Annotated in this window: 115 protein-coding genes, 2 pseudogenes and 1 riboswitch (1 of these 118 only partly in view); of the genes and pseudogenes, 44 read left to right on the plus strand and 73 right to left on the minus strand. The window is 61.6% G+C overall.

Translation table 11 applies throughout. From position 1 onward, the window contains the following. Positions 1-188 precede the first annotated feature (188 nt). The 3 genes from EFD56_RS11010 to mobB are packed head-to-tail and all read left to right on the plus strand — an operon-like array spanning position 189 to position 2,263. Complete coding sequence (locus EFD56_RS11010; RefSeq protein ID WP_010003610.1) at positions 189-1,097, plus strand: DMT family transporter; 909 nt, start codon at positions 189-191, stop codon at positions 1,095-1,097. Between the two features lie 21 nt (positions 1,098-1,118). Then, a complete protein-coding gene (mobA, locus tag EFD56_RS11015) occupies positions 1,119-1,748 on the plus strand; it encodes a molybdenum cofactor guanylyltransferase MobA (RefSeq protein ID WP_126905234.1) in 630 nt (209 codons plus the stop codon). Further along, positions 1,745-2,263: a molybdopterin-guanine dinucleotide biosynthesis protein B gene (gene mobB, locus EFD56_RS11020; protein ID WP_126905235.1), complete on the plus strand. Its 519-nt coding sequence runs from the start codon at positions 1,745-1,747 to the stop codon at positions 2,261-2,263. The genes mobA and mobB overlap by 4 nt, the downstream gene beginning before the upstream one ends. On the opposite strand, the gene EFD56_RS11025 is transcribed toward mobB, so the two are convergent. The 3 genes from EFD56_RS11025 to EFD56_RS11035 all read right to left on the minus strand — a co-directional run bounded on the left by EFD56_RS11025 (position 2,260) and on the right by EFD56_RS11035 (position 6,859). Next, on the minus strand, positions 2,260-4,329 hold the full coding sequence (locus EFD56_RS11025) for a PAS domain-containing hybrid sensor histidine kinase/response regulator (protein ID WP_126905236.1): 2,070 nt from the start codon (positions 4,327-4,329) through the stop codon (positions 2,260-2,262). The genes mobB and EFD56_RS11025 overlap by 4 nt on opposite strands. Further along, entirely contained in the window at positions 4,313-5,824 is a 1,512-nt protein-coding gene (locus EFD56_RS11030) for an ATPase domain-containing protein (RefSeq protein ID WP_085742641.1), read from the minus strand. The genes EFD56_RS11025 and EFD56_RS11030 overlap by 17 nt, the downstream gene beginning before the upstream one ends. A 141-nt stretch (positions 5,825-5,965) precedes the next feature. Further along, positions 5,966-6,859: a LysR family transcriptional regulator gene (locus EFD56_RS11035; RefSeq protein WP_064818360.1), complete on the minus strand. Its 894-nt coding sequence runs from the start codon at positions 6,857-6,859 to the stop codon at positions 5,966-5,968. 170 nt (positions 6,860-7,029) lie between these two features. Between EFD56_RS11035 and EFD56_RS11040 the strand changes: the two genes are divergently transcribed. Further along, the gene (locus tag EFD56_RS11040) at positions 7,030-7,425 is read left to right on the plus strand and encodes a (R)-mandelonitrile lyase (RefSeq protein WP_037117587.1); all 396 of its coding nucleotides are present in this window, start codon (positions 7,030-7,032) and stop codon (positions 7,423-7,425) included. Between the two features lie 13 nt (positions 7,426-7,438). Further along, a complete protein-coding gene (locus tag EFD56_RS11045; protein ID WP_097603355.1) occupies positions 7,439-8,428 on the plus strand; it encodes an aldo/keto reductase in 990 nt (329 codons plus the stop codon). A 159-nt stretch (positions 8,429-8,587) separates the two neighbouring features. On the opposite strand, the gene maiA is transcribed toward EFD56_RS11045, so the two are convergent. The 6 genes from maiA to EFD56_RS11070 all read right to left on the minus strand — a co-directional run bounded on the left by maiA (position 8,588) and on the right by EFD56_RS11070 (position 13,232). Further along, entirely contained in the window at positions 8,588-9,223 is a 636-nt protein-coding gene (gene maiA, locus EFD56_RS11050; RefSeq protein ID WP_037139768.1) for a maleylacetoacetate isomerase, read from the minus strand. An 11-nt stretch (positions 9,224-9,234) separates the two neighbouring features. Then, on the minus strand, positions 9,235-9,363 hold the full coding sequence (locus tag EFD56_RS33455; protein WP_257784784.1) for a hypothetical protein: 129 nt from the start codon (positions 9,361-9,363) through the stop codon (positions 9,235-9,237). Between the two features lie 31 nt (positions 9,364-9,394). Next, complete coding sequence (locus tag EFD56_RS11055; protein ID WP_009997476.1) at positions 9,395-9,811, minus strand: organic hydroperoxide resistance protein; 417 nt, start codon at positions 9,809-9,811, stop codon at positions 9,395-9,397. A 189-nt stretch (positions 9,812-10,000) separates the two neighbouring features. Next, positions 10,001-11,323, minus strand: coding sequence for a sensor histidine kinase (locus tag EFD56_RS11060; RefSeq protein ID WP_126905237.1), 1,323 nt, complete (start codon positions 11,321-11,323; stop codon positions 10,001-10,003). Continuing rightward, positions 11,320-12,060: a response regulator gene (locus tag EFD56_RS11065; protein WP_016733275.1), complete on the minus strand. Its 741-nt coding sequence runs from the start codon at positions 12,058-12,060 to the stop codon at positions 11,320-11,322. The genes EFD56_RS11060 and EFD56_RS11065 overlap by 4 nt, the downstream gene beginning before the upstream one ends. Positions 12,061-12,179: 119 nt before the next feature. Then, complete coding sequence (locus tag EFD56_RS11070) at positions 12,180-13,232, minus strand: alpha/beta fold hydrolase (RefSeq protein ID WP_126905238.1); 1,053 nt, start codon at positions 13,230-13,232, stop codon at positions 12,180-12,182. Positions 13,233-13,579: 347 nt separating this feature from the next. Here EFD56_RS11070 and EFD56_RS11075 point away from each other — a divergent pair, with 347 nt between their 5' ends. Both EFD56_RS11075 and EFD56_RS11080 read left to right on the plus strand, forming a co-directional pair. Beyond that, positions 13,580-15,355, plus strand: a complete 1,776-nt coding sequence (locus tag EFD56_RS11075) for a cytochrome c biogenesis protein DipZ (protein ID WP_126905239.1) — start codon at positions 13,580-13,582, stop codon at positions 15,353-15,355. Positions 15,356-15,409: 54 nt separating this feature from the next. Beyond that, a complete protein-coding gene (locus tag EFD56_RS11080; protein ID WP_126905240.1) occupies positions 15,410-16,168 on the plus strand; it encodes an alpha/beta hydrolase in 759 nt (252 codons plus the stop codon). An 82-nt stretch (positions 16,169-16,250) separates the two neighbouring features. On the opposite strand, the gene EFD56_RS11085 is transcribed toward EFD56_RS11080, so the two are convergent. Beyond that, the gene (locus EFD56_RS11085; RefSeq protein WP_126905241.1) at positions 16,251-18,419 is read right to left on the minus strand and encodes an OmpA family protein; all 2,169 of its coding nucleotides are present in this window, start codon (positions 18,417-18,419) and stop codon (positions 16,251-16,253) included. 331 nt (positions 18,420-18,750) lie between these two features. Here EFD56_RS11085 and EFD56_RS11090 point away from each other — a divergent pair, with 331 nt between their 5' ends. The 4 genes from EFD56_RS11090 (at position 18,751) to EFD56_RS11105 (ending at position 21,701) form a co-directional block, all read left to right on the plus strand. Beyond that, positions 18,751-19,524: a transporter substrate-binding domain-containing protein gene (locus tag EFD56_RS11090; protein ID WP_004678345.1), complete on the plus strand. Its 774-nt coding sequence runs from the start codon at positions 18,751-18,753 to the stop codon at positions 19,522-19,524. A gap of 113 nt (positions 19,525-19,637) precedes the next feature. Beyond that, positions 19,638-20,444: an ABC transporter permease gene (locus EFD56_RS11095; RefSeq protein WP_064825341.1), complete on the plus strand. Its 807-nt coding sequence runs from the start codon at positions 19,638-19,640 to the stop codon at positions 20,442-20,444. Further along, a complete protein-coding gene (locus tag EFD56_RS11100; protein WP_016733280.1) occupies positions 20,441-21,271 on the plus strand; it encodes an ABC transporter permease in 831 nt (276 codons plus the stop codon). The genes EFD56_RS11095 and EFD56_RS11100 overlap by 4 nt, the downstream gene beginning before the upstream one ends. A gap of 163 nt (positions 21,272-21,434) precedes the next feature. Beyond that, complete coding sequence (locus tag EFD56_RS11105; RefSeq protein ID WP_004678350.1) at positions 21,435-21,701, plus strand: usg protein; 267 nt, start codon at positions 21,435-21,437, stop codon at positions 21,699-21,701. On the opposite strand, the gene EFD56_RS11110 is transcribed toward EFD56_RS11105, so the two are convergent. Next, positions 21,702-22,424: a DUF2270 domain-containing protein gene (locus tag EFD56_RS11110; protein WP_126905242.1), complete on the minus strand. Its 723-nt coding sequence runs from the start codon at positions 22,422-22,424 to the stop codon at positions 21,702-21,704. A 130-nt stretch (positions 22,425-22,554) separates the two neighbouring features. Here EFD56_RS11110 and EFD56_RS11115 point away from each other — a divergent pair, with 130 nt between their 5' ends. The 4 genes from EFD56_RS11115 to EFD56_RS11130 all read left to right on the plus strand — a co-directional run bounded on the left by EFD56_RS11115 (position 22,555) and on the right by EFD56_RS11130 (position 24,975). Beyond that, positions 22,555-23,373 carry a class I SAM-dependent methyltransferase gene (locus EFD56_RS11115; protein ID WP_012484094.1) on the plus strand — a complete coding sequence of 273 codons (819 nt, stop codon included), beginning with the start codon at positions 22,555-22,557 and terminating at the stop codon, positions 23,371-23,373. Positions 23,374-23,477: 104 nt separating this feature from the next. Beyond that, positions 23,478-24,164: a glutathione S-transferase family protein gene (locus tag EFD56_RS11120; protein ID WP_004678358.1), complete on the plus strand. Its 687-nt coding sequence runs from the start codon at positions 23,478-23,480 to the stop codon at positions 24,162-24,164. Continuing rightward, positions 24,161-24,502: an ArsR/SmtB family transcription factor gene (locus tag EFD56_RS11125; RefSeq protein WP_126905243.1), complete on the plus strand. Its 342-nt coding sequence runs from the start codon at positions 24,161-24,163 to the stop codon at positions 24,500-24,502. The genes EFD56_RS11120 and EFD56_RS11125 overlap by 4 nt, the downstream gene beginning before the upstream one ends. Next, positions 24,499-24,975 carry an SRPBCC family protein gene (locus EFD56_RS11130; protein WP_126905244.1) on the plus strand — a complete coding sequence of 159 codons (477 nt, stop codon included), beginning with the start codon at positions 24,499-24,501 and terminating at the stop codon, positions 24,973-24,975. Before EFD56_RS11125 ends, EFD56_RS11130 begins: the two co-directional genes overlap by 4 nt. Before the next feature lie 116 nt (positions 24,976-25,091). On the opposite strand, the gene EFD56_RS11135 is transcribed toward EFD56_RS11130, so the two are convergent. The 6 genes from EFD56_RS11135 to EFD56_RS11160 form a co-directional block, all read right to left on the minus strand. After that, entirely contained in the window at positions 25,092-25,544 is a 453-nt protein-coding gene (locus tag EFD56_RS11135; RefSeq protein WP_126905245.1) for a DUF1801 domain-containing protein, read from the minus strand. Between the two features lie 45 nt (positions 25,545-25,589). Beyond that, the gene (locus EFD56_RS11140; protein ID WP_126905246.1) at positions 25,590-26,057 is read right to left on the minus strand and encodes a DUF1801 domain-containing protein; all 468 of its coding nucleotides are present in this window, start codon (positions 26,055-26,057) and stop codon (positions 25,590-25,592) included. Between the two features lie 5 nt (positions 26,058-26,062). After that, positions 26,063-26,275: a hypothetical protein gene (locus tag EFD56_RS11145; RefSeq protein WP_126905247.1), complete on the minus strand. Its 213-nt coding sequence runs from the start codon at positions 26,273-26,275 to the stop codon at positions 26,063-26,065. 56 nt (positions 26,276-26,331) lie between these two features. Continuing rightward, positions 26,332-26,742: an SRPBCC family protein gene (locus EFD56_RS11150; RefSeq protein ID WP_126905248.1), complete on the minus strand. Its 411-nt coding sequence runs from the start codon at positions 26,740-26,742 to the stop codon at positions 26,332-26,334. After that, complete coding sequence (locus tag EFD56_RS11155) at positions 26,739-27,062, minus strand: ArsR/SmtB family transcription factor (RefSeq protein ID WP_004678370.1); 324 nt, start codon at positions 27,060-27,062, stop codon at positions 26,739-26,741. The genes EFD56_RS11150 and EFD56_RS11155 overlap by 4 nt, the downstream gene beginning before the upstream one ends. A gap of 216 nt (positions 27,063-27,278) precedes the next feature. Then, complete coding sequence (locus tag EFD56_RS11160; RefSeq protein ID WP_126905249.1) at positions 27,279-27,653, minus strand: hypothetical protein; 375 nt, start codon at positions 27,651-27,653, stop codon at positions 27,279-27,281. A gap of 160 nt (positions 27,654-27,813) precedes the next feature. Between EFD56_RS11160 and EFD56_RS11165 the strand changes: the two genes are divergently transcribed. From EFD56_RS11165 to EFD56_RS11175, 3 genes are all read left to right on the plus strand, one after another. Then, the gene (locus EFD56_RS11165; protein ID WP_126905250.1) at positions 27,814-28,683 is read left to right on the plus strand and encodes an NAD(P)-dependent oxidoreductase; all 870 of its coding nucleotides are present in this window, start codon (positions 27,814-27,816) and stop codon (positions 28,681-28,683) included. Further along, complete coding sequence (locus EFD56_RS11170; RefSeq protein WP_126905251.1) at positions 28,680-29,363, plus strand: DNA alkylation repair protein; 684 nt, start codon at positions 28,680-28,682, stop codon at positions 29,361-29,363. The genes EFD56_RS11165 and EFD56_RS11170 overlap by 4 nt, the downstream gene beginning before the upstream one ends. Before the next feature lie 601 nt (positions 29,364-29,964). Continuing rightward, positions 29,965-30,402 carry a CBS domain-containing protein gene (locus tag EFD56_RS11175; protein ID WP_064836353.1) on the plus strand — a complete coding sequence of 146 codons (438 nt, stop codon included), beginning with the start codon at positions 29,965-29,967 and terminating at the stop codon, positions 30,400-30,402. Positions 30,403-30,625: 223 nt separating this feature from the next. On the opposite strand, the gene EFD56_RS32590 is transcribed toward EFD56_RS11175, so the two are convergent. From EFD56_RS32590 to EFD56_RS11205, 6 genes are all read right to left on the minus strand, one after another. Beyond that, positions 30,626-30,766, minus strand: coding sequence for a hypothetical protein (locus EFD56_RS32590; RefSeq protein ID WP_164736821.1), 141 nt, complete (start codon positions 30,764-30,766; stop codon positions 30,626-30,628). A 206-nt stretch (positions 30,767-30,972) separates the two neighbouring features. Beyond that, positions 30,973-31,869: a LysR substrate-binding domain-containing protein gene (locus EFD56_RS11180; protein WP_126905252.1), complete on the minus strand. Its 897-nt coding sequence runs from the start codon at positions 31,867-31,869 to the stop codon at positions 30,973-30,975. A gap of 405 nt (positions 31,870-32,274) precedes the next feature. Continuing rightward, on the minus strand, positions 32,275-33,339 hold the full coding sequence (locus EFD56_RS11185; RefSeq protein ID WP_064822187.1) for a porin: 1,065 nt from the start codon (positions 33,337-33,339) through the stop codon (positions 32,275-32,277). Positions 33,340-34,054: 715 nt separating this feature from the next. Further along, on the minus strand, positions 34,055-34,543 hold the full coding sequence (locus EFD56_RS11195; protein ID WP_004678404.1) for an Lrp/AsnC family transcriptional regulator: 489 nt from the start codon (positions 34,541-34,543) through the stop codon (positions 34,055-34,057). Between the two features lie 69 nt (positions 34,544-34,612). Next, positions 34,613-35,245 carry a uracil-DNA glycosylase family protein gene (locus EFD56_RS11200; protein ID WP_126905253.1) on the minus strand — a complete coding sequence of 211 codons (633 nt, stop codon included), beginning with the start codon at positions 35,243-35,245 and terminating at the stop codon, positions 34,613-34,615. A gap of 4 nt (positions 35,246-35,249) precedes the next feature. Beyond that, positions 35,250-35,807 carry a thermonuclease family protein gene (locus EFD56_RS11205; protein WP_126905254.1) on the minus strand — a complete coding sequence of 186 codons (558 nt, stop codon included), beginning with the start codon at positions 35,805-35,807 and terminating at the stop codon, positions 35,250-35,252. Positions 35,808-35,913: 106 nt separating this feature from the next. On the opposite strand from EFD56_RS11205, the gene EFD56_RS11210 reads away from it, so the two are divergent. After that, the gene (locus EFD56_RS11210) at positions 35,914-37,449 is read left to right on the plus strand and encodes a sensor histidine kinase (RefSeq protein WP_126905255.1); all 1,536 of its coding nucleotides are present in this window, start codon (positions 35,914-35,916) and stop codon (positions 37,447-37,449) included. Positions 37,450-37,497: 48 nt separating this feature from the next. Here the strand turns inward: EFD56_RS11210 and EFD56_RS11215 are convergent, their stop codons facing one another. Both EFD56_RS11215 and cobT read right to left on the minus strand, forming a co-directional pair. Then, the gene (locus EFD56_RS11215; RefSeq protein ID WP_037117640.1) at positions 37,498-37,887 is read right to left on the minus strand and encodes a diacylglycerol kinase; all 390 of its coding nucleotides are present in this window, start codon (positions 37,885-37,887) and stop codon (positions 37,498-37,500) included. Positions 37,888-38,029: 142 nt separating this feature from the next. After that, positions 38,030-39,046 (minus strand): nicotinate-nucleotide--dimethylbenzimidazole phosphoribosyltransferase, encoded by a 1,017-nt coding sequence (gene cobT / locus EFD56_RS11220; RefSeq protein ID WP_004678415.1) that lies wholly within the window; start codon positions 39,044-39,046, stop codon positions 38,030-38,032. 172 nt (positions 39,047-39,218) lie between these two features. Between cobT and EFD56_RS11225 the strand changes: the two genes are divergently transcribed. Genes EFD56_RS11225 through EFD56_RS11235 form a run of 3 tightly spaced genes read left to right on the plus strand, consistent with a single transcriptional unit; the run spans position 39,219 to position 40,933 of the window. Beyond that, a complete protein-coding gene (locus tag EFD56_RS11225; protein ID WP_126905256.1) occupies positions 39,219-40,001 on the plus strand; it encodes an adenosylcobinamide-GDP ribazoletransferase in 783 nt (260 codons plus the stop codon). Between the two features lie 18 nt (positions 40,002-40,019). After that, positions 40,020-40,232 (plus strand): DUF1289 domain-containing protein, encoded by a 213-nt coding sequence (locus EFD56_RS11230; protein WP_004678418.1) that lies wholly within the window; start codon positions 40,020-40,022, stop codon positions 40,230-40,232. Then, positions 40,232-40,933, plus strand: a complete 702-nt coding sequence (locus EFD56_RS11235) for a TIGR02281 family clan AA aspartic protease (RefSeq protein WP_126905257.1) — start codon at positions 40,232-40,234, stop codon at positions 40,931-40,933. The genes EFD56_RS11230 and EFD56_RS11235 overlap by 1 nt, the downstream gene beginning before the upstream one ends. Positions 40,934-40,982: 49 nt before the next feature. Here EFD56_RS11235 and EFD56_RS11240 read toward each other — a convergent pair. Next, positions 40,983-42,265 (minus strand): annotated as a pseudogene (locus EFD56_RS11240) (MFS transporter). Positions 42,266-42,702: 437 nt separating this feature from the next. On the opposite strand from EFD56_RS11240, the gene EFD56_RS11245 reads away from it, so the two are divergent. Continuing rightward, positions 42,703-43,140 (plus strand): EamA family transporter, encoded by a 438-nt coding sequence (locus EFD56_RS11245; protein WP_016733303.1) that lies wholly within the window; start codon positions 42,703-42,705, stop codon positions 43,138-43,140. 23 nt (positions 43,141-43,163) lie between these two features. Here the strand turns inward: EFD56_RS11245 and EFD56_RS11250 are convergent, their stop codons facing one another. Next, complete coding sequence (locus EFD56_RS11250; RefSeq protein ID WP_126905258.1) at positions 43,164-43,586, minus strand: hypothetical protein; 423 nt, start codon at positions 43,584-43,586, stop codon at positions 43,164-43,166. A 129-nt stretch (positions 43,587-43,715) separates the two neighbouring features. Between EFD56_RS11250 and EFD56_RS11255 the strand changes: the two genes are divergently transcribed. Continuing rightward, positions 43,716-44,651 (plus strand): LysR family transcriptional regulator, encoded by a 936-nt coding sequence (locus EFD56_RS11255; RefSeq protein WP_126905259.1) that lies wholly within the window; start codon positions 43,716-43,718, stop codon positions 44,649-44,651. Here EFD56_RS11255 and EFD56_RS11260 read toward each other — a convergent pair. The 13 genes from EFD56_RS11260 to EFD56_RS11320 form a co-directional block, all read right to left on the minus strand. Continuing rightward, positions 44,602-45,339 carry an SDR family oxidoreductase gene (locus EFD56_RS11260; RefSeq protein ID WP_037139820.1) on the minus strand — a complete coding sequence of 246 codons (738 nt, stop codon included), beginning with the start codon at positions 45,337-45,339 and terminating at the stop codon, positions 44,602-44,604. The two genes, EFD56_RS11255 and EFD56_RS11260, sit on opposite strands and share 50 nt — an antisense overlap. A gap of 106 nt (positions 45,340-45,445) precedes the next feature. Then, positions 45,446-46,207 (minus strand): ABC transporter permease, encoded by a 762-nt coding sequence (locus EFD56_RS11265; RefSeq protein WP_004678436.1) that lies wholly within the window; start codon positions 46,205-46,207, stop codon positions 45,446-45,448. Next, complete coding sequence (locus tag EFD56_RS11270) at positions 46,204-47,130, minus strand: ABC transporter ATP-binding protein (protein ID WP_037139823.1); 927 nt, start codon at positions 47,128-47,130, stop codon at positions 46,204-46,206. The genes EFD56_RS11265 and EFD56_RS11270 overlap by 4 nt, the downstream gene beginning before the upstream one ends. 283 nt (positions 47,131-47,413) lie before the next feature. Further along, positions 47,414-47,893: a GNAT family N-acetyltransferase gene (locus EFD56_RS11275; RefSeq protein WP_064825345.1), complete on the minus strand. Its 480-nt coding sequence runs from the start codon at positions 47,891-47,893 to the stop codon at positions 47,414-47,416. 468 nt (positions 47,894-48,361) lie between these two features. Beyond that, the gene (locus tag EFD56_RS11280; protein ID WP_126905260.1) at positions 48,362-49,975 is read right to left on the minus strand and encodes a glycoside hydrolase family 43 protein; all 1,614 of its coding nucleotides are present in this window, start codon (positions 49,973-49,975) and stop codon (positions 48,362-48,364) included. A 154-nt stretch (positions 49,976-50,129) separates the two neighbouring features. Then, on the minus strand, positions 50,130-51,161 hold the full coding sequence (gene mgrA, locus EFD56_RS11285; RefSeq protein ID WP_126905261.1) for an L-glyceraldehyde 3-phosphate reductase: 1,032 nt from the start codon (positions 51,159-51,161) through the stop codon (positions 50,130-50,132). Positions 51,162-51,392: 231 nt separating this feature from the next. Continuing rightward, entirely contained in the window at positions 51,393-52,526 is a 1,134-nt protein-coding gene (locus EFD56_RS11290) for a Gfo/Idh/MocA family protein (protein WP_064822198.1), read from the minus strand. 8 nt (positions 52,527-52,534) lie between these two features. Further along, positions 52,535-53,296: a sugar phosphate isomerase/epimerase family protein gene (locus tag EFD56_RS11295; RefSeq protein ID WP_126905262.1), complete on the minus strand. Its 762-nt coding sequence runs from the start codon at positions 53,294-53,296 to the stop codon at positions 52,535-52,537. A 38-nt stretch (positions 53,297-53,334) separates the two neighbouring features. Next, a complete protein-coding gene (locus tag EFD56_RS11300; protein WP_126905263.1) occupies positions 53,335-55,794 on the minus strand; it encodes a beta-mannosidase in 2,460 nt (819 codons plus the stop codon). A 272-nt stretch (positions 55,795-56,066) separates the two neighbouring features. Continuing rightward, on the minus strand, positions 56,067-57,173 hold the full coding sequence (locus EFD56_RS11305; protein ID WP_126905264.1) for an ABC transporter ATP-binding protein: 1,107 nt from the start codon (positions 57,171-57,173) through the stop codon (positions 56,067-56,069). 4 nt (positions 57,174-57,177) lie between these two features. Further along, on the minus strand, positions 57,178-58,122 hold the full coding sequence (locus tag EFD56_RS11310; RefSeq protein WP_064818393.1) for a carbohydrate ABC transporter permease: 945 nt from the start codon (positions 58,120-58,122) through the stop codon (positions 57,178-57,180). After that, on the minus strand, positions 58,115-59,020 hold the full coding sequence (locus EFD56_RS11315) for a carbohydrate ABC transporter permease (RefSeq protein ID WP_016733315.1): 906 nt from the start codon (positions 59,018-59,020) through the stop codon (positions 58,115-58,117). The genes EFD56_RS11310 and EFD56_RS11315 overlap by 8 nt, the downstream gene beginning before the upstream one ends. Positions 59,021-59,189: 169 nt before the next feature. Continuing rightward, a complete protein-coding gene (locus EFD56_RS11320; protein ID WP_012484129.1) occupies positions 59,190-60,422 on the minus strand; it encodes an ABC transporter substrate-binding protein in 1,233 nt (410 codons plus the stop codon). Between the two features lie 453 nt (positions 60,423-60,875). On the opposite strand from EFD56_RS11320, the gene EFD56_RS11325 reads away from it, so the two are divergent. From EFD56_RS11325 to EFD56_RS11335, 3 genes are all read left to right on the plus strand, one after another. Then, complete coding sequence (locus EFD56_RS11325) at positions 60,876-61,919, plus strand: LacI family transcriptional regulator (protein WP_126905265.1); 1,044 nt, start codon at positions 60,876-60,878, stop codon at positions 61,917-61,919. 353 nt (positions 61,920-62,272) lie between these two features. Then, positions 62,273-62,887, plus strand: coding sequence for a C39 family peptidase (locus EFD56_RS11330; RefSeq protein WP_126905266.1), 615 nt, complete (start codon positions 62,273-62,275; stop codon positions 62,885-62,887). Between the two features lie 34 nt (positions 62,888-62,921). Beyond that, positions 62,922-63,998, plus strand: coding sequence for a D-alanine--D-alanine ligase family protein (locus tag EFD56_RS11335; RefSeq protein WP_126905267.1), 1,077 nt, complete (start codon positions 62,922-62,924; stop codon positions 63,996-63,998). A gap of 36 nt (positions 63,999-64,034) precedes the next feature. Here the strand turns inward: EFD56_RS11335 and EFD56_RS11340 are convergent, their stop codons facing one another. Continuing rightward, positions 64,035-64,652, minus strand: a complete 618-nt coding sequence (locus EFD56_RS11340) for a class I SAM-dependent methyltransferase (RefSeq protein ID WP_126905268.1) — start codon at positions 64,650-64,652, stop codon at positions 64,035-64,037. 282 nt (positions 64,653-64,934) lie between these two features. Further along, complete coding sequence (gene gndA, locus EFD56_RS11345) at positions 64,935-66,386, minus strand: NADP-dependent phosphogluconate dehydrogenase (RefSeq protein WP_184332624.1); 1,452 nt, start codon at positions 66,384-66,386, stop codon at positions 64,935-64,937. A 209-nt stretch (positions 66,387-66,595) separates the two neighbouring features. On the opposite strand from gndA, the gene EFD56_RS11350 reads away from it, so the two are divergent. From EFD56_RS11350 to EFD56_RS11360, 3 genes are all read left to right on the plus strand, one after another. Beyond that, complete coding sequence (locus tag EFD56_RS11350; RefSeq protein ID WP_064827758.1) at positions 66,596-67,387, plus strand: helix-turn-helix domain-containing protein; 792 nt, start codon at positions 66,596-66,598, stop codon at positions 67,385-67,387. A 69-nt stretch (positions 67,388-67,456) separates the two neighbouring features. After that, positions 67,457-67,855 (plus strand): polyketide cyclase, encoded by a 399-nt coding sequence (locus EFD56_RS11355; RefSeq protein ID WP_004669768.1) that lies wholly within the window; start codon positions 67,457-67,459, stop codon positions 67,853-67,855. After that, positions 67,856-68,215, plus strand: coding sequence for a VOC family protein (locus tag EFD56_RS11360; protein WP_126905270.1), 360 nt, complete (start codon positions 67,856-67,858; stop codon positions 68,213-68,215). 6 nt (positions 68,216-68,221) lie between these two features. Here EFD56_RS11360 and EFD56_RS11365 read toward each other — a convergent pair whose 3' ends face one another. The 7 genes from EFD56_RS11365 to EFD56_RS11395 form a co-directional block, all read right to left on the minus strand. Continuing rightward, positions 68,222-68,914, minus strand: coding sequence for a PAS domain-containing protein (locus tag EFD56_RS11365; protein WP_183820319.1), 693 nt, complete (start codon positions 68,912-68,914; stop codon positions 68,222-68,224). Between the two features lie 184 nt (positions 68,915-69,098). Next, positions 69,099-70,031 carry a lipid A biosynthesis lauroyl acyltransferase gene (locus EFD56_RS11370; protein ID WP_085859724.1) on the minus strand — a complete coding sequence of 311 codons (933 nt, stop codon included), beginning with the start codon at positions 70,029-70,031 and terminating at the stop codon, positions 69,099-69,101. 6 nt (positions 70,032-70,037) lie between these two features. Then, positions 70,038-71,066 (minus strand): zinc-binding dehydrogenase, encoded by a 1,029-nt coding sequence (locus EFD56_RS11375; RefSeq protein ID WP_004669770.1) that lies wholly within the window; start codon positions 71,064-71,066, stop codon positions 70,038-70,040. A gap of 150 nt (positions 71,067-71,216) precedes the next feature. Further along, a complete protein-coding gene (locus EFD56_RS11380) occupies positions 71,217-72,503 on the minus strand; it encodes a beta-ketoacyl-ACP synthase (RefSeq protein WP_126905272.1) in 1,287 nt (428 codons plus the stop codon). A gap of 10 nt (positions 72,504-72,513) precedes the next feature. Further along, positions 72,514-73,719: a beta-ketoacyl-ACP synthase gene (locus EFD56_RS11385; RefSeq protein ID WP_126905273.1), complete on the minus strand. Its 1,206-nt coding sequence runs from the start codon at positions 73,717-73,719 to the stop codon at positions 72,514-72,516. Further along, positions 73,716-74,198 carry a 3-hydroxyacyl-ACP dehydratase FabZ family protein gene (locus EFD56_RS11390; protein WP_064803194.1) on the minus strand — a complete coding sequence of 161 codons (483 nt, stop codon included), beginning with the start codon at positions 74,196-74,198 and terminating at the stop codon, positions 73,716-73,718. Before EFD56_RS11390 ends, EFD56_RS11385 begins: the two co-directional genes overlap by 4 nt. A gap of 116 nt (positions 74,199-74,314) precedes the next feature. After that, a complete protein-coding gene (locus tag EFD56_RS11395; protein WP_003540486.1) occupies positions 74,315-74,593 on the minus strand; it encodes an acyl carrier protein in 279 nt (92 codons plus the stop codon). 369 nt (positions 74,594-74,962) lie between these two features. Between EFD56_RS11395 and EFD56_RS11400 the strand changes: the two genes are divergently transcribed. Next, positions 74,963-75,682 carry a Crp/Fnr family transcriptional regulator gene (locus EFD56_RS11400; RefSeq protein WP_126905274.1) on the plus strand — a complete coding sequence of 240 codons (720 nt, stop codon included), beginning with the start codon at positions 74,963-74,965 and terminating at the stop codon, positions 75,680-75,682. 30 nt (positions 75,683-75,712) lie between these two features. On the opposite strand, the gene EFD56_RS11405 is transcribed toward EFD56_RS11400, so the two are convergent. The 8 genes from EFD56_RS11405 to EFD56_RS11440 form a co-directional block, all read right to left on the minus strand. Then, positions 75,713-76,141: a L,D-transpeptidase gene (locus tag EFD56_RS11405; protein WP_126905275.1), complete on the minus strand. Its 429-nt coding sequence runs from the start codon at positions 76,139-76,141 to the stop codon at positions 75,713-75,715. Between the two features lie 150 nt (positions 76,142-76,291). Beyond that, entirely contained in the window at positions 76,292-76,492 is a 201-nt protein-coding gene (locus tag EFD56_RS11410) for an ECs_2282 family putative zinc-binding protein (protein WP_126905276.1), read from the minus strand. A gap of 91 nt (positions 76,493-76,583) precedes the next feature. Beyond that, positions 76,584-77,564 (minus strand): adenosylcobinamide-phosphate synthase CbiB, encoded by a 981-nt coding sequence (gene cbiB, locus EFD56_RS11415; RefSeq protein WP_126905277.1) that lies wholly within the window; start codon positions 77,562-77,564, stop codon positions 76,584-76,586. Then, complete coding sequence (gene cobD / locus EFD56_RS11420; RefSeq protein ID WP_126905278.1) at positions 77,561-78,604, minus strand: threonine-phosphate decarboxylase CobD; 1,044 nt, start codon at positions 78,602-78,604, stop codon at positions 77,561-77,563. The genes cbiB and cobD overlap by 4 nt, the downstream gene beginning before the upstream one ends. Then, entirely contained in the window at positions 78,601-79,908 is a 1,308-nt protein-coding gene (locus tag EFD56_RS11425) for a cobyrinic acid a,c-diamide synthase CobB (protein ID WP_126905279.1), read from the minus strand. The genes cobD and EFD56_RS11425 overlap by 4 nt, the downstream gene beginning before the upstream one ends. Continuing rightward, the gene (gene cobA / locus EFD56_RS11430; protein ID WP_126905280.1) at positions 79,905-80,744 is read right to left on the minus strand and encodes a uroporphyrinogen-III C-methyltransferase; all 840 of its coding nucleotides are present in this window, start codon (positions 80,742-80,744) and stop codon (positions 79,905-79,907) included. The genes EFD56_RS11425 and cobA overlap by 4 nt, the downstream gene beginning before the upstream one ends. A 315-nt stretch (positions 80,745-81,059) precedes the next feature. After that, the gene (locus EFD56_RS11435) at positions 81,060-82,010 is read right to left on the minus strand and encodes a nucleoside hydrolase (protein WP_126905281.1); all 951 of its coding nucleotides are present in this window, start codon (positions 82,008-82,010) and stop codon (positions 81,060-81,062) included. A 69-nt stretch (positions 82,011-82,079) separates the two neighbouring features. Then, the gene (locus tag EFD56_RS11440) at positions 82,080-82,499 is read right to left on the minus strand and encodes a cobalamin biosynthesis protein (RefSeq protein ID WP_126905282.1); all 420 of its coding nucleotides are present in this window, start codon (positions 82,497-82,499) and stop codon (positions 82,080-82,082) included. 99 nt (positions 82,500-82,598) lie between these two features. Here EFD56_RS11440 and EFD56_RS11445 point away from each other — a divergent pair, with 99 nt between their 5' ends. Next, entirely contained in the window at positions 82,599-83,384 is a 786-nt protein-coding gene (locus EFD56_RS11445; protein ID WP_126905283.1) for a TSUP family transporter, read from the plus strand. Positions 83,385-83,405: 21 nt separating this feature from the next. On the opposite strand, the gene cobO is transcribed toward EFD56_RS11445, so the two are convergent. Genes cobO through cobU form a run of 4 tightly spaced genes read right to left on the minus strand, consistent with a single transcriptional unit; the run spans position 83,406 to position 89,679 of the window. Further along, positions 83,406-84,041, minus strand: coding sequence for a cob(I)yrinic acid a,c-diamide adenosyltransferase (cobO, locus tag EFD56_RS11450; protein ID WP_126905284.1), 636 nt, complete (start codon positions 84,039-84,041; stop codon positions 83,406-83,408). A 15-nt stretch (positions 84,042-84,056) separates the two neighbouring features. Continuing rightward, positions 84,057-88,100: a cobaltochelatase subunit CobN gene (gene cobN, locus EFD56_RS11455; protein ID WP_126905285.1), complete on the minus strand. Its 4,044-nt coding sequence runs from the start codon at positions 88,098-88,100 to the stop codon at positions 84,057-84,059. A gap of 4 nt (positions 88,101-88,104) precedes the next feature. After that, a complete protein-coding gene (cobW, locus tag EFD56_RS11460) occupies positions 88,105-89,151 on the minus strand; it encodes a cobalamin biosynthesis protein CobW (protein ID WP_064818413.1) in 1,047 nt (348 codons plus the stop codon). Between the two features lie 6 nt (positions 89,152-89,157). After that, positions 89,158-89,679 carry a bifunctional adenosylcobinamide kinase/adenosylcobinamide-phosphate guanylyltransferase gene (gene cobU / locus EFD56_RS11465; RefSeq protein ID WP_126905286.1) on the minus strand — a complete coding sequence of 174 codons (522 nt, stop codon included), beginning with the start codon at positions 89,677-89,679 and terminating at the stop codon, positions 89,158-89,160. A gap of 302 nt (positions 89,680-89,981) precedes the next feature. Beyond that, a riboswitch (cobalamin riboswitch) is annotated at positions 89,982-90,376 on the minus strand. Positions 90,377-90,657: 281 nt separating this feature from the next. Here cobU and EFD56_RS11470 point away from each other — a divergent pair. Further along, positions 90,658-92,448, plus strand: a complete 1,791-nt coding sequence (locus EFD56_RS11470; protein ID WP_126905287.1) for a chloride channel protein — start codon at positions 90,658-90,660, stop codon at positions 92,446-92,448. A 4-nt stretch (positions 92,449-92,452) separates the two neighbouring features. On the opposite strand, the gene EFD56_RS11475 is transcribed toward EFD56_RS11470, so the two are convergent. The 3 genes and pseudogenes from EFD56_RS11475 to EFD56_RS11485 form a co-directional block, all read right to left on the minus strand. Further along, complete coding sequence (locus EFD56_RS11475; RefSeq protein WP_126905288.1) at positions 92,453-93,541, minus strand: adenylate/guanylate cyclase domain-containing protein; 1,089 nt, start codon at positions 93,539-93,541, stop codon at positions 92,453-92,455. Positions 93,542-93,798: 257 nt separating this feature from the next. Then, a pseudogene (locus EFD56_RS11480) lies at positions 93,799-94,569 on the minus strand (SDR family oxidoreductase). Between the two features lie 82 nt (positions 94,570-94,651). Further along, the gene (locus tag EFD56_RS11485) at positions 94,652-96,106 is read right to left on the minus strand and encodes a cobyric acid synthase (protein WP_064822217.1); all 1,455 of its coding nucleotides are present in this window, start codon (positions 96,104-96,106) and stop codon (positions 94,652-94,654) included. 640 nt (positions 96,107-96,746) lie between these two features. On the opposite strand from EFD56_RS11485, the gene EFD56_RS11490 reads away from it, so the two are divergent. Both EFD56_RS11490 and EFD56_RS11495 read left to right on the plus strand, forming a co-directional pair. Further along, a complete protein-coding gene (locus EFD56_RS11490) occupies positions 96,747-97,751 on the plus strand; it encodes a glycine betaine ABC transporter substrate-binding protein (RefSeq protein WP_170967870.1) in 1,005 nt (334 codons plus the stop codon). 32 nt (positions 97,752-97,783) lie between these two features. Beyond that, positions 97,784-98,131, plus strand: coding sequence for a hypothetical protein (locus tag EFD56_RS11495; protein WP_126905289.1), 348 nt, complete (start codon positions 97,784-97,786; stop codon positions 98,129-98,131). Between the two features lie 111 nt (positions 98,132-98,242). On the opposite strand, the gene EFD56_RS11500 is transcribed toward EFD56_RS11495, so the two are convergent. Together EFD56_RS11500 and EFD56_RS11505 are read right to left on the minus strand one after the other, a co-directional pair. Next, the gene (locus tag EFD56_RS11500; RefSeq protein ID WP_004680588.1) at positions 98,243-98,398 is read right to left on the minus strand and encodes an entericidin domain-containing protein; all 156 of its coding nucleotides are present in this window, start codon (positions 98,396-98,398) and stop codon (positions 98,243-98,245) included. Between the two features lie 100 nt (positions 98,399-98,498). After that, on the minus strand, positions 98,499-99,440 hold the full coding sequence (locus EFD56_RS11505) for a LysR family transcriptional regulator (protein ID WP_004680590.1): 942 nt from the start codon (positions 99,438-99,440) through the stop codon (positions 98,499-98,501). A gap of 71 nt (positions 99,441-99,511) precedes the next feature. Here EFD56_RS11505 and EFD56_RS11510 point away from each other — a divergent pair, with 71 nt between their 5' ends. Then, a complete protein-coding gene (locus EFD56_RS11510; RefSeq protein WP_164736824.1) occupies positions 99,512-99,730 on the plus strand; it encodes a hypothetical protein in 219 nt (72 codons plus the stop codon). Positions 99,731-99,785: 55 nt separating this feature from the next. Continuing rightward, the gene (locus EFD56_RS11515; RefSeq protein ID WP_342635133.1) at positions 99,786-100,115 is read left to right on the plus strand and encodes a type 2 periplasmic-binding domain-containing protein; all 330 of its coding nucleotides are present in this window, start codon (positions 99,786-99,788) and stop codon (positions 100,113-100,115) included. A gap of 28 nt (positions 100,116-100,143) precedes the next feature. Here the strand turns inward: EFD56_RS11515 and EFD56_RS11520 are convergent, their stop codons facing one another. Next, entirely contained in the window at positions 100,144-100,752 is a 609-nt protein-coding gene (locus tag EFD56_RS11520) for a LysE/ArgO family amino acid transporter (RefSeq protein WP_037118887.1), read from the minus strand. Positions 100,753-100,852: 100 nt separating this feature from the next. Between EFD56_RS11520 and EFD56_RS11525 the strand changes: the two genes are divergently transcribed. Further along, positions 100,853-101,782 (plus strand): LysR family transcriptional regulator ArgP, encoded by a 930-nt coding sequence (locus EFD56_RS11525; RefSeq protein ID WP_126905291.1) that lies wholly within the window; start codon positions 100,853-100,855, stop codon positions 101,780-101,782. A gap of 114 nt (positions 101,783-101,896) precedes the next feature. Here the strand turns inward: EFD56_RS11525 and greA are convergent, their stop codons facing one another. Next, positions 101,897-102,379, minus strand: coding sequence for a transcription elongation factor GreA (gene greA, locus EFD56_RS11530; RefSeq protein WP_004680600.1), 483 nt, complete (start codon positions 102,377-102,379; stop codon positions 101,897-101,899). Between the two features lie 241 nt (positions 102,380-102,620). Between greA and EFD56_RS11535 the strand changes: the two genes are divergently transcribed. Then, positions 102,621-103,337, plus strand: coding sequence for an MgtC/SapB family protein (locus EFD56_RS11535; RefSeq protein WP_126905292.1), 717 nt, complete (start codon positions 102,621-102,623; stop codon positions 103,335-103,337). Between the two features lie 16 nt (positions 103,338-103,353). Here EFD56_RS11535 and EFD56_RS11540 read toward each other — a convergent pair whose 3' ends face one another. Genes EFD56_RS11540 through EFD56_RS11550 form a run of 3 tightly spaced genes read right to left on the minus strand, consistent with a single transcriptional unit; the run spans position 103,354 to position 104,067 of the window. Further along, positions 103,354-103,539: a DUF3008 family protein gene (locus EFD56_RS11540; protein ID WP_004680605.1), complete on the minus strand. Its 186-nt coding sequence runs from the start codon at positions 103,537-103,539 to the stop codon at positions 103,354-103,356. Between the two features lie 31 nt (positions 103,540-103,570). Then, positions 103,571-103,780, minus strand: a complete 210-nt coding sequence (locus EFD56_RS11545) for a hypervirulence associated TUDOR domain-containing protein (RefSeq protein ID WP_010007546.1) — start codon at positions 103,778-103,780, stop codon at positions 103,571-103,573. A 53-nt stretch (positions 103,781-103,833) separates the two neighbouring features. After that, positions 103,834-104,067, minus strand: a complete 234-nt coding sequence (locus EFD56_RS11550) for a DUF2171 domain-containing protein (RefSeq protein ID WP_003564293.1) — start codon at positions 104,065-104,067, stop codon at positions 103,834-103,836. 336 nt (positions 104,068-104,403) lie between these two features. Between EFD56_RS11550 and EFD56_RS11555 the strand changes: the two genes are divergently transcribed. Beyond that, the gene (locus EFD56_RS11555; protein WP_126905293.1) at positions 104,404-105,081 is read left to right on the plus strand and encodes an HAD family hydrolase; all 678 of its coding nucleotides are present in this window, start codon (positions 104,404-104,406) and stop codon (positions 105,079-105,081) included. Between the two features lie 71 nt (positions 105,082-105,152). Beyond that, a complete protein-coding gene (locus tag EFD56_RS11560; protein WP_225881597.1) occupies positions 105,153-105,773 on the plus strand; it encodes a hypothetical protein in 621 nt (206 codons plus the stop codon). 147 nt (positions 105,774-105,920) lie between these two features. Here the strand turns inward: EFD56_RS11560 and EFD56_RS11565 are convergent, their stop codons facing one another. Next, positions 105,921-106,601: a redoxin domain-containing protein gene (locus EFD56_RS11565; RefSeq protein ID WP_064818426.1), complete on the minus strand. Its 681-nt coding sequence runs from the start codon at positions 106,599-106,601 to the stop codon at positions 105,921-105,923. A 234-nt stretch (positions 106,602-106,835) separates the two neighbouring features. On the opposite strand from EFD56_RS11565, the gene EFD56_RS11570 reads away from it, so the two are divergent. The 3 genes from EFD56_RS11570 to EFD56_RS11580 all read left to right on the plus strand — a co-directional run bounded on the left by EFD56_RS11570 (position 106,836) and on the right by EFD56_RS11580 (position 109,479). Next, entirely contained in the window at positions 106,836-107,672 is an 837-nt protein-coding gene (locus EFD56_RS11570) for a carbon-nitrogen hydrolase family protein (protein WP_225881600.1), read from the plus strand. A 291-nt stretch (positions 107,673-107,963) separates the two neighbouring features. Beyond that, positions 107,964-108,164, plus strand: a complete 201-nt coding sequence (locus EFD56_RS11575; protein WP_004680618.1) for a hypothetical protein — start codon at positions 107,964-107,966, stop codon at positions 108,162-108,164. Between the two features lie 295 nt (positions 108,165-108,459). Continuing rightward, positions 108,460-109,479: a GlxA family transcriptional regulator gene (locus EFD56_RS11580; RefSeq protein ID WP_003579912.1), complete on the plus strand. Its 1,020-nt coding sequence runs from the start codon at positions 108,460-108,462 to the stop codon at positions 109,477-109,479. Positions 109,480-109,613: 134 nt separating this feature from the next. Here EFD56_RS11580 and EFD56_RS11585 read toward each other — a convergent pair whose 3' ends face one another. Further along, positions 109,614-109,703, minus strand: partial view of a diguanylate cyclase gene (locus EFD56_RS11585; protein WP_085742699.1) — the end only. Its footprint extends 1,242 nt past the window's final position; the window shows 90 of its 1,332 coding nt (coding positions 1,243-1,332); its start codon lies beyond the right edge, outside the window; it ends in the stop codon at positions 109,614-109,616.

Here is a 109,703-nt window from a genome sequence, read left to right on the forward strand (position 1 = left end):
ACCGCCGAGAGAATATCGAAATTCCCATTTTAAAAGAGCGGGTTGCAATAATATCCCTTCGCGTGCTTACGCCAAGGTGAGCACTATTGTGCGTTGCATCGTCGATTTATGTCGGGTGTGGCATTCATCTCACTCCTTTCCTCCACCTTCCCGACTAAGAAGGGACGCACAGGTAAAGGAATCTCGTCATGCCGCGGTCACGCAACACTCAGGGCGCCATCTATATGAGCATGGCGATGGCCGGCTTTTCCGCGAGCGACGCTCTCTCCAAATCGGTGGTCGCCTATATGAACGCCGGCGAGATCATGTTTCTGCGCGGCCTCTTCACCAGCCTGCTCGTCTATCTGATCGCCAGGAAAGTGGGCGCTCTGCGCTCCTGGCGCGTTGTGTTGCAGCCGATCATCATCCTCCGCATCATTTGCGAGATGTTCTCGGCCGTCACCTACATCACTGCCCTCGGCATGATGCCGATCGCCAATGCCTCGGCCATCCTGCAATCGCTGCCGTTGGTCGTCACCTTCGGCGCCGCGCTCTTCTTCCGGGAACCCGTCGGCTGGCGGCGCTGGTCGGCGATTGTCGTCGGCCTCGTCGGCGTCATGATCATCATCCGCCCCGGCCCCGAAGGCTTCACCGCCGCCGCCCTCCTCTGCGTCGGCGCGGTGCTGACGACGGCAGGCCGCGATCTCGCCACACGTTCTATCGATCCGGAAATTCCCTCGCTGATGATCACCGTCATCACCGCAATCTCGATCTCCTTCTTCGGCGCGCTTCTCATCCCCGTGCTCGGCGGCTGGCATCCTGTCAGCGCCACCTCGCTCGGCCATCTCCTGCTCGCCTCGGTGCTGGTGCTCGTCGGCTACCAGTCGGTGATCCTCGCCATGCGCACCGGCGAAATCTCCTTCGTCGCGCCCTTCCGCTATACCAGCCTGATCTTCTCCTCGCTGCTTGGTTTCTTCTTCTTTGCCGAAGTGCCTGACGGTTGGACGCTGCTCGGCGCTGCGATCGTTATCGCTTCCGGCCTCTATACGTTCTATCGTGAGGCCAAGCGCCACCTATCGCCGATCGCGCAGGAATCCGAGCCGCGCGTGCCGGTGTGACGAAAGCGCCGAGGCAGGATGATGGCAGAATTTTCGCTCACAAAGTCCGAGATCGCAGGCGTGGTGCTCGCCGGCGGCCGCTCGCAGCGTATGGGCCGTGACAAGGCAAGCGTATTGCTCGGCGCCGAGAGCCTGCTCCGCCATGTGCTTTCCCGCCTGTCGCCGCAGGTCTCGTCCATCGCCGTCAACGCCGATGCCGCCGAGGAAGACGTGCCCGTCGTTCCGGACCGCATTTCCGGCAAGGCCGGGCCGATGGCCGGAATTCATGCCGCAATGACCCATGCAGCCGCGATCCCCTCAGTCACCCACGTCGCCACCGTTTCGGTCGATTGCCCCTTCTTCCCGGCCGATCTCGTCGCCCGACTGGCAGCAACGCTCGAACGCCCGTCGCAGATCGCCATCGCCGCCTCCGAAGGCCGCAGCCATCCCGTCTTCGGTCTGTGGCCGGTGACGCTGGCTGCCGACCTCGAATCCTGGATTGCCACCGACGAAAAGCGCCGTGTGCGCGATTTCCTCTTACGGCATGACGTTACGGAAGTAGCCTTCCCGCTGCATCCTACCCGCGCCAGCCTGCTCGATCCCTTCTTCAACATCAACACGCCTGATGATCTCGTCGAGGCGCAACGCTGGCTGGAGGCCCTTCGCACATGACCGCACCGAAAGTCTTCGGCATCGCCGGCTGGAAGAACTCCGGCAAAACGGGGCTCGCCGTCCGGCTGGTGACGGAATTCACCCGCCGCGGCTACAAGATCTCGACGATCAAGCATGCCCATCATGATTTCGATATCGACAAGGTCGGCGCCGACAGTTACCGCCATCGCCAGGCCGGCGCACATGAGGTCACGATCGTCTCCGGCACCCGTTACGCCATCATGCACGAGCTGCGCGGCGCGCCGGAGCCCGCGTTCGAGGAGATCCTCGCCCGTCTCGCCCCCTGCGATCTCGTGCTGATCGAGGGCTACAAGCGCGAGCCGATCCCGAAAATCGAAGCCCGCCGCCTGGAAGCCGCAAATCGTACACCGCTCGGGCCGGACGATCCTCACATCGCGGCGATCGCCGCCGATCATCCCGTCACCGATACGGCCCTGCCCGTCTTCGATCTCGACGACACCGCCGCCATCGCCGATTTCATCACTAAGATTGTCGGTCTTGAGGCTCGGCGCTAGCTGGCCGATCTCAGCGGCAGGTCACTTGCGATTGCCTTGTGAATTTCTCTGACAAGCTGGTCCTGGTTATACGGTTTTCCCAATCTGGGAAGATTGACCTCTGCGCCGGCGGGAAGATCGGCATAGCCCGTTGCCAGCACGATCGGCAGCGCCGGTCGAATGGCCCGTACCGCCTGGGCCAGCTGCGCACCGGTCATGCCAGGCATCGAATAGTCGGTAATCATCACGTCGAAATGCCGGCCGCTTCTGATCGCCTCCAGCGCCTGTGAGCCGGAATTTGCTTCGACGACATCATGGCCGAGATCTTCAAGCATCTCGACCGAGCTCATGGCGATCAAGGTATCATCGTCGACCAGAAGGATCCTCAGCCTCGATGTTGATTGCGCGAGAGGTAGATCGGTTTCGGCCGGTTGTTCAGGGCGCCGTTCGGTCGCGGGAAGCCACAATTCGGCAGTCGTTCCCACGCCGAGCCTGCTCTTCAGGCGCAGCGCGCCGTTGAGCTGCACGGCAAGGCCGTGGATCATCGATAGCCCGAGGCCCGTGCCCTTTCCGAGTTCCTTTGTCGAAAAGAAAGGATCGATGGCCTTCTTCAGCGTCTCTGCATCCATTCCGGTGCCCTTGTCGGTCACGCTGAGAACAAGGTAGGTCCCCTCGTCGAGGTCGCCGCCACCCGCGACTTGTTCTTCACGCAGCGAAATCGACAGAGCTCCTCCATCCGGCATCGCATCACGCGCATTGACGGCAAGGTTGAGCAGCGCCAGTTCGACCTGGTTGGCATCGGCCAATGCCGGCTGCAGCGCCGGCGCGAGCGCGGTTTCAATGCTGACGGACGATCCCACCGAGCGACGCAACAGATCGTTCATGCCGGATACCAGCTCGGCCAGATCGACCGGCTTCACTTGAAGATCCTGCCGTCTGGCGAAAGCCAGCAGACGCTGGGTCAGCGCTGCCCCGCGGCGCGCGCCCTGAAGCGCGCCATCGACCAGGCGGGTCGCCTTCGGGTCTCCTGTCACATGCTTGCCGAGCAGCTCGAGATTGCCGAGAACGACCATCAGCAGATTGTTGAAATCATGCGCGACGCCGCCGGTCAGCTGGCCGATCGCTTCCATTTTTTGTGAGTGGCGAAGCTGCTCCTCGGCCCTTTCACGTTGGGCGACCTGTTCAAGCAGACTCTGGTGGGCAGCATGCACCTCGCCGGTCCGTTCTCTCACCCGCTCTTCAAGGCCCTCATTGAGCCGTCGGAGGTTCTCCTCGCTGGTCTTGCGGGCTGTGGCATCGGAGGAAACGCCAACCAGCTTCTTCGCCGAACCATATCTGTCGGCATAAAGCTGCGCATGCATCTCCGCCCAATGAAGCGATCCGTCGGGCCAGATCGTCCTATGTTCGACCGAATAATCACGGCCGATCTCGATCGTCAGATCCAGGCTTGCCTGAACGAGGCTACGATCGTCGGGATGGATGCTGGCGATCAGGTCGTCATACGCAAATCTCTCGTCCGCACCTCGGCCGAAGATGGCCTTGCAGGTATCGGACGCGGACAACCGCATCGACGACAATTCCAGTTCCCAGGCTCCGAGACGGCCCGCGGCAAGTGCCGTTTGCAGCCGCCGTTCACCTTCGCTGAGCGCCTCCAACTGGGCACGCGCCTGATATTGGCGCAGACGCCCCCTTAACGCGGTCCTGGCGATACTGATGAAGGATGTCGCGTGGAAGGGCCGTTCCAGAAAGGTAACATTGGCGAGAACCTCGGAAAGCCTGGCAGCGGCCGGATTTCGTTCCGGCCCGCCGCCCCGCGTGGTGAGCACGATAAAGGGCAGGTCCGACCAGCTCGGCTGCGCCGATATCCAGGCCGCGACAGGTTTCAAATCGCTTGAACGAACCGCCTCTTCCGTCAGCACGCCGAACGCCACGTCGTCATCGAGCAGAGCCGCGAACATCGGGAGGTCGGGGGCGCTAACCGCTGTCGCCCCGGCTTCGTTCACCAGGGATATCGCCACCAGAGCATCGCGACCGGCGGGTGCGTAGATCAGCGCCTTTGGTTTGCCGGAATTAGGAATTGCCGCCATCCCCGCTATCGCGCGACATGAGGGATGTCGTGTCTGAAACAAACTCAGGAACGCCGCGCAGCACCCCCTGGAATCCGATAAGTGGCCCTCCGAATGTCAGCCCTGACCTGTCGATCCGATATTCCCGGATTGTATCCTCATGGAAGCCGGTCCTCTTCTTGATCACCGAAACTGCCCGCCGCACCCGTCCGGCCGCCTCGAAATAACGCAGCAGAATAACGGTATCAGCGAGATAGGTGACGTCGACGGGAGCTTTCATGTCACCGACCAGCCCGTGCTGAGCCACCGTCAGGAAGGTGTTTGCGCCTTGCCTGTTCAAATATTGCAGCAGTTCGTGCATATGGAGGATCAGCGAATTCTCATCGGGCATCGCAGCCTGATATCCGTTGATGCTGTCGATGATGACCGTCTTGGCGCCTGACTTGTCGACACAGTCCCGCACCCGGTGCGCAAATTCCCCGGGCGACAATTCGGCGGCGTCCACCTGCTCGATGTGGACGAGACCTGCGTCCACCATCGCCTCGAGATCCATTCCGAGCGCCTTGAGCCGCCCGAAAAGCAGCCCAAGCTCCTCATCGAAAACGAAGGCCGCCGCCTTCTCTCCACGCCCGATCGCTGCTGCCAGGAACTGAAAAGAGAAGGTGCTTTTGCCGGTGCCGGCGGGGCCGAGGATCAGCGTACTGGAGCCTCTCTCCAGTCCGCCACCCAAGAGAAGGTCGAGCTCCGCAATGTCGCTCGAAACGTTGTCGCGGGAGTAGCTCGTCCTGTGCTCGGAGGCAACGAGACGCGGGAATACGACGACGCCGCCGGTCTGGATGGTGAAATCGTGGTAGCCGCCGCGGAAGGCCTGCCCGCGGTATTTTATGATCCTCAGACGTCGCCGTTCCGAGCCGTAGCCGGGCGCCAGTTCCTCGAGATGAATGACGCCGTGCACGACGCTGTGCACCGTCTTGTCGAGCACGTCCGAGGTCAGGTCGTCGAGCAGCAGCACCGTTGCGCCCTGGCGGGCGAAGTAATGTTTGAGAGCAAGGATCTGCCGACGGTAGCGCAGCGAGCTTTGCGCCAGCAGCCTTATCTCCGACAGGCTGTCGAGAACCACCCGGCTGGGCTTCACCCTTTCGAAAGCGGCGAAGATTTCTCTGGTGGTCTCCCCAAGTTCCAGATCTGACGAGTAAAGCAGGCTCTGCTGCTGATCGGCATCCAGCAGGCTCTCGGGAGGCACGACCTCGAAGACTTCGATATTACCATCGATGACCATGCCGTGCGACGCGGCTCCGGCCCGCAATTCACTCTCTGTTTCAGAGAGCGTGATGTAGAGTCCCCGCTCGCCAAGGCGCGCGCCCTCGATCAGAAACTGCAATGCAATGGTGGTTTTTCCGGCTCCTGGATTCCCCTCGAGGAGAAACACATGGCCTGCGGAAAGGCCCCCTGCCAGAATTGTGTCCAAACCGGACACTCCGGTCCGAGCTTTCGCGGCAGGAATAGCAGTATTCATTCATTGTTTCCTTCAGTTTCACTTTGAATTAGTGGCGAAGGATGGAATGTCAAACGGCTGGCGCGGTATGTCTTCGCATTGCTTCAACGCGTTACCGATCGTGCGAAATAAACGCGTTACCGATGTGCGAAATATAAGTCTCTACCGACGATACCGAAGCGCATCGACGACGACCGCAAAGGCCGCCGATGCATGCCGGCGGCTGGGATAATAGAGATGATAACCGGGAAACGGCGGACACCAGTCCTCGAGCACGCGCACCAGCAGCCCATTCTCAAGATGCGCCTGCACGGCGTCCTCAGGCAGATAGGCGAGCCCGGCGCCAGCAAGCGCCGCCTTCAGTCTGAGCGCGATATTGTTGAAGACCAATTGCCCTTCGACCCGAACATTCAGCTCGCGCCCGTCCTTCTCGAACTCCCAGACGTAAACACCGCCATAGGTCGGGAGACGCAGATTGATGCAATTGTGATCCGTGAGGTCATGGGGTGTCAGAGGCTTCGGCCTGGCGTCGAAATAGGTGGGAGCGCCGACCACCGCCATGCGCATGTCAGGGCCGATGCGCACCGCGACCATGTCTTTCGCCACCTGTTCACCCAGCCGCACCCCCGCATCGTAACGCTCGGCGACGATGTCGGTCAGACCATAATCGACGATGATCTCAACCCTGACATCGGGATATTCAGGCAGGAACCTCTCCAGAGCGGGCCAGAGAACAGAATTGGCCGCATGCTCGCCGGCATTGATGCGGATCGTGCCCGCCGGCTTATCCCGGAATGCGCTCAAGGCAACCAGCGAGCTCTCGATCTCGTCGAAGCGCGGGCCGATCGAGACAAGCAAGCGTTCGCCGGCTTCTGTCGGTGAGACGCTACGCGTCGTGCGGGTAAGCAATCGCAGTCCAAGCCTCGCCTCCAGCCCCCGGATGGTGTGGCTGAGCGCCGATTGCGATACGCCCAGCTTCGCCGCCGCCTTGGTGAAGCTCTGCTCCCGCGCAACCGCAAGAAAGGCGATGAGGTCGTCGACGGACGAACGTGGCATTCATGAATCTCTCTCATAGGTTCTTGCCGTTTATACCATCTAATCGAAATTTCGCGCACGCGCTAAATATCCCGGTATCCCAGGTGAACATGTTCGCCGGGAACGAATACGTTCACCGGCGCTGACTGTGTCCGCCGAAACGGTCTCATCCGACATTCGAGAGAACGACTATGGATATCAAACGAAACGGCTCGCAACCTTCGGCGCAGGGGCCGGCAGACTGGTTCACCGGCACAGTGCGTATCGATCCCCTGTTTACGGCCACCGACCCTGCCCGCGCTGCCGGCGCCAGCGTTACCTTCGAGCCCGGCGCCCGCACCGCCTGGCACAGCCATCCCCTCGGCCAGACCTTGATCGTCACTGCCGGCTGCGGCCGCGTCCAGCGCCAGGACGGTCCGATCGAGGAAATCCGTCCCGGAGATGTCGTTCGCTTCGCACCGGGCGAACGTCACTGGCACGGCGCATCGCCAACGACCGCAATGACCCATATCGCCATCCAGGAACAACTCGACGGCAAGGCCGTCGACTGGATGGAGCATGTGACGGACACCGAATATCAAGGCTGAAAAGGAAATTCCGATGCAGACGCGTGAACTCGGAAAAAGCGGCCTCCAAGTCTCGGCCATGGGCCTCGGCTGCATGGGGCTGAGCTATGGTTATGGACCGGCGACGGACGTCCAGGAAGCGGTCAAGCTGATCCGCCGGGCCTACGAACGCGGTGTCACTTTCTTCGACACAGCGGAGGCCTATGGCCCCTACAAGAACGAGGAGCTTCTGGGAGAGGCGCTCGCGCCTTTCCGAAGCGAGGTGGTGATCGCCACGAAATTCGGCTTCAGTTTCGACGCCAATGGCGGCCAGAGCGGCATGAACAGCCGGCCCGAGCATATCCGCACGGTCGCCGATCAGGCGCTGAAGCGCCTGAAGACCGACGTCATCGACCTCTTCTACCAGCATCGCGTGGACCCCGATGTTCCGATCGAGGATGTCGCCGGCACGGTCAAGGCGCTGATATCAGAGGGCAAGGTGAAGCATTTCGGCCTTTCGGAAGCGGGCGCCCAGACGATCCGCCGCGCTCATGCGGTCCAGCCGGTGACGGCGCTGCAGAGCGAATATTCACTGTGGTGGCGCGAGCCGGAGCAGGAAATCCTGCCAACGCTCGAAGAGCTTGGCATCGGTTTCGTTCCGTTCAGCCCGCTCGGCAAGGGCTTCCTTACCGGTGCGATCAACGAGACAACCACCTTCGACAGCAAGGATTTCCGCAACATCGTGCCGCGCTTTTCTCAGGAGGCGCGAAAAGCCAACCAGGCGCTCGTCGATCTGCTGGCGAAGATCGCCGCACGAAAGAAGGCGACGTCTGCTCAGGTGGCATTGGCCTGGCTTCTGACGCAGAAGCCGTGGATCGTGCCGATTCCCGGCACCACCAAGCTGCACCGCCTCGAAGAGAATATCGGAGCTGCCGAAGTCGAACTGACCGCCGATGATCTTGCCAGCATCGAAAGCGCGCTGGTCACCATTAAGGTCGAAGGCGATCGTTACCCCCCGCATCTGCAGGCGAGGGTTAACCGGTAACAGAATTTTGCGGCATGCTCGGGCTTACCCCGAGCATCTGCTTTCGGAGCAGATCCTCGGCACAAGGCTGACAAGGCCGAGGATGACGTGGAGTGGAGAACGAAACAACGAAAAGCTGAAGCAGCGCAGCCCTTTGTGGCTGCGTCTTCGCCGACCGGATCATTTCCTCGGCGCCGGCGCATTCTCCTGGAAAGCCGGTATGGCTTCCAGCCTGCCGACAATCTCGGCAATATTCGGCCACCGGGAGAGATCGAAGCCCATGCGGCGGGCGCTGATCGCCTGCGGGAAGAGGAAGATATCGGCAATACCAGGCCGGTCGCCGACGGCAAAAGCGCCTTGCCTGCGGCCGCCGATCATAGCCTCGACCGCGGCCATTCCCTCGCCAACCCAGTGACGGCTCCAAGCAGCGACAGCATCGGCATCCGCCTGAAAGGCTGCCTTGAGATGCAGGCCGATCCGCGGCGGCAGCAGCGCGTGGATCTCGGCAGCGATTGCAAGCGCAATCGAGCGGGCCTGCGCCCTGCCTTCTGCCGTATCGGGCAGCAGCGGCGGCTCGGGCTGAACCTCATCGAGATATTCGACGATCGCCAGCGACTGGGTGATGAGGACGCGGTTATCCGTCAGCAAGGCCGGCACCAGCCCCTGCGGATTGACGGTGCGATAGCCGGCCTGCCGGCTTTCCGCGTCCTCTCCGAGAATGCTCACTGGCAGCGCCTCGGCCGTCAGTCCCTTGAGCGCCAGCGCGATCCGGACTCTCGAAGTCGCAGAGGAAATTTCGTTCTGGTAGAGTTTCACTGACTTTCTCCTTAATGGCCTGAAGGGGAAACTGCCGTCACGAGGCCGGCCAGCGGCGATGGCTCCCGCGAGCTTATGTCGTAGATACAGGGCGCGGCGAAGACCGCCGCTCCCAGAATGCAGATGATCATCAGTCTCATCAAATCCTCCATCACAAGGATGATCGTCCGGTCAGGCAACGATCAGCTCGACGTGGATGTTGCCGCGCGTGGCTTTCGAATACGGGCAGGTCCGGTGCGCCTCGTCGACAAGCGCCTTGGCGACATCCGGCTCGATGTCGGGCAGGCTGACCTTGAGTCGGGCCTGCAGAAAATAATCGCCGTCCGTCGTCCCGAGATCGACTTCGGCATTCACCGCAGTTTCCGCGGGAAGCCTGATCTTCAGCTTGCCGGCGGCGATGCCCATCGCGCCGATGAAGCAGGCCGACCAGCCGGCGGCGAAAAGCTGTTCGGGATTGGTGCCGGGCCGCGCGCTGCCGGGAGACGAGAGTTTGATGTCGAGCTGTCCGTCATCGCTTTGCGAAGACCCGTCGCGCCCCCCGGTGGTGCGGGTCTTGCCGGTATAGAGAACCTTGTCGATCTTGGTCATGGGTACACTCCTTGTAATGGTCGCCGTTCGCGACCGGATCACCTCAGGCGATCGGGTTGAACGGAGTGTGGTTTGACCGATGGATATATCCGGCATGTTTCCGAAACGGGCCCGAAATGTCACAAAACGTAGCAACGGATATCCAGGACATTTTGACATACAAAACCGCGGGAAAAATTCCGGCGTCCGTCACCGAATGGTGACTTCCGCCGCCAGCCCGCCGCCGACACGATTGTAGAGCTTGAGCGATCCGCCGATCTTGGCCGTCAGCTGCTGGGCGATCGCAAGACCGAGTCCGGTGCCGCCGGTCTCCCGGTTGCGGGACTGCTCCAGTCGGAAGAAAGGCTGCATCGCGGCTTCGAGCATTTCATCGGGGATGCCCGGCCCGCGATCCATGACCGATATGACAATGTCGTTTTCCGCGTTGCGTTCGACACTGATTTCGGCGGCGCCTGCAAATTTCAACGCATTGTCGATGAAGTTCGACAGGATGCGGCGAAGCGCGTGTGGCTTGGTGAAGGCCGCGCCCTGAACCAGCCCCACGACCGTGACGGCCTTTCCGGTGTCCTGATAGTCATAGGCTATGCTGTCGATGAACGAGGCGAGATCGATGCGAGCGTTCTTCTCGCCATTGCCGTGGGCGCTCCGCGCATAGGCTATGCCGTCCTGCACCAGGCGCTGGATCTCGCCGAGATCATACATCAGCTTGTCCTTCTCCGGCGAATCCTCCGCCATATCGGCGCGCAGCCGCATGCGGGTGATCGGCGTCTGCAGATCGTGCGAGATCGCCGCCAGTATCTGCACCCGCTCTTCGAGGTAATGGGCAATCCTCTCCCGCATCGCGTTGAACGCCCTTGCCGCATGCGCGACCTCGCTTGGCCCGGCCTCGCCCAAGGCGGGACCGTCCTTGTCGGGATCGAGCGCATCGGCGGCAGCCGCCAGCCTTCCGAGCGGCCGGATCGCCAGGCGCACCGCAAACCAGGTACACAGGATGAGGAGGAGCATTTGCACGGAGAAGACATAGGGCAGCCAGGCCGCGATCGGCATGACGCCCCTCGGCGTCACATCGATGGTGAGCGGGCTGCCGTCGCTCAGCGTGAGATGCGCCTGCAGCCGGTTCACCTCGCCCGGAATCCGTTCTATGCGGATCGGAAAGCGGTGCCCGGCAGCCGCCTCTATCTTTCCCCCGATCTCCCTGCCCTTGGCTGAGGCGTCGGGCACGCCGGCTAAGCCGGGACCAAGTTCGAAGCGGTAGTTGCCGCGGCTAAGCCAGTCCACAAGATCGCCGCGCTCGGCCGACGGAAGCCGGTCGAGAACGGCTATCGATGTCGCGACGTCGTTCTCCAGCGTGCCGAGCATCACCGCCTTGGCCGACATGTAGCGCTCCATGTAGAGAACACTGAAGGAAAGCCCGTAGGCGAAAGCCAGGCCGATCAGCAGGATAAGAAATATCCTCGATCGCAGGGTTTTCGGCCACATCAAGCCCGGCAGCATAGCGATCGCAGCCCTCATTGGCGCGGCTCCGAGATTTCGACCGGAACCGAGAAGACGTAACCTTCGCTGCGCACGGTTTTGATATAGGTCGGTTCGCGCGCATCGTCGCCCAGCCGCTGACGCAGCCGGCTGACCAGAAGATCGATCGAGCGGTCGAAGAGTTCCGCGTCGCGACCCTGCGTCAGGCTCAGAAGCTGATCGCGGTTGAGGACACGCTGGGGATGGTCGATGAAGACGCGAAGCAGGCGGTATTCGGCGCCGCTCAGCGCAATCGCGGTCCCGTCCTTGTCGAGCAGATGCCGGGCGACCGTGTCGAGCCGCCACTCGCCGAACGTGAGCAGCTGTCCCGCTTCGCTGATCTGCAGGTTGGGCGGCAGCATGCGCGTGCGCCGCAGCACCGCCTTGATACGGGCGAGCAGTTCACGCGCGGCGAAGGGCTTGGCAAGATAGTCGTCCGCGCCCATCTCCAGCCCGAGGATCCTGTCCATCTCGTCCGTGCGCGCCGTCAGCATCAGGATCGGGATCGCCTTGTGCCGGCCGGAGCGGAGTTCGCGGCACAGCACCAGCCCGTCATCGCCGGGCATCATCACGTCGAGCACGATCAGGTCGACGGCATTGGCATCCAGAAAACTGCGCATCTGGCGCCCGTCCGCGGCAACGCTGGTCCTCAGGCCATTCTTCTGCAGATAGCCCGAGACCAGCTCGCGGATTTCACGATCGTCGTCGACGATCAGGATGTGATCGACATGATCCATATTTGCTCTTCCTCAACGCTATGGCCGCGCCCACCGCCTCGTTCAGGTACCGAAGCGCCAGACGCGACCTACGCATATTCCGGCGGCCGGAGCAACGAACTCCCAGGCCTGTGACCCGATCAGAAGCGATCGACGTCGATGACCGCCTGTGCAAAGGCCTGCGGCGCTTCCTGCGGCAGATTGTGGCCGATGCCGCCGCCGATCGTACGGTGTTCATATTTGCCGGAGAACTTTGCGGCATAGGCGGAAGGCTCCGGATGCGGCGCGCCATTCGCATCGCCTTCCATGGTGATCGTCGGCACCGAAATCATCGGCAGGGCGGCTAGCTTTTTCTCATAGGCATCATACTTGGCCTCGCCTTCGACCAGCCCCAGGCGCCAGCGGTAGTTGTGAATGACGATATCGACATGGTCGGGATTGTCGAAAGCGGCGGCGGATCTGTCGAATGTCGCATCGTCGAAATTCCACTTCGGCGAGGCCGTTTGCCAGATGAGCTTTGCGAAATCGTGGGTATTGCTCGCATATCCCAAGCGGCCGCGTTCGGTGGCAAAATAGAACTGATACCACCAGGCAAGCTCCGCCTTCGGCGGCAGCGGCTTCTTGTTGGCCTCCTGGCTGCCGATCAGGTAGCCGCTCACCGAGACCATCGCCTTGCAGCGCTCCGGCCAGAGAGCAGCCATGATGTTGGCGGTCCGCCCGCCCCAGTCATAGCCGGCGATGACGGCCTTTTCGATCTTCAATGCATCGAGCAAGGCGATCATATCGGCGGCAAGAGCCGAAGGCTGGCCGTTGCGGGGCGTCTTGTCGTCGAGGAAACGGGTCGTGCCATAGCCGCGCAGATAAGGCACGATCACCCGATAGCCGGCGGAGGCCAGCAGCGGCGCGACATCGACGAAACTATAGATGTCATAGGGCCAGCCATGCAGCAGCAGCACGACCGGTCCATCCGCCCTGCCCGCCTCGGCATAACCGATGTCCAGCACATCGGTTTTGATCTGCTTCAGCGCTTCGAAGGAGGTATTGGTTCCCCTCTTCACGTCAGGCAAGGTTGCCGGCGAAGCCGGCGCCGTCTGGGCAGCGGCCGCGTCGGCCACACCGAATTCTACCGCAGCAAGCGCGATGGCCGTCATACCGAAGAAGCGGCGGCGGTTGTGGTTGATTTGCTCTGACATCAGTCTCTCCTGTCGCATGGATCACAGTCGGCAGAAAACGTTCCGCTTGTATCACCGGTATGTCATGACCCGTCGTTTTTGAATGGGAATGTAGCGTACGCCCACCTGGATACACTCTGATACAATCGCACCTCCCGACCAAGCAATCGCACCGCCGCCGCCGTTTTCGCGGCCGCGCCGGCAGTTTGTATCGCTCTGTATCACCCGCGCCCCATTGCAATAGTACGGTACATTTTCCCGAAAACCGGACACATCGGAGATACGTCAGCCCGGCCTTATCGCCGCCGTTGCTGGTTCGGGCCCATCGCCGTCCAGAGCCCGATCAATCGGTTTCAAAGGAAACGATGATGACACTTCTGATCATTGCTTATCTCGGAGGCGTGCTGACCATCCTCAGCCCATGCATCCTGCCCATCCTCCCCTTCGTTTTCGCCCGCGCCGGACAGCCGTTCATAAGGAGCACGCTGCCGATGCTGGCCGGTATGGCCGCGACCTTCGCGCTGGTCGCTACCCTTGCCGCCGTCGGCGGCAGCTGGGCCATTCGCGCCAACGAATACGGCCGCCTCGCCGCCATCGTCATGCTCGCGCTCTTCGGTGCGAGCCTGCTTTCGCCGCGCTTTGCAAGCACGCTTGCCCGGCCGATCGTCGACCTCGGCAACAACCTCGTGAATGCGAACAGCGCTGGCCGCGCCGCGCCGACGGTTAGGAGCGCCCTCATTCTCGGCGTCGCCACAGGCCTCCTCTGGGCGCCCTGCGCCGGGCCGATCCTCGGCCTCGTCCTGACGGGCGCGGCATTGCAGGGCGCCAATCTGCAGACCACCTTCCTCCTGATCGCCTATGCCGCCGGTGCTGCGACCTCTCTAGCCGTCGCCCTGCTCCTCGGCGGCAAAATCTTCGCCTCCATGAAACGCTCGCTCGGCTTCGGCGATCGCATTCGCCAGCTTCTCGGCGCCGCTGTTCTCGCCGGCGTTGCCGTCATTGCGCTCGGTCTCGACACCAGCCTGCTGGCGCGCCTTTCCTATGCCAGCACCGCATCGTTGGAAAAGGCCGTGCTGGACAGGCTGCATGCCAAACCCCTCGGCGGCGCGCCCTCCGAGTTGGCAAGCAGCGACGCGACGATCGTCGCCGCCGATGCGAAGAAGCCCTTCCGCAGTGATCTGCCCGTGGAAGGTTATGCGCCTTCGCTCGACGGCGCGGTCGAATGGCTGAATTCGAAGCCTCTGACCAAGGAGCAATTGCAGGGCAAGGTGGTGCTCGTCGACTTCTGGACCTATTCCTGCATCAACTGCATCCGCACGATTCCCTATGTCAGGGCCTGGGCTGAAAAATACGCCGATCAGGGCCTCGTCGTTATCGGCGTCCACGCTCCGGAATTTGCCTTCGAGAAGAAGATCGACAATGTCCGGAAGGCGCTCAGTGACTTCCAGATCGGCTACCCCGTTGCGATCGACAATGATTACAAAATCTGGTGCGCCTTCGAAAACAGCTACTGGCCGGCCGCCTATCTGATCGATGCCAAGGGCCAGATCCGCTATCACCATTTCGGCGAAGGCAATTACGGCAGGACCGAAGAAGCCATCCAGGATCTGCTGCATGAGGCCGGCAGCCAAATGACGGCCGCAGCTCCCGTCGCACCGGTCGCCAGGGGCGTGGAAGCCGCTCCCGACCTCGGCAATATCCGCTCCGGCGAGACCTATCTCGGCTATGGGCAGGCGGAGAATTTCGAGTCGCCCGAAGGGCTGCAGGCCGATACGTCCGAGACCTATTCGATCGCGGCGCCCGGCCTCAATGCATGGGGTCTCTCGGGCACCTGGACCGTCGGCAAGGACCAGGCGACACTCGATCAGCCGGGGGGCGCGATCGCCTATCGCTTCAGCGCCCGCGACCTGCATCTCGTTCTCGGACCCGCCGCGAGCGCCAGACCGATCCGCTTCCAGGTAACGATCGACGGCAAGCCGCCAGGACCCGATCACGGCTCCGACGTCGATGCCGACGGCAACGGCACGGTGACTGCGACGAGGCTTTATCAGCTTGTCCGCCAGTCCGGCACCGTCGCAGCCCGCACCTTCGAAGTCCGCTTCCTCGATCCCGGCGTCCAGGCCTACGCCTTCACCTTCGGCTGAACCCGAGACGGTTCCGGATCCCGATCTTCAACATCGACCACAAGGAGTAACCTCATGAACAAGCATCTGACTTTCATTGCTGCCCTTGCCTTCGCCACTGCCGGAATCGCATTCGCGGCCGAGGCTGCCGCCGTCAAGAACATCGTGATCGTCCACGGCGCACTGGCCGATGGCTCGGGCTGGCGCAAGGCGACCGAGATCCTCGAAAAGCGCGGCTTCAACGTCACCATCGTCCAGGAGCCCCTCACCTCGCTCGACGACGATGTGGCGGCGACGAAGCGGGTTCTTGACCTGCAGGAAGGACCGACGCTCCTCGTCGGCCACAGCTACGGCGGCATGGTCATCACCGAAGCCGGCAACGATCCGGGTGTCGCCGGCCTCGTCTATGTCGCGGCTTTTCAGCCCGACAAGGGCGAAAGCCTGCTGAGCCTCGCCAGTTCGAAGCCGGCCGGCAGCATGGACATCAAGGAAACAAGGGACGGAAAATATCTCTATCTCGACCCTGGCGCCTTCGCGGCTGACTTTGCGGCCGACCTTCCAAAAGCCGAGGCCGACTTCCTGGCAAAGTCACAAGTCTTCGCCGCGAAACAGGCCTTCGCGGCCAAGATCGCAGAGCCGGCATGGCGGACGAAGCCGAGCTGGTCGATCGTTGCCACCGGGGATCGCGCCATCAATCCCGACCTCGAGCGCGAGATGGCGAAACGAGCCGGTAGCAACGTGACCGAGATCAAGGCCAGTCACGCCGTCTTCGCATCCCAACCGAAAAAAGTCGCCGGCGTCATCGAAAAGGCAGCGAAGAAGGTCGGCGAGTAAAGCCTCGACTCTCGTCTCCCCTGCGGGAGAAGAGGGAGAAAGCCAGTTGCCCCTCTCCACGAATGGAGAGGGGCAACTGTATTTACTGGTTGGCGGCGACCGGGCGCACCAGCGGCGTGACGCGGCGGATGGTGACGCGGCGGTTTTCCTGTTCGGGACCTGCCGTATTCACCTTCAGGTACCGCTCGCCATAACCCTGCGTCGCCATGTTTTCCGGCGGGATGCCGTAGACGTCGGAGAGCACGTTAGCGACCGATTCCGCGCGCTGGTCGGAAAGAACCAGGTTGCTCTGATCGCTGCCGACCGCATCCGTGTGACCCTCGATCAGGAAGGTCTCGCTCGGATCCTTCTTCAGCACCTGGTTGATCGCGTCGGCAACCTTGCGCAGGGTGCGCGCCTGGGCCATCGGGATCTCGGCGCTGCCGGTCGCGAAGGTGATCGTGTCGAGGTCGATGCGGCGCACCTTGTCGCGGATACGGGCCGAATACTTCACCTCGTCAAGCGAATAGACACGCTCCACCGGCTCGACGGGCGGCTCGCTCAGGAATTCGTAGTAGTCCCGGTCCGGGTCGCTGCGTGTGTCGACGATGTAATCGCTAAGCGGCACGCGCAACCGCATTGGCGGCAGATCGGCGCCCGGATCCTCGAAATAGCCGCGGTCCGGATCTTCGTAGAGATCGGGCGAATAGTAGAGGACGGATTCGCGCCCGCGGGCGTCGACGCGCGACCGCTGGATAATATCGCCGTAGCGGTTGCGGATCGTCACGATGCGGTAGCCCTCCGGCCGTGTGATCGTCTCGCGATAACGACTGTCGGGCAACTCTTCATAGATCGGCCGTTCGCCGTCGCGCAGGAACCGTCTGTCGTCGTCGCTGCGCACGATCACCTGATTGTTGTACTGGATGATCACGCGATTGTCGTCGGTTTGGTCGTCAACGCGGGCGCCCTCGGGACGGACGAATCGCGGCCGTTCCTCCAGTCTGGTGCCCTTCTCGCTGGTCACCGCCTCGAGCTTGATCGGCGCCGGCGCCTTGCCGGCGGTCGCCGCCTGGGCATCGGCATCCGAGATCGGCACCTTCACCTCCTGGCTCTCGGCGCGCACTTTGTCGCGGTCGCGGCGGCCTTCGCGGCCCTTGCTGCGGTCTGCATCCTTGTCGCTGTCGAGCACGGCAGCACCATTCTCGACCGGCAGCACGACGGTCTCGTTGCTCTTGGCCGGATCCGCGGCGATCTTCTTGCGGCGCTCCAGTTCCTCGGGAGAAACCTTTTCCGGTGCCGGAAGCGCCTGCTCTACCTGCTGACTACCGCCGGCATCCGGCGCAGGCTGGGCGGTGTCGGTGCTGGGCGCGGTCGTCGGTGCTGCGGCAGGCTTTTCGGCCGTGCCCTCCTTAGGCTTTTCGACGGGCGCGGCCTCAGGTGCGGCTGCCTTGTCTTCGGCCGGCTTGTCCGCCGGCGCTGTCGCCTCGCCCTTTGCCGGCTTCTTCTCGGCCGGCGCCTCGGCTGCGGGTTTTGTCTCGGGTTTTGCTTCGGGCTTGGCCTGATTCTCGGCCGGCGTCACGGCCTCGGGCGCAGCCGGCTGGGCTTCCTTTTCGGCCTTGCCCTTGCCTTTGTCCTTACCTTGGGCCTTCTCCTGTCGCTGCTTGCCCTCCGGCTTGGTCTCAGGCTCAGCCTGCTCCACCTGCGGCTGAGCTTCCTTGGCGGCCGGCTGCTGTTCGGGCTCCGGCTGAGCCTCCGGCTCGGCCTGCTGCGCCTGAGGCTTCTTGGGCTTTTTCGGCTTTTCCTGCGTTACGGGCTGCTGCGGCTCTTCCTGCTGCGGCTGGGCCTCAGGCTTTACCTCGGGCTCAGCCTCCTTCTTGGCCTTGCGCTCGGGTTTGCTTTCGGCCTTTGGTGCGGGCTCCTCCCGGGGCGCTTCGGCCTTCGGCGCTTCAGGTTCTGCCTTCGGCTCGGGTGCCGGCGCCTCCTTCGGCTCGGCTTTCTTCGGCTTTTCGGCAGGTTCTTGCTTGGGCTGCTCGGCTGCCGGCGCCTGTTCGGCCGGAGCCTCCTTCTTTTCCTTACGCTTCTTCTTCAGCAGTTCCTCGTCCGACGGCGCGTCCTGCGCCACTTCGAAACTGCCCTGCTCCGCCTGCTGCACGGCCGCGGCCGGCGCCGCGACGTCGCGGACGGCAGCCATCGTCGTGGCGGGCTGGAGAGCCAGCGATAGGGAAAGCAGCGGAAAAGCGGCACTCGCAAACAAAGTTGATTTCTTGCCCATCGGGTTTCCTCGATCCTGTTTGAGCTTCCTGAAGGCCGACAGGCCTTGCTCCGCCCCTAGCTTCGCAATGAGGCGAAACGGCGAACTGGCAAAGCGCCAAGCCGCCGATTTGTTCCCGTTCTAGGAAGCCCTGGATTAACCTCCCGTGAATGTTGCAGTCTGCTTTCGTTCATCTCGCCTGTTATTTGCACCGCACAATTGCGCGGGAATTTCTGTTGCAATTCCATGAAAAAAAGTCTGATTATCGCCGCAAGGCGGTGTCGACACCGTTGAATTGCGCCCGCGAGTCCAAGAGAAAAACCGACAGCGGCCACCAACAGAGAGGATCCTCATGTTTAATTCCACCCGTATCTTCGCGGCAGCCTCGATCGCGGCAATGTCGCTCTTTGCCGGCTCGGCCATGGCCGATGGCGAAAAATACGTGATCGGCACCGATTCGACCTATCCGCCCTTCGAATTCGTCGATGCCAGCGGGACCATCCAGGGCTTCGACATCGATATCACCAAGGCGCTCTGTGCCGAGATGAAAGCTGAATGCAGCTTCGTCAGCACCGATTGGGACGGCATCATTCCGGCGCTCAACGCCAAGAAATTCGACATGATCGTTTCTTCCATGTCGATTACGCCGGAACGCCTGAAGCTCGTCGACTTCTCCAACAAGTACTACAACACGCCGCCGGCCATCGCCGTACCCAAGGACTCCAAGATCACTGACGTTGCTGGCCTCAAGGGCAAGGTGATCGGCGCCCAGACCTCGACGACGCACGCCAACTACGCCGAGAAGCACCTGGCCGACACCGAACTGAAGCTCTATCCGACCGCTGACGAATACAAGCTCGACGTTTCCAGCGGCCGTGTCGATGCCGTCATCGACGACGTCGTCGTTCTCTCCGAATGGGTCAAGTCCGACGCCGGCGCCTGCTGCAAGATCCTGACGACCCTGCCGGTCGACAAGGAAATCAACGGCAACGGCGCGGGGATTGCCATCCGCAAGGGCGATCCGCTCAAGGAAAAGCTGAACACTGCCATCGCAGCGATCCGCGCCAGCGGCGAGTATAAGAAGATCCAGGACAAGTACTTCGACTTCGACGTTTACGGCGAATGAGAAATTCGGTATCTGGCCGATGAAGCGAATGGCGGGAGGCTTGCTCTTCCGCCATTTTTGTTTGACAACGGTGACAAGATCAAAACGGCAAAAGCCGTGAGGGGAATTCACGCATGGGCGGATTATTTTCCGCGCTAGGCTCCTTCTGGAGCTCACTTGTGCACATTTTCGATCCGCTGTGCGGACCCGTCGGCATCTTCACCTGGTTTGGTCAGTCGACGATTCTTGCCTGCGGCGATACCGGCTGGGGCGACGAAATCGCCCTTGGCTTGCAGGTGACCGTTTCGGTGGCGATCGTCACCCTGCCGATCGGCCTAGCCATCGGTTTCCTCGTGGCACTGGGTCAGCAGTCCGAGGAAAAGCCGCTGCGGCTGGCCGCTGGCATCTACACCACGATCTTCCGCGGCCTGCCCGAGCTTTTGACGCTCTTCATCATCTATTACGGCATGCAGATGCTGATCCAGTCCCTTCTGGAGCTTGCCGGTTATGTCGGCCCCCCGATCGAGATCAACGCTTTTCTCGCCGGCGTGATCGCGCTCTCGGTCGTCTTCTCCGCCTACTGTTCGGAAGTGTTGCTCTCGGCTTTTCGCGCCATACCAAAGGGCCAGTATGAGGCGGGAGACTCACTCGGCTTGCATCGCGGCCGCACGCTGCGGCTCATCATCCTGCCGCAGCTTGTGCGAATTGCACTGCCCGGCCTGACGAACCTGTGGATGGTGCTGCTGAAGGACACGTCCTATGTCTCGATTATCAGCCTTGCCGACATCCTGCGCCAGACGAGCGTCGCCGTGCGGGTGACCAAGGAACCCTTCTTCTTCTACGGCATCGCTTGCTGTCTCTATCTGGTGCTCGCCATCCTCTCTTCGTTCCTGCTTGTCCATATCGACCGTTGGGCCAAGCGGTCGGAGGTGCGCCGATGAGCTATGCCGAAACATTGATCCCGCCGCAGCCCGCACCCCGCGAGGTGAGAAAGCCGATGACTGCGGCCCGTCTCAGCGGCTACATCCTCGTCACGTTCTGGGCGCTGCTCGCCGCGCTGCTGCTCTTCACCGTCGTCAATGGCTGGGATCCCGACAAGTTCACCCGCTATGGGCCACGTTATCTACACGGTCTGTGGATCACTCTCAGCCTCGTCGCCATCTCTGTCGTCTGCGGCGCCGTACTCTCGCTGCCGCTCGCCATGGCGCGCCTGTCGAAGAATCGCGTGCTCAACTGGCTCGCCTACGGCTATATCTATTTCTTCCGCGGCACGCCGCTGCTTGCCCAGCTATTCCTTGTCTATTATGGCCTCGGCGTATTCCGGCCACAGCTCGAAGCCGTCGGCATCTGGTGGTTCTTCCGCGATGCCTGGTATTGCGGTCTCTTCGCCATGACCATCAATACCGCCGCTTATCAAGCGGAAATCCTGCGCGGCGCAATCGAGAGCGTGCCGCACGGCCAGCACGAGGCGGCAGCCGCCCTCGGCATCCATAAGGTCATCGCTTTCCGCAAGATTGTCCTGCCGCAGGCCTTTATCGTCGCGCTGCGCCCCTATGGCAATGAAATCATCCTGCTGATCAAGGGTTCGGCGGTCGTCGCCATCATCACCGTGCTCGATTTGATGGGCGAAACCCGCTACGCCTTCTCGCGCACGTTTGACTACCAGACTTACCTGTGGGCGGCGATCTTCTATCTCACCATCGTCGAGGCGTTGCGCCATCTCTGGGCGTGGATCGAGCGTCGGCTGACCCGTCATCTCAAGCGCTGATGGCGCTGGCAGCACTCTCGGAGCCGTGCTGCCAAGCCATTGATATTAAAAATAAATTGTCCTTTTCTGAAGTATCTGTAAAGTTTCCGTTAACCACTCGCATGTTTCCATATCACGTAGCGCTAATAAGCGTGCGAGTGGGAACGAGAAGAAGCGGAATAAAATGCACACGGACATGGAAAGACAATTGCAAGGTTACGGCCTGACGACCGCCCAGATCCTCTACCGCCTGCCGGACCACCCGACGATCCTGCAGACCTACGTCTGGCAGGATTACGATCTCGCCCCGGATTTTCCCGAGATGCGCGGCTTTCTGAAATTCTGGCAGGAGAAGCTCGACGGACCGCTGCATTCTGTGCGCTACGTCCACCGCAAGCTAATCTCGGCAACCGAATGGCGCGCGCTGAAGGGTGAGTTCATCCTGCACTGATCAGACATGCGCTTCGCCATGGCCGAATTCGCCCTCGTCACGATCGGGACGCAGTGCGAAATAGAGCATGCCGAGATAGAAGGCGACGACCCCAGCAATGACTGCAAGGCCGGGAATGGGCCCAAGCACGGCATTGTCGATAACATAAGCCCATGAATGCGCCTGCAGCGCCGGCGTGCCCTCTGTCTGCAATTTCGGCGTCGAGATCTTCAGGCACCAGGCAAGCAGCAGGATGAAATACATCCAGCCGTAATTGCGCTTGAGACGGCGATGCATCGCCTCGCCATAACTGAGAAGAAAGCGCGGATGGCGAAGGCTGCCGGCGATCACCGCGGCCCATTCGCTGCCGCTATTGGGGTCGGGCGCCAGAATCTGCGCGAAATAACAGCGCTCGATCTGGCGGATGCGGGCGCGGTATATGTCGAAAAAGCGGTAGCGCCGCGCCTCGATCATCAGAAGCAGCGTGATCAGCATCATTCCGAACAGCAGCACGCCGTGATGCGAGGTCGGAGTCGACAGCGATACCGAGAGCAGCGCCGCCACCACGGTGATCGCCCAGTTGGATGTCCGGTCGATGCGGTCGCGCCAGCTTGTCATTCTCCCCAGTTCGCCACGGTAATAGTGTGTGAGCGAGGTGGTGATCTCGCTCAACGTGCCAGGCAGCAGCACCCGCGCGCCCTCTCCTTCACTTGCCGGCGGCATCCTGTCTTGCTCCATATCCATGGCTTTCCTCCTTTCGTCTTTTTGGCGCAGATCTTGGCGCGTTTAACTATTCTGCGCCTGCACGCCCGCCATTGCAAAACATCGAAAGCGGCCTTAGACGCTTGCCTGAAACAAGAGGATATGGACCGCGATGGCGAAGAAGATCGACGAAGAAGCCCTTGCCGAGGCCTATAACCGCGCGCTGGCGCTGGAAAAGGCCGGTGATATCGACGCGGCCGTGGCGGCCTATGAGGAAGTTTTGGCGATCGATCCAGATGACCACGGCGGAGCCGCCGTGCGCATCGCCGCGATGGGCCGCGGTGAAACGCCGGCCAAGGCGCCCGACGCCTATGTCGAGACCCTGTTCGATCAGCATGCCGAGGTGTTCGAGGATGTTCTCGTCGAGCAGCTTGGCTATCACGTGCCGATGCTGGTGCGCCAGCGCCTGCAGCAGCTGAAGCTCGGACCGTTCAAGCGGCTGCTCGATCTCGGCTGCGGCACGGGTCTGACCGGCGGCGCCCTGCGCGACCTCTGTGAAGATATGACCGGCATCGACATATCGGAGAAGATGGTCGAGATTGCCCATGAGAAGGATCTTTATGAGACGCTTTTCGTCGCCGAGGTCGAGGATTTCCTCGAGGACAATGACGAGGAAGCCTTCGACATCATCGCCGCCACCGATGTGCTGCCCTATCTCGGCGCGCTCGAGCCGCTGTTCTTCGGGGCCGCCGAGAACCTGACGCCGGGCGGCCTGTTCGTCTTCTCCTCCGAAACCCTGCCGGCAGAAATTCTCGCCGGCCGCGCCTTCATGGTCGGACCGCACCAGCGCTTCGCCCACGCCGACGGCTATGTGAGGGAGCGGCTGACCGCCACCGGTTTCGAGCTTGTCGAGATATCCGATATCAACGTGCGCATGGAAGAGGGACAGCCGACGCCCGGCCATCTGGTGATCGCCAAATATATCGGCTGACGAGAATAGTTGCGCGATCGGCGAACTATCGGTTGCCGAAGTCTTGCGAACCTGATACTTAGTCAGCTGGTAAAGTTTTCCACCACACAGGAAAGGGTCGCCGCATGTCGCTCGTGTTTTATGGGCATCCGCTTGCCTCCTTCTGCCATAAGGTGCTGATCGCGCTTTACGAAAACGGCACGCCCTTCGAAAACCGGATCGTCGATCTATCCGACGAGACTTCACGTTCTGATCTCTTCCGGTTCTGGCCAATCGGCAAGATGCCGCTGCTGCGTGATGAGGCCCGCGACAGCACCATTCCCGAAACCTCGATCATCATTGAATATCTCGACCATTATTATCCCGGTCCCGCCGCCCTGCTGCCGCTGGAGATCGACCGGGCGTTGCAGGTCCGTCTCTGGGACCGCTTCTTCGATCACTATGTTCAGGCGCCGATGCAGACGCTGGTCAGCAATCGCCGACGTCCCGAAGGCAAGGCGGACGAAATCGAGATGGCCGCGTCGCGGGCGACGCTGGCCACGGCCTACACAATGATCGAAAAGCAGCTGGGCGACAGCCCATGGATCACGGGCGGGGCCTTCACTATGGCCGATTGCGCCGCCGCCCCCTCTCTCTTCTATGCGGAGACGCTGGTCCCCTTTTCACCCGAGCAGCCGCGACTGCGCGCCTATTATGAGCGGCTGCTGACGCGTCCGTCCTTCGCCAGGGCATTGGAAGAGGCCCGCCCCTATTTCAAATTCTACCCCTACCATGACAGGCTGCCTGCCCGCTTCCGGGATGCAGCGGAATGATCGACGGCCAGGTGGATCTCGACCGCATGTTTCATGCGCTTTCCGACCGCAGCCGCCGCGGCATGATCGACCGCCTCGGCCGCGGCCCGGCCTCCGTCACCGAGCTGGCGGCGCCGCTCTCGGTCGCGCTGCCGACGGTGCTGAAACATCTGCAGGTGTTGGAAAGCAGCGGCCTCGTACTCTCCGAAAAATCCGGCCGGGTGCGCACCTACCGCCTGCAGCAGGATGCGCTTGCCGCCGTCGAGCGCTGGGTGGAACAGCGGAAAACCCGCTGGACCACCGCCTTCGACAGGCTGGATCAACTTCTCGCCGACGAGCCGGAGACCCTTCCCGAATGACGACACGCTCCGCAGAACACACCACCTTCGTCATCGAACGCCACCTCAAGGCGCCCGTCGCCCGGGTCTTCCGCGCCTGGTCGGCGCCGGAAGCCAAGCGTCAATGGTTCGCCTGCCACGGCGATTGGGTGCCGCTGGAATACGCCCTGGATTTCCGTCCCGGCGGGTTGGAGAGGAATTATGTTGCCGACACGGACGGGCTCCTGCATGCCTTTGACGCCCATTACATCGACATCGTGCCCGATGCGCGGATCATCTACGCTTATGAGATGAAGCTCGGCGAAGCCCGCATCTCGGTCTCTCTCGCCACCGTCGCCTTCGAGGCCGAACCCGGCGGCACAAAGATGGTCTTTACCGAACAAGCGGTGTTCCTCGACGGCTATGCCGACAACGGCGCCCGTCTTCAGGGCACCGAAATCGGCCTCGACAATCTCGAACTCTTTCTCGAGCGCGAGACAAGCCCGATCCACTAATACATGTCGCCCAGAAGTGTGCAGCGCTTCCGGGATAACGACATGCATCAAAACAAAGGGCTAATGCGCGTGGCGTGAATCATATTTGACGCGACGCGCATCAATCGGGCGAAGCCTCAGCCGCTTGATTTCTTCCGCGAGGCAGCAGCCTTCGCCGACGCGTTCAACGCGGCGGCGGCGCGAACGAGCGCCTTCAATGCCTCCTCGTCGATCTTGTCGCTCTCATGGATATCGATGGCGCGCCGGGTGTTGCCTTCGAGGCTGGAGTTAAAGAGTCCCGAAGGATCCTCCAGCGCGGCACCTCTGGCAAAGGTCAATTTCACCACGCTCTTATAGGTCTCACCGGTGCAGATGATGCCGCTGCGCTCCCAGACCGGCACCCCCCGCCACTTCCATTCCTCGACAACGTCAGGCTCGGCCTGCCTGATCAGCGCCCGGACCCGCGCAAGCGTCTCGCCGCGCCAATCCCTTAGCTGCTCGATCCTCGCATCGATCAGTTGGGAGGGCGAGGCTTCTCCGGCCCCCTGCTCGGAACTGCTCTTCTTCATGCTTGCCGTCACTTCTTTCATGATTGTCTCTCTTCATTGGCCCAGATGTCGATGACATCGCTGCGGTCACATCCGCTCTCCGGGCAATCGGCTGGCCTGCTCCACCCAGTCGGTGAGCTGGGCTTCATCGATCTCGTCATTCTCGCGGATGTCGAGGTAACGCACGTCTTTCTGCTTGGAAGCGCCCGGCGGCGGAGGATCGAGCAGGGCGCCGCGGAAGAAGGCCACCTTGACGTATTTCGTGAAGCAATGGACGCCGAGGAACCAGCCCTGCCCTTCGATGCCATAGAAGGGAGAGTTCCATTTGACTGCCTTGGAGACCCCAGGCACCGCGCCGGTGATTATCATATCGAGGCGACGCCCGATCTCGCCTTTCCAGCCCGGCATCGCCGCGATATAGGCTTGCACGGGCGCGTCGCCATGACCTTTGGCGATTTGCGGGTTGCCACCCGACAGCAGCCTCGGCATCGCGGCCGGTTCGGCGACCGTCTTGCTTGTCACCTCGGCCGCCGTCTTGGATCTTCTTTCGGCCATCGCGTTCACTCCCATCTTCCGCGCCGCCTCGCGGCATCGGGCAGCAAGAACAGGTAAAGATCGGTCAGCATCAACAGGCAGAGCGGCAGCCGCGCCAAGAGGCCTACCCAGACAGTCGATTTCCCCTGCAGCGCGGCGATGATATCGACGGTAACAGCAGCCGTAAAGGCGATGGACGGCCAGCGATGAATTTGCCGAAACCAGTGGTTCCAGTTCAATAGGATCTCCCCGGGGAAATGAGCTTCAGCGACGCAAGGTCCGTCTATCGACGATCTCACTCCGACCGCGCCAGAACCTGCTCCAGATTTGCAAAGAACTGCGTCCACCCGCTCCTGGCGCCCCCGTACGCCTGCCGCTGATCCGCCCGGAAGCCGGATTGCTCCATCCGCAAATGCGTGCCGGTGGCGGTTGGGGTGAGAGTCCAGGTGACTATGCTTTCCAACCCATAGGCTTCCCAGCTGTAAGACAGGGTCTTGTTCGGCTCGACTTCCAGGACCTTGCAGTCGACAGAGCCCCAATCCGCGCTGAAACTGAAACGATGATTGATGGCGGGCTTGAAGTCGCTCTTCATCAGCCACTCCTGGAGCAGGTGCGGCTGCGTGAGCGCTCGCCAGATCTTTTCCGAGGGAAAGGGTATTTCCCGCTCGATGACGACGGAGCGCGTCTCTGCCGATGTGTCGGTCATTGATCCATCCTTTTCAGCAAATCTTCGAGATCGTTAAAGCGGCTTTGCCAGAAGCCGGCCATCTCGCTCGTCCAGTCGACCAGCGGAGCCAGCGCGCCAAGCTGCGCACTGTAGTGGGTCTGCCGCCCTTCGTGGCGGTCGCGCACCAATCCGGCCTGCTTCAGGATCCCGAGATGTTTCGAAACAACCGGCTGAGATACGCCGGCCCGGGCCGTCAGAGCCCCGACAGTCTTCTCTCCTTCCCGGCACAGCCGCTCGAACAGCGCTCGCCGCGTCGGATCCGCGAGCGTCCGAAATAGTACATCGTGAGCATCTGGCATTGATGATTCATACCTCTGGAGCTATGAATTTACGTATAGCTGCCGAGGCATACGTGAGTCAAGCCGAAAGCATGGTACGCGGTGCTGAAAAAGCGAAGTAGAAGAACACCAAAGGTTTTCGGCGCATAGCGACTGAGAGATTACATAGCTTCAAAGCTATACATAGAAACATCTTGCATCGATCGCGCACCGCCGTTGCGACAAGCGTATTCGCGGTCACGACCTCTCAGGACGCTCGGCGGCCAGCCGCTCCCGAATGAAGGTGGGGCCACCGGCAAGACGCGCCGCAAGCAGGCTCGCGGGATCAACCAGACGCCAATAGGGCGTCACCGCCGAAACCGGCTCGCCCTTTGCCAACGCGCCGAAGGACAGTTCGGCGATGGCTCTCAAATGCCGCTGCACCGTAACCGGGCAGCAGGCGTCCGCCGCGTATTGAGTGGCGAGGCAGCGGCGAAGAGCACCGAGATCGGTGCGAACCCCTTGTGGTGCTGATCGGATCTGCTCCGCGACCATCTGCTGCGACGGAATGAGCATCGCTTGCATGCCGCTGCGGCCCTTGCGCCGCTGCTTGATCATCGGAGTTTCGCTCATATCATTCCTCGGAGCATTTCGCCTTCCTGCAATCTAGAGCCGAAACGAACGACGGCCAGCCTCGTCATGTCAATCGACGGGAAGTCGCTTCTGACGGCTTTTCTGCTCCCGCCGTTTCGGTTAATCCTCGGGGCCTCTCACTTGGGAAAGGATAGGACATATGGCTAAAGTCGCGTTCATCGGTCTCGGCGTCATGGGTTTTCCCATGGCCGGCCACCTGAAGATCAAGGGCGGCCACGATGTTACCGTCTACAATCGCACCGCCGAGAAAGCCGCCGCCTGGGCTGAGAAATTCTCCGGCAAATCCGCTTCTACCCCGGCTGCGGCGGCAGAGGGGGCCGATTTTGTCTTCGTCTGCGTCGGCAACGACGAAGATCTCCGGTCGGTGACATTGGGCGAGAGCGGCGCTCTGCACGGCATGAAGCCTGGGTCGGTGCTGATCGACAACACCACCGCCAGCGCCGAGGTCGCGCGCGAACTTTATGCAGCGGCAAAGCAAAAAGGTGTCGACTTTATCGACGCTCCGGTTTCTGGCGGCCAGGCCGGCGCCGAGAACGGTGTCCTGACTGTCATGTGCGGCGGCGACGAAGCAGTCTTTGAACGCGCCAGGCCGGTCATCGAAGCCTATGCCAGAATGGTCGGCCTGATGGGGCCGGCAGGCTCCGGCCAATTGACCAAGATGATCAACCAGATCTGCATCGCCGGTCTCGTCCAGGGCCTCGCCGAAGGGCTGCATTTCGGCAAGCGCGCCGGCCTCGATATCGAAAAGGTCGTCGAGGTGATCTCCAAGGGTGCGGCAGGCTCCTGGCAGATGGAAAACCGCCACAAAACCATGAACGCCGGCAAATATGATTTCGGCTTCGCAGTCGACTGGATGCGCAAAGATCTCAGCATTGTGCTCGCCGAAGCCCGCCGCAACGGCGCCAAGCTGCCGGTCACGGCCGTTGTTGATCAGTTCTACGGCGACGTGCAGGCGATGGGCGGCAATCGCTGGGACACGTCCTCGCTGCTTGCCCGCCTCGAGAAATGATCGGCCCCTCCTCCGATCCCGCTGAACTGATCGCGCATCTCGAGACGCTGCGCTCGGAGGAGAATGTCGCCGGGATGGCGCGCTTCGGTATCGTCACCGGTCGCGCTCTCGGCATTTCCAATCCCGATATCAGGGGGGTCGCCAGACTGGCCAAGAAGGATCACCTCAGGGCAATGCAGCTCTGGCACAGCGATATCCGCGAAGCCCGCCTGCTTGCACTCTATACGGCTGAGCCGAAGCAGCTGACGGCGGAAGAGGCCAGAAGCTGGGCCAATGATTTCAACTCCTGGGAGATCGTCGATTGCGCCGCCGATCTCTTCGTCGGAGCCCGACTGGACGAACTCATACCGGAATTCGCCGCCGACGAGCGCGAGTTCGTTCGCCGCGCCGCCTTCGCCATGATATCAGCCACCGCCGTCCACCGGAAGAACGAGGGAGATTTGGCTATCCTTGCCTGGCTGCCACTGATCCAGGCGCATTCCGGCGACTCCCGCAACTTTGTTCGGAAGGCGGTCAATTGGGCACTGCGCAGCATCGGCAAACGCAATCACGGCTGCCACGGCCCGGCGCTGCGGCTGGCGAAGCTCCTGGCTGAAAGCTCGGATAAAACCGCCCGCTGGATCGGCAGGGATGCGGTCAGGGAACTGAGCGGCGAAAAGCTGATGGCGCGGCTGAAATAGCGATGCGACATCGAATGCATGCCTCGCTAAAGTGTGCAGCGGTTGTCTAATCGCATCCTGCTTGTCAATGAGGTTTGGCCACGGGCATTTTCGCTGCGTTGCGCGACAGGCAACGCTGCATAATTTTAGCAGGGAGCGTCCGCTATTACCGATCGCGCGCCTTGAGACCGTCTTCGGTTTCTGACTTATTCAGCTGGCCTGTTCGTGAGCCTTTGTCGTTTGGGTTCGGTGTCGGCGTCTCTCTTGTATCTCGTGGCGGATCTTGGCGATCGTCAGACTCCGCGGGCGCCACCTGGTCGTCGGAACGGCGGACAGGCTGCTTTTTAGGGTCGATCCGTTTGGCGGGGGCAGCAATTTTTCCAGACATAGCCGGTTCCTCCAGCTTCACCGACAAGAACCGACCGCCAAACTGAAGGTTCCGAGTCAGGCCCAGCGATCTGTCAACGACCGATGATGAGGATCCCGCCATCGGCGAGGAGAAGGAAGAGAGACGCTCCGGCACATTTTTTACCACTGGGCCTTTGACAGGAACGTTTCCGACCGATGTGCGTTGATTGTTTTTGTCCAGCGGCTTGGCGCGCACAACATGAGGGAGGCTATCATGAAAGTCAGCAATTGCATGACCACCGACGTTCAGATCACCGATCCGGACCAGACATTGCGGGAAGTTGCCGCAATGATGGGACGTCTCGATGCCGGCGCTCTCCCGGTGGCAGAGAATGATCGGCTGGTCGGGATGATCACTGATCGCGACATTGCCATTCGTGGCGTGGCAGAGGGCAAAGGTCCCGACGCAAAGGTCCGGGATGTAATGAGTACCGATGTCAAGTACTGCTTCGATGACGAAGATTTGGAAGACGTTCTTCACAACATGGGGGATCTTCAAGTGCGGCGCTTGCCGGTGCTGAACCGAAGCAAGCGGCTGGTCGGCATCATCTCGCTTGGCGATCTCGCCATGAAGGGCGAGACCATGGAAACAGGCAGAGCACTGAGCGGCATTTCGCAACGTGGGGGCGCACATTCGCAGACGGCCCACTGACGGTCCGCGTGGCGCCACAGAAAAGCTGTCCACGGGCCGGCAGTCATCTGATCATTCATCTCTCTCGCGGCCATTGCCTTTGGCGCGAAAGTTGGGCAATTGCGCACATCCAGACGCCTCACGTAGCTCCGCTGCTATGGCCCAAGGGCTTATGGGAACGACGCCACGAGATTGATTTGTTTTTGTTTATCAATGCCTTGGCACGTCAGCCAAAGCTGCACTACTATTTCGGCTCCGGTTGTTGAATCACCGCTGGTGGCGCGTCGCTCTTATTGCTGCCGTGATCAAATGGCTTGATAGCCAGGATACCGACTATTGAAGCAATCATCGCTCCAATGATGACGATCATCAGCATTCGCATCATCAGGGGACTCCACCCGCCCAAGATTCAACAACGGTCGAGGCAGATCGTTCCATCCATTGCCCTACTGCGTAATCGTCCGTGCCATGGTAAGCACTTCGGTGCGGGCTGTCCGACTTGAACGACGACAGGCCGCCGCTCGAGCTTCCTCCCGTCAACCTTGGGCCTGGTTCGAGACACGCTTTGGGGTCGGGGCTTTCGTCTCACCGTCAATGATGCCTGGATTTTTCGACCAGAAAGTCGATCAGCACTCTTACCGCCGGCGGCATGCCTCTGGCCGTCGTGAATACGATATAGAATTGGCTTTCTTCCGACTGCCATTCGGGCAACACCCGCACCAGCCTGCCAGCCTGCAGATCCGCCTCGCAGGCGCTGTCGAGCAGCAGTCCGAAGCCGAGGCCGGCGCGGGCTGCATCGAGGATAGCGGTCATGCTGCGGCAGGTCAGCCGCGGCTGATGCCGGATTACCCGCTTGTCGTCATTCGGGCCGATGAGCTCCCAGGTATGGAATGTCACCCACGATGTCATCGCCAGCGTCGGCTGGTCGGCGAGTTCGTCCACGCAATTCAAACCACCGCTGCGTTCCACGAGCGACGGACTGGCGACGAGGATACGCCGCGCCCGGTCGAGTTTGCGCATCGTCAGGCTTGTCTGCGTCTCCGGCTCGTTGGTCGCCCTCACCTCGAGGTCGATTCGTTCGTTGATGAGGTCGGCGCGCCGATCAGAACCGATAATCTGCAGCTTGATCTTTGGGTAACGTTCCAGGAATTCAGGCAGAATGCCGCCAACGGAGATGTCGACAAGCCCGAGCGGGCAAGCCATCCGCACCACGCCCTGCGGATCGGACTGAGCTTCGGTGACGATCGATTTGGCACGATCGGCCTCCTGCAGAATTGTCTGGCACCTTTCGTAAAAAGCCTGGCCGATCGCCGTCACCCGAAAGTGACGGGTCGAACGCTCTATCAGCCGCGCGCCGAGCCCGTCCTCAAGCCGACTGACCCGCCTGCTGAGTTTCGAACGCGGTATCTTCAGATCGCGACTGGCCGACGCAAATCCGCCGCTGGAGACCACGGCGGCGAAATAATAATAGTCGTTAAGATCGTCCATAAGAACAAGCTATCCGAGAGTAGGAATGAATGCTGCCCCGCTGAACGCGGTTGTATCCTCTCTCCCAAAAAGCTGTAATCACATTGTCGGCATTGGATTTTCTTTTCCGCGACCCGCCGCGGCAAAGCAAACCGATGCACATCGACCGATTCAAATCTTATGAAATTGATAAATATGAAGCCTCAATGAGGCTGGCGGGATGCCGACGTGCGATACGCAACATGCCGGTTCGGCCTACCCGCATGGCGACCAAAAACACTGCCACGAAAATGGGTGCAAAAACGCTGCAAGGACGGTCCGGCAGGGAAGACCGGACCCGTCCCCGTAGCTGATCGGAGGTCACTCGGATCAGAAACTGATTTGGAACGCCCCCGATCCGAAGACCGGGAGCATCCACTAAGTGGATTAGAACGAACGCTGCAGGCGGAAGTAGCCCGAAGTAGAGTCGTCGCCATCATCCGGATCGAGGTACTGAACCGAAGCCTTGGCGTAGAAGTTGTCGACGATCTGGTAATCAACCGTCAGACCAACCTTCCAAGCATCGCCGGCACCGTCGTAGTCGTTAGGAACGGTGTCACCCGCGCTGGCACCGCCAATGTAGTTGCCATAGTACTGGACGCCAGGAGTGATCTTGAGCTTGTCCGTTGCCTTGATGGCGTATTCGGCAGCGATAGCCCATTCAGCCGTCGAGTAGTAGGAGTTCGGGCCGCTGGAGTAGACAGCAGCGAGGCCGAGCGTGCCGGGGCCGATCTCAACCGTACCCATAGCGCGGATTGCGCCGTCTTCGTTGTCGACGTCCCAGCCGCCAGTGAGCTGGTAGCTGAAGGCACCAGCAGTGCCGCCGAGACCGAAGGCAACGCCGACATTGTTCGGACCATCGTTCGGAACGAGAAGGCCCGTGGCGGGGTCCACGTCACCCTGGTAAACGCCGTCTTCCAGTTCATCGACGCTGAGGCCAGCGTAGAAGGTGCCGCTCTCGTACTGATAGCGGATGGAGTTGTGCAGCGTTACGACAGAACCGATGTCGTCGGTTTCGCCGGAGAGGCCATCGTCCCACCAGCTATAGAACAGACCAGCGCGGAAGCCCGCGATGTCGAGGTAAGCGGAGTCGAGAATGGCTTCCTGGTCGGTGGCATTGTCAGCATTGAACTGCATGACGATGACGCCCGTCAGCGGACCATACTCGGTGTCGCTCTTGGCGGTGAACTGAACCTGACCGCGGGTCACGGCATCCCAGTCAGAATCGCCGCCGACGTCTTCGCCAACGTTAACCTGGAAACGGATGTAGCCTTCGATCTTGAGGCAGGTTTCGGTGCCGGGGATGTAGAAGTAGCCGGTGCCGTAAGCGTCGCAGACGCGAACATATTCAACCGGTTCCGGCTCGGCAGCAACGATAGCGTCAGCTGCAAGAACCGGCGTCGATGCAGCAAATGCTGCTGCTGATGCGAGCAAAACCATTCTGATGTTCATTTACCAATCCATTCCTTTGTCGATCGGGGCTGGCTTCCAATCGGGTAGTCGATTTGAAGCCGGCCCAGTTTGAACAGCCATCTCGGCGTGCGGATCGATCGAACCGCCAAATCGTCATCCCATACCGGGCGCGTTCAAGCAATTCTCGATATACGCGGGAGGAGTCCGATCGAGCCACTTTCCCCGAAAGCGTGATCTTTATACAACAATTTCAACTGGTTACAGCAGAAAAACGCACAAACGGCCCGGCGACGGAAACCCCTCCATCGCAAGCCGCAAACGTCATATTCTTTCATCAAAATCCTCACCGTCCGATCTTCGTCGGACACAATGGTGAAGCTCAAAAAACTCTACCGCCGGCTAATGAACACTTACAAGGTGACGGCTTAGAACATAGTGTCCTGAATTCGATACCAATGCGTCAAAATGATGACATGTTGCCCACTGGTTGTACGCACCATAGGCCCTTAATCGTTACTAGGCTATGTATTTCTTCAGGATTTCGCCGCGATTCGAGCGCTTTTCTGCTATTTATGAGACTTTTCTGCAGTCAGAACCCTCTCTCGGCCCTGCTTGCGGCCTCATTGCGGACATTCTCACGAATGATGAGAATGCCGCTCGAAGCCCATTTCTTGGGGAGGATACCCTCTGAGGTAGCAGACCGTGCCACGATTATCGACGCAATTCCAGGCGGCGGTAGATCGCACGCTCGCATTCAGTCTTCGTTGGACTTGGCGTTCTCGAGAATCATGTAGTCCAGCGGCAGCTGGGTCGAATACTTGATCTGCTCCATCGCGAAGGCGGAGGAGACGTCGCGAATCTCGATCTTTGCGATCATCCGCTTATAAAAGGCGTCATAGGCGGCGATATCGGGCACGACGACTCGCAGGAGATAATCGACATCACCGCTCATCCGGTAGAATTCGACCACTTCGGGGAATTCGGCGACCACCTCGGAAAAGCGGCGCAACCACTCGATCGAATGGGTAGCCGTGCGGATCGACACGAAAACGGTGACCTTCGTGTTGACCTTCTCCGGATCGAGGATGGCAACCCGACGCTTAATGACACCGTCTTCTTCCATTTTCTGGATGCGGCGCCAGCAGGGCGTCGTCGACAGCCCCACTTTCTTGGCGAGGTCGGCAACGGCAAGCGTCGAATCTTCTTGCAGCAGACGCAGTATTTTTCGGTCGAGGCGGTCCATGCGCACGTCAGTCCTTTCGAATTATTTTCTTTGTATAACTCGATTCCGCGCGACGAAAAGAATTTTGTTTCAGGAAAGCAGCATTTTCGTCCGCTCCCGCAAGACCGGAAGCAATTCTTCTTCGAACCAGGAATTGCGTTTCAGCCAGCCGCTGTTGCGCCAGCTCGGATGCGGCAGCGGTAGCACCGCCGGCGACCGCCCGGACATGAGGCTGTCGCGCCACCCCCGCACCGTCTCAGTCATACCGCCCTGCCCTCCGCCGGCCATATGCCAGGCCTGTGCATATTGGCCGATGACCAGCACGAGTTCGATCTGCGGCATCGCCGAAAGTACTCTTTGCCGCCAGAATGGTGCACATTCGCGACGCGGCGGCAGATCCGCGCCTTTGTCATCATAGCCGGGAAAACAGAAGCCCATCGGCACGATGGCGAATCGGTCGCGGTCGTAAAAGCTTGCCCTGTCGACGCCGAGCCAGGATCGCAGCCGGTCACCTGAGGCATCGTCGAATGGCAGCCCGCTCTCATGCACGCGCAGTCCGGGCGCCTGGCCGGCGATGAGGATACGGGCGTTCGAAGAGATCACGGCCACCGGCCGCGGCTCGTGCGGCAACCGGTGCGCCGGCCCCTTTGCCGGCGCGTCGCGACAGATGCGGCAGGCGGCGATTTCACGCCGCAAAGTTTCCAGCCTGGCTTCGTCGGTCATCACTTTACTCCCACCCGACGATTCGCCCGATGAAGCGCAGCGTCTCGTCGAAACTGGAATTCTGGCGGGCATGGTCGCGCACATCGCGCGGCCGCTCGAAACTTCCGGCCCACATCCCCGCCCTTGCACCCCTCGCTTCCGCCTCCTCCTTGCCGTAACCGCCATAGGAAATGGCCATGCCCCGCCGCACCATGGCGGCGTTGATGTCTCCGCCTGCCCCATTGCGGCAGACGACGAGCAGCCTGTTATAGCGGTCGCGCCGGCTGCCCTGGCAAAGCGTTCCCGATGCCAGCACCATCTCCTGCAGCGCCTGGCGCGCGGCGCGCCCGCAAGCCCAGACTGTTCCCGCCCGCTCGCAGCTCTGGTTAAGCTCCGGTGCATCGATGCCTTCGAGCCGCAAGCGCTCCCGCCCCAAAGACAGACTGTCGCCATCGGCGGCATGAAAGGCGCCCGCATGCTTGATGGCTGCGGTATCGTTGACCTTGGCGGCGATCAGCGCCAGGAGCGCCAGCAGGGCAAAAGCGGTGACGCCGTCGCGAATCAGGCGCAGGCCCCGTGTCACGCTTTCGCCTCCTTAAAAAACAAACCCTTGGCAAAGATGGCAAACATCTTCTTAAGAATTGCCGGTTAAGCTCTTATCCACCCTGGGATGAAGTTTCAACGTGCACATGAGTACCGGCGTAAGCACATCGACCGACAAGATTATCGTCGACAGGTCGCGTAGCCACCGCAACAAGGCCGTTTCCAAGGCCGTGCGGCAGACGCGCGAACGTCTTCAGTCCGGTCATGCGTCCAATTCCTCCTTCGACCGTGACGTCCTTAAGATGTACATAGCATCGATGCTGCAGGGCGCGACGATCATGCCGCTGTTCGTCGTCATCATCACCGCCCTCGGCGTCTATTTCACCCACGATACGCGTTTGCTCTTCTGGGCGCTGCTGACGCTCACCTGCCACACCGGCAATATCCTGCTCGCGCGGCGCGCGCGCCGCCAGGAAATCACCTCCGAGAGCGCCCGCAAATGGCGCCGCCTGCTGCTCTCCGGCCAATTCCTGGTTGGCTGCTGCTGGGCCGTCTTCGCGCTGCAGGGCTGCGACACCTGCGAGCCGTCGAGCTTCATTCTTTATAAGGGCGCAACATTGCTGATTGCGCTCTCCGTCACGGCGATGTCGAATTTCATGCTGACGCCTGCCGTGCTGGTCGCCTTCGCGCCGGCGGTCCTGGCGCTTGGCGCCAAGAGCGGCCTGTCGCGCGACCTCCTCGAAATCAGCCTGACCGGCCTGTTCACGACCACCCTGGTCTTCTTCAACTATATCAGCGACCGGCTGTTCAAATCGAACCTCAGGATCCTCTCCTATCAGTCGGAGAAGGACGACCTGATCGCCGAGCTTGAAGTGGCGAAATCGATGTCGGACGAGGCGCGCCGCCGCGCCGAGGAGGCAAACCTCGCCAAGTCCCGCTTCCTCGCCTCGATGTCGCACGAACTCAGGACCCCGCTCAACGCCATCCTCGGCTTCTCCGAGGTGATGTCGGCAGAAGTCATGGGACCGCTCGCCAATCCGACCTACAAGGAATATGCCGGCGATATCCACCGCTCCGGCCAGCATCTGCTCGATCTCATCAATGAAATCCTCGACCTGTCGCGCATCGAGGCCGGCAAATACGAGCTGAGCGAGGAGGCGATCTCGCTGCTCGATATCACCGAGGATTGCATCGGCATGGTCCAGCTGCGCGCCCGCGCCAAGAACATCGCCATTTCGGATCAATTCGAGCGGCAGCTACCGGCCATCTGGGCGGACGAGAAGTCGATGCGCCAGGTGGTGCTCAACCTTCTCTCCAATGCCGTCAAATTCACGCCGCAGGGCGGCGAAATCCACGTCAAGGTCGGCTGGACGGCTGGTGGCGGCCAGTACATCTCGATCAAGGACAACGGCCCCGGCATTCCGGAAGAAGAGATCCCCGTCGTCCTCTCGGCCTTCGGCCAAGGTTCGATCGCCATCAAAAGCGCCGAACAGGGCACCGGCCTCGGCCTACCGATCGTCCAGGCGATCCTTGCCAAGCATGACGGACAGTTCCTCTTGAAGTCGAAGCTGCGCGAGGGCACCGAGGTCATCGCCATCCTGCCCGCCAAGCGCGTGCTCCAGAGCCTGCCGGCTGTCGAAGAGGCCCAGGCCGTCGCCCGCAAGCGCAAGAGTTTTGCCTGATTCAGCTAAAGCATGATGCCGAAAAGTGTGAGCGGTTTTCGGACGACATCATGCGGGTCCAAAGAAGATATGTTTGCCGAGAACGAAGCCGAGATAGAGACAGCAGGCGGCGATCATGCAGCTCACCGCAAAGGAACCGAGATCCTTGGCATGTTTACCGACGATCGAAATCTCCGGCGAAATCCGGTCGATCACCTCTTCGACGGCGGTATTCATCGCCTCCATCGAAAAGAGCCCGAGAAACAGCAGAACTGCGACGACCATCTCACCGGCGGTCGCGCCGACCAGCGCCAGCGCTGCGATCGAAACGACGAAGAAGCCGAGTTCCTGGCGAAAGGCAGCTTCCTTCAGCACGCGCAGAAAGCCCGCCCAGGAATAGCTGGCGGCGGCGATGAAATGCCGAAATCCGGTCTCTTTCGTCACCGCAGGCTTCATCACCACGCCCTCTCCTCTTCCCATTGCGCCACGGACCCGGGAAAGGCTTCGCCGTCTCCCCTTTGGTGAGCCAATAGGCAAATAGCGAATCCGCCTGAACGGTGCAAGCGAACCGGAGACCGCATCGCCGGTGCCGGTCGCGGCCTCAATGTTTGCCGCTCACACCCGCCTGGGCAAAGGTTGCCATGCCGGAATGGCAGGCGGCCGCCGCCTTGACGATACCGGCGGCCAGCGCCGCACCGGTGCCTTCGCCGAGCCGCATGCCGAGCGCCAGAAGCGGCGTCTTGCCAAGCATCTCGATCGAGCGCAGATGCCCCGGTTCGGCAGAGACATGGCCGATCAGGCAATGATCGAGCGCGGTAGGATTTGCGGCTTTGAGGATCGCAGCCGCGGCAGTCGCGACATAACCGTCGATCAGCACCGGAATGCGCTCCATGCGGGCGGCAAGAATGGCGCCCGCCATCGCCGCAATCTCGCGCCCGCCGAGCCGCCGCATGATCTCGAGCGGATCGTCGAGATGGTCGCTATGCAGCGCCACTGCCTTTTCCACCGCCGCGATCTTGCGCTCCAACATATCGCCTTCAGAGCCGGTGCCGGGCCCCACCCAGTCGCGCGCCGAACCGCCATAGAGCGCATAGTTGATCGCGGCCGCAATTGTCGTATTGCCGATGCCCATCTCGCCGATGCAGAGCAGATCGGTGCCGCCGGCGATCGCCTCCATGCCGAAAGCCATGGTCGCGGCGCAGTCACGCTCTGAAAGCGCCGCCTCTTCGGTGATATCGCCTGTGGGATAATCGAGCGCCAGATCGAAGACTTTCAGCCCGAGATCGTGGGCGACGCAGATCTGGTTGATTGCCGCGCCGCCGGCTGCGAAATTCTCGACCATCTGCTGGGTCACGGCCGGCGGAAACGGCGTGATGCCGTGTCTGGTGACGCCGTGATTGCCGGCGAAGATTGCCACCAGCGGCCGGTTGACGGCGGGTGGGCGGCCCGTCCAGGCGGCAAGCCAGAAGGCGATTTCCTCGAGCCGTCCCAGCGCACCCGGCGGCTTGGTCAGCTGCGCGTCGCGTTCGCGTGCGGCCACCAGCGCGCGGGCATCCGGCCCCGGCAGGTCGCGAAGCAGGGTACGGAAATCGTCGAACGGCAGGCCTGAAACGCTCATCTGTGCGGTTTTCCTATGAATTCGGCTATCTTGTTTTCACGCAAACCACTTGTTTGCGTCGAGCAAATCAGCTTCTTTGCGGTGGCTCTCTCTTAAAGCCGGCGAACCAAGCGAACAACACCAAAAGCGCCGCCGCGACCATAAGTCGGGACCTCCGGCAGAACGAAACAGAATGAAGATCAAGGATTATGCGGTCGATACCGCCCGCGCCGTCGCCTTCCTCAGCCGTCTTCCCATGCCGCCAGCGCTGTTCAACGGCTATGACGGCAGGCTCGGCCGTCTGGTGCGCGCCTTTCCCTTCGCCGGCCTTCTCATCGGCTTTGTCCCGGCCTTCGCCCTCCTCCTTCTTCTGGGCCTGCGCGCCGATCCACTGGTAGCCGCACTGGTCGCACTTGCCGTCCAGGCTCTTGTCACCGGCGCGCTGCACGAAGATGGTTTGGCGGATACGGCCGACGGCATCGGCGGTGGCAAGAGCCGTGAACAGAGCCTCATCATCATGAAGGACAGCCGGATCGGCACCTATGGCGCCATCGCGCTCATTCTCTCCATCGCGATCCGCGCGGCAGCTCTTGCCGCCATCGTCCGCCATTCCTCACCTCTCGCAGCGGTCCTTACCATCCCCGCCGTCGCGGCGCTGAGCCGCGGCGCAATCGCCTGGCATTGGCAGCGGCTGCCGCCGGCAAAGGTCGATGGCGTGGCCGCCTCGACCGGTCAGCCGGATGAGGCGGCGATGCATTTTGCGCTCGTCGCAGCCGGTCTCCTCGCAGCACTTCTGATCTGGCCGGCCTTCGGCCTGTGGCCGCTCGTCGCCAGCCTGCTCGCCGCCGGCGCTGCAGGATTTGCCTGCACCGTCTTCATCCGCCGCCGGCTTGCCGGCCACACCGGCGACACGCTGGGGGCGACGCAGCAGATCTGCGAAATCGCCACTTTATGCGCCCTTGCCACGGCTCTTTGAAACTCCGATATATCCTCCATGCAAACACCCTGCATTCACGTCTGCTCCATGGTTTCAGCCACCGGTTTTTGCGCCGGATGCGGCCGCACTCTTGAGGAAATCGGTGGCTGGATGAACTATACCGAGACCGAGCGCGGCGGGATCATGGCGCTGTTGCCGGCGAGGCTCGCAGCCGCCGCCACGAGGAGCCACATGGAAACAAGCCTCGCCGCGCGGCCGGAGCAGCCCTGATGATCCGTTTGACTGTCTTCCTCGTCATAATCGGCATCGGCCTTGCCGTGCTCATCCTCAACAATGACACCAGCCGCATCCTCGGCCTGCAAAGCGACGATTTCGGCCGCGTCGTCTACCTGCTGCCGATCGCACTGATGCTGTCGGCCGGCATCTGGGGAAGCCGGCGCAGCGTCGGCGAAACCATGCGCCAGATGATGATCTGGCTGGTGATCATCCTGGCGCTCGTCACCGTCTATCTCTATCGCCAGGAAGCGCTCGGCGTCGGCAACCGCGTGCTCGCCGGCCTCGTTCCCGGCCGCGCCGTCGTGGTCACGACGAGCGAGGGTGGCGAGGAAATCATCCTGCACAAGCTGTTGAACGGCCATTTCGAAGCCGACGTCAATGTCAATGGCCGACCGGTCGAGATGCTCGTCGACACCGGCTCCAGCATGGTCGCGCTCTCGCACGAGGATGCCGAACGCATCGGCATCGATCTCACCGGCCTCACCTATTCGATGACGGTTATGACCGCCAACGGCCGCAGTCGCGCAGCCCCGATCACGCTCGACCAGGTGGCGATCGGTCCGATCGTCCGCAACAATGTTGCAGCCAGCGTCGCCGAGGACGGCCGGCTCGACCAGAGCCTGCTCGGCATGAGCTTCCTGGAAACCCTGGGCTCCATGCAGATGCAGACCGACGAACTGCGCCTGCGGGATTGAGCCCCTGGCGTCGCAGGGCTCACCATCTGCCGCCTTCCGATAGCGGACCTCACCCGCCCCGTCGGGTTTCGGCAGGCTCTCCATGCGGAGCGCCCGGAGCAGTTCGCCCGTCGATGAACCCGCCGAAAGCGCGGCCAAGAGGGCGAGCGACGCCGAGGTCAGCAACATCGCGAACAGCGTCGGAATTGCGCCGGCCTCGCGGAGAAACAGTCCGGCGATTGAAGCGATCAGCGCCCCGCCGGCGATCGACATGGCAGCGGCAAGGCCGGCGGCGGTGCCGGCGAGATTGGCGCGGACCTACATCACCCCCAGATTGGCGGCCGGAAAGGTCAAGCCATTGCCGATGCCGATGAACATGCAGGGTCCGAAAAACGCCAGGATATGCGTGACGCCTGAGATCGACAGGGTCGGCCCCAGCAGCAGACCCATGCAGGTCGATAGGCGCGCAATGACGAGCGTGATGCTGAGCGATCTTCCGGTCGATCGGGCAGCCAGATAGCTGCCCAGAATGAAGCCTGCGGGAACCATCCCCATGAATAAACCCAGTTTCGCGCTCGATCCGCCGAGCAATGGACCGACGGCCAAAGATGCACCTCCGAGGAAGATATAAAGAGTGGCGGTGGAGCAGGCCATGCACAGCGTATACGCGCAGAACCGCGGCGAACTCAGGAGCTGCCGATAAGAGGCAAGATAATTGCCTCTCGGTCTCGACGCATGCCCGGCCGTTTCCTTCAGCTCGCGCATGGAAATCGCAAGGATGGCTGCGCCAAGCAGCGCGAGAGCGACGAAGATCGCCCGCCACCCAAACGCTTCGTCCAGGACGCCGCCGAGACTCGGACCGAGCATCGGGGCGATTGCCCAACCCATGGCGGCATAGCCAATCCTGTTGACAGCCTGGCCTTCGCCCCCCGTCTCCTTGATGACGACAAGAGCGACGCAGAAACAGGCGGCGATCGACGCCTGCATCACGCGAAACAACAGGAAAATGCCGATATTGGGAGCGAGCGCGCAGCCCATGGACGCGACGATGAAAATCGAAACGGCGATCAGCGCCACCGGCCGGCGTCCGTAGCGATCCGACATCGCGCCCGCGACAATTTCCGTCACGGCGTTGATGATCGCATAGCCCGCAATCGAAAGATTGACGAGGGCGAAATCGGCCCGAAACGTGGCAGCGATGTTTGGCAGCGCCGGCAGATATATGTTGACCGGCAATACCGATAGCGCCGTCAGCAGCAGGAGGATCGTGCGTCGGGGTGCCGCCGTCGATGTCGTGACCGTTTTCTCGGTCAGGCGGCTGCCGGAAGTCTGAACGGAATTATTGCCTGTCATGGTCCTACCCGTCTTGTCAGCGAGATTTGTGGAGAGTCTGACGAGGCGCAACGCAAATTCAGGGCACAAAAAAAGCCCCGTCAGGAGCTCGAACTACCGCGCATGGGGCTGATCGCCGGATGGTTACACCATCCTGCCCATGCGCTTTATCACCACGACAAGAACCATTGCGATCTTCATGGCCGCTATGGCTAGACGAATATTTCCACCCCGTCAACGTGAGGTTTCACCGCCCGTGGAAATGCAAGCCAGTCACCCCGTGCGACCAATGGCGCGATGCCACTTTACGGCACGGGCCGGATCTGTCACCTTCACCGGCAAAACAACAAGACCACAAAGAGCAAGAAGAAACTCCTAGTCTGGTGGCACCCCGCATGTTCGTTCGGCCATCGCTTCGGGCGATGGCTTTGACCAATGGGTGCGACAGGAGTTTCGCGATGAATTCACTCTGGCCGATCATCGTCGGCGGCGTCTTGCCTGCCATTTTCTGGGGCATCACCGCCATCTTCCAGAAGCAGAGCGCCACGGCCGCTACCGGCTCCGCCGTCTATCTGATCGCCTTCGGCACGGCCTGTGCTTTCGCCGGCTTGATTGCGGCGCTGGTCTGGCGTCCCGCTCCCTGGAGCCTCGAGGGCCTTGGTTTGGCCGCGACCGCCGGCACCTGCTTCGCCCTCGGCACCGGCCTGATCAGCTTCGCGCTCTTCGCTTACGGCGTTCCCGTCTCGAAACTCGCGCCGATCTGGAGCTGCAACGTGCTGGTGACGCTCGCCATCGGCGCCCTTTACCTCGGCGAGGCCTCAGAGATCAACACAGGCAAGCTCGCCGCCGGCACCCTCCTCATTCTCTCAGGCGCTCTCCTCGTCAGCAGCGCCTGAGGGGAATGCGCAAGATAAGACAATCAATAGGAGACAAGGACTTTGCCGATAATACGTCGCTGCCTTACAACCAGCGGAACCGCGATACCGAAATCGGACTCACCTAAAAAGATGTCGGCGGTAACTCGCCGGCCGGAAAAATCGATGCGCGATCGCGAACCCCCGAAGGAACAGGGATCAGTCGAGCAATAGATGCGCAGTTCACCCCCCTTCAAGCCCGAAGACACCGTAATCGCGAGATGGACGGCGGAATTGGCATGGTCGACAAGGTCGCAAGAAACATCCGGGACGCATGATACCTCAGCAGAGATCGGCTCGTTTTGCCCAATGACCACGGCATAAGTAACTTTGACGGGCGCTGCGGCCACGTACGACCGGCTTCCTTGTGGGTTTAAAAAGAGGAGCGCGGCAATCGCGAAGACTTCAAACACGCTGCTGGTGATCATCCCCTGCCCCCGCGACCAGCAACGCTGGACATTTTTCGTGTTAAAATTGCGGCGCTTCCTAAACGCGGCCTGATTGCCGCCCGGTCCTCTTTGTTGATATTCTACGCCCGCGCAATGCCGGAACCTGACATGACTCCACGACAACTGAAGACATTCCTTGCGGTCATCCGCCACGGAAACCTCACGCGCGCCGCTGCCGAGGTCAACCTCGCGCAGTCGAGCCTCAGCGACCAGATACAGGCGCTCGAAGAGGAATTCGGCGCCGAGCTGTTTGTCCGATCCCGGCAAGGCGTCGTCCCGACGCCGGCAGGGGCAGCCCTGAAGGCCTATGCGGAAGAGATCTTGGCGCTGAATGGCGAGGCGAAGGACGCCGTCCGCTCGGCCGCCGGCAATGCCGAACAATCCGTCATATTGGGCACGCTCGAAACCATCGCCGCTGAAAGGCTGGCACCCTGGCTCTCCCGCTTCCGTCGGCAGAATCCCGGCCTCGCTCTCAAACTCAAGGTTGGCGGCAGTGGCGAATTGCATGCGCAACTGCAGCACGGCTCGATCGACGTCGCCTTCACCTTCGATCGCGGCCATGAGGACGAGCGCTTCGCGACGCGCCATATCTGCAGCGAACCGCTGGTGTTGATCGCGGGCCGCAACGCGCAGCTATCCTCATTTGACAGCCTGGCGGCGCTGAGCACCACCCACTTTGTGGCGACCGAAGCCGGCTGCGTCTATCGCTATTTGCTCGATACTGCCTTTGCCGAAGCGGGTGTGACGCCGCCGCCCATCGCAACGGAAGCAGACAGTATCGCAACGATCATTCGCCTCGTTGCCTCCGGCACCGGCTATGGGCTCGTCCCGCGCCTCGCGATCGGGCTGTCTCCGGCGCGTAGCGATATCGTCGAATTGTCGTGGCCGGGCAAACCGCCAGCCGCTTCGCTGGTGATGACGTGGCGGCGCCGGCGCGTTCAGCCGCCAGCGCTCGCCCTTATCCTGCAGTCAGCAAGCGAACATCTCTCGCCGGTCAAACCAGCCGATGTCCGCCCTCGACATGCAGGATCGTGCCCGTCGTAAAGCCGTTGCCGATGAGAAAACGGATTGCGTCGGCAATATCCTCCGGCTGCCCGACTCGGCCGGCCGGCAGGCGCTCCGCCATCGCGTCCAGCGTTGCTTGTTTGGCGTCGCCGGCGACAAAGCCCCAGATCGGCGTATCGACCCATCCGGGCGATACGGCATTGATGCGGATCGGAGCCAACTCGACGGCAAGCGCTCTCACCAGGCCTTCGAGCGCCGCGTTGACGGCTGCGACCACCGAGCCACGCGCTGCCGGTCGATACGCGGCGACCCCCGAGGTATAAGTGATGGATCCCAGAGGCGACAGATGGGCGGCGCCATGTTTTGCCAGCAGCAGCGGTCCATAGAACTTGCTTTCGACCACCCGTTGCGCCGCCGCAAGCTCAATCGACGGCAGGAGCTGATAGGCGCCTTCGATATCGGCCGCCGTGCTGACGATATGATCCAGCGGTTCGCCGTGCTGAAACAGCGCGGCGACCTCTTCCTCCCGGGTTATATCGACGGCACGTATCGCGAGTTTCGGATGGTCGCCGAGGTGGCGGCGGGCTGCCGCGAGCCTCTCCCGGCTGCGCCCCGCGATCGTCACCGAGGCTCCCTCGGCAAGCAGGCGCATGGCAAGCGCCAGTCCCATGCCGGAGCTGCCACCGACAATCAACACCTTCGCACCTTCAATCCTGATCGCAGTCATCTCGCATCTCCATTTGAATGAGAGAGCAGATGCCCCGGACGGCAGCGGAAGAAAAACGGAAGAAATCGATAGCGTCATCGGAGTTTCCGATGACGCACGGTCAGCGTCAGTTGCGCAGCCGGTAACCGGTCTTGAAGATCCAGCCGAGCGTGCCGAGGCAGATCGCCAGGAACACCGTGATCATCGCCAGGCTGGTCGCCGGATTGACATCGGCGATCCCGTAGAAGCTCCAGCGGAATCCGCTGACGAGATAGAGGACCGGATTGAAGTGGCTGACTGCCTGCCAGAAGGGCGGCAGCATGTTGATCGAGTAGAAGCTGCCGCCGAGGAAGGTCAGGGGCGGCACCACCAGCATCGGAATAAGATTCAGCTGCTCGAAATTGCCGGCCCAGATGCCGATCATGAAGCCGAACAGGCTGAAGGTGACGGCCGTCAGCAGGAAGAACAGGATCATCATGAAGGGATGCTCGATCCTGACGTCGACAAAAAGATTGGCGGTCAGCAGGATAATGAAACCGATGATCATCCCTTTGGTCGCCGCCGCCCCGACATAGCCGAGCAGGATTTCCGTCATCGCCACCGGCGCCGACAGCACCTCGTAGATCGTGCCGGTGAATTTCGGGAAATAGATGCCGAAGGAGCCGTTGCTGATGCACTGGCCGAGCAGCGTCAGCATGATCAGGCCGGGTGTGATAAAGGCGCCGTAGGAAACACCCTCCACTTCCTGTATGCGCGAGCCGATCGCCGCGCCGAAGACGATGAAATAGAGCGATGTCGAAATCACCGGCGAGATGACGCTCTGCAGCAGGGTGCGGCGCGTGCGCGCCATCTCGAAGAAATAGATCGACTTGATTGCTTCGACGTTCATTTTGCCGCTCCCACCAGGGCCACGAAGATGTCTTCGAGCGAACTTTGCCGCGTCGACAGATCCTTGAAATGAATATTGTTCTCGCTCAGCCGGGTGAGCAGGGTCGCGATGCTCTCCTGCTCGTTATCGGCATCGAAATCATAGGTCAGCCGGCAGCCTTCGGCTTCCAGCGTCAATCCGTTGCCGGCAAAACAGTCCGGCAGCCGCTCGAGCGGTTCGGTGAGATCGAGGATGAGCTGCTTGCGGCCGAGCTTGGCCATCAGCGCCGCCTTGTCCTCGACGAGCAGCAGTTGCCCGCCATTGATGACGCCGACCCGGTCGGCGATCTCCTCGGCCTCTTCGATATAATGTGTTGTCAGGATGATGGTGACACCGGAAGCCCGCAGCTGCTCGACGACATTCCACATATCCTTGCGCAGCGTCACGTCGACGCCGGCGGTTGGCTCGTCGAGGAAAAGGATCTCGGGCTCATGGGAGAGCGCCTTGGCGATCAGCACACGCCGCTTCATGCCGCCGGAGAGCTGGCGCAGCATGTTGTCCTTCTTGTCCCAGAGCGAGAGCGCTCGCAGCACCTTCTCGATATGGGCGGGGTTGGCCTTCTTGCCGTGCAGCCCACGGGAAAAGCTCACCGTATTGAACACCGTCTCGAACTGATCGGTGGTCAGTTCCTGCGGCACAAGCCCGATCATGGAGCGCGTTGCGCGGAAATCCTTGACGACATCGTGACCGGCGACCAGCACCTGGCCGCCGCTCGGGTTGGCAATGCCGCAGATGATCGAGATCAGCGTCGTCTTGCCAGCGCCGTTCGGTCCGAGCAGCGCCAGGATCTCGCCCTTCTCCACATCGAGGTTGATGCCCTTCAGGGCCTCGAACCCATTGGCATAGGTCTTGGTCAGGTTCTGGACGGAAATAATGGGGGCCATGCGGAACTCTTGTGGATTCTCGAAGTATTTCGGCCCGCTATATAGTTCGTCTGTGTCGGTTTGACATCCTTCGGGAACGTGAACACTGCATTCACGCAGCACCAACACCGTTCCAAGGATAACCACGTCTCCGACCAGTGACGTGCCCCTAGCTAGCTCTCAGCTATTGTCTCGACAATCGCACCTGGACGTCGTTGGCAAGTCCATCGGCTACGGATTCGGCCCGGACCTATCGGCTCCCTGAGTATGCTTCCGCTGAAGATCGGCGTCTTGATCTGTACCTTCATCCGGCCGCAAAGGCGCTCAGTTTTTCGCCGGACAGGCGGTAGCGGACCCACTCCTTCATAGGCTGGGCGCCGATCGCCTCATAGACCTTGATGGTAGGCTCGTTCCAGTCAAGCACGCTCCATTCGAACCGGCCGCAATTGTTTTCCAGCGCGATTTCAGCAAGGCGCCGCAGCAATGCCTTTCCGGCGCCGAGGCCGCGGGCCGTCGGCGTCACGTATAGATCCTCAAGATAAACGCCCTTCCTGGCTTGCCAAGTCGAATAGTTGAAGAACCAGATGGCCGAACCAATCGCCTCACCATCCTTCTCGCAGATCAGAGCATGCGTGACTGATCCCTCGCCAAAAAGAGATTCGGTCAGCGTCTCGATAGTCGCTTCGACCTCGTGCTCAGCCCTCTCGTAGACGGCCAACTCCCGGATGAACCTCAGGATCGTCGCCGCATCAGCGCGCACCGCGTCGCGAATCTTTAAAGTCATCTCACACCCGGTTGGATTTGGAACAGAGATCGACGTTGTGCGGAAAAGTGAGTGCGGCGTCAATGATCTCGTCCTTTCCTCAGCTGGCTCCAGCCTGGGCAATTGCACAGGGGAGATAGCTTCATGTTCAACGGCGCACAGCAGCAGTATTTCCTGCCGCCGATCGTTGAAAGAAAGGTGACGGTCGGTTCGGATGTCATCATCCGGTGATATTCTTGCCCGATAAGAGAACCGAGGCCAGCACCGGCATCCGCCCCGCCGCCCATCCGTTTGCGGAGCCATCCTCCGGCGTTCTCGTTGCGCCCTATTTCCGCTGCCTCGGCATGTAGTGAAAGTTATTGTCAGTCACCAAGTGCTTTGAACCGGCCAATATCCCCTGTCCAGCCGCGTTCGCCTCAGCCGGCCTTGCGCCGGCTTTCTTTTTAATTGCCGCGGAATAGGAGTCGCAAGACGAGGTGCGAGCCGCACTCACAACTCGTCGTAATTGAGCCAGTCGAAATCCGCGACTTTCCCCCGCCCCGACGTATCGAAGGCAAACACGCCGGCGAAGGCGCCGGTGAAGGAGCCGTGTTCGCCGCGCCCGCCTTCATCGGAAACCACACCTGCATCGAGAACCGGCCCGATCGGCTGCCAGGCGCCCTTGCCTTCGGTCTGCCAGAAGAATTGCAGGTCGTTTTCGCGGATTTCCATGGCGAGCTGGACGCGCCCCTCGGCGAGGATCGCGACGCCGCTCTCGGCGGGAAAGCTCAGGCGGCCGTTCGGGTAGTCGCCGCTGCAGGACAGGATCGTAACGCAGCGGCCGAGCGTTTCGTGCAGCGTCACGGCGACGGCGTGGAATTTGTGGCGGTTGTAGTAATGCGTCAGCCCAGCCACCTGCTGATAGGTATCAGGTGAGAATTCAACCACGGTTTCGGCGCGGAAGCTGTGATGCTCCTGCCGACGGGCGACCAACGCCTGTTCGAACCAGGAGCCGATGCTTTCGCGCCCGATCAGGCGCAGATGGCCGGGACGGTCCGTCAGGTTGAAGATGCGCGTTGGCTCGGGCGTGCGAAGCCACTGGAAATCTGCGGGAAGTTTGCCCCCGTCGAAATTGTATTCGGTGCGCATCGGCTTTTCCGCCGGTACCGCGCCGAAGAGGCCCGGCACATCGACCTCTGGCACTGTCGTGCCGTTTTCCAGGTAAAGCCAGTCGTCGTCGCGCCAGACGCATTTCTGCAGGCTCGTTTCGCGCCCCAGCGTGCAGCGCCGCTTCGGCGGCAGCGGCCGGCCGCAGAGATGGGTATGATAGGCTTGACCGTCAGGCGTCTCGACATATTGGCCATGCCCCGCCCGCTGCAGCACCGCGCCCGGATGATCCTTCGAGGTGATGAGGTGCATGTTCGGGTGCATCTCATAAGGCCCGTCAATGCGGCGCGAGCGCGCCATGGTGACGGCGTGGTCGTAGCCGGTGCCGCCCTCGGCGGTTGTCAGATAGTACCAGCCATTGCGCTTGAAAAGATGCGGGCCCTCGACGAGACCAAGCGGGCTGCCGGCGAAGATGTTCTTGATCGGGCCTTTCAGCGCCTTCGTCGCCGGGTCCCACTCCTGCAGCAGGATGCCGTCGAAGGCCGGTGATTTCGGCGAACCGCCGAAGCTCTCGGTGCGGTGGTTCCACTGCATGTTGACGAACCACTTGCGGCCGTCATCGTCGTGGAAGAGCGAAGGATCGAAGCCGGAAGAGTTGACATAGACCGGCTCGGACCATTCCGCTTCGATAGAAGGCGCGGTGACAATGTAGTTATGCGCATCCTTGAAATTGCCGTCGAAGCGCTTGACGTCGGTATAGACGAGCCAGAACTGCCCATCGGCAAAAGAAAGGCACGGCGCCCAGATGCCGCAGCTATCAGGATTGCCGCGCATGTCGAGCTGCGAGGTCCGTTCCAGCGGCCGGCGCACCAGCGTCCAGTTCACCAGATCGCGCGAATGGTGGATCTGCACCCCGGGATACCATTCGAAGGTGGAGGTGGCGATGTAATAATCCTCGCCCACACGGCAGATCGACGGATCGGGATTGAACCCCGGCAGGATGGGATTGCGGATCATGATGAAGCCTCCTCCTTAGATTATTTCTGTGGTACGTACGTCAGACGAAGGCGGGAAAACCTCTCCTCCATCATCTCTGTCCTCGGGCGAAGCTTGGGCCACACGAATGAGGGAGCCTGTGGCGACATGCTGCCACAAACTCCCACTGCCCATACTACTCCCGCTCTGCCGACTTCGCCCACAAATTGATATCAGCCTCGCGGGCGTAGACGTCGATCTCAGCGAGTTCTTCCAGGCTGAATTCGAGATTATCCAGCGCCTTGACGCAATCGACGATCTGCGAGGAACGGCTGGCCCCGATCAGCGCCGAAGTCACGCGTCCGCCGCGCAGCACCCAGGCGATCGCCATCTGCGCCAGCGTCTGGGCGCGGCGCTCGGCAATCTCGTTGAGCTTCCTGATATTGTCGATGATCGAGGAACGGATGAAGTCGCGCTTCAGGAAATGGTTCTGGGCTGCGCGGCTGTCATCAGGAATGCCGCCGAGATATTTCGTGGTCAGCATGCCCTGGGCAAGCGGCGAGAAGACGATCGAGCCCAGGCCGACCTCATCGAGTGTGTCGAGCAGCCTGTCGTCCTCGACCCAGCGGTTGAGCATCGAATAGCTCGGTTGGTGAATCAGGCACGGTGTGCCGAGCTCCCTGAGGATTGCGGCCGCCTCGCGGGTGCGCTGCGAATTATAGGAGGAGATGCCGACATAGAGCGCCCGGCCGGAGCGGACGATGTGGTCGAGCGCCCCGCAGGTCTCTTCCAGCGGCGTGTCCGGATCGAAACGGTGCGAATAGAAGATGTCGACATAGTCGAGGCCCATGCGCTTCAGGCTCTGGTCGCAGGAGGCGATCAGGTATTTGCGGCTACCCCATTCGCCGTAAGGGCCTGGCCACATGTCGTAGCCGGCCTTGGAGGAGATGATCAGCTCGTCGCGAAGCCCGGAAAATTCTGTCCGCAAAATTTCGCCGAAGGCGGTCTCGGCACTGCCGGGAGGCGGACCGTAATTGTTGGCGAGATCGAAATGGGTGATGCCGAGATCGAAGGCCGTGCGGCACATGTCGATCTTGCGATCATGCGGCGTGTCGCCGCCGAAATTGTGCCAGAGGCCGAGGGAAACGGCCGGCAGCTTCAGGCCGGAACGCCCGACGCGGTTATATTTCATTTTCGAATAACGGTCTGCGGCTGGTTGCCAGCTCATGAGACTCTCCTTGCTAAAATATCTCAATAGATGCCCCGCAGGGCCCGACTCAGGAGCTGCCCCTCATCCGGCTGCCGTTACCTTCTCCCCGTAAACGGGGCGAAGGGACATACCGCACCCGCTCGCTTAAATCTCAACCCTGCGTTTGGCACGTCCCCTCTCCCCGTTCTTTACGGGGAGAGGGTTAGGGTGAGGGGCAATCTTCACCACGACGATTCTAACGCTATCCTATCACTTCAACAGCGCGTGCGCCTCTTCGATGCCGAGCGCAGCCGGCTGGGTGCAGGTCGTGGTGAGGTCGATGAAACGCCCTTCCTCGCCCGACTTCAGGATCGAGGTCATCACGTCGACACCGTGCAGCGTGCGGTCGAGCGAGCAGCGCGCGTCGCGGCCTTCGATCAACGACATCGCCATGTCGGCAAGGCCGGCCGTGCGGTAGTTGGCGCGCGAGCCACTGGGGCTTTCCTGGTTGATCTTGCCGAAGGGATGCTCCCAGGCTTCCAGCGGCTTGATGTCCTTGTCGCGGCCGCTTGCCTCGACGGTGCCACCGAAGAAGTTCGGATCCGGCACGTAGAGCGAGCCATCGGTGCCGTAGAGCTCCATATTGGCATGGCGATGCGACCACACGTCCCAGCTCGCCGTCAGCGTCACCGTGGCGCCGTTGACGAATTCGAGCAGCGCCTGGATCGTCGTCGGCGTCTTGACCGGGATGATCTCACCATTGCGCGGCTGGCTGGTGATGGTGCGGGTCTCCGATGCCATCGAGGTCATGGCGCCGACGCGTTTGACCGGGCCGATCAGGTTGATCAGGTTGGCGATGTAATAAGGGCCGAGATCGAGGATCGGGCCGCCGCCCGGCAGGAAAAAGAAATCCGGGTTCGGATGCCACATCTCCATGCCGGGGCTCATCACGTAGCAGGCGCCCGAGGTTACCCGGCCGATGCCGCCGTCGTCGATGAACTTGCGGGCAAGCTGATGCGCGCCGCCGAGGAAAGTGTCCGGCGCGCAGCCGACGGCAAGGTTTTTTGCTTTGGCGATGCGGCGAAGCTCCTCGCCCTGCTCCAGCGAAAGCACCAGCGGCTTTTCCGAATAGACGTGTTTGCCGGCCTCGAGGATCGCCTTCGACACCGGAAAATGCGCATCCGGAATGGTCAGATTGACGACGACGTCGATCTCGTCATTGGCGAGCAGCGCGTCGATCGTCTGTGCCTTCACGCCATATTCCTTGGCGCGGGCCTCGGCGGCCTGCAGGTTGATATCGGCGCAGGCCAGCACCTTCAGCCCCTTGAAGAGTGGTGCGAGCGAGAAGTAGGTGGTGGAGATGTTGCCGCATCCGATGATGCCGACGCCAAGTTCCCTGGTCATGATGTGCCTCAATAAGCCTTGAAGGATGCGATCGAACGGCTGATGTTGCGGTCGATGTCTTTGGGATTGTCATGTTCGACGACGAAGTGCTTGGCCTTGGTGCCGCGAAGCGCCGCGATCAGCTTGGCCCATTCAACCTTGCCATGGCCGACATCGGCCCAGCCGTCCTCGTCCTTCGCCTCGCCTGCCGGCGCGATATCCTTGACGTGGACCGAAGTGATGCGAGAGCCGAGTTTCTCGATCCAGGCGAAGGGATCGGCGCCGCCGCGGATGACCCAGGCGATATCGGCTTCCCAGGAAATGTCGGGCGCGCCTTCGAAGATGCGCTCGATCGGCAGCGAGCCGTCGACCAGCTTGACGAACTCGAAATCATGGTTGTGCCAGCCGAATTCGTAGCCGGCTTCTTTATAAGGCTTGCTCATCTCCTGCAGCCGCTTGCCGAAGGCCGTCCAGCCGGCGGCATCCGAGGGGCGCTGTTCGGCCGCCAGGTGCGGCGCATAGATCGAGTCCATGCCGAGAATCTTGGCAATATTGAGCGACTTCTGAACTTCCTTCTCCAGGAAATCGGGGCTGAAATGGCCGCTCGCCATGACCAGGCCATTCTTGTCGAGCTCGGCGCGAAGGCTTTTCAAGCCGGCATCGTCGAGATCGGCGTAGATGCCGCCGAAGCCTTCGACTTCGGCATAACCTGCCTTGCCGAGCTTCTCGAAAATCGCCGAATAGGGCTGGAAGTTGCGCGCGCTATAGAGCTGGTAGCTTAGTTTCGTCATCATGTTCTCCTTGGGCCTCGTGCCCATGCTTGGGAAGATCAATCCGCTGATTGGCAGGAATGCAGGTCGTAGAACCGGAAGTCCGGCAGCTTGCCGCGTTCGAGCTGATGTGCCGGGGTAAAGGTGATGCGGCGGCTTTCGCCGGCCGCGAGATCGAAGGCGTTGTCAGAATATTTGCCGTCCGTCTCGCTCTCGATCATCACGAAGAGCGCAAGTCCCTTCGCGGTGACGTTGATGTCGACGGCGCCGCTCGCCTCGACATATTCATGGGTGACCGTCAGCCCCGCGGGCTCGAGCTCCAGCGCCTTATAGGTGCCGTTGACATAATGCCCCTCGCCGCCCATGCCGTTCGAGGCTGTGAAATGCCAGGCGAGCAGCGTTCCCTCGCCGATCTCAGCGACGTCGATGGTCGCAGCCGTCACCGCCGCATCCGGCGAGCAGACCGCCTGCACATCTTTCAGGTGCTTCCGCTCGCCGTTCATCGTCAGAACAGTAATTGAAAGATCGACACTGACATCGGCAAGCGTGTCGTTGACCAGCGAGAAACGGATCGTCTTGCCGTCCTCGGAAGGAATGGCCGCGACTGCCACCGGCTGGAAGAAGCGCTTTACGAGATAATGCATCGCCTTCCAGCGCCCGCCATAATCGAGGCTCGACCAGGAAGCGACCGGCCAGGTGTCATTGAGCTGCCAGTAGATCGTGCCCATGCAATGGGGTTTCAGCGACCGCCAGTATTCCACCGCCGTCTTGATCGCCAGGCCCTGCTGGATCTGCGAGAGATAGACGAAGTTCGGGAAATCCTTGGGGAAGCGGAAATAACGGAACATCGTGCCGGCGATGCGCTCGTTGCCGCCGGTATTCTTTTGATGCAGCTCCATGACAGGAGAAGCGACGTTCATGTCCTTCTCCTCGGCATAGGTCTTGATGACAGGCAGGGAGGTATAGGACTGGAAGCCGAACTCCGAGCAGAAGCGCGGCCGCACCGAACGGTAATTGTCGAACGACTTGTTCTCGTGCCAGACCGACCAGTAATGCATGTCGCCGGAGCCGTCGGCATGCCAGGCATCGCCGAAATCGAGATAGCCGGAGGCCGGGCTCGACGGCCACCAGAGCGCGCCGGGCAACGCTTTCTTCACCGCCTGCTCGATCGTTCGGTTGAGCCGGTCGTAGGAGACGAGATAGCGGTCGCGGTCCTTCCGCGATTCCTCGAACCATGTCAGCGCGCCGACAAGTTCGTTGTCGCCGCACCAGAGCGCGATCGAGGGATGGGAGGAGAGCCGGCGGACCTGGTAATCGACTTCTATTGCCACATTCTCGAGAAAGTCCTCCGTCGAGGGATAGAGATTGCAGGCGAACATGAAGTCCTGCCAGACCAGGAGACCCAGCCGGTCGCAGAGATCGTAGAAATGATCCTGCTCATAGAAGCCGCCACCCCAGACGCGGACCATGTTCATATTGGCGGCTTTCGCCGACTGCAGCAAATCTTCGGTCTTTTCAGGCGACGAGAGCGAATAGAGCGCATCGGCCGGAATCCAGTTGGCGCCGCGGCAGAAGACCTCTCTGCCGTTGACCTTGAACGCAAAGCGGCTGCCTGATGCATCCGGCGTGGTGATCAGCTCGATGGTACGGAGACCGATCTGCTTCGTCACCACCTCATCGGGCAGCTCGACGGAGAGCGTGTAAAGCGCCTGCTCACCGCTGCCGGAGGGCCACCAGAGGCGCGGCCTGTCGATATGGAAGAGGTGATTGACCGTTGTCTCGCCCTTGACGCCGACATCGAGGCGCACGCGCTCTCCGTCGAGATCGAAATAGACCTGCGCGATTCCGGCATGCTTGGCATAGAGGCTCGCCGTCACCGTGAGATCGACAGAGCCGTCATTGTTGTGGGCCTGGCGGGTAACGACATGCTCGATGCGCGCCGTCTCGAGCTTCTTTAGCGCGATCGTGCCGTAGAGGCCGAAGGGCGCAATGGCGATATTCCAGTCCCAGCCGAAGTGGCATTGCGGCTTGCGCAGCATATTGCCGTCCGGGATCGGCGAATTACCCGTGCTGTAAGGAATATAGAAGGGCTGCTTCTTCTGCCGCTCGGCACCAACGGCGGGATTGGAGGCAAACACGATGCGGATGACGTTGTCACCCGATTTCAGCATGCTCGAGACATCAGGCCGGTAGCGGCGGAAGCTGTTGTCGGCTTCGAGCGCCAGGAAGCCGTTGACGTAGACGCTGGCGACCGTGTCGAGATAGTCGATATCGAGATACCAGTCGCCGTCTACCTCCTGCAGTGCAAAGCTGCGCTCGACCGCCCACTCACGCTCGGCGACCCACTGCACCTTCTGCTCGTTGCGCCCGAAATAGGGATCGGGGATCAGGCCGGCCCGGTGAAGCGCCGTATGCACGTCGCCCGGCAGTGCGATGACGCTTTTGATCTCGCCATCGACGGAGGTCAGCTGCCACGAACCGGAAAGGTCGATGCTGGAGGGAGGCGGTTGTTGCGTCACGATTTCATTTCCGATTTCGAAAAGGGTTGAGTTCTTGAAGGAAGGGCAAATGTCGCTGTTCGGCGGCTTTCACCTAGTCGTTCGTCAGAGACCTGTCGTTTTTGTCCTCATCCGCCCACTCCGCTCTCCGTCATCCTCGGGCTTGACCCGAGGATCTACACCGCATCCACCAGCAGCAACGGGCATGGATCCTCGGGTCAAGCCCGAGGATGACGGAGGGCGGGATTGGCCTTTTCGTCAAACTCGCCCGGGGCTCAATCCACAAATCTCCGCTAAAGCCGCAGCTCGGTCTCGGCGTCGAACACCGAAGCCAGCGTCATGTCGAAGCTCAGCTTCACCTTGGCTCCGACATTGAAGCGGCGCGCGCCGTTGACGCGGACCGACATCGTGTGACCGGCATGTTTCAGCCAAAGGAGATTGTCCGCGCCCATCGGCTCCTCGATATCGACGGTCGCGTCATGTTCCTCGCCGCCGGTGTTTTCGTTGACCTTGATATGCTCGGGGCGAACGCCGAGCACCACCTTGCGGCCGGGCTGCAGCGCCTCATTAGCCTCGTAGGCGGCCAGCGAAAAGATGACGCCATTCGCCGAAAAGGCGATGCCGTCGCCTGCCTTGACCAGTTCGCCGCGCAGGAAATTCATCGACGGCGAGCCGATAAAGCCGGCGACGAAAAGGTTGCGCGGCCGATTGTAGATCGTCGTCGGATCGTCGAGCTGCTGGATGATGCCGCTCTTCATGATGGCGATGCGATCGGCAAGCGTCAGCGCCTCGATCTGGTCGTGCGTGACGTAGATCATCGTATTCTGCAGCGACTGGTGCAGACGCTTGATCTCGACGCGCAGCTCCGAGCGAAGCTTGGCATCGAGGTTGGACAGCGGCTCGTCGAACAGGAAAACGTCGACATCGCGCACCAGCGCCCGGCCGATTGCCACGCGCTGGCGCTGGCCGCCGGAAAGCTCGGCCGGTTTGCGCTTCAGAAGCGGCTGGATCTGTAGGATCTCGGCGGCGCGCGCCACGCGCTTGTCGATCTCGGCCTGCGGCACCTTGGCGACGCGCAGGCCGAAGGAGAGGTTCTTCTCGACGGTCATCTGCGGATAGAGCGCATAGGACTGGAACACCATGCCGATGCCGCGGTCCTTCGGTTCCTCCCAGGTGACGTTCTTGCCCTTGATGAAGATCTGCCCTTCCGAGGCGTCGAGCAGGCCGGCAATGCAGTTCAGCAAGGTCGACTTGCCGCAGCCGGATGAGCCGAGCAGCACCAGGAATTCGCCGTCATTGATGTCGAGGTTCAGATCCTTCAATACGCTGACCGCGCCGAAGTTCAGCGACAGATCCTTGATGGAAACACTTGAATTGGAGACACTCGAATTCATGTTCATGTGATCAACCCTTCACTGCGCCAGCGGCGATGCCGCGGACGAAAAGCCGTCCCGACACGAAATAGACGATCAGCGGCACGAGACCCGTCAGGATCGTTGCCGCCATGTTGACGTTGTATTCCTTCACGCCCTGAACGGAATTGACGATGTTGTTGAGCTGCACGGTCATCGGATAGGTATCCGGCCGGGTAAAGACGACGCCGAACAGGAAGTCGTTCCAGATTCCGGTCACCTGCAGGATCATCGCGACGACGAAGATCGGCAGCGACATCGGCAGCATGATCTTCAGGAAAATCTGCCAGAAACCCGCGCCATCGACGCGCGCCGCCTTGAACAGCTCTTCCGGCAGCGAGACGAAATAGTTGCGGAACAGCAGCGTCAGGATCGGCATGCCGAAGATCGAATGCACGATGACGAGACCGGTTAGGGTGCCGTAAATGCCGATTTCGCGCAGGATGATGACGATCGGATAGATCATCACCTGATAGGGAATGAACGCCCCGATGATGAGGATCGAGAAGAAGAGCTCCGATCCCTTGAAGCGCCAGTTTGCCAGCGCGTAGCCGTTCACCGAGGCGATGGCGATCGAGATGATGACCGACGGCACGGTGATGCGCACCGAATTCCAGAAGCCGCGCGACAGGCCATCGCAGTTCAAGCCCGTGCAGGCCTCCGCCCAGGCCTTCACCCAAGGCTCGAAGGTGATTTCCATCGGCGGTGAGAAGATGTTGCCGAGGCGGATTTCCGGCATGCCTTTCAGCGACGTCACAACCATCACATAGAGCGGCAGCAGGTAATAGAGCGCCGCGATGGTCAGCGTGCCGTAGAGCATGATGTTACGCGGCGACAAAGCCGGGCGCGGCTTCGGGCCGCTTGGGCCATCGCCGAGCCTCTGCGAGACGGCATCGATACCGGCGGCCGTGGTGTTGAGAGTTCCGATATTAGCCACGCTTGCGCCCTCCTCCGAATTCCAGATAGGCCCACGGAACGATGATGATCGCGACCGTGACCAGCATCATCGTCGAGGCGGCAAAGCCCTGCCCCAGGTTCTGCGCCTGGAACATGTAGTCGTAGACGTATTTCGCCGGCACTTCAGACGAGATACCCGGACCGCCCGAGGTTTGCGCGACGACGAGGTCGTAGACCTTGACGATGCCCGAGGCGATGATGACGATCGTCGTGATGAAGACCGGCCGCATCATCGGAATGACGATCAGGAGATAGGTCTTCCACATCGGGATGCCGTCGACGCGCGCAGCCTTCCAGATGTCCTCGTCGATACCGCGCAGCCCGGCGAGCATCAGGCACATGACCAATCCGGTCCCCTGCCACAGTGCCGCGATCAGAATGCCGTAAATGACGATTTCAGGCGTATAGAGCGGATTGAAGGTGAAGCTTGTCCAGCCGAGCGAGCGCACCACCGACTGCACGCCGAAATCCGGGTTCAGCACCCACTGCCAGACAAGGCCCGTCACGATGAAGGACAGCGCGAAGGGATAGAGGAAAATGGTGCGAAAGGTGTTTTCGAAACGGATCTTCTGATCCATCAGCGCAGCGAGCACGAAGCCGATGACCAGACTGAAAATCAGCGAAAGAACGCCGTAAAGGGCCAGATTTTCAATCGCCGTCACCCAGCGGGGCGCCGCCCAGAGGCGTTGATATTGATCGATACCGACGAAGCTCAGCCGCGGGAGGAGCTTGGAATTGGTGAAGGAATAAAAGACCGTCCAGAATGTGCCGCCGACAAAGATCACCAGCGCCGTCAGGATCATCGGGATGGATGCAATCTTGGCATTCAGATTGCGCAGTAACTTGATTGGTCGGCCGGCTTGCGCTTGACCCGTCATGAACGCTTCTCCTCAAATCGCAACTGCGGCCCACAGCAAGGTATGGCGCCATCTGCCATCCCTGCCCCGGTTTTACCGGGAAGGCCGGAGAGATGCCGCCAGCCGAACTTCCGTCCGGGGAAGGATCCGGCCCTTGCGGAGCCGGATCCGAAGGCAGCGAATCAATCGATCAGTCAGCCGAAGCAATGATCTCGGCGAAACGCTTCTGGGCGTCTTCCGGCGTCATCGACGGATTGGCGAAGAATTCGGAGAAGAGGTCTTCCTTCTGCTTCTGGCTGTCGGCCGAAAGCAGCTGGTCGGTGCCCTGGATCACGTTGCCCTTCGACAGGATATCGAGACCCTTCTTCATGCAATCATTGGCAGCGGCAAGATCGACGTCGCCACGAACCGGCAGCGAGCCCTTCTTCAGGTTGAAGGCAACTTGAGTCTTGGGATCGAGCAGGGTCTTGGCGAGCACGGCCTGCGCCTTGGATTTTTCCTCATCCTTCAGCAGCGGGAAGTAGAAGGCGTCACCGCCGGTCGAGATGATTTCGTTCACGCCGAGGCCCGGCAGGCAGGTATAGTCGGTACCGGCCTTCTGACCGGCGAGCGCGAATTCGCCCTGCGCCCAGTCGCCCATGATCTGACCGCCGGCCTTCCCCGTGATGACGAGGTTGGTGGCCTGGTTCCAATCCTGGACATTGGTGCCCTTGGACATACGGCGCGCATCGTCGGCGGCCTTGAAGACCTTAGCGATTTCAGGGCCGGCGGCAGCTTCCGCATCCTTGTCCTTAAAGACCTTGTTGAAGGTGTCCTTGCCGGCAATCGCCACCATCAGCACGTCGAAGGCGCCTGCAGCCTGCCACGGCTGACCGCCGACGGCGAGCGGAAGGATACCGGCCTTTTCGAGAGCCGGCGCGGCAGCGACGAATTCGTCCCAGTTCTTCGGAACCTCGACGCCGGCCTTCTTGAAGGCGGCGTTCGAAAGCCACAGCCACTGCCAGGAGTGGATGTTGACGGGAGCGCAATAGATTTTACCGTCGATGGTGCAGGAATCGAGCAGGCTCGACGGACGGATGATGTCCTTCCAGTGCTCGGCGGTCGCCACATCGGTCAGGTCGCGCATGAGGCCGGCCTGAACGAGCTCCTCGGCCTGGCGGCCATGGTTGAACTGCGTGGCGCCCATCGGATCGCCGCCGGTGATGCGGCTGATCATGATCGGACGGGCCGTACCGCCGGAACCGGCAATAGCGCCATCGACCCAGTGGTTGCCGGTGGCGTCGAAGGCCTTGGCCAGCTCGGCGACGGCCGCGGATTCGCCGCCGGATGTCCACCAGTGCGTGACTTCGAGATCGGTGGCGTTTGCGCTGATCGGAAGCGCGGCCGAAGCGGCAAGCAGTGCCGCCATCATACGAATTTTCATGAGTTCTCCTCCCTCACTGAAACGTTGCCGGAAAAACTTAGATCAATCGATTTCCCCACGCAACTGCCCGCCTATAAATTTTTCGAGGAAGGCCGGAATTGCTACTTATGGCTGTTCGCCGCCATACCGTTTCACTCCTCATTCCGGCATTTTATTAAGCGATGCTGATAGGCACAATCATTTCATCATATTGAAATAACATGATTAATTCTGGGGTGACGATCTTCTGTTTGTTTTGCCCTTTTCGCTACTGCGGGAAAACGGGGCACAAATGGCGGATTCAACCTGTGGGAAGATTGCCGCAATGCACACAAGAAAAAACCCTCGACATTTCTACTGTATCGTTACAGATTGCATTCCTCAGGGAGGCGCGATTTTGGCAGGCGACGGGCTTACGGCGCTTGAAAAAGCCTCTATAAGCGACACCAATTCGCGCGGGGCAGGCCTACAGGCATGGAAAGCAAGGGAAATTTCGGGAAAGCAGCATCGGTGCCGGCGGCGCGCGAGCGCCCGACATTGAAGACGATCGCCTTCATGACCGGCCTTGGCGTCACCACGGTCTCACGTGCGCTGAAAGATGCACCTGATATCGGGGCCGAAACCAAGGAGCGGGTGCGCATGGTTGCCCGCCAGCTCGGCTACCAGCCGAACAGGGCGGGCGTGCGCCTGCGCACCGGCAAAACCAACGTCATCGCCCTCGTCCTCAGCATCGACGAGGAGATCATGGGCTTCTCGAGCCAGATGGTCTTCGGCATCTCCGAGGTCCTGTCCGGCACGCCCTATCATATCGTCGTCACGCCGCATTCCCACAGTAAGGATCCGATGCTGCCGGTGCGCTATATCCTCGAGACCGGCTCGGCCGACGGTGTGATCATCTCGCGCATCGAGCCGGACGATCCGCGTGTACGGCTCTTGACCGAGCGCGGTATGCCCTTTGCCACGCATGGGCGCACCGATGCGGGTCTGACGCACCCCTTCCACGATTTCGACAACGAGGCCTTCGCCCATCAGGCGGTGGAGCGGCTGGTCAAACGCGGCCGGCGGCGCATCGCCCTGCTGCAGCCGCCGAGCAAGCTCACCTATTACGCCCATATCCGGATCGGCTTCCAGACAGGTCTGCACGATTACGGCGCCGAGGAAGTGCCGCTGCGCATCAACACCGATGCGCCGCTCGCTGATATCCGCGACGTCGTCGAGGTGATGATGCGTTCGGCGAACGCCCCTGACGGCATCGTCTGTTCGGCCGGCAGCGCAGCGATCGCCGTCAATGCCGGCATCGAGGCCGCCGGCAAGGCACTGGGACGCGATCTCGACATGGTTTCCAAGCAATCGGTGCCGATCTTGAATTGGATCCGCCCGGAGATCATCACCGCCCAGGAGGACGTGCGCCAGGCCGGCCGCGAAATGGCCAAGGCTGTCATCGCCCGCATCGACGGCGTGGAACCGGAACTGCTGCAGAGCATCAGCCAGCCGATTTGGCCGGAGAACGGCAGATAGGCGGGACTAAAGCGCCACTTCTTGCCTCCATCAACGCCGGCGGCCCGCCGTCTCCTTTCATTACGTCGGGAGTGCATTAATCTCTCCTCGGTTATTCCTGTGACCTCACGCTTCGCCCGCGAGGTGTCACAGGACTGATCGAGGGAAGGTTGGCAAAGCTCCAAAAACGCTTGTCATCCGCGCGGCCCGAGAGTGCGCAATCGAAAGAAATACAAGGCGATTGTCCGGAAGATCGATCGGTCATCGATCTCCTGAAGGAGGATGAACCCTACCCCAGGGATACCCGAGCCGGCATCGGCTCGAAAAAGCCAAGATTGCCCCGCATTTCAGGGACGCCACGGGGATTCGACAGGATGCAACAAGGCGGCGTGCCCTATTTCAGCCAATGGGAAACACCCGGTATGACGCTGCCGGTGCTTGCCGAGGGCTCGCAAGCCTTGCTCAGCGATCCGCTCTGGCGGCATTCGGGTGCCGGCACCGTTGAGGAATATGCACGCTGGGCCGTGAATCTCTGCGGCATGGCCTGCCTGAAAATGATCCTTGCCGCCCGCGGCGAGATCCATCCGACCCTCGACCTCGCCCGGGCCTGTACCGCCTATGGCGGTTATGTCGTCAACGAGATCGATGCCTCGATCAAAGGACTGATCTACGCGCCCTTCGTGCGCTTCGTAGTCGAGCGTTTCGGGCTCGGCGCCGAGACCATGACCGGCGTCGAGACCTCGGCCATTCCCGACATCCTGTCGAAGCGCCGCTTCTTAATCGCCTCTGTGCATTCGGGAATCCGCTGGCCGGAGCGCCCGCCGCCGTCGAAGGGCGGTCACCTGGTGCTGGTGACGGCGGCAAGCAACGAGACGATCCGCTTCCACAACCCATCCGGCCACGACGAGGCAAGCCAAGCCGATGTCAGGCTGCCGCTTGCCGTCTTCGACCGCTTTTTCGCCAATCGCGGCATATCGGTCGAGGCCTGACCCTTTTCAACACCAGATCGCTTCGGAGGCTTTCATGACCCCGTCCCCAAACAGGCTGCGCATCGCCGTGCTCTTCGGCGGCCGCTCGGCCGAACATGAGGTTTCCATCCTTTCGGCGACCAATGTCATGGGCGCCCTGGCGCCCGAGAAATATAACGCCATTCCCATTTTCATCACCCGCGAGGGACAGTGGCTGCTCAGCAGCTTCGTGGACGGCGCCTTGGCGACACCATCATCCGGCACGGAAATCTGCCTCGTGCCGGGCGGACGTGGACGGGTGATGGCGATTCCGGCCGATGGGACGCCGTATGATTTGCCAGGGATCGATATCCTGTTCCCTGTGCTGCACGGCCCGTATGGCGAAGACGGATCGGTGCAGGGTCTGGCGGAGGTCGCCCGCGTGCCGCTCGCCGGCTGCGGCATCCTCGGCTCGGCCGCCGCACTCGACAAGGATATCGCCAAGCGCCTGCTGCGGGCAGCAGGCCTGCCGGTGGCGCGCGCCGTGACCATCCGTGCGGATGCCGCCCCTTCGCTGGCAACCCTCGAAAGCGAGCTCGGCCTGCCGCTCTTCATCAAACCGGCGCGCCAGGGATCGTCGGTCGGCGTCGCCAAGGTGCATGCCAGCCAGGAATTCGCGCCCGCCCTTGCCGAGGCCTTCCGCCACGATCACACGTTGCTGGCCGAAGAATTTGTTGCCGGCCGCGAGATCGAATTCAGCGTGCTGGAGGATGCGGCAGGCGAACTCTTCGTCTCCCGGCCGGGCGAGATCGTCCCGGCGGAAAGCCACGGCTTCTACAATTACGATGCCAAATATATCGACGAGAACGGGGCGGCGCTGAAAGTGCCGGCCGAGCTGCCGCCGGACGTCGAGGCCGCCATGCGCGACATGGCCGCAGAGGCCTTCCGGGCTGTCGGCTGCGACGGCATGGCGCGTGTCGATTTCTTCCTGACATCGGACATGCGCTTCCTCATCAACGAGATCAACACCATCCCCGGCTTTACCGATATCAGCATGTACTCCAAGGCGATGGCGGCAAGCGGCGTCAGCTATGCCGAGGTCATCGACCGACTCGTCGATCACGGCATGGCGCGCGCCGGCCGGACAGGCTGAGGCGGCGCCTGATGTCAGCCATCGGCCTGACAAAGTTCAGCACTTGCGAAAGACACACCATTGGAAGGGCTGCCGGCCACCACCGGGCGTCGTGTGATCCTGGCACCACTCGCGTTCGAGCGTGAAAGCCGAAGAGAATGCCGTCGCAAGGGCAGCCGCATCATAACGCTGAACCGGCAAGCCGCTACAGCGCTCCGGACCGTCCGGCGCGAAAGTGGCGATGATCACGATGCTGCCTGGCGACGTGCCAGCTTCGAGCGCGCGGCGATAAGCCAGCCGCTGTTCCGGCTCGGTGAGGAAGTGAAAGACGGCGCGGTCATGCCACAAATCGTACCGGCGCTCCGGTCGCCACACAGTGACATCGGCAATCACCCAGGCGATGCGGGCGGCCTCATCCCCGAGCCGCGCCTTGGCGACATCGAGCGCCGGCGCGGCGATGTCGAGAACGGTGAGATCGGACCACCCGCGTTCGACTAGACGGTCGACAAGGCTCGATGCGCCACCGCCGACATCGATCAGCGAGGTTGCGACCGGCAACTGCAGCGCGTCGAGCGCCCGCAGAGAAGGTTCGGGCGTCGGCTGATACCAACTTACGCTGTCGGCAGCTTTCGTGCGGTAGACTGCGTCCCAATGTTCCCGTTTCGCGTCCGTCATCGCTCCGTTGTCCTTGCCGCCGATATGAGTGATGAAAATGTAGGAACTGAGATGTCAGTAACCAATGTCCGGACGTGTCACAGCGAAGTGGCGTAGACGAGAGCGACCGGATCGGGTTCGAGGTTCGGTAATTTTAAGGATCATCCCGGCGCCCGCAACGCAACTCCGAATGCCGGCGGTTCGAAGACTGCGGGCAATGCAAAGTTGACGAAAGACCGAGGGGCAAGCGAAAAAGCCCGGCGCGAGGGCCGGGCTTTCCCTTAATCTTCTGCTTGGCAAACCTCAGAAGGTCGCCGCGCCGCTGCCCCAGGGGCCGTGGTGGAAATCCTTACCATCGAGACGGTCGAAGCCGTGGGCGCCGAAGAAGTCGCGCTGGGCCTGGATGAGGTTTGCCGTGCCCCTGCCCTGGCGGTAGGCGTCGAAATAGGTGAGCGCCGATGTCAGCGCCGGCACCGGCAGGCCGGCGGAAATTGCCGCGGCGACGACGCGGCGCAGCGCGGGAATCGATTCCTTGACCATTTCCGAGAAGGCGGGCGTGACGATCAGGTTCGCAGCGTCTGGAGCCTTGGTGAAGGCCGAGGTGATCTCATCGAGGAACTGCGAGCGGATGATGCAGCCGGCACGCCAGATCCTGGCAATCGTCGGCATCGGCAGCGACCAGTTGAACTCGCGCGAGGCTTCCGCCATCACGGCGAAGCCCTGCGCATAGGCGCCGATCTTGGCGGCAAACAGCGCCAGTTCCAGATCCTTGTTGAGTTCGGGACCGTAAGCGATCGGGAAGGATGCCGCCTGCGTGCCGAAGATCTTTTCGGCGGCTTCGCGCTGCGATTTCATCGAGGAAAGGCTGCGGGCGGCGACCGCGGCTTCGATTGCCGTTGCCGGAATGCCCATGTTCTGCGCTTCAATGGCCGACCATTTGCCGGTGCCCTTCTGGCCGGCCTTGTCGAGGATCATGTCGACCATCGGGCCGCCGGAAACCGGATCGGTCGCGGCAAGCACCTTCTCGGAAATCTCGATCAGGTAGGAGTTCAGCCGGCCCTTGTTCCACTCGCCGAAGATGCCGGAGATGTCGGAGGCACTCTTGCCGAGACCGTCGCGCAGGATGCCGTAGATTTCGGCGATCATCTGCATGTCGGCATATTCGATGCCGTTATGAATGGTCTTGACGAAATGGCCGGCGCCGTCATTGCCGAGCCAGGCGACGCAGGGCTCGTCATTGTAGCGGGCGGCAATCGAGGTCAGCACCTTCTCGACGCGCTTCCAGGACTCTTCGGTGCCGCCGACCATGATCGACGGGCCGTGGCGCGCACCTTCCTCGCCGCCGGAAACACCCATGCCGATGAAGGTGAGATCAGTATCCTTGAGGCGGCCGAAGCGGGCGACGGTGTCGCGGAAATTGGCGTTGCCGGCGTCGATCATGATGTCGCCCTTGGACAGATGCGGGCGCAATGCCTCCATCTGCTGATCGACGGCGTCGCCGGCCTTGATCATGATGATGATCGGCCGCGGCGGCCGGATCGCATCGACGAACTCTTCGATGGTCTTGCAGGGAATGATCTGCTTTTTCAGATCGCCGGCGCTTTCGTAGAATTCGTCGGTTTTCTCAGGCGTGCGGTTGAACACCGCAATTTTATTGCCTTTCTCCGCGATGTTGAGCGCCAGGTTGGAGCCCATGACCGCAAGGCCGATCAGTCCGATTTCTGCCTTTTCCACGACAAACCTCCGATGTGTCATTTGGACCGGTGTTGTGGCACTGTCTCGCTCAAACGGCAAGTCTGCCAAGGGTCTAATCGGTTCGCAAAAGCCAATGAAATGAAGCTTCCAATGCCGGCTTGTCCGACAAGCTGCCATCTGATCGGCAGGCAGCGATGTGGTGTGACCTACCCTTGGCGCATCTGTAATGACCTGTCTCATGGTATCATAGGCCGTTCGGGAGATGTCGTGTGGCAACGGAAAAGCGAAACGGTGGAATTCTCCTGGCGGCCCGCGCCGGCCGCTATCGCGAATATGCGCCGCCGCCGGCGCTGCGGCGCCATTTCAGCCGGCTCTGGTTGCATTCGCTTCACGATGGACCGCCGGCAACGATGGCGATCGTCCCGGACGGCTACTGCGATCTGCTCTGGATCGGCGGCCGGCTCGTCGTTGCCGGGCCTGACAGGACGGCGGCCTTTCCCCTCGTCCGGCCGGGAACGACCGTCATTGGTGCGCGGTTTGCACCGGGCGCCGCCGCACCCTGGCTGAAAACGCCGCTCTCGGCGCTGGTCGGCTGCTCGGTGCGACTTAGCGATATCGGTTGGACGGACACGACCGATTTTGAGGCGCGGCTGCAAGATTGTCCCGACGCTGCGGACGCGATGGCGTTGTTCGCCCGACTGCTCGAAGAGGCCGCGCGCGAGGAGGAGGAGCCCGCCGCCGACGCTGCGGTGATCTTTGCCGCCGCCGACAGCGGTTGCCCTTCGCCCAGCCTGCGCCACCGGCTCGACATCAGCGAAAGACAGCTGCGCCGCCGCTGCCACCAGCATTTCGGCTACGGCGCCAAGACGCTGGAACGCATCCGCCGATTCCAGCGTTTCCTCGACTTCTGCCGCAGATCGCACGCGATGCCACTGGCCCAACTTGCACTGGAAGCGGGCTTTGCCGATCAAGCCCACATGACGCGCGAGGTCGGCGAACTCTCATGCCTGACGCCCGCCGTCATTCTTGATCAGCTCAACGCGCGGGAAATGCCGGACTGACCGTTTTGTTCAAGACGCCGCGGGTCGGGCTGTTATTCTCGCTCGACCAAGATCAAGGACCTGCAAGCCATGTCGACTATGCCCGCAAGAATCATCCACCGATCGATCGAGCGTGACTGGCGCGACGTCTACGACTTCGCCGGCAAGCCGGAGAACATGCCGCTCTGGGCCTCCGGCCTTGCGACCGGTCTCGAGCCCAATGGCGCCGACTGGATCGCCCATGGCCCCCTCGGCACCATCAAGGTCAGCTTCGTGCCCGCCAATGAATTCGGCGTGATCGACCATACGGTGACGATCGAATCCGGTCTCAGGGTCTATAATGCGTTGCGCATCGTGCCGAACGGCGATGGTTGCGAGATCATGTTTACGCTGCTGCGCCTGCCCGGCATGACCGACGCGCAGTTTTCCGCCGATGCCGCCCATGTCGAGAAGGACCTCGCCATGCTGAAAGCCCTGATGGAGAGATAGATGGCCGATAAGTCAGAAAACCACGACCGCCGCATCGATCATGTCGAGTTCAACGTCGCCGACATCGCTGCCGCCAAGGCCTTTTATGGCTCGGCCTTCGGCTGGCGTTTCACCGATTACGGGCCGAACTATTGCGAATTCGATGATGGCCGTTTGAAGGGCGGCTTTACCGATTTCGGACCTGTGCGGCCAGGAGGGCCGCTTGTGGTCGTCTACGCCAATGATCTGGAGGAGGTGCTGACGTCGGTCGAAAGGGCCGGCGGCACGATCTGCCGGCCGATCACCGATTTTCCGGGCGGCCGCCGCTTCCATTTCCTCGATCGAGACGGTTACGAGCTCGCCGTCTGGGCGACTGCATAGGTTCGATCACCGATCCATCACGATCAGAGCACCGATCACCGTGCCGCCGGCATCGCGCAGCGGCGACATGCGACAGCGCGCCTGCCGCGATGGGCCAGCGCCGGCTGCCCGCTCATAGGTGTAGTCGATCTGCTCGCCGGCAAAGCACGCATCCAGCTTATGTTTAGCGCATCCGGCAAAGCGTTCTTCGCTGATGAATTCGGATATATGGTGGCCGATGAGATCCATCGGCCTTCTGTCGAGATGAGCGCTGTTGGCCGCATTGGAATAGAGATAGCGATAGTCCCTGGTCAGCACCGCCACCCGATCCGGCAGGCTTTCGAGGATCGCCGCATTGAGAAATTGGCCGTTGTCGGTGTCGGGCACATAGGCCGCCGGCGGCTCGATGCGCACATCCTGCGGTGAAGGCAGCCGCCAGTCCGGCCCATGAGTGCCGAAATAGCCATCAAGCAGGCAGGACAGCACCGCCGTATGTTCTCGGACGCTGGCGCTGTCATCGGCATCACGGGCGATGAGATGGCTCACGAACTGCAGCTGCATATACACTTCCAGCAGATTCGCTGCCCGGCATGCCAGGATCGCCTCGACCAGCGGCTCGACATGCCGGTCGAGCGACATGACGCGCTGATCGTCGCCGAGGCGTATGGCTTCCTCTATTTGCGCGCAACGCAAGGAAAAGGCTCGAAAAAGCTCCTGCAAGACGCCTCCCACTCCCATTGTCCAAGCGGTGTGCCCAATAACCGATAAGGCTGCATGCACGAAAATGCGCCTTGCGGTAGATTTTACTCACGGCCTGGTGGTGACGGGTAACATGAAGTGTACTCGGTTTCAATTCGAGAGCACCTGCCGCTTTTCACCGCTGATAAATGGGGGGTGGACCTTCTTATGCGAGCGTCTTCTTGATCTGCCAGCGATCGTGATACCAGAGCCACTGTTCCGGATATTCCCGTACCCAGCTCTCCACCTTGTCGTTGAGCAGCTGGGCCGCTGCCGGCAGGTCGAGATTGCCTCTTTCGTCACGCGGCATTTCGAGCCGCGGCTCGATTTCCAGGCGGTAGCGGTTTCCCGGCAGGCGAATGCAGCGCGCCGGATAGACCTCGCAATCGAACTGGCGCACCAGCTTCGGCAGCAGCGGATTGGTCTTCACCTCGCGCCCGAAGAAGGTGCCCTTCAGCCCCTTGCCGAATTTCTGGTCCACGAGCACGCCCACCCCCTGGCCGGCTTCCAGCTGACGCGCCAGCGCGAAGGAGGAACCGGCATGCGACGGCACCAGCTTGCCCATGCGGGCGCTGCGGAAGTCGAACACCTTCTTGGCGACGTAAGGGTTATTCGGCGGCCGGAAGAGCACGGTCACCGTCAGTCCGAAGGCAGCACCCGCCACCGGCAGCAGCTCAAAATTGGCGGTGTGGCCGGTGAACACGATAAAGGGGCGCGGATTGTCGCGCAGGTCGAGGAAGATCGGAATGCCCGAGACCTCCACCCTGCCCGGTTCCGATTTTTCGGGATCATAGTCGAACAGCTGGTCGAGGAAGACATATTCGGCCGCGAGCCTTCCCATATTGCCCCAGCTGGCGAGCGCGATCTTCTCGATCTCGGCCTCGCTCTTCTCGGGAAAGGCGTTGCGCAGATTGGTGAGCATCAGCTTGTGGCGGCGGGTCCGCCGGCCGAGGCGACGCATCACCCTGTCGGCAAAGCGGATCGCGCCATCGGCCGGAAACAGCTTCAGCAGGTTCAGGAAGCCGAACATCGCCTGCGCCACCAGCCATTGCTGGAAATTCCTGAGCGCCAGGACGATCCGGGTGATGATCAGCTTCACGTCAGGTCAATCCATCTTCAGGATGATCTTGCCGAAGATCTGGCGCGATTCCATCCGCTCCAGCGCCCGGTCGATATCGTCGAAGCCGACTTCGGTGTCGATGACGGGATGGACGAGCCCGCGGCCCATCTTCTGCATGGCATCAGCCATATTCTCCATGCGGCAGCCGAAGGAGCCGAGCAGTTTCAATTGCTGCTGGAACAGCATCATCAGGTTCATCTCTGTGGAAACACCCGAAGTCGAGCCGCAAGTGACGAGGCGGCCGCCGCGCTTCATGCAGAGCATCGAACCCGCCCAGGTATCCTTGCCGACATGTTCGAAAACGACGTCGACGCCCTTCTTCTTGGTGAGCTTGCGCACCACGCCCTCAAAGCGGTCGGTGCGGTAGTTGATGACGTGATCGGCGCCGAGCGCCTTGGCCTTCTCGATCTTGTCGTCGGAGCCGACGGTGGTGATGACGGTGCAGCCGATCTTCTTGGCAAGCTGGATTGCCGCCGTGCCGATGCCGGAGCCGCCGGCATGGACGAGGATCGTTTCACCGGGCTCGAGCTTGGCATTGTCGAACAGCATATGCTCGACCGTGCCGAAGGTGACGGGCGCGAGCGCCGCACCGATCGCATCGACTCCGGGAGGAGCCGGAACGAGAAGGCGCGCGGGAAGGTTGACCTTCTCTTGCGCAAAGCCGTCGAGATGAAAGCCGTGCACGCCGGAAACGTGTTCGCAGAGATTATCGCGGCCTTCCCGGCAGGGGCGGCAGAGCCCGCAGGTGCGCGCGCCATAGATCGAGACCAGCTGACCCGGCAGCACGTTGGCGACACCGGGCCCGATCGCCTCGACGACGCCGGAGGCTTCCGCGCCGATGACGAGCGGCATCTTGCGCTTGGCAAACGCCATGCCGCGCCAGCCCCAGACGTCGATATGGTTGAGCGCCACGGCCTTGACGCGCAGCGTCACCTCGCCGGCTGCCGGTGCATCCGGTTCCGGCAGGTCGGTGATCTCAAGCTTGCGGTCATCGATCAGTTGCAGCGCGCGCATAATATATAGTTCTTTCTTCTACGTGGATCGTCGTCATGCTCGGGCTTGTCCCGAGCATCTGCCAGCGGTCATTGAGTGACGCAAGTAGATCTCGGGACAAGCCCGAGGATGACGTCAAAACCCACTTCGTCCTAAAATCAAGGAGGGTGTCTAAGCCGGTTCGAGCGCCATGACAAGGCTGGCATTCTGCCCGCCGAAGCCGAAGGAGTTGGAAAGCACGGCCGAAACCTGGGCTTCCCGCTTCTTGTTCGGCACGACATCGAGCACGATCGATGGATCGGGATTGTTGTAGTTGATCGTCGGCGGCAGCGTGCCGGTCAGCATCGTCTGCAGCGAGAACACCGCCTCGACCGCGCCTGCCGCCGTCAGCGTATGGCCGATCATCGACTTGTTGGACGACACTGGAATGCCGACCAGCTTCTCGCCGAAGACGGCGGACATCGAGCCATATTCCATCTTGTCGTTTTCAGGCGTCGAGGTGCCGTGTGCGTTGATGTAGCCGATATCGGCCTCGCTCATGCCGGCATCGGCAAGAGCCGCTCGGATCGTCGCGATCGCCGGACCGCCGTCGGGCGACGACCGGGTGCGATGGAAGCTGTCGGCCTTGTCGCCGGCGCCCTTCATGATGCCGAGCACCTTGGCGCCGCGAGCAACCGCCGATTCCAGCGATTCCAGCACCAGCGTCGCAGCACCCTCAGCGATGACGAAGCCGTCGCGATCCTTGCTGAACGGCTTGGAGGCTTTGGTCGGCGGATCGTTCTGGGTCGAAAGGGCCGACAGCAGCGAGAAGCGGATCAGCGCTTCGGCGCTGAGCGATCCGTCCGTGGCAACCGTTAGCGCGCGGTCGGTGCGGCCCTGGCGGATCGCCTCAATGCCGAGCTGGATCGCGGTCACGCCGGAAGCACAGGCCGTCGACAACGTCACAGGCAGGCCGCGCGTGCCGAACCGGTCGGCAAGGCGCTCGGAAATCGCGCCGAACAGCGCCGCCTCATGGAAAGCCGGGTCCGGCCGCTGGCGCAGCGCCGTCAGGAATCGCTCATAAGCATCACCGGGATGGTCGGCCCCCGGCGAACGGTCTGCAAGCTCGAAACGGGCGCTCCATTCAGGCTCGATCGGCGGCGCGGCAAGGAACAGCGGGCCGTTGAAGTCACCTGACAGACCGGCGTCGGCCAGCGCCTCGATGGTCGTCTCGCGCGCAAAGGCGTAGGAGCGCTCGACGGCGTTCGGCACGGGAATCTCGATGAAATCGACGGTGCCGGCGATCCGGGTCGACAGGCCTTCGGTCGGAAAGCGGTTGATCGCATGGATGCCCGAGGTGCCGGAAGAAAGGGCCGCCCAATTGTCCTTCAGGCCCTGGCCAAGCGAGGTAATAATGCCCATGCCCGTCACTGCGACGATCGGCCGGCCGAGATGATCCTTGTAAGCGGAATCCGTCATATCTGTCTCCTCACGCCTCAGCCGAAAGAACGGCGACGCCCTCGCCGCGCTGGTGACCAACTGTCGTGACGACAGCAGCCTTCGTACCTGCCTTCATTGGCGCTTCATGGGCGGCATCGAACGGCGGGACCTTGGCATTGGCATCGATGGCAAGGGCTGCGAGCGCCAGCCCCAGCGGGAACTGCGCCTCGATCGTGTGACCGGACACGCCGCCGAAGCCGCGGATGGCGGCACCCGGAAGCTGATGCTCCAGCACCGCCTTTTCGCGGGCGGCGATCTCATGCATGCCGGTCGAGCCGGAGAAGATCGCCGTCGCTTCCGGCGGCAGCTCGGCGGCCGGCTTCAGCAGCCGCTCCATGCGCACCTCGAAATTGCCGGCGCTGCGGCTGCCGCGGTCGCCTTCGACGGCGCTGATCGTTGCATAGATATGCGCGCCGCGCTCTTCCGCATGCTTGCGCGATTCCAGCACCAGGAAGGCACCGGCCGAACCGGTGATCATGCCGCCGCCCTCGAGGCCAGAGCGCGACCAGAGCGGCGCCCATTCGCCGCGCGTATGCGCGCCGATCGCCTCGGTCAGCAGGATCATGTCGGGGCGCTCTGCGGCAAAGGCGCCGCCGACAAGCGCATGGGTGGATTCACCGGACCGGATCCGCCAGAACGCCGTCTCGACGGCGGAAACGCCAGAGGCCTCTTCGCCCATGAAGGTGCGCGACGAGCCGGTGACCTTGTGTACGATGGAGATGTTGCCGGCAAGCAGGTTGGAAAGCTGCGCCAGAAACAGCGTCGGCCTCAGCTCCGTCGTCAGCTTCTCATTGAGCAGCAGCTCGCGGTCGTTGCGCTTCAGGCCCTCGTCGACGATCAGCGTATCGACGTTGATGTCGCGCTCGCCGCCGCCGGCCGCCACGATCATGTCCATCGTGCCGCAGGCCTCGATATTGTCCTTGAAGCCGGCATCGTCGAGTGCCAACCCTGCGGCGAAGACGCCGATGCGCTGCCAGTTTTCCATCTGGCGCTGATCGCCACGCTTGGCGATCTGCTGCGACCAGTCGATCTCGGGCAGCGGATGCACCGGATAGGGCTTGAATTTCTCGGTCTCAACGATCGCCTTCGGCGCGCTTTCGGCCGAAAGCAGCGCGATATGCGCGTCCTTGCCGACGCCCTGACAGGTGACGATGCCGACGCCTGAGATGACGACGTCGTTTGCGGCCTTGCTCATCCAATCACTCCCTGCGCTGCGATCGCTTCGAGAAGCCCGACCTCGCCGGCGCGTTTTTTCACGATATCGCCGAGCGGAACCTCGCTGAAGGGCATGGTGCGCAGTTTTAGCTGCGCATCGCAGACCTTCTTGCCGCCGCTGGTAATCTTGGCCTTGGTGACCGCGAAACCGGAACCGTCGTGCTCCAGCACCGCCTCGATGTCGAGCACGGCTTCCGGCTCGACGAAGGTGCGCATCTTGGCGCCGTCGACCGACATCAGGAAGGGCATGGCGGCAAAATCGGTGGCGGCAAGCACGAGCATGCCGGAGGCCTGGGCCATGGTCTCGATCAGCAGCACGCCGGGAACGAGCGGCATGCCGGGAAAATGGCCTTCGAAAACGGGACTCTTGGCCGGCACGACGGATCGCGCCGCCAGCGTGCCCTTCTTCAGGTCCACCGCTTCGACGCGGTCAATCATCTGGAAATATTCCAGCAGCATTCGGATCCTCCGGCCCGACGAGCAAGATCCGCCCACCGGTGACGCCTAGTTAGGAACGAAACCGCCCGGCCGCCATAGTCCGGCGGCAGGGCGTTCAAAAAAGACGGTTAGATCTCTCAGGCCTTGGCTGCTTTGAGCTCGTCGATCTTGGCGCACAGGTTCTTCAGCACGAAATACTCTTCGGTGGAAACCTTGCCCTCATTGACTTCCTGTGTCCACTTTTCGAGCGGAATCTTGATGCCGAATTCCTTGTCGATCGCAAAGACGATGTCGAGGAAATCAAGGCTGTCGATACCGAGGTCGTCGATCGTATGGCTCTCCGGCGTGATCGTGGCACGGTCGATCTCGCTGGTTTCTGCAATAATGTCGGCAACTTTATCGAATGTAGCGGTCACGCGCTGTACCTCATGAAATGACGATTTAAACCTCCTCATAGGCAAATCCATTTCAAAAGCCAATGCTTTCGTCCGGGCGTTGCGGCAATTTGGCAATGAGGTGTTGCCTAAACAGCAATGGAGTGCCGGACGTTCGCAGTGTCGCGCGAACCCGAAACGCGATGCAAGGCCCCGTCTCGGCGCGTAATGGGCGGCTGTGCGAATCAAATCGGTGGCTCGCTGGATGCGTGCCCAACATCCGCATCCGAGTTTGATCTGAATCAAATCGTAACGCCGGTGATTTGATAATCATCAAGCGGCGCTGGAAGAAATCGAGATCGCGGTCCGGGCATGTCTTGGCATAGGTCGGACTTTCAAAGGGATCAGGACATGGACATCGCACGCAGTGAGGTTTTCGAGGCCGGCACGCCCGTCGCTTGCCGCTCCTGCCAGGCGCGGCATGGCGTCGTCTGCGGCGCCTTGTCGAACGCCCAGCTGAAGGAGCTCAACCGCCATTCCCTGCGCCGCAAGGTCGACGCCGGCTCGGAGATCATTGCTCAAGGGTCGGAGAGCTCATTCTATTCGAACATCATGCGTGGCGTGATCAAGCTCTGCAAGATGATGCCGGATGGTCGCCAGCAGATCGTCGGCCTGCAGTTCGCTCCCGATTTCGTCGGCCGACCTTTCGTGCGGGAGAGCACGCTGTCGGCCGAGGCGGCCACCGACGCCGAAATTTGTGTTTTCCCCCGCAATCTCCTCGATCGCATGATAGCGGAGACGCCAGAGCTGCAGCGCAATCTGCACGATCAGGCGCTCAACGAGCTGGATGCGGCGCGCGAATGGATGCTGACGCTCGGCCGCCGCACGGCGGAGGAGAAGGTCGCAAGCCTGCTCCACCTCATCGCCACCCATGCCGAGCCGCAGACCGCCATCAGCACCGCCTTCGACCTGCCGCTGTCGCGCGCCGAAATCGCCGATTTTCTCGGGCTGACGATCGAAACCGTGAGCCGACAGATGACGAGACTGCGCAAGCGGGGTGTCATCCTGATCGAGAACTCCAGACATATCGTTGTTCCCGATATGGCTGAGCTGCAGAAGATCAGCGCATAACTGTGTCAGCCGCCGGATTCAGGTTTCAGATCAGCGCGTGATCACTACCCGGGTGTTGGCGAGACCTGCCTGCCGCGCCAGCGAAAAGAACTCCGCCGCATTGTCGGGATGCAGGCGAACGCAGCCATGCGAGGCCGGCCTGCCGAGACGCTTCAGATCGAAGGTGGCGTGAACGGCGTAACCGCCGTTGAAAAATACCGCGTAAGGCATCGGCGCGTTGTCGTACTTGCGGGAGCGGTGATCGCGCGACAGCCACTTGGCGCTCCAGGAACCGGTCGGCGTGACATAACCATTGCGCGCGGTCGAAACCTTCCAGCGATACTTGACGAAGCCGTTCTCGGTGACGGTCATCGTCTGCTTGCCGATGCTGATATTGGCAACCAGCGTTGCTGCCTCAGCCGCAATTGGAGAAAACTGCAGCAATAAACTTGCGGCCGCGGCCGCAAAAATCGTTCTCATGATAACCCCTCTTCGCACCCGCGCAGTTTGATTGCGCCCTCACGACAGAGAGACTACGACGATACTTATTATATAGCTTTAACCCGAATGGTAATCACAATTCTAACGAGCGAAAGCGTGATCGAGACACCGCAAGACGGCAGCGCTTGTTCACTGAAGCTTACGTGCCGCCGATGGCCGCTTCAGCTGCTGGTAGGCCTTATTCATCTTTTCACGGATCGAGGCCATCGTCCCGAGATTATGGCCGCAAGCCGCGCAGGTGATGATGTCGGTCTCGCGGATCTCGGCCCGCTCGAACTTCATCTTGGTGCTCTTGCACTTCGGGCACGGGAGTTCAACCTGAACTGTCATCGCTATCTTCCGGTCTGATCGATATGAGGCGCTTCGCATAAACCTTTGCGGCAAAACTGTCCACCGGCGTGTGCAAGCGGTGCGAGGCATCCTAAAGAAAACACAGAAACAACCCGAAGATCAGACCGGTGAACACCATGCAGCTGGCATAAAACACCGCCACACCGTCCTCGATATCGCCGGCGGTGGCAACGTCGCGGCCGGCGTTGTTGATCATCGGCTCGGTCACGACGACACCTCCGTAGATGCGCGGGCCGGCGAGCTGGACGTTGAGAGCACCGGCCATTGCCGCCTCCGGCCGGCCGGAATTCGGCGAGCGGTGCAGGCCGCCGTCGCGCATCGCCACCCGGATCGCCTCGCGGCAGGGGCTCATGCCGCGCCGGATCCAGGCGCCGGCGGCGATCAAAAGGACGGAGAGGCGCGCAGCGGGCCAGTTGGCAATATCGTCCAGCCGGGCCGCGGCCCAGCCGAAATCGATGTATTTGTCCGACCTGTGGCCGATCATCGAATCCGCCGTGTTCAGCATCTTGTAGGCGAGCAGGCCCGGCAGTCCGAAGACGGCATACCAGAGGGCCGGCGCCACGACGCCGTCGGAGAAATTCTCCGCAAGGCTTTCGATCGCCGCGCGGCAGACGGCCGGCTCGTCGAGAGTCTCGGGATCGCGCCCGACGATACGGGAGACGGCGTTCCGGCCGCCGGCAAGCCCCTCGCCGCGCAAGGCCGAAGCGACGGCCGCGACATGATCGGCAAGGCTCTTTTGCGCCAGAAAGATCGCCACCAGGCCGGCCTCCAGCACGAGACCGGCAAGGCCGAAGAGCGCAAAAAACCGATCGAACACGAAGCCTGCAGCGATCGACAGCACAAGCAGCGCCAGGATCGCCGCGACGCCGTTCATCCGGCGCTGGGATCCCGTAAGGCTTGAGGGATTGAGTTGCTGGTCGGCGTAGGAAATCGCCGCGCCGAAGATCACGACGGGATGCGGCACCCGCGACCACAGCCATTGCGGATCGCCGGCGATCCGGTCGAGCAGCAGCGCCAGGAGCAGCACGAGGAGGTTTTCGTCGATCGTCATCGCTCAAATCCTTGAAGGGCTGCGCCAAGCCGGTTGTCCGCCGCCGGATCGGGCGTCAACCCGAAACGCAGCCAATCCGGCGCATAATCGAACTTGCGGACGAGAATATGATGCCGGCAAAGATGCGTGTAAATGTCGCTCGCCCTGCGATCGGCGACAAGAGTGAACAACGCCGTTCCGCCCCTGATCCGCAACCCGGCAGCGCTCAGCGCCGCCTGCAGGGCGGCGCTGCGGTCATCGAGGCAGCGGCGGATCGCAGCCACGTCCGAACGAAGCAGCGAGGCGGCAAGCGACAGCGCCGGGCCGGAGACCGCCCAGGGACCGAGCCAGTCCTCGAAACGCGCGAGAATATCCTCGCGCGCGATTGCAAAACCGAGCCGGAGGCCGGCAAGCCCGAAGAACTTGCCGAAGGAACGGAAGATTATCAGGTTGGGAAGCTCCTGCGCGCGGGCTGCGACGCTCAGCGCCGGATCCGTATCCCCGAAGGCCTCGTCGACAACAAGGAGCCCGTTTGCCGATTTCATCCTGTCGTGCAGTGCTGCCAACGCTTCGGCCGGCCAAATCCGCCCGTCGGGATTGTTCGGATTGACGACGACGGCAAGCCTATGCTGGTCGCCGATCGCAGCGATATCATCGACCGTATCGACGGCAAAACCGGCCGAGGCGAAGGCGCGCGCATATTCGCCATAAGTCGGCGACACCACGGCGATTCTATCGTCCGCCATGGCGATCTTATCGTCCGTCACGGCAAACGGGCTTCCCTGTCGAAGCAGGCGGGGCAGAAGTTGAATCACCGATTGCGTGCCAGGCACCGGCAGCGGCAGGGTGTCGCCGCTGCCATAATAATCCCGCGCCGCCCGCCTTGCCGCATCGACCAGATAGCTGTCCGGCAGGCGGTGCCAGGCGCTTGTCGGGATCTCCGGCAGGGCGACCGGGCATGGATTGATGCCGGTGGAAAGGTCGAGCCAGTCCTGCGGCCTGCCGCCAAAAGCGGCGGCTGCGGCGGTGACACCGCCGCCATGATCGATCGGCGCACTCATCCGGCCGCTCTCGCAAGGTCGATCAGATGCATGTAGGACCCCGCCACCTGGCCGCGCCGCAGCCCGACGGCACCGAGATCAGCGCCGAGCGCATCTTGCGCTGTAAACAGCCGCTTTCCCTCCCCCTCGGAGACGACTGTTGAATAGTGGAATTCATGCGCCGTCATCGTCCGCGCGAAGAAGGCGCCGTCAAGCGGCGTCACGCGGCGATAGCCGAGATGGCGCCGGCGCTCGGCATAGCTGGTGACAACAGGCAGCAGGCCGAGCATTTCGTGGCGCCTGCCCTCCGCATCGATCAGGCCATCGCCCAGCACCATGTAGCCGCCGCACTCACCGTAGATCCGGATGCCGCGCGCCGCCGCATCGAGCATGCCGGCGCGGAAACTCTGCGCCTGGGAAAGCCGCCCGGCATGCAGCTCGGGATAACCGCCCGGCAGATAGATCGCATCGGCATCGCCGGCCGGCGCCTCGTCGGCAAGCGGCGAGAAGAAGGAGATATCAGCCCCGCGCCGCCGCCAGCCGAGCAGCATATGCTCGTAGGAAAAGGCAAAAGCGACATCGCGCGCCACGGCGATGCGGGCGCCGATTGGCATCAGCCGGTCGATATTGGCGGCCGACGGCCGGTTGAGCCCCTGCCTGGCGATGCGCAGCAGGAATTCGAAATTGCACTCCTCGGCGACGGCATCGGCCGCATGGTCGATGAAACTCTCGAGGGTGGCATGTTCGCCGGCCTGGACGAGGCCGAGATGGCGTTCCGGCAGGGCAAGCGCCTTGTCGCTGCCGATCACGGCGATAACAGGCATGCGGATCGCTTCGAGAGCCTGGCGCAGCATCGCCTCGTGCCGCTCACTGCCGACTTTGTTGAGGATGACACCGGCAACGCGCACATCGGCGCGGAAGCCGGCAAAACCCGATACCAGCGGCGCCACGGACTGTGACATGCGCGAGGCATCGACGACGAGCACGACGGAAAGACCGAGCTGGGCGGCAAGATCGGCCGCGGTTCCCTTTCCGTCGGCCGCTCCGTCGAAAAGCCCCATCATCGCCTCGATGACCAGGATGCGGTCGCCGGACCGGTGAAGGGCCGCATTGGCCGAGATCAGCTCCGGACGCATCGCCCAGGGATCGAAATTCAGGCAGGGTGTGCCGCTCGCCGCTGCATGGAAGGCGGGGTCGATGTAATCGGGGCCGGCCTTGCCGGGTGCGACCGCCACACCACGCCGGCGGAGCGCCCTCAGCAGCCCGAGCGTCACCGTCGTTTTGCCGGCGCCGGAGGAAGGAGCTGCGATCAGGAGGCCGCTCATGCCGTCACCTTGTCGGAGCGCCCGAACGGATCGGGCTGCAGCCGTCTGCCTGCCAGGGCGCCGAGCCAGTCGAGCGAGGCCCTGAGCCGCACCACCTCGCCGACCACGACGATCGCCGGTGGCTCGATACCCGAGGCAGCTGCGGCATCGGTCGCTTCGCCGAGCGTCGTCTCCAGCACCTGCTGCGCGCCGGTCGCCGCATTGCAGACGAAAGCGACAGGCTCGGATGCCGGGCGGCCCGACGCCATCAGATTGGCGCTGATCTGGGCGATATGCTTCATCGCCATGTACATCACGATGACAGGTGATCCCTTGCCGATCGCTTCCCAATTGATCGCATCGGGCACGATCCCGGAGGAATCATGACCGGTGAGAAAGGTCACGGCGTGATTGATCTCGCGGTGCGTGACCGGAATGCCGGCATAGGCAAGCCCGCCGATGCCGGCGGTAATGCCCGGCACGATGCGGAAGGGAATGTTGTGCTCGACCAGCGTCAGCGCCTCTTCCCCGCCCCGCCCGAAGACAAGGGGATCGCCACCCTTCAGCCGCAACACCCGCTTGCCGGCGCGCGCCAGCTCCACCAGCCGGAGCGAAATATCCCGCTGCTTGGCGGAGGGCTTGCCGCCGCGTTTTCCCGCATATTCCAGTTCCGCGCTTGGCTGTGCGAGCCTCAGACAGTCCTCGTTGACCAGCGCGTCGTGCACCACCACATCCGCCTCCGCCAATCCCTTGGCGGCAAGCAGCGTCAACAGCCCGGGATCGCCGGGACCGGCCCCGACGAGCCAGACGCTGCCCGGCTCCAGCGCCGGCAAATGTGAAAGTGGATTGATCGACATTTTGTTGATCTAGGCCCAGCGAGGAGCAAGGTCAACGCCGCCCGCGCCACCTCACTTGAAGTTGCCGAGACGGCGATGACTCACTTTGCGAGGCGGCGGATTCGAATTCTCGGAAAAGCCGGGCAAGATTATGAATATTATAATAAACAGCGCTCACCTCCCGCGCGTCGTCATCCTCGGCCTTGTGCCGAGGATCTGCTGCCCTATCGAATGGAGGCAGATGCTTGGGGCACAAGCCCGAGCATGACGAAAGAGGCATTGGCAACTGCGTCGACAATCCTTGGCCGACCGCGATGCAGCCAAGCTTCAAGCCAATCAACCCCGAAGCAGCGTATCACGGATCAGGTCGAGCACCTTCTCCGACTCGATTCCCGTGGCGACGATCTGGCTCGGAAGGCCGTCCCAATCGCCCGGCGGGAAGCGGCGGCCGTCTGGCTTGACGACCGTCTGACCATCGGCAATGCCGCCGCAGACGACGCGCACGGCGCCGGTGATGGTGGTGAAAAGCTCAGGCGCCACGACGTAAACGGCGGCGCAGCTGTCATGCACCATCATGCCGTCATCGACCGCATGGCTGTAGAAGTCGATGTAATGTTGCGACAGTCCGTCGAGCAGCTTCACTGCCGCATCGCCCTTGGCCGCCATTGCGCCGAGATAGCTGCGGCTCATCGTGGTGATCGAGGTGACGTCGAGGCCGATGACGACGACCTTCCACGGCGCCGTCATGACGATGTCTGCCGCCTCGGGATCACCGTGAATATTGGCTTCGGCGACGGGCGTCACGTTGCCCGGCACATAGAAATTGCCGCCCATGATGACGACGTCCTTGACCAGGCCGGCAATCTCGGGGTCTTCCTTCAGCGCCATCGCCAGATTGGTCATCCGGCCGACGGCCACCAGCCTGACTTCGCCGGGATTTGCCCGTACCGTGTCGATGATGAAGCGGTGCGCCGGCCGGGGATCGAGCGGCAGGTCGATCGTGTGCGGCACCTCGATATTGCCGAGGCCGTTGTCCCCATGCACCATGGCCGGCCATTCCCGCTCAGCGCGCGCCGCATCGACGGTAACACTCGCACCCTTGGCAACGGGGGCCGGAATATCCCATTCCCGCTTGAGGAAAAGCGCATTGCGCGTCGTCGTCTCGACCGAGGCATTGCCGAAAACTGTGGTGATGCCGATCAGATCGATCTCGGGATGGCGGTGCAGGAAAAGAAGCGCCATGGCGTCATCGACGCCGGGATCCGTGTCATAAATGACCTTGTGCATGATTATCCTCTAGATATGAATCGCTGACTTGCCGGTCGGCGCCGCGAATTGCCGCCACCATAACGACCGTCAGGCTTTCTGCAACCCGATGCGGGCAATCGCCGCTGTTGCATGCGCGGATTTGATCTTGCCGAGCACCAGTTCGGCATCTGCGCCGATCGCCGCAAGCGCTGCCGATTCCGCCACACCATGACAGCCGACGCGCGTAAAGACGATAGCGGAGGGATTTTTGAGCCGCGGCGTTTCCTGCTCCAGCCGCACCGCATCGAAGAAGACTGCAGGCACGGCAAAATGCGCCGCAACGGCAAGGATCGCAGCTTCTTCCCCGCGGCTGTCGATGGAAGCGATGGCAGCAAGCTCCGCCCCGCCGATGCCGGCCGCCGTCAACGCCTCATTCGCAAGCACCAGTACCTCCGCAGGCGGCGTCCCGCGCTCGCAGCCGAGCCCGAGCACATGTCGCCTCGCCCCATCGAAAGAAATATCACTCATGAAAGCCGTCGAATGCGCCCTCGCTGTGTCCTCGCAGCCATTGCAGCTTGAAGGGGGAAATGCAACAAGACCGGCTGAAAGCCCTTCTGGAATAGCATCTTGCCTGACATCGCCCTCCATCTGCTTCTGCTGCTCTGCGCGGCTGCCTTCTTTGCCGGTTTCGTCGATGCCATCGCCGGCGGCGGCGGCCTGATCACCGTCCCAGCCATGCTGATTGCAGGCATTCCGCCGCTCCAGACGCTCGGTACCAACAAGGTGCAGTCGATCTTCGGCGCCGCTTCGGCAACACTCGCCTATGCCCGCAAGGGCCATGTGCAGTTGCACGAACAACTGCCGATGGCGCTGATGGCCGTCATGGGCGGGGCGGTCGGCGCTGCCCTTGCGACGATCGTGCCCGGACAGGTGCTGCAGGCCATCATGCCGGTGCTTCTCCTGGCGATCGCGATCTTCTTTGCCGTCAAGCCGAACCTCAACGATCTCGACAAACACCGGATCATCACGCATTTCGTCTTCGGCCTGACCTTGGTGCCGGCCATCGGCCTTTACGACGGCGTCTTCGGTCCCGGCACCGGCTCCTTCTTCATGCTTGCCTTCGTCACCCTCGCCGGCTTCGGCGTGCTGAAGGCCACCGCCCATACCAAGCTTCTCAATTTCGGCTCGAACCTCGGCGCGCTGATCGTCTTTGCAAGCTTCGGCGCGATCCTCTGGAAAATCGGTCTGCTGATGGGCGTCTGCCAGTTCCTCGGCGCCCAGCTCGGCTCACGGCTCGCCATGCGCATCGGCGCAAAGCTCATCAAGCCGCTGCTCGTCATCGTCTGCGTCGCTCTCGCGGTAAAGCTGCTCGCCAATCCCGCGAACCCGCTGCGTGTCTGGCTCGGCGTCTAACCACCGCGCCATCCCCGGGCCTCAGAATTCTACGCCTGCCTGGCCCTTGATGCCTGAGCGGAAAGGATGTTTGACGAGTTCCATCTCGGTTACAAGATCGGCGATCTCGATCAGTTCCTCCTTGGCGTTGCGGCCCGTCAGCACGACATGCGTCATGGCCGGCTTCTCGCTTTTCAGGAAGGCAACGACATCGTTGATGTCGAGATAGTCGTAACGCAGCGCGATGTTGATCTCATCGAGCAGCACCATCGAATTGCGCTCGTCGCGGATCAGCTCCTTGGCCTTTTCCCAGGCGGCCGCGGCGGCTGCAACGTCGCGGGCGCGATCCTGCGTTTCCCAGGTGAAACCTTCGCCCATCGTATGAAACTGGCAAAGGCCGGAAAAATGCTTCTCGATCAGATCGCGCTCGCCTGTCCACATCGCACCCTTGATGAATTGCACGACGGCCGAAGGCTTGCCGTGGGCGATATGGCGGAAGATCATGCCGAAGGCGGCCGATGATTTGCCCTTGCCCTTGCCGGTATGGACGATGATCAGCCCTTTGCCATCGGTCTTTGTCGCCATGATCTTGTCGCGCGCAGCCTTCTTCTTTGCCATCTTCTCGGCGTGGCGCGCATCGTCCTTGGCCGCTTCATTTTCTGGGGTTTCGTCGTTCATCGCTTACCTCATCTGTTAAGCCAGGTCGAACCGGGCCGAATTGCTGCGCGGTGTCCACAGGCCGCGATCGATCGCTTCGTGCAGCCGCTCTTTCATCTCGTCGAAGGCCGCGGGGTTCTTTTCGATCATAAAGCTGCGTACCTCGGGATCGGCGACGAAGGCCTGGTGGACCGCCTCGAAATGATGCGCGCCGACAGCCCCGGTCGTTGCCGCGAAGGCGAAGAGATAATCGACGGTGGCGGCGATCTCGGCCGCTCCCTTGTAGCCGTGGCGCATGACGCCCGCTATCCATTTCGGATTGACGACCCGCCCGCGCACAACGCGGCCGATCTCTTCCTCGAGCGAACGGATTACCGGCCGCTCCGGCCTGGAATGATCGTTATGATAGATTGCCGGGCGTGCGCCGGTCAGCGCCTCGCTCGCCGCTGCCATGCCGCCTTCGAATTGATAGTAGTCATCGCTGTCGAGCAGGTCGTGCTCGCGATTGTCCTGGTTCTGAATGACGGCCTGCACCAAGCGCAGCCGATCCTCGAACAGGCCGCGTTCGGCGGTGCCCTCTTCGCCGGCGCCATAGGCATAACTTCCCCAGACGAGATAGGCTTCGGCAAGATCGCTACGCCGCTCCCAGCCCTTCTCGTCGATCAGCGCCTGCAACCCGGCGCCGTAGGCGCCGGGTTTCGAGCCGAACACCCGGTAGCCCGCCCGCCGTTTCGCCGCGGCGGCGTCGAGACCGGCCGCCGCAAGCCTTGCCGCTTCGCCGCGCATGCGCGCTGCAATCGGATTGTCGGCATCGTCCTCTTCAAGCGCGCCGACGGCGCGAACCGCTCTGTCGAACAAGGCGATCTGCTCGGGAAACGCGTCGCGAAAGAAGCCGGAAATCCTGAGTGTCACATCAACGCGAGGCCGCCCAAGCGCTGCCTGCGGTATGATCTCATAGCCGGTGACCCGCCGCGAGCTGATATCCCAGAGCGGCTTGACCCCGATGAGCGCGAGCGCCTGAGCGATATCGTCGCCACCGGTGCGCATGTTCGACGTGCCCCAGGCCGTCAGGCCGAACGTATCAGGCCATTCGCCATGATCCTGCACATAGCGGCGTACCAGCAGCTCCGCCGAGTTCTTGCCCAGCTCATAAGCCGCCGGCGTCGGCACGACGCGGCTGTCGACCGAGTAAAAATTGCGGCCCGTGGGCAGCACGTCCGGCCGCCCGCGCGTCGGCGCGCCGGAGGGGCCGGGTGCAACGAAACGGCCGTCCAGGCCGGCAAGCAGCCCTGAGATCTCGGTCGAGCCGCAGGCCAGGATCGAAGGCTTGAGTCGGGTCTCGACCTCGAAGAGTACAGCTCTGGTTTGGGACCAGAGGGTTGGGCAGGCGAGTTCGCCGGAAACGAGCTTGGCCGCGAGCAGTTCGATACGCTCGACCGTGTCGCCGTTGGTGCGCCAGGGAGCGTCGAGGAGGTCGGCCAGGATTGGCGGACGTGGGCCGGTCCAGATGGCGGCCATGTCGCAGTCGAGGGGGTCGAATGTGGGATTACCCCCCTCTGTCCTGCCGGACATCTCCCCCACAAGGGAGGAGATCGACAAGACGCCAGACTGTCGCTCTACATTTGTTGTTTGGGGAGATGGTTGCCGCGATTCAATCTCCCCCCCTGTGGGGGAGATGTCCGGCAGGACAGAGGGGGGTGCCACGCGCACAACATCCAACGCCAGATCCCCAGCGATCGCCCGCTGCAAACTCGCATCCCCGCCCTCGCCCAGCCCGCGCGGCACCCGCGCCAGCGCCACGGTCAAATCCGTCAGCAACCGCCCCTCGGGCGACACCCCGAAGACATGCAGCCCGTCGCGGATCTGCATTTCCTTGAGGTCGCAGAGATAGGCGTCGAGCTTCTTCAGCGCCTCGCCCTCGCTTTCGCCGCTCGTGATGCCGGCATCCCGGTCGAGGCCGATATCGGTGACAAGATCAAGAATCTGCCGGCTGAGCAGCCGGATGCGGCGGGGATCGCCGCCGGAGGCTTCGTAATATTCGTCGACCAGCGCTTCCAGGTCCTTGAGCGGCCCATAGCTCTCGGCCCGTGTCAAAGGCGGCGTCAGGTGATCGATGATGACGGCGGCAGTCCGCCGCTTGGCCTGCGTGCCCTCGCCCGGATCGTTGACGATGAAGGGATAGAGATGCGGCAGCGGCCCGAGGACCGCCTCGGGATAACAGCCTTCCGACAGCGCCAGCGCCTTGCCCGGCAGCCATTCGAGATTGCCGTGTTTGCCCATGTGGATGACGGCATCGGCGCAGAACTCGCGGCGCAGGAAAGCATAGAAGGCAAGATAACCGTGCGGCGGCACGAGATCCGGCGAATGGTAGCTCTCCTTCGGATCGATATTATAGCCGCGCGCCGGCTGAATGCCGACAAGGACGCCGCCGAAGCGGGCGAAAGGCAGGGCGAAGACGCCGTCGCGAAAATACTGATCGTTCTCTGGTTCGCCCCAGCGGGCCTTTACCTCATCCTGAATCTGATCAGGAAGAGACGCCAGGAAGCTGTTGTAGAGACTCAGGGAAAACGTCTCGCGGACGACCCGGCCGTCATGACCTGAATTGGTCGGACCTTCCATCAAATGCCGGATCAGCGCGTCGCCATCGGCTGGAATATCGGCGAGCGGGTAACCCGCTGCCTCCATCGCGCGCAGCACCTCGATGCTGCCGGCCGGCGTGTCGAGGCCGACCCCGTTGCCGAGCCGACCGTCGCGGTTCGGATAATTTGCCATGACAAGGGCAATACGTCGGTCACGTGCCGGCGTGGCGCGCAGCCGCGCCCAATTGGCGGCGAGTTCCGCCGTATAGCGCACCCGGCCGCCGTCTGGTTCGCTGGCGACAATGTTGGCCTCGACGGCCGCATCATAACGCGCCGCCGTCTTGAAGGAGACTGCCCGCGCCAGCACCCGGCCGTCGACTTCGGGCAGCGCCACATTCATGCCGAGATCGCGCGCCGACAGGCCTTGTGACGAGGCCACCCACACTTGCCTGGAGGACGCAGACAGAATCGCCTGCAGCACCACGGCGCCATTCGCCTCCAGCACCGTCGGCTGCCGGTCCGCGCCCGGTGCGGAGACCGCAAAACCGGTGGTGTTGATGACGACGTCGGGTTTCAGCGCCGAGAACACGCTCTCGAGAATTCCTGTCGAAACCGGATCCTTGAGGCTGTAGGCAAAAACCGGAAGTGGCCTGAGGCCGAGCGCTTGCAAGGACTGGATCAGCGCTTCGATTGGCTGGGTTTCGCCGCTCTGCACAAGGGCTCGATAGAAGCTGATCGCGACGATGGGGGAACCGACTTTTCCCTTCTCTCCAGCGGGGAGAAGGTGGCCCGAAGGGTCGGATGAGGGGGTGACTCCGCAAACGTCGGTGTCCGACTCCTGTTGCTCGCTCCCTCCGTCGCTCACCCCCCTCATCTGCCCTGTCGGGCATCTTCTCCCCGCTGGGGAGAAGAGAGAACCGGCAACCCGCCTCCATTCCTCGACCCCGATCAATCCCCGCCCCGGCCACCAGATGCCGGCCTTCATCAAGGGCACCGCTGGCGCCGGCTTTTCCGCGCCCGACAATATCGCCCCGGCATAATCGAGAAAGGCGCGCGTATTGGCATCGCCGCCCTCGATCAAATAGGCCCAGAGTGCATCGAGATCGTCGGAGGCAATGTTCGAAAAAGACGCCAGCCCCACATCCGGCCTGGCGTCACCCGGCAGCACGGCAACCAGCGCGCCCTTACGGGCCGCACAGGCATGCAGCGCCTCCAGCGCATAGCGGAAATAGCTGGCGCCGCCCAGCGCCCGCACAATGATGAGTTTGGCGTGCCGCGCCGTGCGCTCGACATAGGTATCGACCGACATCGGGTGCTTGAGGCTCATCAGGCTCGCAAGCCGCAGCGAATGCGGCCCACCGCAGGCGCGATGGGTGGCTGCGATCGCCGCAAGCTCGCTGTCGGCGGCCGACAGGAACAGGATATCGCCCGGCGGCTGCCCGAGGTCGATCGCCTCCTCGCCGTCGCTGATCGTTCCCTGCTGGGCCAGAAGCAGATGCATGGGTCTACGCCAACGCCTCGATCGCCGCCCTCACCGCTCCTTGATCCATCTCATGCAGGCCGATGACGACGAGACGCGTGGTGCGCGCTTCGCCTGAGCCCCAAGGGCGATCGAAATAATGATCGATGCGGCTGCCGACGGCCTGCAACTGCAGGCGCATCGGCTTGCCGGCTACATCGACGAAGCCCTTCAGGCGCAGCACATCATGGGCTGATATGATGCTCTTCAGCGCCTCGACGAAGCCAGCGGGGTCGGCGACCGGGCCGAGTTCGACGACAAAGCTGTCGAATTCGTCGTGGTCGTGCGGTGTACCGTCCTCATGCTCCAGCTCATGGTGCGACTTGCGGTTGGCGAGGTCGCCCTCCGTGCCGATGCCGAGGCCGAGCAGAATGCCGGCCGGCACTTCGCCGTTTTTCGCCTCGATCATCACCGGCTTGCGCTGGGTGCGGGAAGCGACCTCGTCGCGCACCCGGCCGAGACCGGCCACGTCGATCAGATCGGTCTTGTTGAGCACGATCAGATCGGCGCAGGTGAGCTGGTCTTCGAACAGCTCCTCGATCGGGCTCTCGTGGTCGAGCGATTCATCCTCGCTGCGCGCCGCCTCGACCGCATCGTGGTCGTCGGCGAAACGGCCGGCGGCGACAGCCGCGCTGTCGACCACCGTGACGACGCCGTCGACTGTCACCTGTGTGCGAATGTCAGGCCAGTTGAAGGCCGCGACCAGAGGCTGCGGCAAGGCGAGGCCCGAGGTTTCGATGACGATGTGGTCGGGCCGCTGTTCGCGCTCGAGCAGCTTGGTCATCGTCGGAATGAAATCGTCGGCAACGGTGCAGCAGATGCAGCCATTGGTGAGTTCGATAATGTCGTCCTCGCTGCAGTTCTCCGCCCCGCAGCCCTTCAGCACATCACCATCAACGCCGAGATCGCCGAACTCGTTGATGATAAGCGCGATCTTCCTTCCGCCGGCATTGGTGAGCAGGTTGCGGATCATCGTCGTCTTGCCGGCGCCAAGAAAACCGGTGATGACTGTTGCGGGAATCTTCTGGCTCATAAAACTTTAACCCTTCATTTTCAGCGGCAGGCCTGCCGCGACGAAATAGACTTCGGCGGCTTTCGCCGCGATCATCTGGTGGAGCCGGCCGGCATGATCGCGAAATTCCCGCGCCATGCGATTGTCGGGCACGATGCCGAGGCCGACCTCGTTGGAGACGAAAACGAGCCGCGCCTTTGCCCGCGCAACGAAATCCGCAAGTGCGGCAAACTCCGCCGCCATATCCCGCTCTTCCATCATCAGATTGGTGACCCAGAGCGTCAGGCAGTCGATCAGCACGATACGCCTCTCGCCATCGATGGCGGCAAGCGCGCCGACGAGATCGAGGGGCTCTTCGTGCGTGGTCCATGACGGCCCGCGATCGACCTTGTGCTGGGCAATCCGCGCCTGCATCTCCTCGTCCCAGGCTCGGCCGGTCGCGATGTAATGGCGATCGAGGCCGGTCGCGATGACGAGGTTTTCGGCGAAGCGGGATTTGCCGGAGCGTGCGCCGCCGAGGATGAAGGTGGAATTGGAGGGAGCCGTCATGTGCAAGCGCTCCCGCTGGGAAGGGCGAGGTGGCGCCGAATCCACCTTCTCCCCAGCGGGGAGAAGGTGCCGGCAGGCGGTTGAGGGGGTGAGCGGCTAAGCCGCGAATGCGCCGAGCGCACGCGAAGGGCAAAAGGATGGAACTGCCGCGCGCCCCCCTCATCCGACACTTTGGGCCACCTTCTCCCCGCTGGGGAGAAGGGGAAACCCCACCGTCGCACCGCACAAGGCAGCGCCGAATTCATTCGTTCAGCCAAAACAACCTCCGTGCTGGCAGCGGGTCTCTTGCCCAAGGGTGGGCTTCTCGCCCGGCACGGAAGGCAGGTCTCCTGGCTCGCGGTTATCGGCCGCGATCGGGGCGGACCGGAAACCGGTCGCCCCTGATCGTGCCAGCGGATCCGCCTCGCCTTCCCGGCTGCATTGGTGAAAAGGCGGACGATTCGTAGAGAAAGAGGCGTCCCACCCCGGTTGATCACCATGCATTTCCAGTGGCTTTTCCGGCACGTCGCCCCTTCCGCCCGCCTGCACCATTGCAAGCTGTCGGCCAAAGAACTCAATGCCGGATGGAAGACCCTGACCGCTCTACAGTCGCGGGGTCGGCTGTGATGAAGGCGCCCGGCTTGGGTCCACCCCGTCACATTCCCTTTTCATCCGGAAAGGCAACTGCCGATCCGAAACCATCCGTTATATCCGAGGATGGTCAGATGACCATCCTCGTGGGATGGTCAAGCGACCATCCGTTGAGGGATGGTTAGGCAAGCCGGGGGATGGAGTCAACGGCCTTGGTGTGACTGCGACGATGGCCGGCCGGAAGAGGATCTCGCATAAAAGCGACTTATCCAAGCTAAAAAGTCGCCTTATATCAGCGGCTTACGTCATAAAAATTTAGCCCGCGCGCCGGGTTTTTGCCGCAATTGCATCGCAAGCGGACAGCACCCCTGCCCTTGACCGGGCCTCTCTCCGCCTAGTTGTCTAGCCATGCTTATGAAATTGGATCGGCGCCGTTTCCGTGCGCTGCGTGTGTTCTTCGACCCGGGGCGGCTGCGCGCCCTGACGCGCCGCAGCGAAGTCGGCTTGTCGCTGGCGGGCGCCGTCGTCGGCATCGCCTCCGGGCTTGCGGTCACCGGCATGAGCTACGTTTCGAATGAGCTGCACCAGCTGGTCTTCGGCATAGCCGACAACGAAAGGCTCAGCGCGTCGATCATCGAGGACAAGATGCTGCTGCTCACCGCCCCCGTCATCGGCGGCGTCCTGCTCGGCTTGCTTTTTTTCGTGCTGGCGAAACGGCGCAAGAAACCGATGGTCGATCCGATCGAGGCCAATGCGCTGCATGGCGGCCGTCTCTCCCTCACTGACAGCATTATCGTCGCCGTCCAGAACCTGATCTCAAACGGTTTCGGCGCTTCCGTCGGCCTGGAGGCCGGTTATACCCAGCTTGCCGCCGGAATTGCCTCCAAGTTCGGCCTGAAGCTGCAGCTGCGCCGCTCGGACCTGCGCGTTCTCGTCGGCTGCGGCGCGGCCGGCGCCATCGCTGCCGCCTTCAACGCGCCGCTGACCGGCGCCTTCTACGCCTTCGAACTGATCATCGGCACCTACACGATCGTCTCGCTGACCCCGGTCGTGGTCTCCGCCCTCGTTTCCACCCTCATCGCAAGGCTGCTTGCCGAGGGCGATTTCACCATTGATATCGGCACCTTCGGCTCCGTCGTTCCGGCCGATTATATCCCGGCCTTGCTGCTTGGCTGCTTTTGCGCCGGTGTTGGCATTCTCCTCATGCAGGGCGTCGCCTTCATCGAGGAGCTGGCGCGCGAGAGTTCGATCGCCCCGCCCTGCCGGCCCGCACTCGGCGGTATCATCGTCGGGCTCCTGGCGATGATCTCGCCGCAGGTGCTTTCGGCAGGCCACGGCGCACTGCATCTCAACCTTTCCCGCGACGTGACGATCCCGGCGCTGGTAAGCCTGTTTCTGCTGAAATCACTGGCCTCGGCGATTTCGATCGGTTCCGGCTTCAGGGGTGGCCTGTTTTTCGCCTCGCTGTTTATGGGCGCTCTGCTCGGCAAGCTCTTTGCCTATTGCGGTCCCTATTTCGCCGATGCGACGCTGACGCCGGTCATCTATGCCGTGGTCGGAATGAGTTCGCTTGCCGTCGCCGTCATCGGCGGGCCGCTGACGATGACCTTCCTGGCGCTCGAGATCACCGGCGATTTTCCGATCACGGCGCTGGTGCTTGCCGCCGTCATCACCTCCTCGCTCGTCGTGCGCTCGACCTTCGGCTACTCTTTCGCCACATGGCGCTTCCATCTGCGCGGCGAAAGCATCCGCAGCGCCCATGACGTCGGCTGGATCCGCAACCTGACGGTCGACAAGCTGATGCGCGCCGACGTCAAGACCGCAAAAGCGGGCATCTCCTTGGAGGAGTTCAAGAAGGCCTTCCCGATCGGCTCGACGCAGCGTGTCATTCTTGTCGAGGAGAACGACAAATACGCCGGGCTCGTGCTGGTGCCCGAGATCTACGCCAACCCGACCGATGTTCAGGACGAGAGCCAGATGCTTGCCGATTTCGTCCGCTACCGCAACGACTTCCTGCAGCCGCAGATGAACGCCAGGCAGGCGGCGGCAATCTTCGACAAGAGCGAAAGCGAAGCGCTGGCCGTCGTCAACAATCTGATCGAGCGCAAGGTGGTCGGCCAGCTTAGCGAAAGCCACACGCTGCGTCGCTACAGCGAAGAACTCGATCGCCGCCGCCGCGAAGTGTCGGGCGAGATCTGAGCCGCTACGAGGCGGTGTCGGCGAGCCGGAAAACGTCGGCTCTCTTCGAGACGCCGCGCAAGTCGAAAGAGCCCAGATATTCGCTCGCGACCGTGCAGGTCTTCGCGAAGCTCTCCGACATCAGCAGGTTCTCTCCAAGCGTGCCGCAAAGCTTTTCGAGCCGTGAAGCCTCGTTTACGGCCCTGCCGATCACCGTGAAGTCGAGCCTGCCCCGAGCGCCGACATTACCATAGAATACCTCGCCGACATGAAGCACGACATCGACGCCGATATCCGGGCCGCCATTCAGCGTCCGCTCGCGGTTGAGCACTTCGTTTGCCTTCAGCAGGTTCTTGGCGGAAGCCAACGCTGCCAGACAGGCCTTTTTCGAATCCTCGGCGTCCGTTGGGAAGATCGCAAGCACGCTGTCGCCCATGAACTTGAGAATCTCGCCGGAATTTTCCTCGACATGCCGGTCGATCAGATCGAAATGCTCGTTGAGAAAGCCGACGATCTCACCGGGATCATAGACCTCGGTCAAGGCCGTGAAATCGCGAAGATCGGCAAGCAGGATGGCGGCATTGATAGAACCGCCCATCCCCCTCTGAGTCTCTCCAGCCAAGATGCGCGCGCTCGTCTTGGCACCGGTATAGACCGCAAGGATCTCGGTGGCGGTCTTCGACACAGCCACCCGGTAAGCGGCGAGCCCCAGCGCCGGCAAAAGCTGTTCGATGACCTCCAGTTGCCCGTCGGAAAATCCGCCCGGCGCGTCGCTGGTAAGGGAAAAACCGAGCCCGCGCAGAGCCACCTCTTTCGGGAATTCGAAAATGCTGATCACGTGGTCGGTGCCGCCGCCACGCGCGAACTCGTTGAGCTCGCTGTAGTGGAGGCCCTCGCCTTTGGCCAGGTTCCATCGCCCCCGGCTTTCGTCGCGGCTCAAAAGGTAGAAGATCGGCGTCTTCTCGAAGTTGCGCTCGGTCTCGCTGCCGTGCTCCGCATTTTCGAGAATGGTCGCACCGCCGCGCACGAAACTGGCGGAAACGCCGCGATACATCGGATGTAGGGACGGCATCCTGATGCTCGCCCGCCAGATCGGAAATCCATCCTGGATCAACCGCTCGCACAGACCGGAAACGAGTTCACCGATATGCTCGCAGGTGATTCCCTGTTCGATAAGCCACTGAATATGATCTTTAATTTCTTAAACCTCCGCATGAGCCGGCGCGATCTTATGACCGCAATTCGGGCAAATGGGCGGCAATGCCGAACCGGCTGGCTTCATATCAATTGATAGTCGCGCCAAGCCGATATTTCCAGCCGCGATCAACGGGAAGTTTTGATCCCGCGGCGCTACGACACGGGCGAGTATCCTCACATCCTGACCGTCATGCCGCCGTCGACGGTCAATACATGGCCGTTGACGAAGGAGGCAGCACGGCTTGCCAGAAACAGCGCCGCGCCGGCGATCTCATCAGGGCGTCCCCAGCGTTGGACCGGGATGCGCTGGCGCACGAAGGGCATCAACTCCTCGTTCCCGGCCATTGCCGCATTCGTCTCCGTAGCGAACCAGCCGGGTGCAATCGCGTTGCTGGTGATGCCGTACGGGCCGAATTCGACCGCCATGCCGCGCACCAGGCCGGTCAGACCCTGCTTGGCTGCCGGATAGACGCAGTCACCGGGCAGTGCGACCTAGCCGCTGATCGACGTCACCGCGATCAGGCGGCCGTAATTGCGCCGCTTCATCAGCACGGCGGCGTCGCGCGAAAGCGTCATCGCCGCGGCCAGATCGGTGCGCAGCAATTCGATGATGGCATCATCGTCGAATTCCGCCAGCGGCCGCCTGTCGCGGGCGCCTACATTGTTGATCAGAATATCGAGACGGCCGTGGATCTTTTCGATATCGGTCATAACAGCACGTTGAGCCTCGCGGTCGGCAATATCGAACACGGCAGCCTCCGCCGTACCGCCCGCCGCACGGAGGGTCGTTACGGCCTCTTCCAGCGTCGCTGCCGTTCGTCCGGTAATGATGACATGCGCACCGGCCTCGGCAAGGACCCGCGTCATCTCAAAGCCCAGACCACGGCCGCCGCCGGTCACGAGCGCCACCTGACTCGCCAGTGAAAATCTATCCGATATGCTCATGGTTCCACGCTCTCGACCGGCCTCGCCGCGCCAATTAATGGACTCAGTCAACTAATTTGGCAAGAGCGCAACGGGCGGCGGCCTAACCTACCAGCCCGGCCAACCAGCGCGGGTCGAGGTAACGTTCCAGTTCTCCGGCGATCTCGTCGAGTGCCTTATCGACGCTTTCGCGGTAATTCCTTCGCTCGCCGGACAGTCCGAAGCTTTGAAGCAGCCGAGTGCGGTAGGCGTCGCTGGCAAACAGCCCGTGGAGATAGGTACCCATAATCAGGCCATTGGCCGAGAGCGCCCCGTCGGGCACGCCGTCGACGATTGCCGAAGGCCGGCCGCAATCCGGGCCGCGCGTCATGCCAAGGTGGATCTGGTAGCCGGCAAGCGGTGCATCATATTCGGTCGAGCGCGCATGGCTGTTGCGCACCGTCTTCTCCGGCGCCATCTCGGTCTCGACGTCGAGCAGCGCCAGCCCCGGCGTCTCAAGCGTCCCGCCCTCGAGACCGAGCGGATCATGCACGGTGCGGCCGAGCATCTGATAGCCGCCGCAAATGCCAATCACCCGGCCGCCGCGGCGGACATGCATCTCGAGATCGCGGTCCCAGCCCTGAGCCCTGAAGTCGGCAAGATCCGATATCGTCGATTTCGAGCCGGGAAGAACGATCAGGCTCGCATCGGCAGGCAGCCGCTCGCCTGATCGCACGAAGACCAGCTCGACATCCGGCTCCGCCCTCAACGGGTCGAGATCGTCAAAATTGGCGATGCGCGGTAATAGCGGCACGGCGATCTTCAGCGCGCCCCCGCCACCCTTTGCCAGACGTTCGAGCACGACGGAATCCTCGGCCGGCAGACGTGCGGCGCCTGAAAGCCAGGGCACGACGCCGAAGCACGGCCAGCCGGTGAAGCCTTCGATGGCGCGGATGCCGTTATCGAACAGCGAAACGTCGCCGCGAAACTTGTTGATGATATAGCCCGAGATCATCGCCCGATCGGCGTCTGCCAGAATTGCATGCGTGCCGACCAGCGAGGCGATGACACCGCCGCGATCGATATCGCCGACGAGCACGACCGGCACGCCTGCCTGCGTCGCAAAGCCCATATTGGCGATATCGCCAGCTCTCAGATTGATCTCGGCCGGCGATCCCGCCCCCTCGACGATGACGAGATCGGCGCCGTCGGCCACTTTCTCGAAGCTTGCGAGCACTGCGCCGAGCAACTGCGGCTTCAGCCGCTGGTAATCCCGGCCTTTGGCCTGCCCGAACACCCTGCCCTGCACGATGATCTGGCTGCCGTTTTCCGATTGCGGCTTCAGAAGCACCGGGTTCATGTGCACCGAGGACGGCGTGCGGGCGGCAAGCGACTGCAGCCACTGCGCCCGGCCGATTTCGCCGCCATCGTCGGCGACCGCCGCATTGTTCGACATATTCTGCGGCTTGAACGGCCGCACGGTGAGCCCGCGATTGGCCGCCAGCCGGCAGAGCCCGGCGACCAGCACCGTCTTGCCGACATCCGAGCCGGTTCCCTGCAGCATGATCGCTCTTGCCATGGAGGCCGCCTTTCGTTCAGGCGAGGCCTACAATGGCCGCGGATCCTGGGTCAAGGCGTGATCTGCCCGGGCAAAACGCGAAAACCGCGCATGGCCGTGGCTCTGCGCGGTTTGCCGAAAACTCAGGCGTCTTCGCCCCTACACGGCGAAGCTCGCTTTCTCCGGTACGCACTACCTGAACCGGAGAAGCAGCGGTCGTTGCCGCTACGACCCCACTGATAGCTGCACATTCTTACCGGAGAGTTATTGAAGGCTTACGCAAATGTTAATTTTGACTTTTTTTGATATTCTCGCCAAGATTTCTGCGGAAGGCCCGCGGGCGCTCGCCGACAGCGCGTATTTTCGCTGAAGGCCGCCATTTTCGGGATTGTGACATAAATTCTTCGAATTCAATGATTTAGATATGCAACCATGAGCAGAAGACGGTTGATTTCTACGAGCGAGCGCGTAGGCTTCACCAAAATGCGCCACTGTTGACTATAGCCTGCGACGAGCTGTTGGAGCCGCAAGGACGACGGCGCCCGTGAACCGGAAAGCCTGTTGCGGCATCGCCAGGCAGGCATTTCCTTTTCAGGCGCCGGAGGAACTTACCGGCGGATTTTCAGATCCGAGAGCCCGTCCACCTAAGAAGAATTTGGGGATGACGATGAAGAGGCTTTTGGTTCCGGCCGTCTTTGCCGCGGCTCTTTTTACCACCGTTGTGGCCGTCGAGGCCGCCGAATGCGGCAGGGTTTCGATCGCCGAGATGAAATGGGCCTCGGCCGGCATTGCGGCGAATTTCGACAAGATCATTCTGGAAAAGGGCTATGGCTGCTCCGTCACCATCGTCGACGGCGACACCCTTCCAACCTTCGCCTCGATGAACGAGAAAGGCACACCCGACATCGCCTCGGAATACTGGATCAACTCCGTCAGGGCCTTGCTCGATCAGGCGGTCAACTCCGGCCGCCTGGTGCAGGGCGCCGAAATCCTTGCCGATGGCGCCGTTGAAGGCTGGTGGATCCCGAAGTTCATTGCCGACGCCAATCCGGATATCCGCTCGGTCGAAGACGCATTGAGACGTCCCGACCTCTTCCCTGCCGAAGATGATGCATCGAAGGGCGCAGTTTACAACTGTCCCGCCGACTGGAGCTGCCAGATATCGACCACCAACCTCTTCAAGGCCCTTGCCGCCGACAAGAAGGGCTTCGAACTTGTCGAGACCGGCAGCCCCGAACGGCTCGACGCCTCGATCGCCCGAGCCTTCGACAACAAGATCGGCTGGCTCGGCTATTACTGGGCGCCGACCGCCATTCTCGGCAAATATGACATGACGCGGCTGAGCTTCGGCGTCGGACACAGCAAGAGCGAATGGGACCGCTGCACGGCGGTCGCCGGCTGTGCCAGGCCCCAACTCAACTCCTATCCGGTCTCGCGCGCCTTCACGCTGATGACCAGGTCCTTCGCCAGCCGTGCCGAGCCCGTCACCGCCTATCTCAAGAGCCGCAAATGGGACAATGAGACGATCAATCAGGTGCTTGCCTGGCAGGATGAACACCGCGAAAGCAATGAGGATGCCGCGATCTATTTCCTGCGCAACTACGAAAGCCTGTGGATGAAATGGGTGCCGCTCGATGTAGCCGAGAAAGTCAAAGCGAGCCTATAACGGCAGATAGCACCAACGACTGGACGATTCGAATGACAGCCAACGTTCCCTTCCCCGACCGCGATACCGTCGCGGAAAAGCTCGCCGGGCTGTCGGAAGCCGATAAATCCTATCTGGCTCTACTCATGGAAAACGCCGCGCAGGACGATAACCTGCTTGACGGTCTGCGACGCCATCTCGACCTTGCCGCAGAATCGCGCTTGCTGAATTCACTGAAGCTTGAAAATCTTGGATTGTGGCTCGGTGCGCAGGCGCCGGATCGGCTGCAGATACGGCTGATGGAAACAGCCCGCTCAAGCCAGCATCCTGCCTACCAAGCCTTCCGGATCGGTCTCGGCCGATCCGGCGGCCTCGAAAAGGCATATCCCCCGGTCACCTGAAAGGTGATCTCCCGGCCGTCCATTAGGACGGTCCGGCCCGGTCCGGCCACTCGCCAGAGTGGTCCGGTTTTAGGCCTCAGCCAGCCTTATCAGCCCGGCAATACCGACCGATCACTTCTTCGCAGCGCGATCGACCGAACGGCCGGCATCCTGCGTGGCGTTGACGGCGTTCGCCGTATCTTTTCCCATGCCGCGGATCGTGTTGCCGCAGGAGGAAAGCGCGAGAAGAACCATGAAGGCTGCAGCAATTTTGGCCGTCGTCGTCATTTTGAATATCCTTGTTTGAAATCAACCCCGAACGGCACTTTATGCCGTTCGCGCCGATAACGCACAAGGGAACAAAAGGTTCAACGGCTAAAGGACATCCTCAGGCGGCGACAGCCTTCGCTCTTTCGGCAAAAGCGCCGCGAATGCTATCGGCCACCGTCTCGATCGGGCCGGACACCTGCGCGGCGGTCAGCAGCCGGATATCGAAGGAGCCGAGTTCCGGCAGCCCTTCCTGCAGCCCGAGGATCGCCATGTCCTCGCTGACATAGGAAAGCGGCAGCGGCGCGATGGCGAGATCGGAAAGCACGGCAGCACGCTGCGCCATGGTATGGCCGCTGAGATAGGCGACGCGATAAGGCCGCTTGTTGCGCTCGAGCTGCGCAAGCGCCTCCTGCCGCCAGATGCAGCCGTCCTCCCAGATCGAGATCGGCAGTGGATCGCGCCGATGCGCCGAACCGCAGCGGGCGCCAGCCCAGACCAGCCGCTCGCGGAACACCACCTCGCCGCCGGTCGGGAATGGCCGCGTGGCGCAGTTGATCAGCGCCAGGTCGAGCCGCTGCTCCTCCATGCGCTTCTTCAGACCGACGCTCATGTCGATCGTCACGTCGACCATGATGCCGGGGTAGCTTTCGGCAAAGCTCTTCAGGATCCTCGGCAGCAGCCGCTCGCCGATATCCTCCGGGGCGCCAAGCCTGACGACACCGGTCAGCTCCGGCATGATAAAGCGGGACACCGCCTCGTTCGACAGCGCCAGGATGTTGCGGGCGTAGGAGAGCAGCATCTCGCCATGACGCGTCAGCGTCACTGACCGGGCGTCGCGCAAAAACAGCGTCGCGCCGAGCTGTTCCTCGAGCTTCTTGATTTGCATGGAGACTGCCGACGGCGTGCGGAAGACAGCCTCCGCGGCGGTGGAAAAATTGCCCGTTTCGGCGATGGCAACGAAAGTGCGCAGCACATCGTTGTCAAGCAAAGGAATGGGACGGCGAAAGGGAAGGCTCATCGTCGCATCTTTCAATTTTTCTGATTTATAACCCCATATCATTTGGTTTGATTGAATGTCAATCGCACCGCATATTCGGACTGTCGGAAACTTATCAGCAAAGGAGGCCCGACATGGCGCAAACAAGCCCCTGGAATATCGTACAGGCCCTTTCCGTATTCAAGTCACGCAGGCGCCGCGATGCCAATCATGAGCAGGCGCTGCGGGAGCTGAAGCGTTTTCCCTCGCACCTGCTGGCCGATTGTCAGCGTGAAATCGAGCTGCCCCGCCTGAGCACGGCCGGTCGACCGAAGCAGGTCCTGAGAGTAGTGGAGCCACCGAGCCGCGCTTGACGCGCGGCTCGAGGCATTTCTTCGTATCGTCTGCTCCGATGACGAAACCGGCAGATTGGGAAACAGCAATCCATCAAAAAGCTTCCGTGCCGTTCTGATCGTCCCCGCACCCTTGACCGAACCGTCTGCTGCGAGATCGATCGGAGACGTCGAGCAGTGCTTCCCGTTCACCGATACGCTTGTCGTCGTTGCCGGCAGCAATCATCCGCTGCCGGGGCAATCCGCGCTCTCAATCAAGCAGCTCACAGCCTATCCCTGGATGGTCGACCAGCGCGGCACGCCGATCGGCCTCACGCTGCGTCTCAACTGGATGCCCAGCCGCGCGCAGGAACAATTCCTGAGGTTCGCGTCATCGGATGAAGACCCTGCCGCCGAGATGTCGTAAACCGGCTGATCGGTCCGTCGAACAGCCATCACATTCCGCCGACGAGCTTGAAGGCGATGATCCACATGGTCGCAGCGACCAGCGTTTCCAGCATCCGCCAGGACGAGGGCTTCAAGAAGATCGGCCGCAGCCATGTCGCGCCATATCCGAGGGAGAAGAAGAACAGGAAGGAGCCGGTCACGGCGCCTGCGGCAAAAGAAGCCTGCTGCCCGAAATAACGCGTCGAGATCGTGCCGAGCAGCACAACCGTGTCGAGATACACATGCGGATTGAGCCAAGTGAGCGCAAGGCAGGTCGCAAGCGTCTGCCTGAAGCTTGCCGTTTTGGCCTCGGCCGCCGCCAGGGCGGCGTTCGACCGCACGGCAGAATAGAGGCTTTTTGCGCCATACCAGGCGAGAAACGCCGCTCCTCCGTAACGCATGACAGGGTCGAGCCAGGGCATGAGGCTGGCGATCTGCTGCAGGCTGGTCACCCCGAGCACGATCAGCGCGGCGTCGGACAGCGCGCATGCGAGGCAGACGGCAAAGACATGCTCGTTGCGCAAGCCCTGGCGGAGGATGAAGGCGTTCTGAGCGCCGATCGCGACAATGAGGCTGAGGCCCATCATCAGGCCCGTGAAATAGATTGATAAATTCATCGCTTCTGCAAACGCCTTTCGCTTCGACGAGACTTCGCTATCGCGGCGAAGAGAATTAGGCTAATTAATCTGCCTAACCTCAATTAAGCAGCGCTAATCCATGCTTGACTACCCCGCCCTCCGTGCCGTCGCCACCGTCGTCCAGACAGGCAGCTTCGAACGCGCCGCGACCGTGCTGAATGTCACCCCTTCGGCCGTTTCGCAGCGCGTCAAGCAGCTTGAGGAGCGTCTCGGCGTCGTGCTCGTCGTTAGAGGCACGCCGTGCACGGCAACCGAAAAGGGAGAATGGTTGTGCCGTCATATGGAAAATGTCGGCATGCTCGAAGCCGAGCTCTTCGGCCATCTGCCCGCGCCCGTTGATCCCGGCGAACCGCGCCCAAGGGTGACGCTCCAGATCGCCACCAATGCCGACAGTCTCGGCACCTGGTTCGTGGAAGCCATGTCGAACTTCGCCAAAAGCTCTTCCTATCTGTTGAATATCGCCGTCGACGATCAGGATCACACCGCCGAATGGCTGCAGCGCGGGCGGGTGATCGCGGCCGTCACCAGCCTGGAAAAGCCGATAAGGGGATGCCGGCGTTTCGCGCTCGGCGTTCTGCGCTATCATGCGACGGCAACGCCCGATTTCGTCGCCCGCAACTTTCCGCAGGGTGTGACCGCCGCGACGATCCGCAACGCCCCGGCTCTGACCTTCAGCCAGAAAGACAGGCTGCAGAGCACGTGGGTCCGCCAAACCTTCGGACGCGATCTCGATTATCCCACCCATTGGCTCCCCTCGCCGCAAAGTTTCGTCGAGGCGAGCCTGTCAGGCATGGGTTGGGGAATGAATCCGACTCAGCTGACCCGTGAGCATCTTGCATCGGGGCGGCTGGTGGAGCTGGTGCCGGACACCCCCCTTGATGTTCCCCTATTCTGGCAGATAAACCGATTTGCCGCCGATCGGCTGGCGGAGCTGACGCGCGAAGTCATCAACGTAGCTGGGCGCAATCTCGAAAAAGACAGATCGAAAACCGATTCCCCGGGCCTTTGATCGCGCCTGATATCTGGAGCGATCAGACATAAGCCGTTTAGATGCAGAACTCGAAATTGCGCTGACCATGAAAACGGTGGGTTCCGCTTCCCATGGCCGCTTCCAGCATCGTCCCTATGCGATGGCGATGATCTCCAGCTCCTGGCCGCCCGACTCCACGGCGTCCCCGGCGGCCTTGCCCATCAAAAGCCGGGCCACCGGCGAGACGTAGGAAATCGATCCGGCCTTGGGATCGGCCTCGTCCTCTCCGACGATCCGATACGTTTGCACGCGCCCGTCGTCACGGCGGAAGGTTACCGTGCTGCCGAAGGCAACCACGTCGACTGACGTAGGGTTAGGCATCACCTGGGCAGTGCGAAGTCTTGCCGCTAAGTAGCGAAGATCACGCAATGGATTGGCAGCATGCCGCCGCCGTTCATTCACATCTTCAATGGTATTCGCCGCATCATAGGCCTCGCGCGCCTGCTGGAATTGCAGTTCGAGAGCCTTCAGTCCCGCTTCCGTAACGAGATTCGGATGCGGCGAAACCGGGCGGTCGGGCAACAGGGTTTCCGACGCGGTTTCGAAACTCTCTTCCTTGGTGAAGGCAACGGCCAATCAAAACTCCATGTCAGGCGCAGTGCGCGCCAATCACTGACGGGCGGCTGCGCCCTATATTCATCGAGACCATACATATACCGACCGCGCACGAACGCCAATCTTGCCCATCGGCAGCGGCTTTCCCGGTCACGACCTCGGGAACGTCCTGCCCCGCACAGCGTTTATCGCCGCATAGCGTTGAGGAGGATCGAATGCCCTGCGAACGGCGAGATAACTGCGACAAGGACCGGAGCAAAACATGCCTTCGTTCCTGACGGACAGCATGCCGCTGACACCGAGCTGGTGGGATATCGCCGCGCGGATCGCACTGACGGTGATCGCCGGCGGCCTTATCGGCCTCGATCGCGAGCGCGGCGGCCATTCGGCGGGCTTCAGGACCACGATCCTCGTAGCGCTTGCCGCCTGTCTGGCAATGGTCCAGGCAAACCTTCTCCTGTCGACCTACGGAAAAACCTTTAGCTACTTCACGCAGATGGACGTACTGCGCTTCCCTCTCGGCGTCCTCACGGGCGTTGGTTTCCTCGGCGGCGGAGCGATCCTCAGGCGCGGCGATATGATGACCGGCGTCACCACGGCGGCGACCCTGTGGTTCATGACGGTGGTCGGCCTCTGCTTCGGCGGCGGCCAGATTGTCACCGGAACGGTGGCGACGGCTGTGGCCTTCATCGTCCTGTCGCCGATGAAGCGGCTGGACACTTGTTTGACCTGCGAACGCAAGGCAACACTCGTCATCCACAGCTCCGAAATCGATGTACCCGACTTATCGGGGGTGCTGAACCCCTTGGGATGCCGTGCCCTGTTTGTTTCATACGGGCCGACGAGCGACGGCCGATCAGGCGTGACCTTCGAGCTCCGATGGATGGCAAAGGACCGTGAGGCGTCGAGCCGGGCAATTCTGGACGCACTGTCCGTCCACGATGTCGCGGGCTTCTCTATGCAATCGACGACGACGTGATAGTCCGGACGCCGTCCTATTTGGCGGCGTGCTCAGGTTTGCCCTTTCTCTTGGTCGAGGCGAATTCTTCAAGCTGTTTTTCGCTCATGGACTCGACCATCTGCTTCGAGGCGCCCTTCAGCTCTTTTTTCGGCGTCTCGCCGCGCTTGGCCGAGAGTGCGGCGCCTGCCGCCTTCTGCTGGGCCTTGGACTTGGCTGGCATATGGAAATCTCCTTCTGCTTTGGTGAGGCCCTCAACGTTTGCTGAGTTCGTCGGGCCTGTGCGCCGCGCGCTTCCCCGATTTATCGCTTTCGACGATATATTGCGGATCCGCCGCCGACGCCTTGACCTTGTGACCCTTGATTTTGGTCGGGCTGGTCTGCTTCCTGACCACCTTGCCCTCGGTCTTTCCCTGGCTGGTATCCCAGCTCACTTCATCGCCTTTTTTCAATCGCCCGGACATGTGGCTTCCCTTGCCGCGAGCAGGCTGCGGCCGAAGCCGCAGCCGATTGCCCGTCAATTGATGGTGGCCCACTGGCTGCGGACGTCCCTGGCGTTCTTCGACAGATGAACGTGGGCGTCGACGTGGTCGACCCAGTCAAGCGGAATGAGATGGTGCTTGCCATCCTCTGAATCGGTCTTCGTCAGCTTGATGCGGGTCGGACCGTCGAGATGATCCACCGTCCCGACATGCGTGCCATCGGCAGTCAGCACTTCCATATGTTCGCGAATCTGATCTGCGGAAATCATCGTTTCCTCCTTTGCGCCATTGTCAGTACCTGACCGCAACGGCGTGGAGAGCACATGGTTCCAATGCGTCTTGCCGCATCTCGAAACCTAGCCTGATCAGCGAACCAAGGGGTGTTGCCGGCGGCAGGGCAGACACTTGAAATTATTTGTGAAACTTCGACCCCCGCCTCCCATAATCCCACGGAGACGCCTCACCGGCACCTGAATACTTCGCTCACTCAGCGGAAACGCTCACCACGTTGACTTCCTGACCAAAGAAAAGCAGCAGGGCTTTCCATCGCGCAATCGAGATGCCAACCTGGATATCCGCTTTGATAGATTGCCAAGGTGCGCCCGATGAAACTGACTATTTTCGACTGCGATGGCGTCCTTGTGAATAGCGAAGAGATTTATCTCACTGCCGAACTCGAATTTCTGCAATCCATAGGCGCCGGTTTTGAACGGAAAGCCTACATGCAGTCGTTCATGGGGCTTTCTCCCGCTATGTGGGAAGCGAAGCTTCAGGATAGCGTGGAGGCGAAAACCGGAACTCCTCTCCCACGCGGTTTTTATGCTCAAATCGACCACATATCGACATTGAGATTGGAAGCCGATTTGGCGGAAATACCGTTCGCACGGCAGGCGATAAGCAAAATCGCCACATTGCGGTGCGTAGCATCCAGTACCCCCGCCGCCAGATTGCGCTGGAAATTGCAGCATGTCGGACTGATCGATCTATTCGACCCTCATATTTTCTCAGCTGATCTGGTCGCAAAAGGAAAGCCTGCGCCGGACCTCCTTCTCCATGCAGCCATGGCGTTTAACGTGCTCCCGCACGATTGCATCGTTGTCGAAGACAGCGCAAATGGCGTCATTGCAGGCAAAGCGGCTGGCATGCGTGTCATCGGTTTTATTGCTGGCAACCATTGCTCTGAAGAGCATGGTGAAAGCTTATTGCGATCCGGCGCGGATATGATTGTCGAAAAATACGACGACCTGGCAGCGGCGATTGAACGGTTTTGCACGACCACGTAAAGCGTCGCTCCCTCTCGGAAACTGATGCAACCGTCGCAGGAAGCCAGAGCGGACGATGCGCCGACAACCTCATGAAGCGTCTGGAGAAAAAAAGTATGTCGGACCTCTTGGAAGCCCAACGACAGCTGCAGTCCGAAGCCGACGAAATCGTCCGGCAGCTACACCTTGACGAACTCCTGGGGGCTATCGGGAACCCTACCCGTGTGGGCAGTTCGGCCATGGGGCTGATGGTTCGACGAGACATCGACATAACGGTGTCATGTCCCAGGCTGGATGCTCGCACGCTCGAAGCATTCGCGGGCATCGGCGCTCGTCTTATGCAGATGGCCGAGAGCGTCGTCGCGGTCCGTTTTCGAAATGACACTGGTGAATGGAACACCGAGCCGGACAAATATCCCGATGGGCTTTATCTCTGGCTATCGGTTCGGGCGCGGAACCAGTCGATGTGGACCGTCGATATCTGGCTGGTAGACCAGCCGGACCGGCAACCCGATCTCGCGCACCTGAAGACACTGATGCCGCGCATGAACGATCAGGACCGCGAAACGATCCTGCGGATCAAAAAAGCCCTGGCCGAGCGACTGCAGACGAAAGGTACGATTTCGAGCACGCTCGTCTATGAGGCCGTTATGGATCATGGGGTTCGAACTGTCGATGAGTTCGAGAGTTGGCACCAAGAACATGCGGGCTAAGGAAGTGCATCAATGTCCAGCGCTCGGCGCGTGCGATCAGTCCTCGCAAACGACACAGTCCCGCCCCTGCATGCCGTGACCACGACTCGCCGCACTATTGCGACATAAATCCCCAAGCTGACGCATCGAGATATTCGTCGCTGCAGGTCAGCGTCCGAGGCTGCCAGCGGCGGCGATGATTTCTGCCGCGGTCGGGAAGATGCAGAGGCTGTTCGGCCCGTCGAGCGCTTCGATTTGTACCCAGCCGATGGTGCCGTTCGCATCGACCAGGAAGTGCCCGACGAGCTGGGTAGCGTGGTTCTCGAATATTGCGCTATCGGCTTCATCAAGCTCGAAGCGGTCCTTGGCATTGAGGATCGTGTTGGCTTCCATCGGGTGTAGCGGTTCTGGCAGCTCGCCCGTTGGGTTGATGCGTGCCGCTTGGAATTGCGCCATCGCTGCACCATATGGCCATTCGGGCTGTTCGCTGCTCCCATCGGGCAGGAACTCGCCATGCGGCACGCCGTAGGCTCGATGTGTGTGGCAGTCGGGATCGCAAAGAAGCGTTACCGGCGTCGGCCGATGGCGGAAATAAAGGCGGGCGCGTTCCACCGGCGTATTGATAACGGCCACAGTCTCCACCCCGGCGGCGCGCAGGGTTGGCTGCACGCTGGCAAGCTGTTCCACCTGGCGCCGACAGAACGGGCAGTGCAGCCCGCGAAAGAAGCCGATCAAAAACGGGCGACCGCTCAAGTCGGCGAGCGAGACCGTTCCGTCGAAGTTGGCCGTGGCCAGCGCGAACGCGGGCGCGGAATCTCCAGGCTGCAGCGGGCGCTTCTGGTCTCCCATGAAAAATCCTCTTTCGCATCGTCCAGGTGGACGACCGAAATTCAACTGTATCACTTGTCGCAAGAAGGCCAAGCGCTCGATGTTTGAGATGACCGGGTGCGGTGCGGTATGCGATTCGCGTTCCGACGTGTCGAAGCTGACCCGTGGCACCTGCTAGATAATCCGGTAACAGTTTTCATGGAGCTTCAATTCGGTGAACAATGTGAGTCGAGAATTGAGGAAGAGGACTCCATGCTGAAGGTAGCTGCGGCGCAGACGTTCGTTTCGGCTGATATCGCCGAGAACGGAAGGGCGATACGAAAGCTGATCTCGAGCGCGGCGGCTCAAGGCGTGCGACTTATCAATCTCTGCGAAGGCGCGCTTTCCGGATATGGAAAATTCCAGATCATGGCGCAGGATGATTGGCAGACCTATGATTGGGCGGCTCAAGATGCCGAGCTGCGTGCCATCGCTGAGCTTTGCGGGAAACTTCGCATTTTCGCGGTTGTCGGCGGAGCACATCGGCTCTCCAATGGTCATCCTCCCCACAACAGTCTCTATGTCCTCTCAGAAAGAGGCGCTCTGATCACCAGATACGACAAGAGGTTTCTGTCGAATTCGGAACTGGGCGGCTGGTACACACCTGGAACCCACCCGATCATCTTCGAGGTGGACAGCTATCGATTTGGCTGCGCGATCTGCATCGAATCTCAGTTCGAGGAGGTTTTCCGCGAATATGAGCGATTGGGCGTCGATGGCGTTCTGTTCTCCTCATACGGAATTGCGCCTTACTTCCAGATCGCCTTGCGAGCCCATGCAGGCTTGAACTGCATTTGGATCATCGCAGCTACCCCCGTACAGAAAGCCCATAAGGGACCTGCCGGAGTGATTGGACCGGACGGAGACTGGGCCGCGCGATGTGCGGCGCTGCCCAAACCTGACTTCGCCATGGCGACGTTGGATCGTAACGATGCCGCCTATGACATTCCACTCCAGAAGGCGCGGCCGTGGCGAGCCAAAGCAAGGCAAGGAGACATCTATCGGGAGAAACTGGTCGACGACCGAAGGAGTCGTGACAGAAACGAATACTGATGCGGTGATCGCTTGCCACAAATCCCGTCCATCCCATCGCCCCATGCCACCAGGTCCTTCTCAGCGGTCTTGCCGCTATCCGCTCCAGCCGCGCCCACGAATCCTTTGTCCATGGGTCATGCTTTTCGCCACGAAGCCACGCCTTGACTGCGCTGCGATCATTCAAAATCATTGATGTTATCCATAAACCCTATTCGTTTGAATGATGGGTTCGCGAGGCCCATATTAGCAGCATGGACATGGACGAACCTCCCATCGCGACCATGTCCCGGCTCAAGAAAGGAACCGAAAATGACCACGCTCACCTATCGGGGTGGTGGCAAGACCCTCACCTCCAGCGAAGGCCGCTTCGATCTGGCATATTATGCCCACAAGCTTGTGCTCGCCTGGACCCGCTGGCAGACCGCCCGCGAAATCGAAGCCATGCCGTTTGACGTCCGCAAGGATATCGGCTGGCCGAGCACCGACGACAGCAAACACCGGACCATGTAATGAATGCGACATTCCTCCTGAGATGAGGGCGGCGTCTGCGTCTTGCAACGCCGCCTTTTTCGTGTCCGCCCTGGCGTTTCCAATGCTCTTCAGCCCCTCAAATTCAGCTGCCTGTGCGCCTCTTCTCCACCCTATTTGCACGCTCACCTGCGAATTGACCGGTCAAATCGCGGTCAATGTCGCATATTTGCTCTTCCCGGCCGCATTTTTCCATGCCAGTGTCGCTTTCAGGACATCGGCGCGACGCATTCCGCGCAACGAATATGTCATCGCCCCTCGAGCATGGATTTTTGCAATGAACAGGATGCAGATCAAGAAGCGTTCACTGGTCTTCTTTATGGTACCGCAATTCACCATGCTGCCCTTTTCGGCGGCCGTGGACACGTTGCGCATCGCCAATCGCATGCTCGGCTACCAGGCCTATACCTGGCGGCTCGCCTCGCTCGACGGGGAAAAAGTCTATTCTTCTTGCGGCATCGGCGTCGAGGCCAATTCCTCGCTCGCCGAGGAGCGCCGCCATCTCGGTGGCGAAAACCGGCCGGGCATGGTGCTCGTCTGTTCCGGCATCGATGTCGAGCAGTTCAACAACAAATCGGTCAATGCCTGGCTGCGCGAATGCTACAATCGCGGCGTTGCCGTCGGCAGCCTCTGTACGGGCGCGCATGTGCTGGCCCAGGCCGGCCTGCTCAACGGCAAGCGCTGCGCCATCCATTGGGAAAACCTGCCGGGCTTCTCCGAAGCCTTCCCGCAGGCAGAGGTCTATGCCGATCTCTACGAAATCGACGGCAACCTCTATACCTGCGCCGGCGGCACCGCCTCGCTCGACATGATGCTGAACCTCGTCGGCGAGGATTTCGGCGAAAGCCTGGTCAATCGCATCTGCGAACAGCACCTGACCGACCGCGTGCGCAACCCGCATGACCGCCAGCGCTTGCCGCTGCGCGCCCGCCTCGGCGTGCAGAACGCCAAGGTGCTGTCGATCATCGAGTTGATGGAAGGCAATCTCGCCGAGCCGCTGTCGCTGATCGAGATCGCCGATGGCGCCGGCCTTTCGCGGCGCCAGATCGAGCGGCTGTTCCGCCAGGAGATGGGCCGTTCGCCGGCTCGCTACTATCTGGAAATCCGCCTCGACCGCGCCCGTCACCTGCTGGTGCAGTCTTCGATGCCCGTCGTCGAAGTCGCCGTCGCCTGCGGCTTCGTCTCGGCCTCGCATTTCTCCAAGTGTTATCGCGAACTCTACCATCGCTCGCCGCAGCAGGAGCGCGCCGAGCGCAAGATGACCATGGCGACCGCTCGTCAAGCCGTTGCCGCCTGAGGTGGCCGCAACACAAGGAGCTGACCATTCCTTTCGTCATGCTCGGCCTTGTGCCGAGCATCTAACCACAGGTTGATTGGGCAGCAGATCTTGTGCACAAGGCCGAGGATGATGCCCAGTGGCGACAGGCCACTCTACTGCGCCGCTTCTTCCGTCATCCTGGCGTCGGAATAGACCTGGTTGCGGCCCCGGTGTTTGGCCATGTAGAGGAACTGGTCGGCGGC

The organism is Rhizobium phaseoli, assembly GCF_003985125.1.
Lineage (GTDB): Bacteria > Pseudomonadota > Alphaproteobacteria > Rhizobiales > Rhizobiaceae > Rhizobium > Rhizobium phaseoli.

Bases quoted from the DNA above. Each gene is read 5' to 3' on its own strand.
- EFD56_RS11010 (WP_010003610.1), top strand. From the start codon at position 189: ATGCCGCGGTCACGCAACACTCAGGGCGCCATCTATATGAGCATGGCG.
- mobA (WP_126905234.1), top strand. From the start codon at position 1,119: ATGGCAGAATTTTCGCTCACAAAGTCCGAGATCGCAGGCGTGGTGCTC.
- mobB (WP_126905235.1), top strand. From the start codon at position 1,745: ATGACCGCACCGAAAGTCTTCGGCATCGCCGGCTGGAAGAACTCCGGC.
- EFD56_RS11025 (WP_126905236.1), bottom strand. From the start codon at position 4,329: ATGGCGGCAATTCCTAATTCCGGCAAACCAAAGGCGCTGATCTACGCA.
- EFD56_RS11030 (WP_085742641.1), bottom strand. From the start codon at position 5,824: ATGAATACTGCTATTCCTGCCGCGAAAGCTCGGACCGGAGTGTCCGGT.
- EFD56_RS11035 (WP_064818360.1), bottom strand. From the start codon at position 6,859: ATGCCACGTTCGTCCGTCGACGACCTCATCGCCTTTCTTGCGGTTGCG.
- EFD56_RS11040 (WP_037117587.1), top strand. From the start codon at position 7,030: ATGGATATCAAACGAAACGGCTCGCAACCTTCGGCGCAGGGGCCGGCA.
- EFD56_RS11045 (WP_097603355.1), top strand. From the start codon at position 7,439: ATGCAGACGCGTGAACTCGGAAAAAGCGGCCTCCAAGTCTCGGCCATG.
- EFD56_RS33455 (WP_257784784.1), bottom strand. From the start codon at position 9,363: ATGAGACTGATGATCATCTGCATTCTGGGAGCGGCGGTCTTCGCCGCG.
- EFD56_RS11055 (WP_009997476.1), bottom strand. From the start codon at position 9,811: ATGACCAAGATCGACAAGGTTCTCTATACCGGCAAGACCCGCACCACC.
- EFD56_RS11060 (WP_126905237.1), bottom strand. From the start codon at position 11,323: ATGAGGGCTGCGATCGCTATGCTGCCGGGCTTGATGTGGCCGAAAACC.
- EFD56_RS11065 (WP_016733275.1), bottom strand. From the start codon at position 12,060: ATGGATCATGTCGATCACATCCTGATCGTCGACGACGATCGTGAAATC.
- EFD56_RS11070 (WP_126905238.1), bottom strand. From the start codon at position 13,232: ATGTCAGAGCAAATCAACCACAACCGCCGCCGCTTCTTCGGTATGACG.
- EFD56_RS11075 (WP_126905239.1), top strand. From the start codon at position 13,580: ATGACACTTCTGATCATTGCTTATCTCGGAGGCGTGCTGACCATCCTC.
- EFD56_RS11080 (WP_126905240.1), top strand. From the start codon at position 15,410: ATGAACAAGCATCTGACTTTCATTGCTGCCCTTGCCTTCGCCACTGCC.
- EFD56_RS11085 (WP_126905241.1), bottom strand. From the start codon at position 18,419: ATGGGCAAGAAATCAACTTTGTTTGCGAGTGCCGCTTTTCCGCTGCTT.
- EFD56_RS11090 (WP_004678345.1), top strand. From the start codon at position 18,751: ATGTTTAATTCCACCCGTATCTTCGCGGCAGCCTCGATCGCGGCAATG.
- EFD56_RS11095 (WP_064825341.1), top strand. From the start codon at position 19,638: ATGGGCGGATTATTTTCCGCGCTAGGCTCCTTCTGGAGCTCACTTGTG.
- EFD56_RS11100 (WP_016733280.1), top strand. From the start codon at position 20,441: ATGAGCTATGCCGAAACATTGATCCCGCCGCAGCCCGCACCCCGCGAG.
- EFD56_RS11105 (WP_004678350.1), top strand. From the start codon at position 21,435: ATGCACACGGACATGGAAAGACAATTGCAAGGTTACGGCCTGACGACC.
- EFD56_RS11110 (WP_126905242.1), bottom strand. From the start codon at position 22,424: ATGGATATGGAGCAAGACAGGATGCCGCCGGCAAGTGAAGGAGAGGGC.
- EFD56_RS11115 (WP_012484094.1), top strand. From the start codon at position 22,555: ATGGCGAAGAAGATCGACGAAGAAGCCCTTGCCGAGGCCTATAACCGC.
- EFD56_RS11120 (WP_004678358.1), top strand. From the start codon at position 23,478: ATGTCGCTCGTGTTTTATGGGCATCCGCTTGCCTCCTTCTGCCATAAG.
- EFD56_RS11125 (WP_126905243.1), top strand. From the start codon at position 24,161: ATGATCGACGGCCAGGTGGATCTCGACCGCATGTTTCATGCGCTTTCC.
- EFD56_RS11130 (WP_126905244.1), top strand. From the start codon at position 24,499: ATGACGACACGCTCCGCAGAACACACCACCTTCGTCATCGAACGCCAC.
- EFD56_RS11135 (WP_126905245.1), bottom strand. From the start codon at position 25,544: ATGAAAGAAGTGACGGCAAGCATGAAGAAGAGCAGTTCCGAGCAGGGG.
- EFD56_RS11140 (WP_126905246.1), bottom strand. From the start codon at position 26,057: ATGGCCGAAAGAAGATCCAAGACGGCGGCCGAGGTGACAAGCAAGACG.
- EFD56_RS11150 (WP_126905248.1), bottom strand. From the start codon at position 26,742: ATGACCGACACATCGGCAGAGACGCGCTCCGTCGTCATCGAGCGGGAA.
- EFD56_RS11155 (WP_004678370.1), bottom strand. From the start codon at position 27,062: ATGCCAGATGCTCACGATGTACTATTTCGGACGCTCGCGGATCCGACG.
- EFD56_RS11160 (WP_126905249.1), bottom strand. From the start codon at position 27,653: ATGAGCGAAACTCCGATGATCAAGCAGCGGCGCAAGGGCCGCAGCGGC.
- EFD56_RS11165 (WP_126905250.1), top strand. From the start codon at position 27,814: ATGGCTAAAGTCGCGTTCATCGGTCTCGGCGTCATGGGTTTTCCCATG.
- EFD56_RS11170 (WP_126905251.1), top strand. From the start codon at position 28,680: ATGATCGGCCCCTCCTCCGATCCCGCTGAACTGATCGCGCATCTCGAG.
- EFD56_RS11175 (WP_064836353.1), top strand. From the start codon at position 29,965: ATGAAAGTCAGCAATTGCATGACCACCGACGTTCAGATCACCGATCCG.
- EFD56_RS32590 (WP_164736821.1), bottom strand. From the start codon at position 30,766: ATGATGCGAATGCTGATGATCGTCATCATTGGAGCGATGATTGCTTCA.
- EFD56_RS11180 (WP_126905252.1), bottom strand. From the start codon at position 31,869: ATGGACGATCTTAACGACTATTATTATTTCGCCGCCGTGGTCTCCAGC.
- EFD56_RS11185 (WP_064822187.1), bottom strand. From the start codon at position 33,339: ATGAACATCAGAATGGTTTTGCTCGCATCAGCAGCAGCATTTGCTGCA.
- EFD56_RS11195 (WP_004678404.1), bottom strand. From the start codon at position 34,543: ATGGACCGCCTCGACCGAAAAATACTGCGTCTGCTGCAAGAAGATTCG.
- EFD56_RS11200 (WP_126905253.1), bottom strand. From the start codon at position 35,245: ATGACCGACGAAGCCAGGCTGGAAACTTTGCGGCGTGAAATCGCCGCC.
- EFD56_RS11210 (WP_126905255.1), top strand. From the start codon at position 35,914: ATGAGTACCGGCGTAAGCACATCGACCGACAAGATTATCGTCGACAGG.
- cobT (WP_004678415.1), bottom strand. From the start codon at position 39,046: ATGAGCGTTTCAGGCCTGCCGTTCGACGATTTCCGTACCCTGCTTCGC.
- EFD56_RS11225 (WP_126905256.1), top strand. From the start codon at position 39,219: ATGAAGATCAAGGATTATGCGGTCGATACCGCCCGCGCCGTCGCCTTC.
- EFD56_RS11230 (WP_004678418.1), top strand. From the start codon at position 40,020: ATGCAAACACCCTGCATTCACGTCTGCTCCATGGTTTCAGCCACCGGT.
- EFD56_RS11235 (WP_126905257.1), top strand. From the start codon at position 40,232: ATGATCCGTTTGACTGTCTTCCTCGTCATAATCGGCATCGGCCTTGCC.
- EFD56_RS11245 (WP_016733303.1), top strand. From the start codon at position 42,703: ATGAATTCACTCTGGCCGATCATCGTCGGCGGCGTCTTGCCTGCCATT.
- EFD56_RS11250 (WP_126905258.1), bottom strand. From the start codon at position 43,586: ATGATCACCAGCAGCGTGTTTGAAGTCTTCGCGATTGCCGCGCTCCTC.
- EFD56_RS11255 (WP_126905259.1), top strand. From the start codon at position 43,716: ATGACTCCACGACAACTGAAGACATTCCTTGCGGTCATCCGCCACGGA.
- EFD56_RS11260 (WP_037139820.1), bottom strand. From the start codon at position 45,339: ATGACTGCGATCAGGATTGAAGGTGCGAAGGTGTTGATTGTCGGTGGC.
- EFD56_RS11265 (WP_004678436.1), bottom strand. From the start codon at position 46,207: ATGAACGTCGAAGCAATCAAGTCGATCTATTTCTTCGAGATGGCGCGC.
- EFD56_RS11270 (WP_037139823.1), bottom strand. From the start codon at position 47,130: ATGGCCCCCATTATTTCCGTCCAGAACCTGACCAAGACCTATGCCAAT.
- EFD56_RS11275 (WP_064825345.1), bottom strand. From the start codon at position 47,893: ATGACTTTAAAGATTCGCGACGCGGTGCGCGCTGATGCGGCGACGATC.
- EFD56_RS11280 (WP_126905260.1), bottom strand. From the start codon at position 49,975: ATGATCCGCAATCCCATCCTGCCGGGGTTCAATCCCGATCCGTCGATC.
- mgrA (WP_126905261.1), bottom strand. From the start codon at position 51,161: ATGAGCTGGCAACCAGCCGCAGACCGTTATTCGAAAATGAAATATAAC.
- EFD56_RS11290 (WP_064822198.1), bottom strand. From the start codon at position 52,526: ATGACCAGGGAACTTGGCGTCGGCATCATCGGATGCGGCAACATCTCC.
- EFD56_RS11295 (WP_126905262.1), bottom strand. From the start codon at position 53,296: ATGACGAAACTAAGCTACCAGCTCTATAGCGCGCGCAACTTCCAGCCC.
- EFD56_RS11305 (WP_126905264.1), bottom strand. From the start codon at position 57,173: ATGAACATGAATTCGAGTGTCTCCAATTCAAGTGTTTCCATCAAGGAT.
- EFD56_RS11315 (WP_016733315.1), bottom strand. From the start codon at position 59,020: ATGACGGGTCAAGCGCAAGCCGGCCGACCAATCAAGTTACTGCGCAAT.
- EFD56_RS11320 (WP_012484129.1), bottom strand. From the start codon at position 60,422: ATGAAAATTCGTATGATGGCGGCACTGCTTGCCGCTTCGGCCGCGCTT.
- EFD56_RS11325 (WP_126905265.1), top strand. From the start codon at position 60,876: ATGGAAAGCAAGGGAAATTTCGGGAAAGCAGCATCGGTGCCGGCGGCG.
- EFD56_RS11330 (WP_126905266.1), top strand. From the start codon at position 62,273: ATGCAACAAGGCGGCGTGCCCTATTTCAGCCAATGGGAAACACCCGGT.
- EFD56_RS11335 (WP_126905267.1), top strand. From the start codon at position 62,922: ATGACCCCGTCCCCAAACAGGCTGCGCATCGCCGTGCTCTTCGGCGGC.
- EFD56_RS11340 (WP_126905268.1), bottom strand. From the start codon at position 64,652: ATGACGGACGCGAAACGGGAACATTGGGACGCAGTCTACCGCACGAAA.
- gndA (WP_184332624.1), bottom strand. From the start codon at position 66,386: ATGACACATCGGAGGTTTGTCGTGGAAAAGGCAGAAATCGGACTGATC.
- EFD56_RS11355 (WP_004669768.1), top strand. From the start codon at position 67,457: ATGTCGACTATGCCCGCAAGAATCATCCACCGATCGATCGAGCGTGAC.
- EFD56_RS11360 (WP_126905270.1), top strand. From the start codon at position 67,856: ATGGCCGATAAGTCAGAAAACCACGACCGCCGCATCGATCATGTCGAG.
- EFD56_RS11375 (WP_004669770.1), bottom strand. From the start codon at position 71,066: ATGCGCGCGCTGCAACTGATCGATGACCGCAAGCTTGAGATCACCGAC.
- EFD56_RS11380 (WP_126905272.1), bottom strand. From the start codon at position 72,503: ATGACGGATTCCGCTTACAAGGATCATCTCGGCCGGCCGATCGTCGCA.
- EFD56_RS11385 (WP_126905273.1), bottom strand. From the start codon at position 73,719: ATGAGCAAGGCCGCAAACGACGTCGTCATCTCAGGCGTCGGCATCGTC.
- EFD56_RS11390 (WP_064803194.1), bottom strand. From the start codon at position 74,198: ATGCTGCTGGAATATTTCCAGATGATTGACCGCGTCGAAGCGGTGGAC.
- EFD56_RS11400 (WP_126905274.1), top strand. From the start codon at position 74,963: ATGGACATCGCACGCAGTGAGGTTTTCGAGGCCGGCACGCCCGTCGCT.
- EFD56_RS11405 (WP_126905275.1), bottom strand. From the start codon at position 76,141: ATGAGAACGATTTTTGCGGCCGCGGCCGCAAGTTTATTGCTGCAGTTT.
- EFD56_RS11410 (WP_126905276.1), bottom strand. From the start codon at position 76,492: ATGACAGTTCAGGTTGAACTCCCGTGCCCGAAGTGCAAGAGCACCAAG.
- cbiB (WP_126905277.1), bottom strand. From the start codon at position 77,564: ATGACGATCGACGAAAACCTCCTCGTGCTGCTCCTGGCGCTGCTGCTC.
- cobD (WP_126905278.1), bottom strand. From the start codon at position 78,604: ATGAGTGCGCCGATCGATCATGGCGGCGGTGTCACCGCCGCAGCCGCC.
- EFD56_RS11425 (WP_126905279.1), bottom strand. From the start codon at position 79,908: ATGAGCGGCCTCCTGATCGCAGCTCCTTCCTCCGGCGCCGGCAAAACG.
- cobA (WP_126905280.1), bottom strand. From the start codon at position 80,744: ATGTCGATCAATCCACTTTCACATTTGCCGGCGCTGGAGCCGGGCAGC.
- EFD56_RS11435 (WP_126905281.1), bottom strand. From the start codon at position 82,010: ATGCACAAGGTCATTTATGACACGGATCCCGGCGTCGATGACGCCATG.
- EFD56_RS11440 (WP_126905282.1), bottom strand. From the start codon at position 82,499: ATGAGTGATATTTCTTTCGATGGGGCGAGGCGACATGTGCTCGGGCTC.
- cobO (WP_126905284.1), bottom strand. From the start codon at position 84,041: ATGAACGACGAAACCCCAGAAAATGAAGCGGCCAAGGACGATGCGCGC.
- cobN (WP_126905285.1), bottom strand. From the start codon at position 88,100: ATGCATCTGCTTCTGGCCCAGCAGGGAACGATCAGCGACGGCGAGGAG.
- cobW (WP_064818413.1), bottom strand. From the start codon at position 89,151: ATGAGCCAGAAGATTCCCGCAACAGTCATCACCGGTTTTCTTGGCGCC.
- cobU (WP_126905286.1), bottom strand. From the start codon at position 89,679: ATGACGGCTCCCTCCAATTCCACCTTCATCCTCGGCGGCGCACGCTCC.
- EFD56_RS11470 (WP_126905287.1), top strand. From the start codon at position 90,658: ATGCTTATGAAATTGGATCGGCGCCGTTTCCGTGCGCTGCGTGTGTTC.
- EFD56_RS11485 (WP_064822217.1), bottom strand. From the start codon at position 96,106: ATGGCAAGAGCGATCATGCTGCAGGGAACCGGCTCGGATGTCGGCAAG.
- EFD56_RS11490 (WP_170967870.1), top strand. From the start codon at position 96,747: ATGACGATGAAGAGGCTTTTGGTTCCGGCCGTCTTTGCCGCGGCTCTT.
- EFD56_RS11495 (WP_126905289.1), top strand. From the start codon at position 97,784: ATGACAGCCAACGTTCCCTTCCCCGACCGCGATACCGTCGCGGAAAAG.
- EFD56_RS11500 (WP_004680588.1), bottom strand. From the start codon at position 98,398: ATGACGACGACGGCCAAAATTGCTGCAGCCTTCATGGTTCTTCTCGCG.
- EFD56_RS11505 (WP_004680590.1), bottom strand. From the start codon at position 99,440: ATGATATGGGGTTATAAATCAGAAAAATTGAAAGATGCGACGATGAGC.
- EFD56_RS11510 (WP_164736824.1), top strand. From the start codon at position 99,512: ATGGCGCAAACAAGCCCCTGGAATATCGTACAGGCCCTTTCCGTATTC.
- EFD56_RS11520 (WP_037118887.1), bottom strand. From the start codon at position 100,752: ATGAATTTATCAATCTATTTCACGGGCCTGATGATGGGCCTCAGCCTC.
- EFD56_RS11525 (WP_126905291.1), top strand. From the start codon at position 100,853: ATGCTTGACTACCCCGCCCTCCGTGCCGTCGCCACCGTCGTCCAGACA.
- EFD56_RS11535 (WP_126905292.1), top strand. From the start codon at position 102,621: ATGCCTTCGTTCCTGACGGACAGCATGCCGCTGACACCGAGCTGGTGG.
- EFD56_RS11540 (WP_004680605.1), bottom strand. From the start codon at position 103,539: ATGCCAGCCAAGTCCAAGGCCCAGCAGAAGGCGGCAGGCGCCGCACTC.
- EFD56_RS11545 (WP_010007546.1), bottom strand. From the start codon at position 103,780: ATGTCCGGGCGATTGAAAAAAGGCGATGAAGTGAGCTGGGATACCAGC.
- EFD56_RS11550 (WP_003564293.1), bottom strand. From the start codon at position 104,067: ATGATTTCCGCAGATCAGATTCGCGAACATATGGAAGTGCTGACTGCC.
- EFD56_RS11555 (WP_126905293.1), top strand. From the start codon at position 104,404: ATGAAACTGACTATTTTCGACTGCGATGGCGTCCTTGTGAATAGCGAA.
- EFD56_RS11560 (WP_225881597.1), top strand. From the start codon at position 105,153: ATGAAGCGTCTGGAGAAAAAAAGTATGTCGGACCTCTTGGAAGCCCAA.
- EFD56_RS11565 (WP_064818426.1), bottom strand. From the start codon at position 106,601: ATGGGAGACCAGAAGCGCCCGCTGCAGCCTGGAGATTCCGCGCCCGCG.
- EFD56_RS11575 (WP_004680618.1), top strand. From the start codon at position 107,964: ATGACCACGCTCACCTATCGGGGTGGTGGCAAGACCCTCACCTCCAGC.
- EFD56_RS11580 (WP_003579912.1), top strand. From the start codon at position 108,460: ATGAACAGGATGCAGATCAAGAAGCGTTCACTGGTCTTCTTTATGGTA.